This is a genomic window from Halosimplex salinum (genome assembly GCF_003730195.1).
Lineage (GTDB): Archaea > Halobacteriota > Halobacteria > Halobacteriales > Haloarculaceae > Halosimplex > Halosimplex salinum.
The window spans coordinates 56,027-140,195 of record NZ_QWGG01000012.1 but is presented as its reverse complement, the minus strand read 5'-3'; the positions used below and the strand labels follow the sequence as shown (position 1 = coordinate 140,195).

General features: G+C 69.1%; 78 protein-coding genes and 2 tRNA genes. 33 read left to right on the top strand and 47 right to left on the bottom strand.

Annotation, left to right across the window (positions count from 1 at the left end; translation table 11 throughout):
• The first annotated feature begins 171 nt into the window (after positions 1-171).
• Together D1409_RS21890 and D1409_RS21885 are read left to right on the top strand one after the other, a co-directional pair.
• Positions 172-1,146 carry an ABC transporter ATP-binding protein gene (locus tag D1409_RS21890; protein ID WP_206425152.1) on the top strand — a complete coding sequence of 325 codons (975 nt, stop codon included), beginning with the start codon at positions 172-174 and terminating at the stop codon, positions 1,144-1,146.
• Positions 1,143-1,919 (top strand): ABC transporter permease, encoded by a 777-nt coding sequence (locus D1409_RS21885; protein ID WP_123539091.1) that lies wholly within the window; start codon positions 1,143-1,145, stop codon positions 1,917-1,919. Before D1409_RS21890 ends, D1409_RS21885 begins: the two co-directional genes overlap by 4 nt.
• Positions 1,920-1,922: 3 nt before the next feature.
• Here the strand turns inward: D1409_RS21885 and D1409_RS21880 are convergent, their stop codons facing one another.
• Positions 1,923-3,167: an ATPase domain-containing protein gene (locus D1409_RS21880; RefSeq protein WP_123539090.1), complete on the bottom strand. Its 1,245-nt coding sequence runs from the start codon at positions 3,165-3,167 to the stop codon at positions 1,923-1,925.
• Between the two features lie 87 nt (positions 3,168-3,254).
• Complete coding sequence (locus D1409_RS21875; RefSeq protein WP_123539089.1) at positions 3,255-3,908, bottom strand: DUF420 domain-containing protein; 654 nt, start codon at positions 3,906-3,908, stop codon at positions 3,255-3,257.
• Positions 3,909-4,036: 128 nt separating this feature from the next.
• On the opposite strand from D1409_RS21875, the gene D1409_RS21870 reads away from it, so the two are divergent.
• The 4 genes from D1409_RS21870 (at position 4,037) to D1409_RS21855 (ending at position 6,927) form a co-directional block, all read left to right on the top strand.
• Positions 4,037-4,456: a cobalamin B12-binding domain-containing protein gene (locus tag D1409_RS21870; protein WP_123539088.1), complete on the top strand. Its 420-nt coding sequence runs from the start codon at positions 4,037-4,039 to the stop codon at positions 4,454-4,456.
• Positions 4,453-5,562 carry a methylmalonyl Co-A mutase-associated GTPase MeaB gene (gene meaB / locus D1409_RS21865; protein ID WP_123539087.1) on the top strand — a complete coding sequence of 370 codons (1,110 nt, stop codon included), beginning with the start codon at positions 4,453-4,455 and terminating at the stop codon, positions 5,560-5,562. The genes D1409_RS21870 and meaB overlap by 4 nt, the downstream gene beginning before the upstream one ends.
• Positions 5,563-5,688: 126 nt before the next feature.
• Positions 5,689-6,624 carry an alpha/beta fold hydrolase gene (locus D1409_RS21860; protein WP_123539086.1) on the top strand — a complete coding sequence of 312 codons (936 nt, stop codon included), beginning with the start codon at positions 5,689-5,691 and terminating at the stop codon, positions 6,622-6,624.
• A gap of 84 nt (positions 6,625-6,708) precedes the next feature.
• Positions 6,709-6,927 (top strand): hypothetical protein, encoded by a 219-nt coding sequence (locus D1409_RS21855; RefSeq protein ID WP_123539085.1) that lies wholly within the window; start codon positions 6,709-6,711, stop codon positions 6,925-6,927.
• A gap of 33 nt (positions 6,928-6,960) precedes the next feature.
• Here the strand turns inward: D1409_RS21855 and D1409_RS21850 are convergent, their stop codons facing one another.
• From D1409_RS21850 to D1409_RS21835, 4 genes are all read right to left on the bottom strand, one after another.
• Positions 6,961-7,299, bottom strand: coding sequence for a DsrE family protein (locus D1409_RS21850; RefSeq protein WP_123539084.1), 339 nt, complete (start codon positions 7,297-7,299; stop codon positions 6,961-6,963).
• Between the two features lie 78 nt (positions 7,300-7,377).
• Complete coding sequence (locus tag D1409_RS21845; protein WP_123539083.1) at positions 7,378-7,764, bottom strand: Zn-ribbon domain-containing OB-fold protein; 387 nt, start codon at positions 7,762-7,764, stop codon at positions 7,378-7,380.
• Positions 7,761-8,927, bottom strand: a complete 1,167-nt coding sequence (locus D1409_RS21840; protein WP_123539082.1) for a thiolase domain-containing protein — start codon at positions 8,925-8,927, stop codon at positions 7,761-7,763. The genes D1409_RS21845 and D1409_RS21840 overlap by 4 nt, the downstream gene beginning before the upstream one ends.
• Positions 8,928-9,036: 109 nt before the next feature.
• A complete protein-coding gene (locus D1409_RS21835) occupies positions 9,037-9,312 on the bottom strand; it encodes a DUF7111 family protein (protein WP_123539081.1) in 276 nt (91 codons plus the stop codon).
• A 114-nt stretch (positions 9,313-9,426) separates the two neighbouring features.
• Between D1409_RS21835 and D1409_RS21830 the strand changes: the two genes are divergently transcribed.
• Complete coding sequence (locus tag D1409_RS21830; RefSeq protein WP_123539080.1) at positions 9,427-9,720, top strand: PadR family transcriptional regulator; 294 nt, start codon at positions 9,427-9,429, stop codon at positions 9,718-9,720.
• Positions 9,721-9,753: 33 nt separating this feature from the next.
• Here D1409_RS21830 and D1409_RS21825 read toward each other — a convergent pair whose 3' ends face one another.
• A complete protein-coding gene (locus tag D1409_RS21825; RefSeq protein ID WP_123539079.1) occupies positions 9,754-11,088 on the bottom strand; it encodes a DUF6298 domain-containing protein in 1,335 nt (444 codons plus the stop codon).
• 94 nt (positions 11,089-11,182) lie between these two features.
• On the opposite strand from D1409_RS21825, the gene D1409_RS21820 reads away from it, so the two are divergent.
• A complete protein-coding gene (locus tag D1409_RS21820) occupies positions 11,183-12,274 on the top strand; it encodes an aldo/keto reductase (RefSeq protein ID WP_123539078.1) in 1,092 nt (363 codons plus the stop codon).
• A 58-nt stretch (positions 12,275-12,332) separates the two neighbouring features.
• Here the strand turns inward: D1409_RS21820 and D1409_RS24930 are convergent, their stop codons facing one another.
• Positions 12,333-12,503: an HVO_0758 family zinc finger protein gene (locus D1409_RS24930; protein WP_164471848.1), complete on the bottom strand. Its 171-nt coding sequence runs from the start codon at positions 12,501-12,503 to the stop codon at positions 12,333-12,335.
• A gap of 263 nt (positions 12,504-12,766) precedes the next feature.
• Here D1409_RS24930 and D1409_RS21815 point away from each other — a divergent pair, with 263 nt between their 5' ends.
• Entirely contained in the window at positions 12,767-13,864 is a 1,098-nt protein-coding gene (locus D1409_RS21815) for a glycosyltransferase family protein (RefSeq protein WP_123539077.1), read from the top strand.
• Between the two features lie 475 nt (positions 13,865-14,339).
• On the opposite strand, the gene D1409_RS21810 is transcribed toward D1409_RS21815, so the two are convergent.
• From D1409_RS21810 to D1409_RS21760, 11 genes are all read right to left on the bottom strand, one after another.
• Entirely contained in the window at positions 14,340-15,536 is a 1,197-nt protein-coding gene (locus tag D1409_RS21810; RefSeq protein WP_123539099.1) for a DHH family phosphoesterase, read from the bottom strand.
• Positions 15,537-15,684: 148 nt separating this feature from the next.
• Positions 15,685-16,590, bottom strand: coding sequence for an SDR family oxidoreductase (locus D1409_RS21805; RefSeq protein ID WP_123539076.1), 906 nt, complete (start codon positions 16,588-16,590; stop codon positions 15,685-15,687).
• The gene (locus D1409_RS21800; RefSeq protein ID WP_123539075.1) at positions 16,591-17,013 is read right to left on the bottom strand and encodes a DUF5791 family protein; all 423 of its coding nucleotides are present in this window, start codon (positions 17,011-17,013) and stop codon (positions 16,591-16,593) included. It abuts the gene before it with no gap.
• A 20-nt stretch (positions 17,014-17,033) separates the two neighbouring features.
• Positions 17,034-20,270 (bottom strand): DUF7286 family protein, encoded by a 3,237-nt coding sequence (locus D1409_RS21795; RefSeq protein WP_164471847.1) that lies wholly within the window; start codon positions 20,268-20,270, stop codon positions 17,034-17,036.
• A complete protein-coding gene (locus D1409_RS21790; protein ID WP_164471846.1) occupies positions 20,267-21,154 on the bottom strand; it encodes a DUF7284 family protein in 888 nt (295 codons plus the stop codon). Before D1409_RS21790 ends, D1409_RS21795 begins: the two co-directional genes overlap by 4 nt.
• Positions 21,145-21,537, bottom strand: a complete 393-nt coding sequence (locus tag D1409_RS21785; RefSeq protein WP_123539072.1) for a DUF7285 family protein — start codon at positions 21,535-21,537, stop codon at positions 21,145-21,147. Before D1409_RS21785 ends, D1409_RS21790 begins: the two co-directional genes overlap by 10 nt.
• A complete protein-coding gene (locus D1409_RS21780; RefSeq protein WP_123539071.1) occupies positions 21,515-21,991 on the bottom strand; it encodes a DUF7283 family protein in 477 nt (158 codons plus the stop codon). The genes D1409_RS21785 and D1409_RS21780 overlap by 23 nt, the downstream gene beginning before the upstream one ends.
• Positions 21,992-22,025: 34 nt before the next feature.
• Positions 22,026-23,807, bottom strand: a complete 1,782-nt coding sequence (locus tag D1409_RS21775) for a type II secretion system protein (protein WP_235853680.1) — start codon at positions 23,805-23,807, stop codon at positions 22,026-22,028.
• Positions 23,804-25,738 carry an ATPase, T2SS/T4P/T4SS family gene (locus tag D1409_RS21770; RefSeq protein ID WP_123539070.1) on the bottom strand — a complete coding sequence of 645 codons (1,935 nt, stop codon included), beginning with the start codon at positions 25,736-25,738 and terminating at the stop codon, positions 23,804-23,806. Before D1409_RS21770 ends, D1409_RS21775 begins: the two co-directional genes overlap by 4 nt.
• A gap of 27 nt (positions 25,739-25,765) precedes the next feature.
• Positions 25,766-26,269: a DUF7311 family protein gene (locus tag D1409_RS24925; RefSeq protein ID WP_164471845.1), complete on the bottom strand. Its 504-nt coding sequence runs from the start codon at positions 26,267-26,269 to the stop codon at positions 25,766-25,768.
• A gap of 3 nt (positions 26,270-26,272) precedes the next feature.
• Entirely contained in the window at positions 26,273-26,881 is a 609-nt protein-coding gene (locus D1409_RS21760) for a DUF7310 family coiled-coil domain-containing protein (protein WP_123539069.1), read from the bottom strand.
• 80 nt (positions 26,882-26,961) lie between these two features.
• Between D1409_RS21760 and D1409_RS21755 the strand changes: the two genes are divergently transcribed.
• Positions 26,962-28,047: a tubulin/FtsZ family protein gene (locus D1409_RS21755; RefSeq protein WP_123539068.1), complete on the top strand. Its 1,086-nt coding sequence runs from the start codon at positions 26,962-26,964 to the stop codon at positions 28,045-28,047.
• Positions 28,048-28,138: 91 nt separating this feature from the next.
• Complete coding sequence (locus D1409_RS21750; RefSeq protein WP_123539067.1) at positions 28,139-28,432, top strand: DUF5789 family protein; 294 nt, start codon at positions 28,139-28,141, stop codon at positions 28,430-28,432.
• A 126-nt stretch (positions 28,433-28,558) separates the two neighbouring features.
• Here D1409_RS21750 and D1409_RS21745 read toward each other — a convergent pair whose 3' ends face one another.
• From D1409_RS21745 to D1409_RS21735, 3 genes are all read right to left on the bottom strand, one after another.
• Positions 28,559-29,245 carry a hypothetical protein gene (locus D1409_RS21745; protein ID WP_123539066.1) on the bottom strand — a complete coding sequence of 229 codons (687 nt, stop codon included), beginning with the start codon at positions 29,243-29,245 and terminating at the stop codon, positions 28,559-28,561.
• A 665-nt stretch (positions 29,246-29,910) separates the two neighbouring features.
• The gene (locus tag D1409_RS21740) at positions 29,911-31,053 is read right to left on the bottom strand and encodes an acyl-CoA dehydrogenase (protein ID WP_123539065.1); all 1,143 of its coding nucleotides are present in this window, start codon (positions 31,051-31,053) and stop codon (positions 29,911-29,913) included.
• A gap of 70 nt (positions 31,054-31,123) precedes the next feature.
• Entirely contained in the window at positions 31,124-32,641 is a 1,518-nt protein-coding gene (locus D1409_RS21735; RefSeq protein WP_123539098.1) for an aldehyde dehydrogenase family protein, read from the bottom strand.
• A 170-nt stretch (positions 32,642-32,811) separates the two neighbouring features.
• Between D1409_RS21735 and D1409_RS21730 the strand changes: the two genes are divergently transcribed.
• The gene (locus tag D1409_RS21730) at positions 32,812-33,534 is read left to right on the top strand and encodes a helix-turn-helix domain-containing protein (protein ID WP_123539064.1); all 723 of its coding nucleotides are present in this window, start codon (positions 32,812-32,814) and stop codon (positions 33,532-33,534) included.
• A gap of 36 nt (positions 33,535-33,570) precedes the next feature.
• Here the strand turns inward: D1409_RS21730 and D1409_RS21725 are convergent, their stop codons facing one another.
• A complete protein-coding gene (locus D1409_RS21725) occupies positions 33,571-34,398 on the bottom strand; it encodes a proline dehydrogenase family protein (protein ID WP_123539063.1) in 828 nt (275 codons plus the stop codon).
• Positions 34,399-34,587: 189 nt separating this feature from the next.
• On the opposite strand from D1409_RS21725, the gene D1409_RS21720 reads away from it, so the two are divergent.
• From D1409_RS21720 to D1409_RS21695, 6 genes are all read left to right on the top strand, one after another.
• Positions 34,588-35,940, top strand: a complete 1,353-nt coding sequence (locus D1409_RS21720) for an ABC transporter substrate-binding protein (protein WP_123539062.1) — start codon at positions 34,588-34,590, stop codon at positions 35,938-35,940.
• Positions 35,941-35,946: 6 nt separating this feature from the next.
• A complete protein-coding gene (locus D1409_RS21715; RefSeq protein ID WP_123539061.1) occupies positions 35,947-36,891 on the top strand; it encodes a branched-chain amino acid ABC transporter permease in 945 nt (314 codons plus the stop codon).
• A 1-nt stretch (position 36,892) separates the two neighbouring features.
• The gene (locus D1409_RS21710) at positions 36,893-38,131 is read left to right on the top strand and encodes a branched-chain amino acid ABC transporter permease (protein ID WP_123539060.1); all 1,239 of its coding nucleotides are present in this window, start codon (positions 36,893-36,895) and stop codon (positions 38,129-38,131) included.
• Positions 38,124-38,942: an ABC transporter ATP-binding protein gene (locus D1409_RS21705; protein ID WP_123539059.1), complete on the top strand. Its 819-nt coding sequence runs from the start codon at positions 38,124-38,126 to the stop codon at positions 38,940-38,942. Before D1409_RS21710 ends, D1409_RS21705 begins: the two co-directional genes overlap by 8 nt.
• Positions 38,939-39,649 carry an ABC transporter ATP-binding protein gene (locus D1409_RS21700; protein WP_123539058.1) on the top strand — a complete coding sequence of 237 codons (711 nt, stop codon included), beginning with the start codon at positions 38,939-38,941 and terminating at the stop codon, positions 39,647-39,649. Before D1409_RS21705 ends, D1409_RS21700 begins: the two co-directional genes overlap by 4 nt.
• Before the next feature lie 103 nt (positions 39,650-39,752).
• Positions 39,753-40,649, top strand: a complete 897-nt coding sequence (locus tag D1409_RS21695) for a DMT family transporter (RefSeq protein ID WP_123539097.1) — start codon at positions 39,753-39,755, stop codon at positions 40,647-40,649.
• Between the two features lie 12 nt (positions 40,650-40,661).
• Here D1409_RS21695 and D1409_RS21690 read toward each other — a convergent pair whose 3' ends face one another.
• Positions 40,662-41,552 (bottom strand): winged helix-turn-helix domain-containing protein, encoded by an 891-nt coding sequence (locus tag D1409_RS21690; protein ID WP_164471844.1) that lies wholly within the window; start codon positions 41,550-41,552, stop codon positions 40,662-40,664.
• A 154-nt stretch (positions 41,553-41,706) separates the two neighbouring features.
• On the opposite strand from D1409_RS21690, the gene D1409_RS21685 reads away from it, so the two are divergent.
• Entirely contained in the window at positions 41,707-42,699 is a 993-nt protein-coding gene (locus tag D1409_RS21685) for an aldo/keto reductase (RefSeq protein WP_123539095.1), read from the top strand.
• A gap of 271 nt (positions 42,700-42,970) precedes the next feature.
• On the opposite strand, the gene D1409_RS21680 is transcribed toward D1409_RS21685, so the two are convergent.
• Positions 42,971-44,329 (bottom strand): hypothetical protein, encoded by a 1,359-nt coding sequence (locus D1409_RS21680; protein ID WP_164471843.1) that lies wholly within the window; start codon positions 44,327-44,329, stop codon positions 42,971-42,973.
• A 93-nt stretch (positions 44,330-44,422) separates the two neighbouring features.
• A complete protein-coding gene (locus D1409_RS21675) occupies positions 44,423-45,283 on the bottom strand; it encodes a 3-hydroxyacyl-CoA dehydrogenase family protein (RefSeq protein ID WP_123539056.1) in 861 nt (286 codons plus the stop codon).
• Between the two features lie 249 nt (positions 45,284-45,532).
• On the opposite strand from D1409_RS21675, the gene D1409_RS21670 reads away from it, so the two are divergent.
• Positions 45,533-46,339 (top strand): class I fructose-bisphosphate aldolase, encoded by an 807-nt coding sequence (locus D1409_RS21670; protein WP_123539055.1) that lies wholly within the window; start codon positions 45,533-45,535, stop codon positions 46,337-46,339.
• On the top strand, positions 46,336-47,223 hold the full coding sequence (locus tag D1409_RS21665; protein ID WP_123539054.1) for a class 1 fructose-bisphosphatase: 888 nt from the start codon (positions 46,336-46,338) through the stop codon (positions 47,221-47,223). Before D1409_RS21670 ends, D1409_RS21665 begins: the two co-directional genes overlap by 4 nt.
• A gap of 21 nt (positions 47,224-47,244) precedes the next feature.
• Here D1409_RS21665 and D1409_RS21660 read toward each other — a convergent pair whose 3' ends face one another.
• Positions 47,245-49,713, bottom strand: coding sequence for a hypothetical protein (locus D1409_RS21660; RefSeq protein ID WP_123539053.1), 2,469 nt, complete (start codon positions 49,711-49,713; stop codon positions 47,245-47,247).
• A 207-nt stretch (positions 49,714-49,920) separates the two neighbouring features.
• Here D1409_RS21660 and D1409_RS21655 point away from each other — a divergent pair, with 207 nt between their 5' ends.
• Positions 49,921-51,744: an acyl-CoA carboxylase subunit beta gene (locus D1409_RS21655; RefSeq protein WP_123539052.1), complete on the top strand. Its 1,824-nt coding sequence runs from the start codon at positions 49,921-49,923 to the stop codon at positions 51,742-51,744.
• Between the two features lie 192 nt (positions 51,745-51,936).
• Here the strand turns inward: D1409_RS21655 and D1409_RS21650 are convergent, their stop codons facing one another.
• The gene (locus D1409_RS21650; RefSeq protein ID WP_164471842.1) at positions 51,937-52,260 is read right to left on the bottom strand and encodes a hypothetical protein; all 324 of its coding nucleotides are present in this window, start codon (positions 52,258-52,260) and stop codon (positions 51,937-51,939) included.
• Between the two features lie 251 nt (positions 52,261-52,511).
• Positions 52,512-52,733 carry a hypothetical protein gene (locus D1409_RS21645; RefSeq protein ID WP_123539050.1) on the bottom strand — a complete coding sequence of 74 codons (222 nt, stop codon included), beginning with the start codon at positions 52,731-52,733 and terminating at the stop codon, positions 52,512-52,514.
• Positions 52,734-52,863: 130 nt separating this feature from the next.
• On the opposite strand from D1409_RS21645, the gene D1409_RS21640 reads away from it, so the two are divergent.
• Positions 52,864-53,811 carry a nucleoside hydrolase gene (locus D1409_RS21640; RefSeq protein WP_123539049.1) on the top strand — a complete coding sequence of 316 codons (948 nt, stop codon included), beginning with the start codon at positions 52,864-52,866 and terminating at the stop codon, positions 53,809-53,811.
• A 192-nt stretch (positions 53,812-54,003) separates the two neighbouring features.
• Here the strand turns inward: D1409_RS21640 and D1409_RS21635 are convergent.
• The 3 genes from D1409_RS21635 to D1409_RS21625 all read right to left on the bottom strand — a co-directional run bounded on the left by D1409_RS21635 (position 54,004) and on the right by D1409_RS21625 (position 55,261).
• A tRNA-Val gene (locus tag D1409_RS21635) sits at positions 54,004-54,078 on the bottom strand.
• A 172-nt stretch (positions 54,079-54,250) separates the two neighbouring features.
• Positions 54,251-54,496 carry a DUF7120 family protein gene (locus D1409_RS21630; RefSeq protein WP_006885692.1) on the bottom strand — a complete coding sequence of 82 codons (246 nt, stop codon included), beginning with the start codon at positions 54,494-54,496 and terminating at the stop codon, positions 54,251-54,253.
• 87 nt (positions 54,497-54,583) lie between these two features.
• Positions 54,584-55,261 carry a hypothetical protein gene (locus tag D1409_RS21625; protein WP_164471841.1) on the bottom strand — a complete coding sequence of 226 codons (678 nt, stop codon included), beginning with the start codon at positions 55,259-55,261 and terminating at the stop codon, positions 54,584-54,586.
• Between the two features lie 454 nt (positions 55,262-55,715).
• Here D1409_RS21625 and D1409_RS21615 point away from each other — a divergent pair, with 454 nt between their 5' ends.
• Positions 55,716-56,282, top strand: coding sequence for a type IV pilin (locus D1409_RS21615; RefSeq protein ID WP_123539046.1), 567 nt, complete (start codon positions 55,716-55,718; stop codon positions 56,280-56,282).
• Positions 56,283-56,410: 128 nt separating this feature from the next.
• Positions 56,411-56,998: a type IV pilin gene (locus tag D1409_RS21610; protein ID WP_123539045.1), complete on the top strand. Its 588-nt coding sequence runs from the start codon at positions 56,411-56,413 to the stop codon at positions 56,996-56,998.
• A gap of 108 nt (positions 56,999-57,106) precedes the next feature.
• Here D1409_RS21610 and D1409_RS21605 read toward each other — a convergent pair.
• The 3 genes from D1409_RS21605 to D1409_RS21595 all read right to left on the bottom strand — a co-directional run bounded on the left by D1409_RS21605 (position 57,107) and on the right by D1409_RS21595 (position 59,384).
• Positions 57,107-57,180 (bottom strand) — tRNA-Ile (locus tag D1409_RS21605).
• Positions 57,181-57,304: 124 nt separating this feature from the next.
• Complete coding sequence (locus D1409_RS21600; RefSeq protein ID WP_123539044.1) at positions 57,305-57,892, bottom strand: FxsA family protein; 588 nt, start codon at positions 57,890-57,892, stop codon at positions 57,305-57,307.
• Positions 57,893-57,953: 61 nt separating this feature from the next.
• Complete coding sequence (locus D1409_RS21595) at positions 57,954-59,384, bottom strand: cytochrome P450 (RefSeq protein ID WP_123539043.1); 1,431 nt, start codon at positions 59,382-59,384, stop codon at positions 57,954-57,956.
• A 157-nt stretch (positions 59,385-59,541) separates the two neighbouring features.
• Between D1409_RS21595 and D1409_RS21590 the strand changes: the two genes are divergently transcribed.
• The 3 genes from D1409_RS21590 to D1409_RS21580 all read left to right on the top strand — a co-directional run bounded on the left by D1409_RS21590 (position 59,542) and on the right by D1409_RS21580 (position 61,260).
• A complete protein-coding gene (locus D1409_RS21590) occupies positions 59,542-60,117 on the top strand; it encodes an AAA family ATPase (protein ID WP_123539042.1) in 576 nt (191 codons plus the stop codon).
• 19 nt (positions 60,118-60,136) lie between these two features.
• Positions 60,137-60,556 (top strand): RNA-binding domain-containing protein, encoded by a 420-nt coding sequence (locus D1409_RS21585; RefSeq protein WP_123539041.1) that lies wholly within the window; start codon positions 60,137-60,139, stop codon positions 60,554-60,556.
• Positions 60,557-60,630: 74 nt separating this feature from the next.
• On the top strand, positions 60,631-61,260 hold the full coding sequence (locus D1409_RS21580; protein ID WP_123539040.1) for an HAD family hydrolase: 630 nt from the start codon (positions 60,631-60,633) through the stop codon (positions 61,258-61,260).
• Between the two features lie 24 nt (positions 61,261-61,284).
• On the opposite strand, the gene D1409_RS21575 is transcribed toward D1409_RS21580, so the two are convergent.
• Complete coding sequence (locus D1409_RS21575; RefSeq protein ID WP_123539039.1) at positions 61,285-62,388, bottom strand: molybdopterin-dependent oxidoreductase; 1,104 nt, start codon at positions 62,386-62,388, stop codon at positions 61,285-61,287.
• 182 nt (positions 62,389-62,570) lie between these two features.
• Here D1409_RS21575 and D1409_RS21570 point away from each other — a divergent pair, with 182 nt between their 5' ends.
• Entirely contained in the window at positions 62,571-63,470 is a 900-nt protein-coding gene (locus D1409_RS21570; protein WP_123539038.1) for a CBS domain-containing protein, read from the top strand.
• Between the two features lie 26 nt (positions 63,471-63,496).
• Here the strand turns inward: D1409_RS21570 and D1409_RS21565 are convergent, their stop codons facing one another.
• The 3 genes from D1409_RS21565 to D1409_RS21555 all read right to left on the bottom strand — a co-directional run bounded on the left by D1409_RS21565 (position 63,497) and on the right by D1409_RS21555 (position 67,960).
• Positions 63,497-64,846, bottom strand: coding sequence for an outer membrane protein assembly factor BamB family protein (locus D1409_RS21565; RefSeq protein ID WP_123539037.1), 1,350 nt, complete (start codon positions 64,844-64,846; stop codon positions 63,497-63,499).
• Between the two features lie 116 nt (positions 64,847-64,962).
• A complete protein-coding gene (locus D1409_RS21560; RefSeq protein WP_123539036.1) occupies positions 64,963-65,853 on the bottom strand; it encodes a coiled-coil protein in 891 nt (296 codons plus the stop codon).
• A gap of 247 nt (positions 65,854-66,100) precedes the next feature.
• A complete protein-coding gene (locus D1409_RS21555; RefSeq protein WP_123539035.1) occupies positions 66,101-67,960 on the bottom strand; it encodes a glycoside hydrolase family 2 protein in 1,860 nt (619 codons plus the stop codon).
• A 207-nt stretch (positions 67,961-68,167) separates the two neighbouring features.
• Here D1409_RS21555 and D1409_RS24920 point away from each other — a divergent pair, with 207 nt between their 5' ends.
• A complete protein-coding gene (locus D1409_RS24920) occupies positions 68,168-68,329 on the top strand; it encodes a hypothetical protein (RefSeq protein WP_164471840.1) in 162 nt (53 codons plus the stop codon).
• 75 nt (positions 68,330-68,404) lie between these two features.
• Positions 68,405-68,866, top strand: coding sequence for a DUF371 domain-containing protein (locus tag D1409_RS21550; protein WP_123539034.1), 462 nt, complete (start codon positions 68,405-68,407; stop codon positions 68,864-68,866).
• 4 nt (positions 68,867-68,870) lie between these two features.
• On the opposite strand, the gene D1409_RS21545 is transcribed toward D1409_RS21550, so the two are convergent.
• Positions 68,871-69,917: a methyltransferase gene (locus D1409_RS21545; RefSeq protein WP_123539033.1), complete on the bottom strand. Its 1,047-nt coding sequence runs from the start codon at positions 69,915-69,917 to the stop codon at positions 68,871-68,873.
• A 90-nt stretch (positions 69,918-70,007) separates the two neighbouring features.
• Here D1409_RS21545 and D1409_RS21540 point away from each other — a divergent pair, with 90 nt between their 5' ends.
• Positions 70,008-70,829, top strand: coding sequence for an endonuclease III domain-containing protein (locus tag D1409_RS21540; protein ID WP_123539032.1), 822 nt, complete (start codon positions 70,008-70,010; stop codon positions 70,827-70,829).
• A 122-nt stretch (positions 70,830-70,951) separates the two neighbouring features.
• On the opposite strand, the gene D1409_RS21535 is transcribed toward D1409_RS21540, so the two are convergent.
• From D1409_RS21535 to D1409_RS21520, 4 genes are all read right to left on the bottom strand, one after another.
• Entirely contained in the window at positions 70,952-71,974 is a 1,023-nt protein-coding gene (locus D1409_RS21535) for a DUF1616 domain-containing protein (RefSeq protein WP_123539031.1), read from the bottom strand.
• Positions 71,975-71,978: 4 nt separating this feature from the next.
• A complete protein-coding gene (locus D1409_RS21530; protein ID WP_123539030.1) occupies positions 71,979-74,000 on the bottom strand; it encodes a hypothetical protein in 2,022 nt (673 codons plus the stop codon).
• Positions 73,997-74,929 (bottom strand): glycosyltransferase family 4 protein, encoded by a 933-nt coding sequence (locus D1409_RS21525; protein ID WP_123539029.1) that lies wholly within the window; start codon positions 74,927-74,929, stop codon positions 73,997-73,999. Before D1409_RS21525 ends, D1409_RS21530 begins: the two co-directional genes overlap by 4 nt.
• A 356-nt stretch (positions 74,930-75,285) precedes the next feature.
• On the bottom strand, positions 75,286-76,710 hold the full coding sequence (locus D1409_RS21520; RefSeq protein WP_123539028.1) for an oligosaccharide flippase family protein: 1,425 nt from the start codon (positions 76,708-76,710) through the stop codon (positions 75,286-75,288).
• A 278-nt stretch (positions 76,711-76,988) separates the two neighbouring features.
• On the opposite strand from D1409_RS21520, the gene D1409_RS21515 reads away from it, so the two are divergent.
• Positions 76,989-78,305, top strand: a complete 1,317-nt coding sequence (locus D1409_RS21515; RefSeq protein ID WP_123539027.1) for a sulfatase family protein — start codon at positions 76,989-76,991, stop codon at positions 78,303-78,305.
• A gap of 119 nt (positions 78,306-78,424) precedes the next feature.
• Here D1409_RS21515 and D1409_RS21510 read toward each other — a convergent pair whose 3' ends face one another.
• The 3 genes from D1409_RS21510 to D1409_RS21500 form a co-directional block, all read right to left on the bottom strand.
• Positions 78,425-79,855 (bottom strand): right-handed parallel beta-helix repeat-containing protein, encoded by a 1,431-nt coding sequence (locus D1409_RS21510; RefSeq protein WP_123539026.1) that lies wholly within the window; start codon positions 79,853-79,855, stop codon positions 78,425-78,427.
• 341 nt (positions 79,856-80,196) lie between these two features.
• On the bottom strand, positions 80,197-82,113 hold the full coding sequence (locus D1409_RS21505; RefSeq protein ID WP_123539094.1) for a right-handed parallel beta-helix repeat-containing protein: 1,917 nt from the start codon (positions 82,111-82,113) through the stop codon (positions 80,197-80,199).
• A 400-nt stretch (positions 82,114-82,513) separates the two neighbouring features.
• Positions 82,514-84,031, bottom strand: a complete 1,518-nt coding sequence (locus tag D1409_RS21500) for a twin-arginine translocation signal domain-containing protein (RefSeq protein ID WP_123539025.1) — start codon at positions 84,029-84,031, stop codon at positions 82,514-82,516.
• Positions 84,032-84,169: the final 138 nt, after the last annotated feature.

Sequence of the window (84,169 nt, the reverse complement as noted above, 5' to 3'; positions counted from 1 at the left end):
CACCCCGCTGACGCATATCCGTCCTCCATCAGCCCCCCACCCCGCTGACGCACATCCGCCCTCCCACCCCGCTGACGCACATCCGCCCTCCGTTCGCCGTCCCGCGACTGCACGCCGGCGCTCCGGCGTCGAACCGAACCGCCTTTGCGAGCCCCACCGCTGTGTTCGGGTATGACAGCGACGCTCGTCGCCGAAGACGTGCGCCGGGCCTACGGCGAGACGGTCGCCCTCGACGGCGTCTCGCTCTCGGTCGACGCCGGGGAGGTGTTCGCGCTGGTCGGCCCGAACGGCGCGGGCAAGACCACGCTCGTCCGCGCGCTCACCGGGACGACCGACGCCGACGGATCCGTCTCCGTCTTCGGCGCCGACCCCAGAACGGTCGACCGCGAGCGGATCGGCCTCCTCCCGCAGGCGTTCGACCCGCCCGCGCGGCTCACCGCCCGCGAACTCCTCACCTACTACGCCGGCCTCTACGACGAGGCGCGCGACGTGGACGCGGTCCTCGCCGACGTGGGCCTGTCCGACGACGCCGACACCTGGTACGAGGACCTCTCGGGCGGCCAGCAGCGCCGGACCTGCGTCGGGTCGGCGCTGGTCAACGACCCCGACCTCCTCTTCCTCGACGAACCGACGACCGGCATCGACCCGGCGGGCCGCCGGTCGCTGTGGGACCTCCTCGAGGACCTCGCCGCCGGCGGGACGACGATCGTCCTCACCACCCACGACATGGCCGAGGCCCACCGCCTCGCCGACCGCGTCGGCCTGCTCGCGGACGGCCGACTCGTGGCCGTCGACGACCCGGACGCGCTCGTCGCCGAGTTCGGCGGCGAGAGCCGACTGATCGTCGAGACCGACGCCGACCCCGACGCGCTCGACCTCGAATACCCCGCCGAGCGGGCGGGCGACTCGCTGGTCGTCTCGGACGTCCCGCCGGAGGCCATCGGCGACGTCGTCGACGCCCTCGCGGCGGCGGGCGCGAGCTACGACGCGCTCACGTGGTCCGAACCCGATCTCGAAGACGTCTACCTCGAACTCGCCGGCACGGACGGGACGCGCTACGACCGCGAGGGGGCGGGTCGGGGACGGGAGCGGGCCGCGACCGCTGCGTCGACCGAGGACGCCGGGCCCGCGGAGGGCGACCGATGACCCGGAGCGGTCGCGTCCTCGCGTCGGTCCGCGCGGGCTGGCACTCGTTCCTCCGCCGCCGCACGGCCGTCTTCTTCACGTTCTTCTTCCCGCTGTTGATCGTCGTCATCTTCGGCGCGCTCGTCCAGACCCAGCCGACCGGCGGCGGGCTGTTCACCGAACCGGCAATCTACTACGTCCCCGGCTACCTCGCGGTGGTCGTCCTCTTCACCCCGCTCTCGCGGGTCGGGAGCGAGGTGGCCCGCCACCGCGACGGCAACCGCTTCGAGAAACTGGCGACGACGCCCCTCTCCAGGACGGAGTGGCTGCTGGCCCAGACGCTCGTCAACGTCGTCGTCATCGGCCTCGCCGCGCTCATGCTGCTGGTGCTCGTCGTCGGCCTGACGGGGGCGGCGATTCCGCTCTCGGTGCCCGTGGTCGCCCTGCTCGTCGGCTACGTCGTGCTCGGCGTCGTGCTGTTCTGCGGCGTCGGCGCGCTCATCGGCTCGCTGGCCGACTCGCAGGACGGCGTCATCGCCGCGAGCAACTCCATCGCGCTCCCGCTGCTGTTCCTCTCGGACACCTTCGTCCCGCCGAGCATGCTCCCGGCGTGGTTCCGGCCCGCGATGTGGGCGTCGCCGCTGACGTACTTCTCGCGCGGCGTGCGCGCGACGACGACCGATCCGGCGCCGCTCGCGTCCGTCCCGCTCCAGGTGCAGTACCTCCTCGTCCTCGCGGCGCTGGCGGTCGTGTTCGTCGCGCTCGGCGCTCGCGCACTCCCGCGGACGGACTGACCGTCACCCGGTCTCGTTCCGCCCGTTGTCCTCGCTCGGATCGGCGCCCTCCGCGCTCCCGTCGCTCCCGGCGGCGGACTCGTCGGCTGCCACGCTCTCGGCGGGCTGACCGGCTGGCGGCCCCTGCCCGAGCCCCGCGCTCTCCGTGCCGTCCTCGGAGGGGGCAGATTGCTGGTCGTCGCCGGCCGAGTCGGCGCCGTTCGCGTTCTCCGCCTCCTCGTCCGGCGGCCCCTCGTGGAGTTCGATGGTGACGATCCCTTCGCCGGCGGTGTACTCGTAGAGGACCCACTTCGGGAGCGTGAGCACGCCGCTCATCTTCCGCACGCGCACCTGTTTCATCAGCGAGCCCTCGACGAGTTCGTCGTCGAGGTTGAGTTCGACGATGCCGTCGACCATGTAGCTCAGATCGTGGGGGAACTGCTGGTCCTCGCTCGTGACCGTCGCGCCGGCGTAGATGGGGACGAACCGGCTCTTGCACACCTCGGCGCGCACGTCCTTGAGGAAGTCGTAGGCCTTGACCGGCTGGACCAGCGCTCCGAACTCCGTCAGCGAGTCGATGACGACGACCCCCTGGTCCTCCATGTCTCGCGACTCGAGCACACTGTCGATGCGGTTGTGTAACTCGCCGAGTTCCGTCGGGTCACGGACCTGCTCCGTCGCGTCGGCGGTGGCCTCGGAGAGGAACGCGTTCCAGTCGTTCAGCCGGTCGTACATCCGCTCGCGGTTCTCCAGGCGGTAGGTGAAACAGTCGAGGATCTGTAGCTGCCCGGACTCCAGGTAGGGGAGGACGTTCCAGTCCAGCGTGACGAACTCCTGGACGACGGACATCGGCGGTTCGAGGAAGGAGACGTACACCGCCGGTTCGCCCCGCTGGAGCGCGCGCCAGACCAGTTCCGCCTGGATCGCCTCCGTCCGGGTCCCCGCGAGGTCCGTCAGGAGGACGAAGGAGTTGCGCGGGATCCCCTGCGGGAGGCTCTCGTCGAGCGGCGCGACGCCGGTTGGGACCCGGCGGAACCCGTGATACTGGGTGAACACCCTGTCACTGTCCTGGGCCGCGTCGCGACACGACTCACAGCAGTAGGCGTAGGTCTCGCCGTGGTACTGGGCGGTGACCGACTCGTCGGGGATCGGGAGCCGACAGAAATCACAGCGACCGCGGCCGTCGGAGTTCGGGGCTCCGCGGCCGTCGCGTCCGTCTTCCGTCTCGTTCGCGGTGGCGTCGACTGCCGCGTTCGGCTCCTCGTCCATGCGTCCGCGTAGCACACGCGGCCGGAAAACGCTACGGGGCGCGTGCGCAGTCCCCGTTCGGGCGGTCCGTCGGTCCCGGGTCGACGGTCAGTCCCCGTCGCGTCCGTCGACGAGCGCGCGCAGCGACGGCCCGACCGCGAGGACGAGGAGCGCCTCGGCCTCGCGGTGTTCCCACATGTAGACGTGGTTGAGCAGGACGTAGGTGACGATGCCGAGGAAGAGACTCAGCGACCACGCGGCCACCGCGACGCGGCCGACACGTGCGTGGGACGTGTCTCGCAACTCCGAGGGGCTGTGGGTCAGTCCCAGCACGACGGCGTGGAGGACGACCGGAACCGCCAGCGCCGACAGGAGGATGTGGACCGCGAGCATCACGAGGTAGGCGTAGTAGACGGCGCCGGTCGCGAGGATCGACTTTTCGAACCCGCCGCCGACCTTCACCAGGTACATGACGAGGAAGACGAGGATGAGCGAGAAGGCTGTCAGCATCGCGGTGCGGTGTTTCTGCACCTCGCCGCGTTTGATGTACCGGACGCCGACCAGGATCGAGACCAGAGCCAGCGAGTTGACGACGGCGATGGCGTCGCCCAGCAGGACGACGAGGTCGTCGCTAATCTGCGGGAACGGCGCGTAGGGCGTGAACGCGCCGATGACCAGCACGTAGCCGATAGCCGAGAGTATCGCGGTCACGCGCCGCGGGTTCGCCCGCGCCCGTGACTGCAGTGAGTCGGCGACTGCCATACCCGGTGGTGAGGACGCCGCCGGTATACCCGCTTCGGAATCGCGGGTGTCACCGTCCGCGCGTCCGACCCGCGCGGGACGCAAAAATCACCGCAAACGTGAAACGGGAAACGAGCCAATAGACGGGCATGAGCGCAGAGCAGGGTCAACGCCAGATCCGCTGTCTCGTCGCCAAGGTCGGACTCGACGGGCACGACCGGGGCGCCCACGTCATCGCGCGGGCGTTGCGCGACGCCGGCTTCGAGGTCATCTACTCGGGACTCCACCGGTCGCCCGACGAGGTCGTCCAGGCGGCCGTCCAGGAGGACGTGGACGTGCTCGGCATCTCCATCCTCTCGGGCGCGCACAACACGCTCGTCCCGAAGATCATGGACGGCCTGGCGGAGTACGACGCGCTGGACGACACGATGGTGATCGTCGGCGGGATCATCCCCGACGACGACAAGGCGTTCCTCCGCGAGGAGGGCGTCGCGGAGATATTCGGGCCCGGCGCCTCGATGGACGAGATGATCGACTACATCCGGGCGAACGCGCCCGAGCGACGATGACGGAGGAGGGTTCGGGGTCGGCCCCCGAGTCCGGCGACGACCTCGACCCGCTCATCGCGGACCTGCTCGACGGGAAACACCGGGCGCTCGCCCGGACGATCACGAAGATCGAGAACCGGTCGCCCGGCTATCGCGACCTGGTCTCGCAACTCCACGCGCACACGGGCGACGCCGACGTGATCGGCATCACCGGCAGTCCCGGCGCCGGCAAGTCGACGCTCGTGGACAAACTCGCCAAGACCTACCGCGACGCGGGACTGACGGTCGGCGTCATCGCCATCGACCCCGCTTCGCCGTTCACCGGCGGCGCGGTGCTGGGCGACCGGATCCGGATGGCCTCGAACGTCGGCGACATGGACGTGTTCTTCCGGTCGATGTCCGCCCGCGGCACGCTCGGCGGTCTGTCGACGGCGACCACGGATGCGGTGAAGGCCCTCGACGCGTTCGGGAAGGACAAGATAATAATCGAGACCGTCGGCGCCGGACAGAACGAGGTCGACATCGTCCGCACGGCCGACACCGTCGCGGTGCTCGTCCCGCCGGGGAGCGGCGACGACGTGCAGATGCTCAAGGCGGGCATCCTCGAGATCGCCGACCTGTTCGTCGTCAACAAGGCCGACCTCGACGGCGCCGACCGCACCGTCACCGAACTCCGCGAGATGCTCCAGTTGCGCGACGGCGAGGTCCGGGTCGGCGGCGGTCACCACGGGTTCGAGGAGACGACCGTCGACGTGGGCGGCGAGCGCAGAGACGCCACCACGGAGGAGGGTGGCGGTTCGGCGGTCGACCCGTGGGATCCGCCGATCGTCGAGACGGTCGCCAACAGCGGGGAGGGGGTCGAGGACTTCGTCGCAGCGCTCGACGACCACCGCTCGTACCTGGTCGAGTCGGGACGACTCGAAACGAAGGCGCGGATGCGCTACGCCGAGGAGATACGGACGCTCCTCCGCGAGGACGCCCGCGGAATACTGGCCGAGGAGATCGAGGCCCGGGGCGGCCTCGACGAGGACGTCGAGGCGGTGCTCCGCCGCGAGAGCGACCCGTACACCGTCGCCGAGGCGATCCTCGAACCGCTCGCTGACTGCGTGGCCGACCGGCGGGAGTGAGGACGGGCCCCCGGGAGCGGACGCGACCGCGGACCCGAACTACTGGGTCGCCCACCGCAGGACGGTCGCCAGACCGCCCATCGACGGTGCATCACTTATATGCGGGCGAGGGCCCTACACGAGCGTATGAGACTGCGGACACTCGCCGGAGCGGCGCTCGGGACAGTCGGTGCGACTGCCGTTGCCAACCGGGTACTCGACCGGCGGGCCGGCGAACTGGGCCCGCCGCTGTCGGGCGACGACGGCGTGTACCGCTGGCGCGGGTTCGACGTCGCCTACACCGAGGCGGGCGACCCGGAGGACCAGGACCTCGTCCTCTTCCACGGGATCAACGCCGCCGCGACCAGCCACGAGTGGCGGTCGGTGTTCGAGCGACTCGCGGAGGACTACCACGTGATCGCCCCCGACCTGCCGGGCTTCGGCCGGTCGGACCGCCCGCCGCTGACCTACTCGGCGTCGCTGTACACCACGTTCGTCCGCGACTTCCTGACCGAGTCGAGCGAGGACGCGGTGGTCGTCGCCTCGTCGCTCACGGCCGCCTACGTCGCCGACGCCGCCAGCGACGTCGACGTGTCGCGACTCGTCCTGATCTGCCCGACCGCCGACACCGTCCCCGGCCGGCGCGTCTGGCTCCGCTCACTTGTTCGAGTGCCGGTCGTCGGGCAGGCCGTGTACAACGCCATCGGGAGCAAGCGGTCGATCCGCTACTTCCACGACGACCACGGCTACCACGACACCGCGAACCTCGACGGGGAGACCGTCGACTACGAGTGGCAGACCGCCCACCAGCCGGGTGCGCGCTTCGCGCCGGCCTCCTTCGTCAGCGGCCACCTCGACCCGGATGTCGACCTCGCCGAGACGCTCGCTGCCCTCGACGTCCCGGTGACGCTGGTCTGGGGGAAAGAGACGGACATGCCGCCGCTGTCGACCGGTCGCGAACTCGCACAGGCCGCCGATGTGGAACTGGTCTCAATCGGCGACTCGGCGCTGCTTCCCCACGTCGAACACCCCGAGGAGTTCCTCGCGGTCGTCCGCGGCGAGCGGACGCCGGCGGACCACTAGAGCGCGGTCCGGCCCGCTAAACGGCGGTTCGGCTACACTTCGGCAGAGAGAAACGCTATTCCGGTCGACTGTCGTCCGACTCCTATGGACCTCGCCGTCGTCGTGCTGGGCGCGCTCACCGTCGCGATGGGACTGTTCGCGATCAAGTTCCCGATGCGGATCCGGAGCTTCGTCTCCCCCAGCCGGTGGACCGACGACCCGGAGACGGCCGAGACGTACCAGCGGATCTGGGCCGTGGCTGTCGGGACGACTATCGTCGCGCTCGGGCTGGTCACCGTCGGTATCGGGCTGACGACGGGCTGACTCCACAGCGTCGAGGGCGCCACGCGTACCGGGCTACGGCCGCATGTACGCGTAGCCTTCGTTCTCTAGTCGCGTCACTTCGACGGCGCCTTCCGGGACGATCTCCGCGTTCCCGAGGAGGTCCGACTCGTCGATGCCTTTCGTCTCCATCGTGTTGCTGCAGGCCTTGAACGAGACGCCGTCCCGGGACAGCGATTCGACCTCGTCGGCGAATCCGCCGTCGCCGGTGAGGGCGGTGATGCCGTCCGCCTGCGCGACGACCGCGACGTCGTCGATGCTGCCCGACTCGTCGTCGAGGAGGTTCCGCGCGATAGCCAGCGACGTTTCCTGTTCGCTCTCTTCGCCGGAAACGAGGTGGAGTACGGATTGCATGCGTCTCCCCTCCGGGTCGATCGGAATAACGTGTCGTGCTTGCAGGAGACGGCCGCCCGAGCGAGCGGCGAGGCGTTCCTATCGCGGCCGGAAGACGACGGCGCGATCACCCGTCGTCTCGCGCTCGCCGACCTCGATACCGACCGGCATCCCGACCTCGATATCGTCGGGGTCGACGCCCCGCAACAGCCCGGTCACGCGGACGGGGCCGTAGTCGACGATAGCCGTCGTGTACGGCGTGTCGGCGCTGAACTGCGGCGTCGCGACCGACACCGTGGTGTAGGTCGCGACCTCGCCCGACTCCGGGAAGGGCGTCTCCGTCAGTTCGCGACTCCCGCAGTCGGGACAGACGCGACGGGGCGGGAGCCAACCGTGACCGCTGGCACACTCCACATAGTAGCCCTCGCCATCCTCGATCGCGTCGAGCAGGTCGTCGTACTCACCGTCTCTGGCTTTGTCGGTCATTCTTGCACCTCCAGCACGTGGACGGTCGCGCTCGCGACGGTGCCGCCGGCGTTGTGCGCGACACCGACGCGCGCGTCGTCGACGTCGTCGGACCACGAGGACTTCCCCTCCAGAAGCTTCGTGATCGAGGCGATCTGTGCGACGCCGGTCGCGCCGACGGGGTGGCCCTTCGCCTTCAGCCCGCCCGAGAGGTTGACCGGCATCTCGCCGGTGACGTGCGTCTCGCCCTCGCGCGCGGCGGTGATCCCCTCGCCGTCCTCGTAGAGTCCCAGCGACTCGATGGCGAGCACTTCGGCGATGGTGAAACAGTCGTGGACTTCGGCGACGTCCACGTCGTCGGGGCCGACGTCGGCGTCGGCGTAGGCCTCGTCGGCGGCCTTGCTCGCGGCCGGGGACTTCAGGAGGTGGTCGCGGTCCTGCAGCGCCATGCGGTCGCTCGCCTGCCCGGTGCCGGTGATCCCGACCGGGGCGTCGAAGCCGTGCTCCTCGGCGTACTCCGCGCTAGTCAGGACGGCGGCGCTCGCGCCGTCGGTGATCGGGCAGGCGTCGTAGAGACCGAGCGGTTCGGCGACCATCGGCGCGTCCAGCGCGTCCTCGACGGTGATCTCCGAGCGCAGTTGCGCGTACTCGTTGGGCAGCGCGTGGTCGTGGTTCTTCACGGCGACGTGGGCCAGATCCTCGCGCGTCCCGCCGTACTCGCGGAAGTACGCGCGGGCCATCAGCGCGTAGGCGCCCGGGAACGTCATCCCGGCGCGGATCTCGTAGAGGTCGTCGGCGGCGATCGAGAGCGCGTCGGTCGCGCCCGCGGTGCCGATGTTGGTCATCCGCTCGCTCCCGCCGACGAGGATCACGTCCGCCTCGCCGCTCCGGAGGTGTCTGACCGCCTCGCGGACCGCGGCGCCGCTTGACGCGCAGGCGGCCTCGAAGCGCGTGGCCGGCACGTCCAGCCCGACGGCCTCGGCCATCAGCGGGGCCTGGTGGCCCTGGTGTTCGGCGAGTTCGCCCATGAAGTTGCCGTAGAACAGGGCCTCGACGTCGTCGGGGTCGACGCCCGAGTCGTCGAGCGCGGCCAGTCCGGCCTCGGCGAAGAGGTCCCGACCCGTCCGCTCGGAGTGTTTCCCGAACGGCGTCAGCCCGACGCCAGTGACGCGTGGGTGGCTCATCGACTACCAGTAGGGACTCCAGGGGGTAAAAGGAGCGCGTTAATCTGTGAACCGATCGCACGATCGTCGCGCGAAATCGCAAGACGTGGCGCGGGTCCGACCCGAGACGCTACATCCCCATGTCTTCGGCCGCGTCGGGGACCGGCAAGTCGTGGGCGGCGACGCCGAGCAGTTCCGCGGCGTGGTCCAGCGCCATGTCGAACCCGTAGTAGCGCTCGAGTTCGTCGCCGGTCGCGCTCGGTCGCACTTTCAGCATCGCGTACCCGTCGACGTTCTGCGCGACGGCGGCCGTCCGCCCGTCGCGCTCGAAGGTCAGCAGGCGCTCGCTCTCGGTCTCCTCGTAGCGGGCCGTGATCCCGTCGCTCGTCGCGGTCGCGTCGGTCATGCCGGTGCTCGGGACCGCTGGTAGTCGTAGGCTTCGATCTTCGGACGGGACCGCTCGGCCGGCTCCCCGCGGAGAACCGCAAGAGTCGAACCCTCGCCGCTCGCACGGTCGAGTATGACGAAGTGGCTCCAGAGCGGGCGGCGGCGGGACCTGGCGATCATCCTCGCCGGGGAGGGACCGCTCCACGGCCAGGCGCTCAAGTCACGGCTCGAATCCCACTACGACGAGCGCATCGAACCCCGGTCGTTCTACGGCGCGCTCGACACGCTCGTCGACAACGGCCACCTCGAAGTCCGGGAGGCGGGGATCCACGACGAGTACGCGCTCACCGACCCCGGCCGGCGCATGGTCGAGGAACAGTTCGAGTGGATGCGCGAGCACCTCGACGAGACTGAGGAAGGCGAGTAGACCGGCCGCCGGCACCCTCGACCTCGTCGGCGGTCACGGTTCGGCGGTGAGTACGACGACCTGATTGGGCCGCTCCGGGGAGTCGAGCGAGAGGTCCGTCGCGCCCTCGACCGTCTCTTCGTCCGTCCACGCGGCCGCTTCGGCATCGAGCCACCGGAGTCGATACGACCCCGTTCCGACGTCGAGCGTGACCGCCCCGCCGTCGGGGAAGTACACGACGTAGGCGTCTCCCGGATCGGCGACACAGTAGGCCTCGTCCGGATCGGCGTCGGTCAGCAGGTCCCCCCGCGGTGTCAGGGCGGGGAGGTCGACGACCTCCTCGAGCGCTCGAACCGATCGGATCTGCGTCAGCGCTCGCTCGCTCCCGCCGATCCCCCACCCCTCGTCGCCCTCGGCGACCCGTCGGTGGAACCGGCACGCGGCGGCCCCGCCGAGGACGTTCCGCCAGAACCACCGCACCGCCTGGTCGGCGTCCCCGGCGGCCTCCTTCCCGCCCTCGAATCCGCCGTAGATCTTCACGTTGTTGAACGGACGCGGCCCGATAGCGTCCTCGACGTCCGCGCGCCACGCCTGGAGGTTATCCCAGTGGTCCTGTCCACTCGCTCCCGCGAAGTGCTGGTTGTGCTGGGACACCTCGACGTACGAGAACGTCTCGGGGTGCTCGATCACCTTCTCGACGGACTCGCCCGGACTCATGTTCATGTTGGCGACCTCGACGTGGACGCCGCGCTCGTCGGCCCGGTCCAGCACGTGTTCGGCCCAGTGCAGTTCCCACTCGATCCCCGCCCACCCCTCGTTGGTGACGTTGTAGACGACGTTCCCGTAGTCGAGCGTGTGGTCGAGGATCCGGTCGACGAACCGCTCCTGCTGGGCGAGCACGGGTTCGTTGTGGTCTTCGACCGTTCGGAAGAACGCGATCCGATCCTGCCAGTGGTCGCCGCCCGTCGCGGGAAGCGAGCCATCGGGGAGCGTGTCGTTGTTGACCGGGTTCCAGGCGTGGTCCTCCCACCTGGACCCGGCGAGGTCGTGCTGGTCCCAGAGCGTCAGCTCGACGACGATATCGCGCTCGGCGGTGGCGTCGAGGAACGCCGAGAGCCGGTTCCAGTACTCGTCGTTCCACCGTTCGAGGTCGTACGTTCCGTCTTCGGTCCGTTCGAACGGCGAAACGTCCTCCTCCTTGCGGTCGGACATCGTGTTGCGGACGAAGTTCCCACCGGCTCCGACGAGGTCGTCGAGGTGGTCTCGGAGTCGCTCGCCGGTCCACTGGAAGAGGTTGTCCCTGTCCGTCCCGCCGAGGAGCAACACCGGTTCGTCGCCGTCCGACCAGTACCACCGGTTCTCGGGACTCGGCTCGAGTCTGTCAGTCATACTCTGACGTTGCAGGTCGAAAACATAAGTCGGCCGGTGGCCGCCATAACTACCGAGATAGCACGCTTTTATCTCCGGCGACCGCAGACACGATATGGTCACGAAGGACGCGACGTGGGCCTACCGCGACGAGTTCGGCGACCGGTTCGCCCGCACCTACTTCCGGCGGTTCGGCGAGGGCGTCGTCTCCAGCGTCGGCGTCGGCACCTACCTCGGCGACCCGACCGACGAGGCCGACGACGCCTACCGCGACGCCGTCGTCGAGGCCCTCGAGAGCGGGATCAACGTCGTCGACACGGCCATCAACTACCGCAACCAGCGCAGCGAGCGCGTCGTCGGGCGCGCAATCGAGGACGCAGACATCGACCGCGAGGCCGCGCTCGTCGCCACGAAGGGCGGGTTCGTCCCCTTCGACGGCGAGCGGCCCGAGAATCCCGGCCAGTGGATCCACAGCGAGTACGTCGACACCGGCATCGTCGACACGGAGGACCTCGTGGCCGGACAGCACTGCATCGCGCCCGCGTTCGTCGACGACCAGCTGGACCGCTCGCTCGACAACCTCGGTCTCGACACGATCGACCTCTACTACGTCCACAACCCCGAGACACAGCTGGCCGAGCGGTCGGCCGACGAGGTGTACGACCAGCTGGAGGACACCTTCACGCGCCTCGAAGAGCGGGCGGCCGAGGGTGACATTCGCCAGTACGGCGTCGCGACGTGGGAGGCCTTTCGCGTCCCCACGGACGACGACAGCTACCTCTCGCTGGCGGAAGTCGTCTCCCGCGCTCGCGAGGCGGCCAAGCGGGCGAACAACGCGGCGACGCACTTCCGGGCGATACAGCTACCCTTCAACGTCGTGATGGCCGACGCGTTCACCGTCGAGGCACAGGAGGGAGCCGAGGGTGCCCAGTCGACGCTGTGGTTCGCGCACGACGCCGGACTGAACGTCTTCACGAGCGCGTCGCTCGCACAGGGACGGCTCGCCACTGCGGGGCTCCCCGAGGACGTGGCGGACAGGGTCTCGGGCGAGACGAACGCCCAGCGGGCGATCAACTTCGCCCGGAGCGCGCCGGGCGTCACGTGTTCGCTGGTCGGGATGGGGTCACCGGAGCACGTCGCCGAGAACGTCGGAGCCGGGACGCACCCGCCGCTGGGCGCGGACTCGTTCGACGCGGTCTTCGAGTGACGGGCGAGAGAAGCGAGTGTCTACCGTCCGGCCGCTCCGACCGGGTTCCGGCGCGCGACTACCCCACCTTCTTCCACTTGCTGCCACACTCGGGGCAGACTCGGACGGTCCCGATCTCGTCGGGGTCGTTCTCGGTCGCGAGTTCCTCCCCACACTCGGCGCAGGCGAGTCGCTCGTAGACGTCTTTCTCGATGTCGCCCGAACGGAGCCCCTTACGGACCGATTTCATGAGCGAGGGTACGACACCGACTCTGAAAAACCCCATGCATAGATCTGACACACGACCGCCCCCGCAGTCCGGCGGTATCGCGCTCACGCTCGTCATAGATCTGCTCGATGCTCGTATGGAGGAACGTCCCCGTGACACCGGCCGTCGCTGCGATCCCCAGTCACTTCTCTTGCGGCGCGCACGTGTGAGTCACGGCCTCGCCGCCCGCTCGACCGACGCTCGGATAGCGGACTATTTGTGAGTCGAGTCGCTAGGCGGCCTCGATGGAGTACGTTCAGGAGCGGGTGGCGACGCTACACGACTTCGGCGGCGCGGACCCGGCGGCACCGGTCGACCGAGCGACGGTCGTCGTGCCGCTGACCGACCGCGACCACGCCAGTCTCGCCGCCGAGCAGGTGCTCTCGACGCTCGGCGACGTGGACCCGGCGTCGGTCCTGATCGCCCTCCGCGCGGACGAGGGGAAGGTCGACGCCGTCCGCGAGTGGGTGGCCTCGCTCGACGTCGACGCCGACCTGCTGTGGTGTAACGCCCCCGCCGTCCGGTCGGTTCTCGACGAACACGGCCTGAACGGTCGGGCCGGCAAGGGTCGGGACGTCTGGCTCGCCCTCGGCGTCGCCGCCGCGCGAACGGAGTTCGTCGCCGTCCACGACGCCGACGCGACCACCTACGGCCCCGAACACGTCCCCCGACTCCTCTTCCCGCTCGCCCGCGACTACTCGTTCGTCAAGGGGTACTACGCCCGCGTCGAGAACGGCCGCCTCTACGGTCGACTCTGCCGCCTCTTCTACGCGCCCGTCGTCGCGGCCCTCGCCGAGTCGCGCGATGACCCTCTCCTCGACTACCTGGGCGCGTTCCGCTACGCGCTCGCCGGCGAGTTCGCCGCCACCAGCGACCTCGTCCGCCGACTGCGCCCGCCCCGTGGCTGGGGACTGGAAGTCGCCACCCTCGGCGACGCCTTCCGTCACGCCGGATTCGAGGGGTCCGCGCAGGTGGACCTGGGCATCCACGAGCACGACCACCGCGCCGTCAGCGGCCGCGGCGGTCTCTCGGACATGGCCGACGAGGTCGCGGCGGCGCTCTTCTACGCGCTCGGCGACTCGGGCGTCGACGTGGACTACGACGACCTGCGCGAGCGCTACCGGACGACCGCCCGCCGCCTCGTCGACCAGTACGCCGCCGACGCGGCGTTCAACGGGCTGGACTACGACTCCGCCGCCGAGCGCGAGCAGGTAGACGCCTACGCCGAGTCGGTCCGCGAACCCGACGCGGACGACCGACTGCCCGCGTGGGCCGAGACGGATCTGGACCCCGACGCCGTCTGTGCGGCCTCCCGGCGCGCCCTCGACGACGTGAGCCAGTGAATGGATCTGTCGTACGAAAGTAATCTGCGGTGGCGCGCGCTGGAGCGCGCTTTCATGCGCGCGACGTAGCCGTGCGAGGGATGAGTAGCGCAGGAGCCTGCGACGAGCAACGCAATCGGCTGGGGAGGTGTGTGGCCGTCTGCGGTGTTGTGCGGTCGCGGTCCTGGTGGACTGAAAGGGCGAGGCGCGCCCGCGGTGAGCGAAGCGAACGGAGTCGACTGAGCGGGCACTATCCGCGCGAGTGCGGTGCTGTGCTGTTGTCCGAGCGCGGATATCCCGGTCAGCGACCGCGAGAGCGAGGCGCGACCACCGGGAGCGCCTCGACACGCGAACGGCGACCGAAGGGAGCCGTGAGCAAGCGGGTCGAGGGCTTTCATCGCTGGCTGTCGAGTGCGGTCACTCCGTCTCGTAGCGAGCGGGTCGAGAATCTCAAGAGTCGAACGGCTGCGAACGCACCTACAGAGAACTCCAAAACTCAGATATCGCCGGTCATGGCGTCGAAGAGGCGGTCGACGAAGTCCTGGCGGTCCATGCCGTCGCCGGGGCCGAGGCCCTCCATGTGCTCCACCGACAACTGCCCGCCGCCCATGCGGGCGTGGCCGCCGGCGTTGGCCATCGGGATCTCCTCGACGACGGCGCGGAGGGCCTTGCCCATGTGGACGCGGTCGTCGCGGGACCGACCGGACAGATGGAGCGTATCGCCCTTCTGGCCCATGACGACCACGGCGGTCACCCCTTCCAGCCGGGTCAGCTCGTCGGCGGCCTGCGGGATGGCGTCGACGTTGGACACTTCGCCGACGTCGGCGACGGCGAACGCGTTGCGGACGACGCGTTCGTTGATGGCGCGGGCTTTCACGTCCAGCACTTCGGCGTCGACCTGCGGGTTGGCGATGCGGTCGAGGCTGTCCTCGTCGATGCCGTCGTAGAGGTAGGCGCTGGCGGCGAACTCCGCCTCCGAACAGCCCTTCGTGAGGTGTTTCGTGTCCGACTGGATACCGTAGAGGAGTCCGGTCGCAGTTTCGGAGCCGAGGACTCGCTGGGCGTCGCCGTTGGTGCCGAGGGCGTCCTCCTCCTCCGGGGAGACGGGGTCCCAGCCCTGCTGTTCGAAGTACTCGGCGAGGATGCTGGCACAGGAGCCGTGGTCGGGACGCACGTCGGTGAACGCGGAGCCGGTACCGTCACCGGGGTGGTGGTCGACGACCGCGACGGGGTCGACTCGTTCGGCGCCGGTGAACCCGCGGGGTTCGTTGTGGTCGACGAGGACGACGTTCTCGGAGGTGAGGTCGCTGGCGGTGTCGACCTGGTCGAAGTCGAGGTTGAGGACCGTTTCGAACGCCCGGTTCTCCTGGTGGCGGATCTGGCCGGGGTACTGGAGCGAGCTATCGACGCCGATCTCGTCGGCGAACTCGGCGACGGCGAGCGCCGATGCCATCGCGTCGGGATCGGGGTTGGGGTGCATGAGCACCGAGATCTCCTCGTGGTCGGCGAGTTGCCGGACGAACTGTTCGCCCGGTGTGCGGCGGAACCGCCGGATCCCCCACCAGAGCGCGACGAGTACGGCGAGCAAGCCGACGACGGCGGCCGCCAGGACGAGCGGGTCCTGCTCTGCGACCGCCGAAGCGGCGTCGGAGGGCGCGACGCGCCCGACGCCACCCGCGGCTGCGTGTGGCATACCCGGGCTGTCGCCTTCGAGGGTCAAGTAGTTTCCCACTATTACATCCTCCGACAGATATGGGGATAATTAGCCTCTCAGCGACCAATACGCAGATTCTATCGATCGAACCCCGAGAGAGGGACGGAACCGATCCGCTCGATGACAGTCACCCCTCCCCCTCGCCGTCCCCGAGATAAGCGTCGACCGCGGCGCGGTACCCCTCGCGGTAGGTCGGGTAGGCGAACTCGTAGCCGAGTTCGCGGAGTTTCCCGTTCGAGACGCGCTTGCTCGTCCGAAGTCGCCGCTCGACCGTCTCGGAGAGGTCCTCGTCGGCGAGCCGCTCGTCGACGGTTCGTCTGGACGGGGCGGGCTCGCCGCACTGCTCGGCCAGCCAGTCCGCGAACGCCCACTTCGAGACGGGTTCGTCGTCGACGACGTTGACCGCCTCGCCGCGGGCGAGATCCGACTCCAGTAGGTATCGCACCGCCCCGGCGGCGTCGTCGCGGTGGACCATGTTCAGGTACCCTTCCGTCACCGGGCCGTCGACGTAGCGGTCCAGCCGGTAGCGGTCCGGGCCGTACAGCCCGGCGTACCGCGCGACCGTCCCGTCCACGTCGTGCTCCGTCGGCCGTTCGAGCGCGATCCGCTCGGCCTCCGCGAGCACCTCCGTCTTGGCCGTCGTCGGGTCGATCGCCGTCTCCTCGTCGACCCAGTCGCCGTCGTGGTCGCCGTATACGCCGGTGCTCGACGTATACACGACCCGGTCGGGCGGGTCGGCGCGGCCACAGAACTGGTCGATCGCGGTCTGCAGACCCTCGACGTACACCTCGCGGGCGGCGTCGGCGCCGCGACCGCCGCTGCTGGCGGCGAACACCACGACGTCGGCGTCCGGTACCGCTTCGAGCGCGTCGGCGTCGGTCACGTCCGCCTGCACGCCGGTAAACCCCGTCGCCTCGATCCGGTCGACGCCCGCCTCCGAGCGGCGGACGCCGACGACCTCGTGGTCCGCCGCGGAAAGCTGGCGACCCAGCTCGAGGCCGACGTAGCCACAGCCGAGGATGGCGACGCGCATCTATCGACTCTCGAGGAACTGGTGGATCGCGGCGTACTCGGCGAGCGTGATCGGGTAGCGCCCCTCCACCTTCTGCTGGATCTCCTTGGGCCCCATCTCGTCGTTCAGTCCCGCCGCCACCGCGTCCACGTCGACGACGGCCGTCGTCATCCCCATCAGAAGGATGTCGAGCGCCTCCATCTTGATCGTCTCGCCGTCGGGCCGCTCCGGGTCCGCGCCGAAGATCGCCGACGCTGCTTCGAGCGTCAGTTCGGGTTCCTCCCCGGCGGCGATGGCCTCGACCACGTCGCGGTCGACGCCGGACCGGTCGACCGTCGTCTCGACGCCGACCGAGTCCACCGTCTCGGCCAGTCGCCGCCCGTACGCGCTCCGTAACTCGTCGGGGGACTGCTCGCCCGCCGACTCGAACTCGCCTCTGAGCATATCCGACCTTGGCCGTCGCCCTACAAGTCACTGTCACTCTCGGGTCGACAGTCCGGGTACCGATCGGCGGGCGGATCGGGACGGTCGCGGGGTCGGTCCCCGTCGCAGCCCCCGTCTCCACTCTCGCCGACCGAGAGCGGATATTTCTCGCCAGTCCACGGTCGCGTCCGATCGACCGGGCCCGGGATCGGCCACCCCGGCGACTCCTCCATCGCCGTCCCGTCGATGTCGCCGACGCCGGTTCCGCCCGGCGGGACGACCACCACGACCGCAGTCCGGGTCGTGAACGTCACTCGCGATGCCCGCCCGAGTACTTCCGACTCCCCGTCACCGTCCACGTCGAGCGTGGCGTTCGACCCGTCGCGGACGTACTGCAACGAGGCGTCTCCCGGCGCGGGTGTCCGTCGCGGCGCCTCGACGGCGAAGCGGGCGTACTGTCCGCGGACCGTCACCGACCAGACGTTCGCCGTCACGACCCAGGAGCCCGGCACCGGCGACATCGGCATCCCCGCCGGGATCTGCTCGACGGACTCGTTGAACTGCTTCTCGAAGACGTCCGAGACACCGGACCTGACGCTCCGCTGGACCAGGTCCTTCGTGTACGACGTCGTCGCCGTGACCGCCGATCCCGAGACCTTCCCGCGCTTCCGTCCGAGCGAGTCGTACAGCGCCGTCCGCAGCGAGAGGCGGACCCAGTCGCGCTCTCGGGTCGTCCACCCGTCGTCGGTCGTCCGCTCCTCGGCGGCGTCGACGATCGGTTCCACGGCCGACACGTTCGACAGCGCCAGCGCCCGAGCGTCGACGGTCCCCCACTTCGAGAGTCCCGCCTCGACGATCCGCTCTCGCTGGTCCGAGGAGTTCCCGACGCCCCGAACTAGGAGTTCGGTCCGCAGGTCGCGACGCACCGACTCGACGGTCGACTCGACCTCGCGCCGGAGTCGGTCACGACGCTCGACGACGGTGGCGTTCGACCTGTACTCGAGCGTCCGGTTCGCCGCCCGGAGCGCCCTCGCCGCGGTGTCGAGGCGCCGCTCCCGGCTCGATCCACCGGGTAACAGCGCGGTCAACACCGCGTTCGTCGCGTCGCCGTACGGGATGGTGACGTAGTTGACGTTCCGAGCAGTCAGCGGATGGACTGGTTCGTCGTCCTCGTCGACCGCAGCGACCTCTCCCGCGGAGACCTCCGTCAGCGTCAGATACGGCGGCGCGCCGTCCACCGACAGGTCGAGGGCCGGCCCCCCGCCACCGCCTGGACCGCTCCCACCTCCGTCATCGCCCGGACCGGCGTCGCGTTCGTCGGCCCGCCGCGCGTCGTAGGTCGTGCGGAGTCGCGACAGCGACGGACCGTCGACGTCGTCGAGCGCGTCAGCGAGGGAGCTCTCTCGGTCCGATCGCTCGTCGGCGCGCTCGTCCAGTCGCGCGAGAACGGCGTCGAGATACCGGCCGCGGACGGCCGCTCGTGCCTTCCCCGCGACGTCGTCGTACGTGGCCGGCGCGTCCACGAGAGCGTCGCGTCGCTCCCGAACGCGAGCGGCCAGTTCTGCAGCCGGGTTGACCTGATGAGTCCCCACCCGGCCGCGCGAGACCGAGACCGACTCGTTCCGAACTTCCCGGCGCAACTCGATCAGCCCCTCGTAGATCCAGGGCGATGCATCGGACGGCCACTCGGCGTAGACCGTCGTCGACTCGCCAGAGAGCCCACCGCGGGCGGCCTCGCCTGCGAGGCCGTCCGGTCCGCCCGCCGCCGCGACGACTTCCTCGCGGACCCGTGGCAGCACGTCCGCGAGGTTCGACCCAGCGAACCGACCCCCTCGCTCGTGGACGGACGAGATAGGGCGGTCCGGCGCGTACGGCGTCGCCGCGTGGTCGCCGACGACGGCGACCGTCACGCGCTTCGTCTCCCGCTCCGTCCGGGTCGTGGCGTTGAACGAGCCGTTGTGGTACCAGACCGCCCGCCGCTCGTGTTCGAGTCGGACCGTCCGAACGTACGTCTCCAGTCGGTGATACCCCGACGGTGTCGTGACCGCCGGTCCGCGCGTCGCGTTCGAGACGCTGACCACGTCGGTGTCGGTCGACTCCACCCGGAACTCCCAGTCCCTCGAATCGTCCGGCGGCCCGGGGCGACCGGGCTTCCCGCCACGGATCCGTTCACTCCCTCCGAGCGTCCGAACGCGGGCGCTGTACACCGACTGGATCGTCCGGTTGATCCCCCGAGCGCGGACAAACTCGCGGAACGCCCGGTCGGCCGACAGCCCGACGCTAGCATTCACCGTCTCGTTGGGCGGCGGCGCGTCGCTATCGTTCGCAAGCCCCGGAACGCCCGCACTCTCGGAGGGAGCGGCCGCCGACCGGAGCCGCTGCTGGAGGAGTTTCTCGACCGCGGGGTCGGACGGACCGTGCCCGGACAACACGTCCTGCAGTCCGACGGCCGCCGTCGCCTTCGCGAGCGACTGTCGCCCGTCGGGGTCGCTCTCTCCGAACGTGTTCCGCTGGACGCCCAGCACGGCGCCGTTGGTCATCAGTTCGACGTGCCGGTTGGCGACGACGTTCGAGACCGGCGCTCCGCCGTACTGTGCGTACCCGCGCGCCCAGGCGACGGCGTACAGTCTGGCGGTCAGCCGCTGGCCGAGTCCCGGCTTCGCGACCCCCGCTTTCAGCCGCTGCTGGTAGGTCTCGACGCGCTCGTGGACTGCCAGAACCGGCGTCGCGACCACGACCGAGAACGAGACCCGGTCGTGACCGACCACTCGGCCGTTCCGGGTCGCCCGGACCGTGACGTTCGAAATCTCCGCGCGGAGTTTCGTCCCGTCCGGGCCCGCGCGCTCGATCTCGACCCGGTCGATCGCCCGGTCGAGCGCGGCGGGCGTCGGCGTCGCCGCCATCGTCGCGTTCGCACGGATACCCCGGTGAGTGCGCCCGACCGACCCGAGCCGGTCGCGCGCGACGAGATAGATCCGCGCCCTGAGAGCGTCCTCGAACGTCTCGTCGGGATCGAGCACCGCACCCCACTCGTTGTTCGCAGGCGTGAGCGCCGGGTCGCTCGCGGCGTCGACGCTCGCTTCTGTCACCGCCGTTCGAACGGCGGCGCGCGCGTCCGCGGTCGTCCGTTCGACCGCCAGGTCGACCGCAGGCTCCGGCGTGGGCTGAGGCCGGTCGACGGCGCTCGCGTACAGCGCGCTCGAGAGGACGAGGAGGACGCCGACGAGGGCGAACGGAACGCGGCCCCGCGCCCCGATCTCCAGACTGCGCCGGTTCACGGCTCCCACGTCCTGACGACGAGTCGGACCTGATGAGCACGGACAGCGCGAGCGGCGTCGTCCGGGGAGTCGTAGCGGTGGCGAAGATCCGCACGCAGTCGATCCGCGAGTGCGTCGGCGAGTCGACGGTTCGCCGCCGCGACGCTCCGTGGCCCCAGCGCTTCGTCGGCGTCGGACCCGAGCAGTTCCGAGGCCGTGCGGTAGCGATGCGCGGTTAGCGCTCTGTCGGGGCCTTCGCTGTAGAGCGCGCTTCTGGTCTCGGCGGGCGGGAAGAGGCCGTCGACGACGGCGCGAGCGAGGACCGTCGCGACGCCGTCGTACCCGCCCGCCTGCACGGCTCGCCTCGCCTCCGCCGAGACGTTGGGGAGGCCGCTCGCGACCCGCGCCGTCGTGACGGACACGTCGGCGTCCCGCGGCGGCGAGTCACCGACCGTGAACGACGAATGCAGCGTCGCGTTCGGATAGGGGTACCAGGCCACGCCCACCTGTACGTTCGCCGTCCGCGTGGGGAGGATGCGCCGTGTCGCCGGGCGCACTGCCGTTCGGAGCGTCTCGCCGGTTCCGACCAGCGACTCGGCGGCGAGAGACGGAGTAGACACCGCGGCCGCCGCGAGCAGTTGCGCGTGCGTCCCGCGGGCAGTCCGGGCGACGCTGACGGTCTCCGTCTCCTCACCGCCGAGGACCGATGCGGACTGTACCTGTGCCGTGCGAGTGTAGGTCAGTTCCGTCGTGCTCGTCGCCAGCACGTCCGCGGTCTCCTCGGCGACGCGGTCGCCACCGGCCGTCTCGCGGACGTCGACCCCCGCGAGAATCCCCACCGCGACGCCCACGAGCAACACGAAGACGACGGTGTCGAGGACGGTACTCGACGCCCTCACATCCATATCCGAACCTCCAGCCGCCCCGGAGCGACCCGGGCGGCGTCGACGCGGACGCTCACCCGTCGGGTCGCGGTGTCGGCCGTCTCCGGCGCCTGCGGCCCGGCGCGTTCCGTGTCGTTCCCCACGGCGAGCGTCGCGTTCAGCTGATACCCCGCCGGGCCGCGGTCGAGTGTCTCCCCCAGTCGGTCCGGTCTGGCGACGCCACCGACTGTCACGGCGCGCTCGACGCGGTCGACCGCTGCCTCGGCGTGGTCACGCTCGACCGCCCCGGGCAGGTTCGACTCGAACGCTCCGGCGTAGAGCGCGAGCGCGGTCGCGACGACGACGACGGCGACCAGCGCCGCCAGTGGCTCGGTCTGTGCCTCACGCGCCGACGAGCGTCGCATCGACACCTCCCCAGGTAACTCGCCTGACGACCAGCGTCTCCGGTGCCGGCTCCCACGACGGCTCCCGGGTCTGTGAACGGTTCACGGCTCGCTCGAACGCGGCCGAGTTCCTGAACACTCGTTCCGGCGGAACGCCGTCGAGAACCGCCTCTAGTCGGTCGCCGTCGCCTCCCTTCGCGGGGACGACCGGGCCGTACGTGAACGTCGCGTGGGCGTCTCCACCGGGCCCGCGGAGGCCGAGTCGCGTCGACCCCAGCCGGATCTGTCGGGCGTCGACGGGATGTCTCGCCGTCGCCTCGTGCGGGCTGGAGGCGACGCTATCCACGGTGCGGGCGACGGGCGTCGCGTCGGGCGGCGGTGCGGTCGGGACCCGGAGCGCGAGTCCCATGATGCCGGCGCTCACGACGACGAGCGCGAGCCAGACGTACGTCGATTCCACGGCGGTGTCGAACATGGGTCGCCCTGGTCGCCCGTTCGGACTTAAAGGTTCAGACGAGCCGTCCGGTGGCGACGAGTCCGACGACGAAGACGCCGCTGGCGAGACAGAGCGCCCGCCCGATCCGGTACCCGACCAGCGAGCGGTCGAGCCCGCGTTCGAGCCCGGTGGCGAGCACCGTCAGGATCACCGAAAGCGCGAGCACGTACACGCCGACTGCGACGCCGAGCGCTCCCGGGTCCACCGCCGCTGTGAGCGGGCCGTCCGTGCTCATCTGCTCGGCGAGCGTCACGGTCGCACCGCCGACCAGCGGTCCGAACACCGCGGCCGTGTTGGCGAGCGTCGACGTGACCCGCTCCAGATCGCGACGGATCTCCCGCTCGACCGACCGGAGGTCGTCGAGGTGGTCGGCCATCGCGACGATAGCCGAACCGGCCGGTTGCCCCTCCGAGGCGGCGACCGCCAGCAGTTCGGCCGTGCTCCGGGCGCGCTCGCTCGGAACAGTCGCGAGCGCGCCGTGCTCGCCGAGGAAGGACTCGCGAACGCCGGCCCGGGTCTGCCGTTGCTGGCGGACGGCGTCGGCGAACACCTCGCCCGTCGCCGACTCGAGCAACTGGACCGCGTCGTCCAGCGCTATCTCGACGGCGCGTCCCCGTCCCACTTCGCGACCGACGAGATAGAGCGCGTCCGGGAGTCCCGCCTCGACGGCGTCGACGCGGTCGCGGACGGCAGTCATCGGTCGGTAGGTGACGACGAGCGCCACACCCAGTCCGGCGGCGGGCGCCGTCACGAACGCCGCCCAGGTCGGTGCGATCCGAGTGACGGCGAGCCACGCACCAGCCCCGGCTGCGGCCCCCGCGACGAGTGCCGGCCACCGACGGTCGGTCACGTCGGGATGTGCGCGTGACACCGGGACCGGCGGGAAGGCGACGGGTCGACGAGCGAGCAACCACCCGGTCGCGACGAGCAACGCCGCCGGCAGGAGCAGGTCGTACGCGACCACGACGGCGGCCAGCGGCACAGACAGCCCGACCGTCCCGGCGGTCGGTAAGAGCGCGACGAGGGCGAGCGGCAGCAGGACGCCGAACGCGTAGAGTGCGGTCGCCGGCCCCTGGACGCTCGCGGCGAACTCGGCCGTCGTCTCGCGAGTCCCCGCCAGCGTCACGTCGAGCGCACTGTCGAGCGCTCGCTCGCGCTCCTCGGCCGTCGCCGACCCCGCGGACTCGACGAGCGTCAGCGCCCGCCTGAGCGCCGGGAACCACTCCGCCCACTCGTCGGCGAACGACGACAGCCCGGACCGCCCGGTCCCGCGCGCCTGTCTGACGTGAGCTCCGAGGCTCCGCGCGAGCCGTCCACCGCCGGTGTCGGCTGCGAACGTCGCGGCCGTCTCGGGCGTCGGCGTGAGTCGCATCCGCAGGACCGCGCTGCTGACGAGTTCCGGTGCCGTCCCGAGCGCGCGAGTTCGGCGGGCGGTCGCCAGCCCACGCGGCAGGAGTCTCGCGCCGGCGGCGACGCCCAGCCCGACCAGCGATGCCGCAGCCACCGAGACGGAGGGGACTCCGACGAGTAGCGCCAGCGGAAGCGCGACCGCGACAGCGGCGACGACGCCGACGCCGTCGCCCGCCCGCAGGATCGTCTCCGCGTCTACGTCCCAGCCGAGAAACGCGACCGCGCGCGCCAGTTCGGGGTCGGCCTCGGGCGTCCACGGGGCGACCGACGCGAACGCCTCGACCGCGCGCTCGAACCGGTCGCCCGAGTCCGCCGCGTCCGCACCCGGGTACCGATCGACCGCGTGCGATCCCGGTCCGTCCGTTCGGCGATGGTCGGACGTCACGCTGTCACCCGCTCGATCCGCGCTCGTTCGACCCGCTCCGGGTCGGTCCGTCCGGTCGCAGCGAGGTCGGACAGCCACGATTCCCGCGCAGTCAGTTCGTCACGGAGGTCGGCGTAGCGCTCCCCGGGCGCCGTCAGTGACGCGACCAGTCGGCTGTTGCCGCGCTCGATCCGGTCGGTCGACGACAGCCCGTCGCCGTCCCGCTCGAACAGCGGCGCGAACCGAACGCTCCCGGCACCGGCCCCGGAGTCGCCTCCCTTGCCCGACCCGTCGACCGCTCCCGCTCGTCGGACTTCTTCGATCGAGCGGACGCGCCGCTCGGTCCCGTCCCCGCCGTCGGCGGTTTCGAGCGTCACCAGGAAGTCGGTCGCCGCGAACGACGACGCCGGAACGCCCAGATCGGCGACGACCCGCTCGCGGACGTCCGCGCCGCCGTTCCCGTGGATGGTCCCCAGAACCGCGCCGTCGTTCGCGCCGACGCGCATCGCCTCGTAGAGGGTCCCCGCCTCCTCGCCGCGGATCTCGCCGACGACGAGCGCGCCGCTCCCGAGTCTGAGCGCCGTCCTGAGCGCTTCCGTCGGACTGGTGCCGGTCCCGTCGAGCGAGCTCCGGAGGGCCTGCACGTCTCGGCCACCGGACTGGAGCGCGTCGACCGGGAGTTCGGGCGTGTCCTCGATGACGACGCTCCGGGTCTCGGCGGGCACCTCCCAGAGGAGTGCGCTCAGACAGGTGGTCTTCCCGGCGCCGCGCGGGCCGGCGACGAGACCGGCCGCGCCGCGTTCGACCGCGACCGAGAGGACGGCGGCCGCCGCGGCGGACAGCGTCCCGTTCGCGACGAGTGCGGGGAGCGTCCAGGGCTCGCGGTCGCCGGCACGGAACGCGAAGGCGACCCCGTCGCTCACCGGGTCGGTGACGGCGGCGACCCGCACCCGCCGGTCGCCTGCCACGACCGAGGCGTCGAGCGTCGGGTCGGCACCCGAGAACGCGCGACCGCTCTCGCGACGGAATCGAGAGGCCAGCGCCGCGGCGCCGCCGCGAGTGAGCCTGACGTTCGTCCGCATCGTCTCGCCGTCGACCCGAACCCTCAGCGGCGTCTCGGCGACCGGTGCGGTGGCGAACACGTCCGAGACGCGGCCGTCGGCGAACAGATCCGCGACGACGCCGTACCCCCGCGCGTGCTTCCGGAGCACGGCCGCGAGTCGCTCGACCGGGTCGTCCGGGTCGGCCACCGAGCGGACGGCGCGGCCGGGCGCACGCTCGGCGCCCGAGACCTCGCCGCCAGCCAGTCGCTCGTAGGCGGCCGCGAGCGTCGCCGTCGTCGACGCGTCGAACCCGGCTTCGACGGGTTCGAGATGGTACGTGCGGACCGCGTCGCTCGGCCGCTCGTAGACGCGGACCGTCCCACCGGAATCGAGTTCACGACGGTCGACGAGTCGCGCGTCCGCCGGCGGCCGCGCGGCGACCCGGGACCGACTCACGGTCGGCCCGACGTACGGCCTGAGCGCGTCCTCGTACCCCTGGGCCCTGGCCGCTCCGTCGGCCAGCCCCGTCTCGGCGGCGATCCGCCGTACCGGCCCGGCCCGACCGGTTGCCTCCCGCGCCGCGGCGAGCGGGTCGCCTTTCGCTCGCTCGGCCAGTCGCTCGTCGTGGAACGCGGCAGCGTCCACGAACCGACCAGTCGCGACCAGTAACGCGGCCGCGTCGTCCTCGTACGCCCGCAGGGTCCCGTTCGCCCGGGTCGTGACCGCCTCCACGTCTCGGTCCGTGAGCGCTTCGACGACCGTCTCCCGGCAGTCGGCCGCGCTCTCCAGACGACCGCCCCCGGGGCAGTCGCTCGCGTCGACGACCAGTCGGTCCCCGTCGAAGCCGGGCCGGCAGCGACACGAGCCCGCGTCGTCGCTTCCTCGGAGTCGCGACAGCAGTGCGTCCATGGCCGCGGGTGGTCCCGCTCCGGTACTTCAACCTTCGTCCCGGACCCGGACGACGGTGCGGTCGTCCGTAGCGACGAGTTCGAGGACCAGTCGCGTCCGCCCGCCCGACACTCGGAGCGAGTCACCCGGCCGCGGCCTGATCCGGACGCCATCGGCGACGACAGTGTGTTCCGTCCCGCCCGCGACGCGCCAGTCGAACCGCGTCGCGTCCGCCCCCTCGGAGGGGTCGTCGGGGTCGGAGTCGGCCGCTCTCGACGTCGAGACCTCGGGCGGTCCCACGGCGAACGCGCGGACCCCGGCGCTGGCGAACCCGTCGGTCGGGAGTCGCACCCGGACGGACCGGCGCGCCGGATCCGCGTCGCTCGGGAGCGGATCGTTCCCGGCGTCGAGCGCGCGCGCTTCGCCGACGAGTCGGTCCACCGCGTCTCTGACGGCGGTGTCGCTCCGCTGGACGCCGACGTACTCGGTGGCCGGGACGGCGACCCCCGCCACGGCCACGAGGAGCGCGACGGTGAAGGCGACCCTCACCACACGTTACAGCGCGTCTCTGACGCGCTCGACGAACTGCTCGGTTTTCCCCTCGGCCCCCGTCGAACGCGACGCATCGTCCGACTCGTCGCCGTGGACGGCGCCCGTCCCCTCGTCCTGCTCTCTGGGTCGCTGGCCGCGCTCGTCCGCGAAGCGACCGTCGCCCGTCCGCCCGGACCCCGTCGAGGAACGGCCACGTGCGCCTGCATCGGAGGGCTGGCGCCGAGGCGGCGCTCCCGGTCTGTCGACCGCTCGACGTGCGGCCTCACCGCGCTCGGGAGAGTGGGCACGGTCGGCCTGCTGGTCGGAGGGATCGGTACGCACGTCACCGTCCTCGACGGCCGTTTCGAGCGCCTCGGCCTTGGCGAGAGCGGCGCTGGCGCGGCGTTCGACCTCCCGGTTGACCGCGCGCACGTTCCCGGCGTAGCCGCGGACGGCCTGGAGTCCGGCTTCGAGTTCGTCGAGGCGTGACTCGATCCGCTCGACGCGGCGCTCGAGGTCGGCCAGGTCGTCGACGACGCCGCTCGTCTCTCTGAGGTCGGTCAGGTCGGTGCCGTCGTCGGTCAGGGCGCGCTCGACCGCGTCGAGCCGCGCCTCCAGGTCTCGCTCGGACATGGACTGGGTTCGTCCCGTCACTGTACTTGAACCCTCGCCCGTACCCAACGTTGAATAACCACTGTACCGAGGGTAGCAATATGAAAGTCGTCCTGATAGGTGTCGGTCAGGCTGGGGGCAAGGTCACCCAGCGTCTGGCCGAATTCGATTACGAGATGGGGTTCGGCGCCGTCCAGGGCGCTATGGCGGTCAACACCGCCGAAGCGGATCTCCAGAATCTGGACATCGACACGATGCTCATCGGCCGCGACCGCGTGAAGGGCCACGGCGTCGGTGGTGACAACGAACTCGGCGCCGAGATAATGCAAGACGAGGCGACGGAAGTGATGGACGGTCTCGACGCGAAGCTCTCCACCGACGCCGAGGCGGTCGTCATCGTCGCCGGCCTCGGCGGCGGGACCGGGAGCGGCGGCGCGCCCGCGCTCTCCAGAGAACTCAACCGGATCTACGACGTCCCGATCTACGTCCTGGGTATCCTCCCCGGCCGCGACGAGGGCGCGATCTACCAGGCCAACGCCGGTCGCTCGCTCAAGACCATCGCCCGCGAGGCGGACTCGCTGTTGCTCATCGACAACGACGCCTGGCGCACCGCCGGCGAGAGCATGGAGGAGGGCTTCGAGGAGATCAACGACAACATCGCACAGCGACTGGGCCTCCTCTTCGCCTCCGGCGAGATCGACGCCGGCGCCGACGTCGCCGAGAGCGTCGTCGACTCCTCCGAGATCATCAACACCCTCCGCCCCGGCGGGATGGCCGTCCTCGGCTACGCGAGCGCGGCCGCCAGCGAGGACGCCGGCGAGAACGTCAACGCGATCACCTCCACGACTCGCAACGCCCTCCTGACGGGGACGAGCGTCCCCAACGTCGTCGAGGCGGAGACCGGCCTCCTCGTCGTCGCCGGTCAGCCCGAACGCATCTCGCGCAAAGGCGTCGAGCGCGCCCGTTCGTGGGTCGAGGAGGAGACCGGGAGCATGCAGGTCCGCGGCGGCGACTTCCCGCTCGACTCGGAGCGCATCGCGACGCTCGTCCTCCTCGGCGGCGTCGAGCGGTCGAATCGCATCGACGAGTTCATGGAACGCGCGCGGGAGGCACACGACGCGAACGAGCGGAGCGGTCCGGCGGCCGACGAAGCGTTCCTCAACGAGGAACTCGACGACCTGTTCTGACACACCGGGCTGTCTCCGCGCTCGGTGCGTCCGCATCGCTCGCCGGTCTGGAAGCGAAAGCACTAATCGCCGGCCAGCAGAACGTGTGCCTATGGCTGACGACGAGTCCGAGGAAGAGGAGGCACCCGCGGTCGAACTCGGCGAGGGCGAACCGGTCGAGGGCGCGCCCCTCGCGCGCGTCGCCTCGCGACTGAACTGGGGGATGGCCCACAGCGACATCGTCGAGCGCGAGGGCGACGTCACGATCCGAACCCCTGACGGCCCCCAGCAACTGGCCGACGCGATGGCCGACGTCGACGTGCCGTACTTCGAGAGCCGTCACGAGTTCACCGACGCCGTTCGCGAGGTCGTCGGGACCGGTCCGGTCCCCACCGCGGACGAGTAACCGTTCTCCCCCGTCGGACCCACTGGCTACTGCCGACAGTCGCGCCACCCCGACTGCCGACCGATAGCCCCCCGCACGACAGCGATATCCCCGCCCGTCCGACCGGCCGAGACGTTTCGAGTCGCCCTATTTCCCGCCTTTGTTGCCGTTCTCGTCACCGTTCCCGCCTTTGTTGCCGTTCTCGTCACCGTTCCCGCCTTTGTTGCCGTTCTCGTCGCCGTTCCCGCCTTTGTTGCCGTTCTCGTCGCCGTTCCCGCCTTTGTTGCCGTTCTCGTCGCCGTTGCTGTCTTCGTCTCCGTCTGCGTTCTCGTCGCCGCTATTTTCGTCGTCGTTTCCGCCGTTGCCGGTCCCGGACACGTCGCAACTGCCCGGAACGATGTCTCGCTTACAGCATCCGATCTCGTTCAGTTCCGCGACCACCTCGTCGACCGTTCCGTAGTGATTCGACGCGCAGTTGTTCGGGTTCTCGCAGAACTCGGGTTCCTCCCGGTTGCAGGTCTCGACGATCCCGACGACCGATTCGTCGCCGGAGACCTCGTAACAGGCGGACGCCCACGCCCAGTCCTGGTTCTGTCTGTCCGAGTTGTACTCTTTCATCTCCCGACACTCGTATCCGCCGTCGACCGCCACGACGGCTCTGCTGTTCCTGCTGTCGGAACACACCTGGCTACACCCGTAGAACTGGAACTGCCACGCGCTGGCAGTCCCGGTCGTCGCCGTGATCCCGACTGCACCGGCCCCGACCAGCTTCAGCACGCTTCTGCGGTCGAGTCCGGTCGATTCGCCACCCACGCCGCCGTTCGAACTGTCCATGTTGTGAAGCCTCTCCACCGGACAGTCCCACAGCGGACGTTTCGTTATTGGCAGAGTTACCGGCCGCCTCCCGGCAGTATCGACCCTCTTCTCTGGAACACCGTCCGTCGAACGCAGATCAGCCGATTTCGGCGTCGTGTCGCGTTCTCACGCTCCGGGAGTCGGTCTCGAGCGGTCGTTTCGAACCCGAACCGCCCCACTGGTCGGCGACCGAGCGGAGGCGATCGACGGAATCGACCGAGCGGAGTCGACCGGGCGGAACCGTTCTGATTCGACGCACACGCCCGCTCGCGTACCGTCGACCCGGTTAAACCCGAGACCGCACTGTCGGCGCTCTTTCACCCTGAAAACGGCGAATGAAGTCGATCCTCGAGGGTATGAGACATCTACCGTTCGATACAGTGTCACGAGCGGGCCGACACGCGGCCCGTACGGGACTCCCCTCCCTCCTGTTCCCCGAGACGCCTGTAGCGATCTTCCTAAATACGGAGGTTATAGTCGCTCTCTACGGTAGCACCGGTGGGAGGTCTGACCCCTCTGAAACGCCCGCCACGAGAGCGGACGTCCGCTGTCGGGCGTTGCGCGCCTCCCTCTGACCCGACCGCCGAGCCGCGGGTGTGCCGTCGGCGCTCGCTCTCAGCGCCGATCTGACGGTCGAACGCCGCTCAGTCGAACAACTGGTCGGCGATGGTGTTCCGGAGCACTTCGCTGGTGCCTTCGTAGATCTCGTTGAGTTTCGCGTCCCGGTAGTACCGCTCGACGGCGAAGTCCTTGGTGTAGCCGTACCCGCCGTGGATCTGGATGGCCTCGTTCGTGACTTCGCGGGCGATCTCGGAGGCGTAGAGCTTCGCCTGTGCGGCCTCCTTGACGTAGCGCTCCCCGCGCATCTTCTTGTCCGCGGCGGCGTGCATCAGGTAGCGAGCCGCGTTGATCTTCGTGTCCATGTCCGCGAGTTTGTGCTGGATCGCCTGGAACTCGCTGATGGGCTGGTCGAACTGCTCGCGGTCCTGGGCGTACTCGAGCGCGTCGTCGAGCGCGGCCTGTGCGAGTCCGATCGAACGGGCGGCGATGGTGATCCGGCCGCCGTTGAGCGTCTTGAGCGCGTGGACGAAGCCCCCGCCTTCCTCCCCCAGACGGCGGTCCGCCGGAATCTCCATCTCGTCGAAGCGCAGTTCGGCCGTGGGACAGCCCTTGTCGCCGAGTTTGTGCTCGGTCCCCTCGACGTGGAACCCCTCGTCCTCGTCGGGGCGGACGACGAACGACGAGATGCCTTTGCCGCCGGCGTCGGGGTCTGTCTTGGCGAAGACGACGACGGTGTCGGCGACGGAGCCGTTCGAGATCCAGAGTTTCCCACCGTCGATGGTGTACGTGTCGCCCGACCGCTCCGCGGTCGTCTCCATGGCGGGCACGTCGCTCCCGGCTCCCGGTTCGGAGAGGGCGAAGGCGCCGATCTCCCGGCCCTCGGCCATCGGGGTGAGGTACGTCTCGCGCTGGTCCTCGTCGCCGAACTCGTAGACCATGTTGCAGGCCAGCGAGATGTGGGCGGCGACGATCGTTCCGAGCCCGCCGCTGCCCCGCGAGATTTCGACGAGCGCCTCGGGGTAGGCGTGGTAGTCGAGGCCGGCGCCGCCGTACTCCTCGGGGATCGGCATGCCCATCAGCCCCAGATCGGCCATCGCGTCGACCAGGTCGTCGGGGAACTCGTCGGTCTCGTCGATCTCTGCGGCCCGCGGGACGACTTCCTCGTCGACGAACTCCGCGACCATGTCGCGGATCTGGCGCTGCTCCTGCGTGAGGGCGAAATCCATACCCACACTACAGGCGCTCGGACCTTGATAGTTCGGCAGAAACGGGGCGGTCTGGAGAGCGACGCGTCGCTCAGTCGTCGGTGGAGAGGTCCGCAGAGAGGCCCTGGGCCATCTCGATGTCCTTCGAGTTGTTCAGCGTCCACGCGCTGCGGTCGGTGACGGCCTCGATGACCTCGCGGGCGCTCGGGTAGCCGTTCCCGGACTTCTTGACGCCGCCGAACGGGAGCTGGACCTCCGCGCCGATACACGGGAGGTTGCCGTAGGCGAGCCCGATCTCCGCGTGGTCGCGGTAGTAGTTGATCTGCCGGTAGTCCTCGGAGATGATCGCGCCGGCGAGGCCGTAGTCGGTGTCGTTGTGGATCTCGACCGCCCGCTCGATGTCGCCGTCGTACTCCAGGAGCGCGACGTGGGGACCGAACACTTCCTCGTGGGTGCAGCGCAGGTCGGCGTCGGGATCGGCCTCGTAGACGAACGGACCGATCCAGTGGCCGTCCTCGTGCCCCTCCGGGATCTCCTCGGCGTCGAGGTCGGCGCGGTCGACGAGCACGTCGACGCCCTCCTCGCGGGCGAGGTCGTTGTACTCCGCGACCTTCTCGCGGTGCTCGGCCTCGATCAGCGGGCCCATGAAGGTGTCCTCGTCCAGCGGGTCGCCGACGGCCACGCGCTCGGCGGCCGCGACGTAGCGCTCCTTGAACTCGTCGTACACGTCAGTGTGGACGATGATGCGCTCGCTGGAGACGCAGCGCTGGCCGGTCGTCTTGAACGAGGACATCACGGCCGAGTGGACGGCGACGTCGAGGTCGGCCTGCTCGGTGACGACGACGGCGTTCTTTCCGCCCATCTCGCAGGCGGCGCGCTTACCGGGGTCGGCGGCGACGGCCTGCCCGATCTGGTGGCCGACCTCCGCGGAGCCCGTGAAGAGGACGGTGTCCACGTCGTCGGAGTCGACGATGGCCTCGCCGGCGTCGCCGAAGCCCTGGACCATGTTGAACACGCCGTCCGGGAGTCCCGCTTCGGCGAACAGTTCCGCGACGACGTTCGCACACAGCGGCGTCTGCTCGGCGGGTTTGAACACGACGGTGTTGCCCTCGACGAGCGCGACCGCCATGTGCCAGTAGGGGATGGCGACCGGGAAGTTCCACGGCGTGATACAGCCGGTGACGCCGCGGGGTTTCCGCCGCATGTAGGCGTCCTTGCTGGCGATCTCGGAGGGCACGATGTCGCCTTTGGGGTGGCGGGCGTCGCCGGCGGCCCACTCGACCATGTGAGCGGCCTCGACCACGTCCGCGCGGCCCTCGCTTATCTCCTTGCCGCACTCGCGGGAGACGGTCGCGCCGAGCTCATCGACGGACTCCTTGAGCGCGTGGTACACGTCCCAGAGGTACTCGGCGCGCTCGATCCGGGAGAGTTCGCGCCACTCCTCGAAGGCCGCGCTCGCGGCGTCGACCGCGCGCTCGACGTCGGCGGGCGTCCCCCGGTGAAACTCGCCCAGCGTCTCGCCCGTCGCGGGGCTCTCGCTCGTGAACGTCTCCGTCCCGTCGCCGGTGACCCACTCGCCGTCGATGTACTGCCGGTGTGTCTCTACCATGGATCGCTCGACGCCTGCAGGCGGTGAAACGTCCCACCCGACCATGGACGGGACGAACTCTCGGGCTCCGAACGGTCCGAATTCGGCCGATTCGTCGGCGCACCCGACCATGGGCGGCCCCCTTATATAGTATCTGGCACGTAAAGGCCCCGAGGAGGTCTATACCACGCATGAGTATCGCCGACGAGATATCAGGGACGCGGCTGACGCTGGACCTGTGGCATCCGAACTGCTGGGCCATCGAGGCGACCGAACAGACGGCCGGCGGCGTGCTCGCACACGCCATCTACAACTCGCCCCAGACGGTGGCCGACCGACCCGCGTCGGTCAACGGCCTGTTCACGGCATTCGGCCCCGACGAGGGCGCAGTCGAGGAACTGCTCGATACGATCCGCGCCTCGGACCGCTCCGGTGAAGTACTCGAACTCCAGGAGCGGTTCGGTCGCGGGCGGAACGCGCCGGGCGAGGTCGTCCGCGAGTTCTTCCTCGAGTACGACCCCGACGACATGGTGTGTCCGACCCTGCTCGAACACGGCTTCGTCCACAGCGCGCCCGTCCGGATCGAGGACGGCAGCGAACAGTGGGAAGTGTGTTTCGCCGAGGACCGCTCGGGGATCGAGGACGCCCTCGACGGCGTCCGCGAGCAGGCCGGCGCCGAGGTGACCGTCGACTCGATCACGACCAGCGAGGGGCCGGGCGGGTCGGCGCGCGACCGGCGCCTCGACACGCTCACTACCACGCAACGGGAAGTCTTCGAACACGCGCGCGAGGTGGGCTACTACGACTGGCCCCGCGGCACTTCTACGCGGGAACTGGCCGCCGACCTCGACGTCTCGAAGACGACGCTGCTCGAACACCTGCGGAAGGCCGAATCCAAACTGCTCGACCCGTAAGTCACGGACCGCGACGACCGCCGATCCCCGCCAGTTCTACCGCCCGACGACGGCCCTGAGTGCGAACAGCGCGTTCGATTTCTGCTCCCTGACGCGCCGGTAGAAGTAGGAGAACCACTTGCTCCCGTAGGGGATGTACTGGTAGACGTCGACCTCGTCGGCGAGGGCGTACTGCTCCGTCTCGCGGACGCCCATCAGCATCTGCACCTCGTAGGCGGTCCCGTACTCCTCGTGGAGGTCCCGCGCGAGGTCGATCATCGCCGGGTCGTGACTCCCGACGGCCACCCCGTCGTCGAACTCGCGGAACATGAACTCCAGGAGGTCGCGGTAGGACTCGTCGACGCGAGCCTTCTTCTTGTAGGCGATCTCGGCGGGTTCGTCGTAGGCGCCCTTGACCAGCCGGACCTTCCCCGGCAGGTCGGCCAGGCGTTCGAGGTCCTCGCGCGTGCGCTTGAGGTTCGCCTGGACGCAGACGCCGACCTGCCCGTCGGTCTCGACGGTGTGGCGCTCGACGGCGTCCAGCGTCACGTCGGTCGTCTCGTGGTCCTCCATGTCGACCCAGACGAAGCAGTCGGCGGCGTCGACGATCCGCGCGAGGTTCTCCTCGAACGCCGTCGCGCCGACTTCCAGCCCGATCTGGCTCGGTTTGACCGAGATGCAGGCGTCGGCGCCGCGCTCGGCGATCAGGTCGGCGAGTTCGACGTACTCGTTCGCGTCCGCGTCCGCGGGCGCGCGTTCCTCGTAGTGTTCCCCGAGGAGGTTCACGATGGCGGCCACCCCGTTCTCGTTCAGTTCCTCGACGTGTGCCAGCGCCGTCTCCGGCGTCTCACCGGCGACAAAGTTGCTGGCGATCGGCGGAATCATTGCCGACACTCGGTCCGACACCTCCCTAAGTAACCACCCGACCAAACGTTTCGCCGCTCGGCCGCGTGAGATAAATACGCCTCAGCCGATCCTGACGGTGAGATTTCCGATACTCTCGACCGAACGGATTCGGCCCGACCATGGGAGGGTTGGGCTTAACCCCGCTCGTGCCGTTAGTTTATAGAACGTATGTCACGAGATACCACGGACGACATCGACCGACGAACGCTCCTGAAGCTGACGGGTGGGGTCGGACTGGCCGGGCTGGCGGGCTGTGTCAACACCACGGACGACAGTGACGGCGGCGACGGCGGCGACGGCGACAGTGACGGCGGAGACGGCGACGGCGGCGACGGGAACGGCGGCGACGGGAGCGGCGGCGACACCGACACGCCGACGGAGACGCCGTCGGGCGACGGCGGGAACGGCGGATCCTACGAGATCGGGATGGTCGACTCCCTGACGGGCTCGCTGTCGGCGTTCGGCGAGCGCAACCAGCGCGGGGCGGAACTGGCCCTGGAGACGGTGAACGAGGTCGGGATCGACGGCCGCGAGCTCGACATCATCGTCGAGGACTCCGAGTCCGAGAGCCAGGGCGGCGTCTCGGCGGCACAGAAACTCGTCAACCAGGACGGGGTGCCGTTCCTCATCGGCTCGGTCGGGTCCGGCGTCTCGCTCGCGATCTACGAGAGCGTCATCCAGGACACCGACGTCGTCCAGCTGAGCCAGAACTCCACGGGGCTGGGGCTGACCGACTTCCCCGGGCTGCTCCGAATGTCCCCGACGGGCCGCACGCAGTCGGTCGCGCTCGCGGACATCATCGCCGACGACGGCCACGACTCGGTCGCGGTCACCTACGTCAACAACAACTACGGACAGAGCCTCGCCGACGCCTTCGTCGAGGCCTGGGACGGCGACGTCGCGTACAACCAGGCCCACGACCAGGACCAGCAGTCCTACTCCGGGGTCGTCTCGGAGATGAACAGCTCCGACGCGGACGCGTGGCTGTTCGTCACCTACCAGGCGGAGTTCGCGACGATGGTCAACGAGATCTTCTCCAGCGGCTACGACGCGCCGCTGTACGGCGCCGACTCCGTCTCGGGCGACGACGTGCTCGAGAACACGCCCGAGGGGAGCATGGAAGGGATGAAGATCGTCGTGCCCTCGGCGCCGGTCGAGGAAGACAACTACCAGGACTTCGCGGCGCGGTTCGAGGAGGCCTACGACGAGTCGCCGACCTCGTGGTCGGCCTACGCCTACGACTGCGTTATCACCGCCGCGCTGTCGATCCAGGCGGCCGACGAGTTCACCGGCGCGGCGCTCCAGGAGACCGTCCGCGAAGTGACCCGTCCCGAAGGCGAGAAGGCCGAGACGTTCGAGGCCGCGAGCGCGATCCTCGAGGACGGCGGCGTGGACGACCTCGACTACCAGGGCGTGAGCGGTCCGATCGACTTCGACGAGAACGGCGACCCCGTCGGGTTCCTGCAGATCCAGACGGTCCAGGACCACGACTACGTCGGGACCGGCTTCATCGAGTCCTGAGGACCGATGGTCCTCCTCGATCACATCGCGAGCGGGCTGATATTCAGTAGCATCATCATCCTCGGGAGCATCGGCCTCTCCCTGGTGTACAGCATCGCCGACTTCGCCAACTTCGCCCACGGGGACACGATGACCGTCGGCGCCTACTCGTCGTTCGTCACGTTCGGAGCCATCGGCGGACTGGGCGGGGCCGTCCTCGGGCTCCCACTGGGCTTTTTCGTCGCGCTGCTGGCGGGCATCGCCGTGGCCGCGCTCGTCGCCGTGATCACGGAGAAGGTCGTCTACGAGGGGATGGACCTCGATTCGATCGGTATGCTGATCACCTCGATCGGGATCGCCTTTATCTACCGCGCAGTGGTCCAGATGTGGTTCGGCGCCGACGCCGTCCGCTACGACATCCAGGCGCTCCGCCCCATCGAGTGGCTGCTCCCGTACGACGTCCGCGTGACCGAACACGACGTGGCGATCGTGATCTCGGCCGCCGTGCTCGTCACCGGACTGCACGTCCTGCTCCAGTACAGCGACCTCGGGCGGAAGATGCGCGCGATGGCGGACAACCCCGACCTCGCGCGCGTGAGCGGGATTCGGACCGACCGGATCAAGCTCTGGACGTGGGTCATCGGCGCCGGACTCGCCGGCTCGGGGGGCGTCTTCCTCGGCCTGTTCAACCTGCTGCGGCCGCGGATGGGCTTCGACCTCCTCCTCCTGATCTTCGCTGCCGTCATCCTCGGCGGGATCGGCTCGGTGTACGGCGCGATGCTCGGGGCGTTCCTCATCGGGATGATCCACGAGCTGACGCCGTTGCTCTCACAGCTCGGCGCGGTCCTGCCGTACCTGCCCGACACGTTCGGGCTGCCCATCGGCAACCAGTACGGCAGCGCAATCGCGTTCGTCATCATGGTGATCGTCCTGCTGTTCAGGCCGCAGGGCATCGCCGGGGAGGCGGTCTGACATGAGCGCAGTCACGAGGGCGCGGGCCCACTGGGCGGACCTCACGCGCGCCGAACGCGGCGTCACGTGGTTCGTCGTCGGCTTCGCCGCGTTGCTCCTGTTCGGACTGCTCAGCGGCGCGCTCGCGCCGACGTACTTCCTCTATCTCGTCGGCATCGCTGGCATGTACGCGCTGCTGTCGTTCGGCCTGAACTCCCAGTGGGGGTTCACCGGGCTGATCAACTTCAGCGTCGCCGCGTTCTTCGGGGTCGGCGCGTACGGGACAGCGCTCATGACCGCGGAGGGGTCGCCGCTCGCCGGCGGGTTCAACCCGCTGATCGGCCTCGTCGTCGCGCTCGTCCTCGCCGCCGTCCTCGCCCTGCTGATCGGTATCCCGACGCTTCGCCTCCGCGCGGACTACCTCGCTATCGCCTCGCTCGGCCTCGCCGAGGTCGTCCGCACCATCGTGAAAAACGAGGGCCAGTGGACGAACGGGACGGCCGGTATCCGCGGCATCCCGAGCTTCTTCGAGGGGTGGCCGGTGCTGGCGACGTTCCCCGAGTCGATGCCGGGACTGGAGATCGTCGTCTCGCCGGGCTGGCGGACGACGTTCACCGTCCCCGTCGTGGACGTCGGCCTCGAGTTCGTGATCCCGTCGTCGACGCTGCTGCTCGGCACGTCGTTCTGGCGGGCGCTCCTGAACGTCGCGCTCGTCCTGGCGTTCGTCGGCCTGAGCTACGCGCTGCTGCGCCGCGTCCACCGCTCGCCGTGGGGTCGCGTCCTGCGGACGATCCGGTCGGACGAGGACCTCGCGCGGGCGCTCGGCAAGCACACGTACTCGTTCAAGATGCAGTCGTTCGTGCTGGGCAGCCTGCTGATGGCGCTGGCCGGCGTGTTCTACGCGCACCTGAACCTCTTCGTCAGCCCCGGGGACCTTGACCCGATCACGACGTTCTACGTCTGGGTCGCGGTGATCCTCGGCGGGAGCGGGTCGAACCGCGGCGCGCTGTTCGGCGGCGTCGTCATCGTCAGCATCCGCGAGGGGACGCGCTTCCTCAACGAGTTCGCGTGGATCCCCGTCGACGTGGCGCCGCTCCGGTTCCTCATGATCGGCGTGCTGATCGTCCTGCTGATGCGGTTCAGGCCGCAGGGCGTGCTCCCGCCACAGCGGGAACTCATCTGGCCCACGGCGGTCGATAAGGCGCCGTCGCGGCCGGACAGCGGCGTCCGCGACGTCAAGGCAGGTGGTGGCGATGAGTGACGTCGAGGAAGCCGTCGACCAGGAGTTCGCCGCCGACCGCTCGAAGGAGAACGTCGTCCTCCGCGTCGAGGACCTCCAGAAGACGTTCGGCGGCCTGGTCGCGACCGACCACGCCACCTTCGACGTGGAGCGCGGGACCATAACCGGCCTCATCGGCCCCAACGGCGCCGGCAAGTCGACGATATTCAACCTCATCTCGGGCTTCTACCAGCCCGACGGCGGCCGCGTCGAGGTCAACGGCGTCGACGTGACCGGGATGGAGCCCTACGAGGTCGCCGACCACGGCCTGATCCGGACCTTCCAGACGCCGCGGAAGCTGGAGGGGATGACCGTGCGCGAGGCGATGCTCGTCGGGCCGCGCAACCAGCCCGGCGAGTCGTTCGTCAACCTGCTCACGTCGCCGGGGTCGGTCGGCGAGGCCGAGAAACGGAACCTCGCGGACGCCCAACGGATTCTGGAGGAGTTCGAGATCGACCACCTGGCGACCCAGCCGGCGACGGACATCTCCGGCGGGCAGATGAAACTGGTCGAACTCGCGCGGGCGATGCTGGCCGAGCCCGAGATACTCCTGCTCGACGAGCCCGTCGCGGGCGTCAACCCGACGCTCCGGAACAAGCTCGCCGACCAGATCCAGCGGCTCAACGACGAGGGGACGACCTGTCTCCTCATCGAACACGACATGGACTTCGTGATGAAACTCGCCGACCCGGTCGTGGTACTGGACCAGGGGAGCGTCCTCATGGAAGGACCGCCCCAGCGGGTGCAGACGGACAGCCGCGTCATCGAGGCGTACCTGGGAGGTGACGCGTGAGCGACCACGTCCTCGAGCTGGCCGACGTCGACGGCGGCTACGGCGAGGTGCAGGTCCTCGACGACCTCTCGCTCCACCTCGACGAGAACGAGATCGTCTGTCTCATCGGACCGAACGGCGCCGGCAAGTCGACGGTACTGAAGACCGCGTTCGGACTGCTCACGCCGTGGGAGGGGAACGTCCTGTACCACGGCCGCGAGATCGGCGGGATGGCGCCCGAGGACATCGTCCGCGAGGGGATCGGCTTCGTCCCCCAGACCGACAACGTGTTCGGCTCGCTCACCATCGACGAGAACCTGCGGATGGGCGGCGTCGCCCGCGAGGAGGGGCTCGAAGAGGCGATCGGTCGGCTCTACGAGCGATTCCAGCTGCTCGACGAGAAGCGGTCGGCGAAGGCCCGGACGCTCTCCGGGGGGCAGCGGCAGGTGCTCGCGTTCGCACGCGCGCTCGTGATGGAGCCCGACGTGCTCCTGATCGACGAGCCCTCCGCCGGCCTCGCGCCCAACACCGCCGACGACGTGTTCGGCCACGTGCAGGCAGTCAACGAACTCGACACGGCCATCCTCATGGTCGAGCAGAACGCGACGAAGGGGCTCGGCATCTCCGACCGCGGGTACGTCCTCGACCAGGGGACCGTCCGCTTCGAGGGGTCCGCGGACGGGCTCCTGGAGGACGACGAGGTGTCGAAGCTCTACCTCGGCGGCTGATCGACCCGGTTTTCACGCTCCACCGTTCCTCTCAACTGTGACCTCGCTCAGACGGTACGCGTTCGCGCTCGGGCCGCTGACAGCCGCGGGGCTGTGGGGCGGAATGTACGTCGTCAGCAAGTGGGGCTTCTCCGTGATCCCGCCCGTCACACTGGGTTTCCTCCGGGTCGCGCTGGGCGGCGCTGCGTTGCTAGCCGTGCTCCGGGTCGGGGAGGCGCGGGCGTCGACCGCGACCGACGGCGGGTCGAGCGTCGCTCGCGAGGACTGGCCGGGGTTCGTCGCGCTCGGCGGCTGGGTCACCCTCACTATCGCGACGCAGTTCCTCGGCACCGACCTCACGAACGCGAGCCAGGGGTCGCTGTTGACCGTGTTGACGCCGGTGTTCACCGTCGCGCTCGGCGCCGCGGTGCTGGGCGAGCGCGTGACGCGGACGAAAGCCGTCGGCGTCGCCCTCGCCGGCGTCGGCACGGTCGTCGTCCTCGCCGGGCAGTACGACCTCGGGGGGATCCCGGCCGGGAACGTCCTCGGCGTCGCCCTTCTCCTCGTCGCGAGCGTCGCCTGGGCGGGCTTCACCGTCTGGGGCGCGCCGCTGGTCCGCCGGTACTCCGCGCTGACCGCCGCGACCTACTCGACGCTCGCGTCCGTCCCGATGCTGGGCGCGCTCTCGGTCGTCGAACTCGCCGCGCTCGGCTACGGACTCGGCGACGTTCCGCTGGACGGCCCGATGCTCCTCGGGTCCGGTCCGACCCTCCTCGCGGTCGCCTACCTCGGGCTGGCGTCGACGGCGGCCGCGTGGTACCTCTGGTACACCGGGCTGGAGTACGTCTCCGCGGGGACGGTCGCCGTCTTCTTTTTCGCCCAGCCGGTCGTCGGCGCCGCGCTCGGGGCCGTCTTCCTCGACGAACGCCTCGGACCGGGATTCGCCCTCGGCGGCGCGCTCATGGCTGCCGGCGTCTGGACCGTGAGCCGGGTCCGGGCGGAACCCGTCGGCGACGACTGACTCCCGCTCACCTCACGAGCGGCGCGCGCCGACGGTCAGCTCCTCGTCGACGACGAGTTCCAGCGTCTCGTCGCCGGCGGGGACAGAGAGGGCGACTTCCCACGGGTCGGTCGAGCGGACGGTGAGGTACTCGTCGGTCATCGCCCACTCGAGTTCCCAGTGCGGGACGCTCGTCACGTCGACCCCGTGGTCGTGGAAGAAGGCGACGACTGCGGGGTGGTACAGCACCGCGAGGCCGACGGACATGTAGTGGCTGGCGCCGCAGTGCTCGCAGTCGGTACTGACGAACACGTCGAAGCGCTCGCTCCCCTCGGACCAGACGTCCTCGCCGGGGACGAACTCCGTGTCGAGCGGACTGACGCAGATCGGACAGACGTCGCGAGCGTACGCGAGCATCTTGTGGCGGTTGTACTGGTCGACGCGGTCGAGGAGGTCGCTAGTGTCCCCGGTCTCGACGGTGCTGGGCGGGAACTGGGCGTGCGAGTACATATGCTCGCAGTCGGGACAGCGCAGTTCGAACGTGCCGTCCTCGTACTCGCCCTCGACCGGAGCGTCGCAGAAGTAACAGTCGAGACCGACCTCGAACGGCTCGACCGACGCGCGCCGGTTGACGGTGCCGGCGCGGATCAGCCGGTAGAGCGCGAGCCCCTCGGCCCTGAGCGTGTACCCCTCGTCGTCGTCGTCGACGAACTGACCGGTCAGCTGCGAGAGGTGGTAGTTGAACTGCCCGCTGTCGATATCGGGGTCGACCCGCTCCCGGAGGTCGGAAAAGGAGACGCCCTCGTGTGGCGTCTCGCCGAGCGCGCGGAGGATCGCCGCCCGCGTCTCGTTGCCGACGAGCGCGAAGGCGTCTTCGGGGTCGGCGCCGTCGGCCGCGGACTGACCCGAATCGTCGTCTGGCATACTCGGACCTTCCCGATCCACGTCGAAATAGGTTGGCCCCGCAGTCCACCTTGGCGGCCTCCGAACCGGCCCCGTCTCGCCGATGTCGGTCGGAGAGACGGAAGCCTCGGCCGGTTCGACCACCTTTTTCGCCCCGCCGGACGACCGGGTGAACATGGACACACGAGAGTTCGGTTCGACCGGGTACGACGTGACGGAGATCGGCCTGGGCACGTGGAACGTCGGCCCCAGCTGGGGCGACGCGAGCGACGAGGAGTGTCGCGAGGCCATCCGCACGGCGCTGGACGACGGGGTCAACCTGATCGACACCGCCGAGGTGTACGGCGACGGCCGCGCGGAGCGGCTCATCAACGACGTGCTCGAGGAGCGCGACCCCGACCGGCGCATCTACGTCCCGACGAAGGCAGCACCGGACGCCGACGGCGGCCACTCCGAGGAAGGGCTTCGCTCCTCCGTTCAGGGGTCGCTCGACCGTCTCGGCGTCGACTCGCTCGACCTCGTCCAGCTCCACTGCCCCGAGACCGCGGCGTTCTACGAACCGGAGACCTTCGACGTCCTCGAAGACCTGCGCGACGAGGGCATGATCGAACACGCGGGCGTCAGCGTCGAGAAGGTCGAGGAGGCGACGAAGGCCATCGAGTACGACGTGGTCGAGACGGTCCAGATCATCTTCAACCCGTTCCGCCAGCGTCCGGCCGAGCGCTTCTTCGAGCGAGCGAAAAACGAGGACGTCGGCGTCATCGTCCGCGTCCCGCTCGCCTCCGGCCTGCTCGCCGACGTCTTCGAGGCGCCCGAGGACTTCGGCGAGGGCGACCACCGACGCACCGCCGCCGAGGAGGGCGTCGACGCCGGCGTCGGCCGCAAGGGCGGCGAGACGTTCGCGGGCGTCCCCTTCGAGGCGGGCCTGCAGGCCGTCGAGGAACTCCGGCCGTTCGTCCCCGAAGGCGCGACGATGGCGCAGTTCACGCTCCGCTGGATCCTCGACCACGACGCCGTCTCGACGGTGATCCCCGGCTCCACCACGCCCGCCCACGTCAGCGAGAACGACGACGCCGCGGACCTCGACCCGCTCTCCCACCAGACCCACGGCGCCGTCCGGGACATCTACGAGGAGCACGTCGCCGAGCACGTCCACCACCGGTGGTAAACGACTGACCGGCCGACCGCTTCGCGACTCCGGCGACACTCCGAAACGTTCTTACGGTCCCCGGTCGCCTTCGTCTCTTGTTCACGGGGTAGCGGTGTGGACCGCTACCAGGGTACGTTTCAGCCGGAGATCACGGCCGCTCAGTCCCGCCGCTGTCTGCCGGATCTCCACTCGAAAACAGCGGGTCTGTTTCTCCGAGTTTTCGGTCGGCGCTCCCGACGGCGGCGAGGCTCCGTCGCGCGGTTCGAGTCTGCTCGTGGAAGAGGGCCGTTCAATCGGCGCTCACGCGACTCGTCCGCTCCGCGCCGTCGGCCGGCTCGCCGCTCTCGCCGAGTCCGCGACCCAGCAGGTACAGCGGGAGGCCGAAGAGCACGGTCGCGGCGGCCCACGGAATCGTCGTGATCAGCGACCCCAGCAGCGCCAGCAGCGCCGACCCGGTGGGATAGTAGAGGATTGCGGCGCCGAAGGGAGCGACGACCACAGCCACGGCGACGAACCGGCCGAGGGCACGGTCCAGTCCGCGAGCGCGACCGAGCGGGAACCAGAGCGCGGCCGGAATCGACAGCAGTACCGTCTGGAAGGCGACGACCGACCGGACGCTGGTGAGGGCGGCGACCAGCGCCGCCGCGGCGAGCGTCCAGCCGAGCGCGACGCGCGGTGCCGGTCGGTCCAGCGCCAGCGCGCAGGCGGCGACGAGCGCGTACAGCGCGCTGAAAGCGACCACCGTCTCCGTCACGGCGGTATCGAACCCCGCCGAGAGCGCGAGCGAGAGCGAACCCCCGAGCGCGACGACGGCGCCGCCGCCGGCGATGCCCTTCGCCGCGAGCGCGGGGTCGACTCCGGGTACTTCGTCGCCCCACTGGCGGAGTGCCAGGAGGACGCCGCCGAGGAAGAACGCCGGGACGATACCGAGGAAGACGACGGTCGAATCGGTGAGCGCGAGTCCGTCCCCGACGATGGCGACGGTCGTGGCGCTCTGGGCCAGCGGGCCGTCGGACGGGGCGAACGCGAGGTGGCCGCCCCAGTTCACTCCGCCGCTCGATTCGTCGGATCGCCAGACGGCCGCCGCACCGTCGACGGTGGCGCCCGTCGGAGCGCGAGTCACCGCGGTCCCGTTCGGCCCGCGGATCCGGAGTTCGTCGGCGTCGACCCGGAGGGCGGCCCGCCGCGTCCGCGAGTCGAGCATGTCGACGAGGACGACGCCGCCCACGCCGCGATGTGCGACCCCCGCGGCGTCGAAGTCCACGACGAGCGTCCGGTCCTCGACGCTCGTCCGCAGGTTTCGCGGGTCGTCGACGACGGTGCGGCGGTCGAGGCTCTCGCGGACGACGCGCTCGCGAAGCGACTCGTTCGCGGCGAGCCGGTCGGCGGCGCTTTCAGAAACGCGGACGCGAGCGGTCCAGTGGCCGCTCCCGTCGTCCCGGACGGCGATGGTCGCCGTGCCGCGTTCGACCGTCAGCAGGACGCCGGCCTCGGCGGCGGCGTCCTCGAACCCGTCGCCGCAGACGCCACAGAGTTCTTCGGGCGGCGGCGCGCCGACGGCTGGAGCGACGGCGACGACCGCGGTGAGCGAGAGAGCGACGACTGCGAGCGCCGTCACTGCGAGGAGGGCGGGGCGGCGGACTGTCATCACTGCTCATCTCACACCCGGGTGACAAGTGCGTTGGGGAGGGGCAGCCGACGGTTTCAGGCTCTACCGGACTCCGCCGCTCGCGTCGGTCGCTCAGTCGTACTCGTAGAACCCCTGACCGGACTTCTTTCCGAGATCACCGGCCGCGACCTTCCGCTTGAGGAGGTAGGCGGGCTGGTAGCGGTCGCCGAGCTCCTCGTGGAGCGTCTCGGAGGCGTGCAGACACACGTCGAGTCCGATGTGGTCGGCCAGTTCCAGCGGACCCATCGGGACGTTCGTCCCGAGTTCCATCCCGCGGTCGATGTCCGCCTTCGCGGCAACGCCCTCGTCGAAGGCGCGGATCCCCTCGTTGATCCACGGCATCAGGATCCGGTTGGTCACGAACCCCGGTTTGTCGTCGGCCTCCCAGGTCTCCTTGCCGAGCGCCTCGGCGAACTCGTGGGCCAGGTCCGTCACCGCCGGTGCGGTCTTCTCGCCGACGACGACCTCGACGCCGTTCATCACCGGGACGGGATTCATGAAGTGGAGGCCGACGACCCGCTCGGGGCGTCCGGTCGCGCTGGCGATGGTCGTGATCGACAGGGTGCTCGTGTTCGTCGCCAGCACGACATCGTCGTCGGTCACCTCGTCGAGGTCGGCGAACACCGCCTCCTTCACGTCCATGTCCTCTACCACCGCCTCGACCACCAGATCCGCCTCGGCCAGATCCGCGAGGTCGGTCGTCCCGGTGACGCGCTCGTGCATCGCTTCGGCCTCTTCCGCAGTGACCTCCCCCTTCCCGACGAGGCGGTCGATCCCGCTGGAGAGGGTCTCGATCCCCTGTTCGACGAGGCGGTCTTCCACGTCCCTGAGGACGACGTCGTAGCCCGACTGCGTGGCGACCTGAGCGATCCCGCTTCCCATGGTGCCGGCGCCGACCACGCCGACGGTGTCGATGGCTTCGAGTCCGCGCATACCCGTCAGTGGGCCCGCCCCGACGGTAAGCCTACTGCCCCGGCAGGTGGACGAGGTCAGCGACCGGCCCCTCGACAAGTGACTGATTGTTTATGTTTGGTTGCGTGGTAGTTGCGGGTCGATCCGAACTTGCCGAATTCGGCCCGATGAACGATTGTGAACGTCTCTCACGACCGAATCGTTTACTCGCCGAGTAGTAAATAATGTCAGAAAGAAGATATATACGTTCGGTCCGAGTACGTATCCCCAATGCGACCCATCGACGACGCTCCGGTCACGCGGGACGGGAAAGTACTCGTTTTGGCGTACGACCACGGAATCGAACACGGGCCGGTCGACTTCGACCCCCAGCCCGAGAGTGCGGACCCGGAACACGTCTTCGATGTGGCCACACACCCCGCAGTCACGTCGCTCGCGGTCGGGAAGGGCGTCGCCGAGGCGTACTACCCCTCCTACGAGGACGACGTGTCGCTGCTCGCCAAGCTCAACGGCACCTCGAATCTCTGGATGGGCGAGCCCGACAGCGCCGTCAACTGCTCCGTCGAGTACGCCGCCGAGGAGCTGGGTGCCGAGGCCATCGGCTTCACCGTCTACCCCGGTACGAACTGCGAGGTCGAGATGTTCGAGGAGTTCCGCGACGTGCAGGAGAAGGCCCGCGAGTACGACCTCCCCGTCGTGATGTGGGCCTACCCGCGCGGACAGGCCGTCAAGAACGACACCAGCGAGGACATCGTCGCCTACGCCGCCCGTCTCGGCCTCGAACTGGGCGCCGACATCGCGAAGGTGAAATACCCCGGTAGCAGGGAGGCCATGGAACGGGTCACCGACATGGCCAGCCCGACGAAGGTCCTCATGTCCGGCGGCTCGAAGACCAGCGACCGAGAGTTCCTGGAGAGCGTGCAGAGCGTCATCGACGCCGGCGCCGCCGGCCTCGCCGTCGGGCGCAACGTCTGGCAGCGCGAGAACCCCGAGCGCATCCTCGACGCGCTCGAGGAAGTCATCTACGAGGAGGCCTCCGTCGAGGAGGCCCTCGCCGCCGCACCTCCCAAAGCATGAGCAAGCAGATCCCGCCGTCGGCCGACTGGGTCGACGACCCGGCCGTCGACGCCGTCCTCGACGTGGTGAGCGACACCGCCGTCGAGGTCTGCGACGCACTCCCGGAACGCCGGGCCTACGTCGACCGCGAGAACCCCAGCGGCGAGCGCATCCGCGCCGCCGACGAGTACGCCGACGAACTGTTCGCCGAGCGCCTGCTCGACCTCGACGCCGTCGCGTCCTACGCCTCCGAGGAACGCGAGTCCCGGCAGGAGGCCGACGACGGCGGCGAGTACCACCTCGCGCTCGACCCGCTCGACGGCTCCTCGAACCTCCGCTCGAACAACCCGATGGGCACCATCGTCAGCGTCTACGACGAGCCGCTCCCGACCAGCGGGTCGAACCTCGTCGCCGCCGCGTTCGTCCTCTACGGCCCCAACACCACGATCGTCGTCTGCGACGGCGATTCGGTCGACGAGTACCTGATCGAGGAGGACGGCCGGAAGCTGCTCACCGAGGACCTGACCCTCCCCGACGACCCCACCGTCTACGCCTTCGGCGGCCGTCGCCCGGACTGGACGCCCGGCGTCACCGCCGCCGTCGAGGACTTCGAGGAAGATAGGTTAAAACTCCGCTACGGTGGCGCGTTCATCGCCGACGTGATGCAGGTGTTGACCCACGGCGGCATCTTCGCCTACCCGGAACTCCAGGACGCCCCCGAGGGCAAGCTTCGGTACCTGTTCGAGTGCGCCCCGGTCGGCTTCGTCGTCGAGACCGCCGGCGGTCGCGTCTCCGACGGTGGCGGCGACTTGCTCGACGCCGACTCCGAGGAACTCCACCAGCGTAGCCCGGTGTATCTCGGGAACTCGGAGCTCGTGGACCGGCTGGAAGCGAAGCTGTCGTAATCGGCGCAGATTCGATGTTTTTCAGCCGCTCGTACTCTCGCCGCCACCGCCGACTTTCCCGAGGACGAACCGGAGGAGCACGAGCACCAGCAGGAGACCCAGAATCCCGCCGAGAGCCATCCCGATGAGTCGCAGGGGAAGGAAGGAGAGGAACGACAGGAACGAGAACAGGCCGCCACCGCTACCGACGACGACGGGGCCGGCCTGGGTGCCGTTGACCATCACGGTGTGGTTGCCCTCGGTGGCGAACTGCGTGGTGAACCCGATCTCTCGCTGCTCGCCGGGCCCCACCGCGACGGACTCCTTGCCGACGAAGGAGACGTTCATGCCGTGTATCGTCTGGAGCCCGGCGGTGTAGGTGCCCTCGGCGTCGCCGTCGTTCGCGAGCGTCACGTTGACCGCGACGGACTCGTTGACGGCGACGGCGGTCAGGTTGACCGTGACGTTCTCGACGAAGATGGTCGGCTCGCCGCCGTCGCCGGCCGTCTCGTTACCCGCGGTCCCGTTCGGTGCCGTGCCGTTCTCGACCGTCGCGTTCCCGACAGTCGCGTTGCCCACCGTGCCGTTCCCGGCAGTTCCGTTCTCGACCGTTCCGTTCCCGTCGTCCGCGAGCACGGGGTCGGTCGAGAGCGAGAACACGGAGAGACCGGGGGAATCGGCCGTGTAGCGCACGTGCGTCTCGTTCGACTCGGCCAGCGTGGTGTCGACAGCCGACCAGTTACCGCCCGACTGCCGGTACACCGAGAGGTTCGACGGGTCGAGGCCGTTCGCGTCCAGGTAGGCCCGGCGGACCGAGACGTCGAAGGCGGCGCCGTCGACCGCGTCGTCGGCGACGGAGTGCTGGATGGTGACGGTCGCGGCGGGCGTCGCGCCGTCGGGCGCGTCGAGGGCGTCACCCGCTCGCTCGCGGGCGACGACGGTCGCCGTCACGTTGGTCTCGGCCGCGAGGTCGATGGCGAGGCTGTCGACGCTCACGTTCTCGGTCGCGACGACCGCGCTCGGCCCGTCGGCGCCCGGGAGCGAGACGGTCGCGTTCGCCCCACCGCGCAGGACGGACACGGACGCGCTCGCAGTGCCCGCGCGGTCGTCCCGGAGGTGTTCGACGCTCACCCGGGGCCACCGGCTCTCGCCGTCGCCGGCCTCGCCGACGAACGTCTCCTGCGTCTCGCCGTCGACGACGAAGCGCTCCGTGTGTTCGATCCCCTTCGCGTCGGTCGCGCGGACGATCACCCGGGTGCGTTCGGCGGCGATGGCGACCTCGCGGTCGAACTCGACGCGCTCGCTCCGGGACCCGGAGTGGACGACCTGGTAGTCGAGCGTCTCGCCGGTCGACTCGCGGCGCGTCTCGACGACGAGGCGTTCCGTGACGCCCTCGAAGGCGACGCCGCTGAGGAAGAGTCGCTCGGGACCGATGACGACGGTCCGGTCGCGGTCGACGGCGATTTCGGGCGCCACGTCGCGCTCCTCGTTCGGGACGCGTTCGATCTCGACGGTTCGAGTGGTCTGCTTGCCGGTCACGTCGACGACGGCGAGCGTCGCTTCGTACGTGCCCGGGTAGAGCGTGTAGAGCGATTCGTTGAACGACGCCGTCCGGCGGTCGGGGTCGAGTTCCGACGACGAGCCGGCGATCCGCTCCCCGCCGGTCACGTTACCGTCGGGACCCCTCACTGTGAGATTCGCCGACCTGATTCCCACCTCGTCGGAGACGGCGCCGGCGAGGAAGATCCGGTTGCTGGTCGTCTCGTTGGGGAACGGTTCGACGGAGATCCGCGGCGCCCGATCGTCGGTCACGTTGACGCTGAACCTGTAGAGGCGGACGTTGTCGAACTCGTCCGTGACGGAGACCCGAAACTCGTTGGTCGCGCTCCCGTTCTCGCCGTACCCGAGTTCCATCTCCACGGAGAAGTTCTCGCCCACGTCACGGAGGACGCGCGTCGAGCGCTCGCCGTCGAACTCCCGGGTAATGTGGAGTTTCTCGACGGTGGAGTCCTCGATGACGTTGCCCGCGAGCGTGATTCCGGTCTCGTTCGCGGTACCGTCGGTGATCTGCTTCCACGGAGCCGTCTTGTAGGGACTGGTGAGATAGACGTACGGCGCTTCGACGTCTTTCGCGACCGTGAAACTGGTCGCGTCGACGCTCCCGGCGTCGTCGGTGACGATCACGCGCACGGAGTTGTTGCCGTTCGATAGCTCCGGCGTGAGGGTCTCGGAGACGCTGGCACCGTCGACCGAGATGGACCGGTCGCGCTCGCCGTTGACCCGGACGACGATCTCGGAGAGTTGGGTCCCGTCGGGCGCGTCGTCGCCGACCGACGCGTTGATCGTGAGCGCCACGTCCCCACCGGCCTCGTAGACGTCGCCCTCCGAGACCGCCGTCGATCCGACGGTGATGTCGACCGACGGCTTCTCGCTGGTCGTCCCGCCCGCGACGGACGGCGCGGTCACCGAGCAGAGAACCAGCAGAACCAGACAGAGCGACCGAGTACGCATTGCTCCGAGATCTGTCGTTCACCTACTTAACCAGTCGCCCGGGGCTATCAACTTTGAAATCCGAATGCGAGCACTCCGACCCGTCCTGACGCCCTCGCGGGTTCGTTCGAACGCGGTCGGCAGTCGCCCACGGTCCTGCGGTCAGACTCCGTGGGCGGGGCCCGAGCGGGGTGGCATATTTTACCGCTAGCGTGCGAGGATAGTGGTATGCGAGTGCGAATCGCCCAGGACGCGAGCGTCGACGAGGCGGAGGCGATCGCTTCCGCACTGGAACAGCACGTCCCGGGAGACGGTCGCGTCGAGGTGTTCGTCGGCGAGGCGGACGAGCCCGCCGTCGTTCACGAGCTCGACGGCGGCGCGGGACGGGGGGACGCCCGGTCCGGTGTCGCAGACGAGACTGACCTCGGGCCGACGGAGCGCGAGCGGGCGCTCCGCGACGAGATCGCCGACATCCGAGCGGGCGGTCCCGAGAAGTACCGCGAGCGCCTCGCCGAGCAGGGCAAACTCTTCGTCCGCGACCGCCTCGAACTGTGGTTCGGAGACAGCGACCCGGTGCCCGGCGAGAGCGCCCCCGGAGACGGGGACGACCCCGCTGGCCTGCGCTTCGAGGACGGCAGGTTCGCGAACTTCGACGCCTGGCACGCCGATTCGCCGGAGACCGACGGCGACTCGGACGACCGGCTGCCCGCGGACGGACTGATCACCGGCGCAGCGGAGTTCGCCGGCCGGGACGTCCACTTCATGGCCAACGACTTCACCGTCAAGGCGGGGTCGATGGCTCGACACGGCGTCGAGAAGTTCCTCCGCATGCAACAGCGGGCGCTGAAGACCGGACGACCGGTCCTCTACCTGATGGACTCCTCCGGCGGGCGTATCGACCAGCAGACCGGCTTCTTCGCCAACCGCGAAGGGATCGGGAAGTACTACTACAACCACTCGATGCTCTCCGGGCGCGTTCCGCAGATCTGCGTCCTCTACGGCCCCTGCATCGCGGGGGCAGCGTACACCCCCGTCTTCGCCGACTTCACCGTCATGGTCCGGGACATGTCCGCCATGGCGATCGCCAGCCCGCGGATGGTCGAGATGGTCACCGGCGAACAGATCGACCTCGACGAACTCGGCGGGCCGGACGTCCACACCCGCCACTCCGGGTCGGCGGACCTCGTCGCCGAAGACGAACACCACGCCCGCGACCTGGTCGAGCAGTTGGTCTCTTACCTCCCGGACAACAGCGACGAGAAGCCCCCGAAAACCGAGGGTCGAGCGCCGGCGAAGTCGCCCGAAGGCATCGACGGCGTCGTCCCCCAGGAACCCAACAGGGGCTACGACATGGAACGGGTGATCGAGCGGGTCGTGGACGGCGATTCGTTCTTCGAGCTGCAGCCGGAGTTCGGCGGCGAGATCCTCACCGGATTCGCCCGTATCGACGGCCGGCCCGTCGGCGTGGTCGCCAACCAGCCCGCCAAGCGCGCGGGCGCCATCTTCCCCGACGCCGCGCGCAAGGCCGCCGAGTTCGTCTGGAAGTGCGACGCCTTCGACGTGCCGCTCCTCTACCTCTGTGACACGCCCGGCTTCATGGCCGGGTCCGACGTCGAGAAAGACGGCATCCTCGAAGCGGGCAAGAAGATGATCTACGCCACCTCCGCGGCCACGGTACCCAAACAGTGCGTCGTCGTCAGGAAGGCCTACGGCGCCGGGATCTACGCCATGTCCGGCCCCGCCTACGACCCCGAAGCGACGCTCGGCCTCCCCTCGGGAGAGATCGCCATCATGGGACCCGAAGCCGCTATCAACGCCGTCTACGCGAACAAGCTCGACGAGATCGACGACCCGGAGGAGCGAGAGCGGCGCGAGCGCGAGCTCCGCGAGGCGTACCGCGAGGACATCGACGTCCACCGGATGGCCAGCGAGGTCGTCATCGACGAGATCGTCCCGCCGTCGGACCTGCGCACGGAGTTGGCCGCGCGCTTCGCCTTCTACGAGGACGTCGAGAAAGACCGACCGGACAAGAAACACGGGACCGTGCTGTGAGGACGGAGATTTCGGTCGATACCTGAAGCGGCCCGGTCTCAGTGACGGACGCCTCTGCGGCGCTGTCGATGACCGCAGTGGCGACACTCGTACACTCGCCGCGACGCCGCGGCGTCGTTCAGCAGGTACCAGTCGCGGCTGGCGCCGATGACGTTCCCCCGTCGCTCGCAGTTCCGGCAACGCATCGGCACGTCAGAACTCACCCCCGCGACGCTGGGGGCCGTCGGTGAGTCGGCGACGCGCTCCAGCGAACGCCGCCGAAAGCGGGGCCGGTCGGGCGTCCCCCGCGACGACTCCGCCGCTCATCGCCCGGTGGTGACGGCTCGCCTTCCAGAGGAGGACGAGTCCGACGGGCGCGCCGACGACCGAGAGGACCAGGAGCGTCCCGAGCAAACTCCAGACGAACCGGTCGCGCCGGTTGCGTTCCGTATCGGTGTCGTACCCGCAGTCGCGGCACACTGTCGTCGCGGGGACGCGCGCCCCGCAGTGGCGACAGGGCCCGATCGCCCGTGTCACGAGTCGGGCACCTCCGGGTCCACTGGCGGTGCCGGCGTGATGGAGAGCGGCGGCTTCGATTCGGACATCGTCACCGTCGTGGCGTCGTGTGCGACTGTCATGGTGGGCTCGGACACCGGGTGGTGTCTACCCGGACTCCGGAGCGCTACCAGCAAGAAGGGGGAATATCGTCAGCCCCGATCAATCCGATTTTAGCCGATTTATCGGGTATCAGCGGTGCTCGAACGGTTCGAGTGTCGTCGAGTGGCCGGTCACTCCTCGGACGGTTCGAGGAGTCCGAGCTCCTCCGCGACGAGATCCGTGACCTGCTCTGCGATCACGGGGTCGACACTCGCCACCTCCTCGCCGTCGTGAAGCTGGTCGTTGTGGCGCTCGACTGCCTCGGCGACGTCGTCGATCGCGATCGCGGTCTCAGTCCCGCAGTCGGAACAGATAACTGGCACCGTCGTCTCGTCGGCGTTCTCGTCTGCCATCGGTTCTCGACGGTGATTCGAGGGGGGCCGTGAAACATCTCTCGGGTCGCGCCCGCCGGGTCTGCACCGCCGGGTCGCCGCCCCCGCCCGTCACCCCGAACGGCTTATGCCCGGCGCGCGAACTCGGAGTATGCGACGCGTCATCGTGGACACGGACACGGCAGGCGACGACACCCAGGCGCTCGCCCTCGCCGTCCTGACCGACCGACTCGCCGTCGACGCCGTCACCGTCGTCGCCGGCAACGTCCCGTTCGACCGCGAGGTCGAGAACGCCAAGTACACCCTCTCGCTGGTCGACGCCACAGACACGCCCGTCTACGAAGGCGCTCGCCGCCCCCTCGTCAAATCTCACGACCACGCCACGGAGATCCACGGCGAAGGCGGTCTCGGCGGCGACCTCCACCCGGACACCGGGATCGACTCCGCGGAGGGGTTCGCCCCCGCGGAGATCGTCCGTCGCTGTCGCGACTCGCCCGGCGAGATCACGCTCCTCTGTATCGGCCCGCTCACGAATCTCGCGCTCGCACACGCGCGAGAACCCGCCCTCCCGGGTCTCGTCGACGAGGTGTGGGTCATGGGCGGCGCCGTCAACTGCCGCGGCAACGTCACCCCAACCGCCGAGTACAACCTCTGGGCCGACCCCGACGCCGCCAAGCGCGTCTTCGACGCTTTCGACGTGACGCTGGTCGACTGGGGCCTGTGTCTTCGCACCGCCCTCGACGAGGCTGCCATCGACGAGATCGCCGCGATGGACACCGACCTCGCCGACTTCTTCCTCGAAGTCACGAAGACCGTTCGCGACCGCGGGGAGGCCGGCGGCCTGGACGGCATCACCCAGCCGGACGGTCTCACCACCGCGCTGCTCGCCTACCCCGAACTCCGCGAGCAGGTCGCCACCTACGCCGTCGACGTGGACGAGCGCGAGGGCCTCACCCGCGGCCACACCAGCGTCGACGTCGAAGGGGACACCGGTGACAGCGCCGACACCCGCGTGGTCGAAGCCGCCGACTCGGACGGATTCTCCGGCGTTATCCACTCGATGCTTCGGGACCGCGACCCCGACGCTGCCGTCGAGTGACCGGTCGCGACGCTCGTCGCCTGCTGACCCGCACTCGGAGACCGTAGACTCGGAAACTGCAGAAGACTCTCGCGAGTTTGCTTCGAGAGAAATGGGTTGGGGCGGATTCGAACCGCGAGAACTCACTCCGTTCGTTCTCTGGGCTCAAATCCGTCCGAACCATTCGCTGCTCACGAATCGTTCGCAGCAAAATGGGTTGGGGCGGATTTGAACCGCCGGCCTCCTCCATGTCAAGGAGGTGTCATAACCAACCTAGACCACCAACCCGTGCTTGCCTGCTACACTCTCGAGTTGACGGCAGGGATAATTGAAGGTTTCGAAGACCGGACGCGAAGTACCGGCAAATTACGTGACGGCACGGGGGTCTCGTCAGTCGTCGGACCGGTTCGACCGAGCGCGTGGTGTGCGTCGCGAAACTGGGGCGGTTCGGCGACGACGGTCAGAAGGAGAAGTCGTCGTCCTCTTCGCGCATCCCGGGGTCCTCCGCGGTGTCCCACATGTCGTCGGCGAACTCGTCGGCCATGTCGGTCTCGGCGACTTCCTCGCCGGTGTCGCGGGTGTAGGCGTCGAGCCCCATCGACAGCAGTTCCTCGACCGCTGCCTCGCGGCTGACGAACTCCTCTTCGGTCATCCGTTCGAGCTTGGTGAATACGTCCTCCGGCAGTGATACTTCGACTGTGGGCATGGGTTGTCGGTTTACACTCGGGAGTCAAGTGTTTTGAGTATTTGGGCTGGAACCGCGCAAGACCACCCACCCAGAACCGGGAGGTCGTTACTGGCCGGCCGTTATCGACAGTTCGACGACCGCTGTGTGGTCCTCCCCCGACGAGTCGCCGGAGTCGTCCTCCTCCATCGACTCAGTCTCAGTCTCTGTCTCCGTCTCGTCGCTCGCGTCGGTCGATTCGTCTGGTGTCGCAGTCGGCGTCGCCGTCGGCGTCGGCTCGGGGGTCGGCGGCTGCGCGCGACCCATCTCGGAGTTGTCGAACGTGAGATGGAACGTCCCCGAACTGATGTTGGACTGCGAGGAGCCCTCTTTGGCCTCCTGAACGCTGTGGGCGGAGTTGTAGTTGACCTTGTGGCCTTCCTCGAAGTAGCCGAACTCGCCGTCGCGGATCATCAGCACGTCGATGGCCGGCCCGCTCGTGACCGTGAACTCGTACTTGAGCGCCCCGCCGTCCGGGAACTCTATCTTGTAGTCCTTGTACTCGCCGGCCGGGATCTCGATCGTCTCCTCCTCCTCCATGAAGAGGTCTGTCACGTCGGTGTGTTCCGGGAACGGCCCGGAGTTTCCGCCGCCGCCGTCGCCGTCTCCGCCGCCCCCGCCGTCGTTGTTGTTGCCGCCGCCACCGTTTCCGTCGCCGTCGTTGTTTCCACCGCCACCGAGACACCCAGCAACCGCCGACAGGCTTGCGGCACCCATCGCCAGGACAGAACGACGCGTTCGAACCATGGGGGCAGGTACCGTCTTCCACTACAAATATGTATCGACGACTAACATACGTGTTAACGGACGGAAGCGGTCCGAGTGTCCCGTCAAGTACGGTCGGCTTACCGCGTCCCGGACCGCTGGGTTCCGCCTCGTCATCCCCGCGCTCGCCCGGCCGGAAACTGTCCGTGATCGGACGACAGATCCACCGCCGATAGTGTCATCAGAAACCATATTTCAACAAAATCAGAATCTCGGCCGGTTTCGAGAGTTTCAGGGGGCGCAATCGACTGTTTTCGGGGCGTTTTCAGATCTGTTTATCGCCGTTCAACCGGGTCTTGAAGCGATAAATCTGGGGTTGAACGGGGGATTTAGCGAAAACGCACTGACGGGTTTATGTGTTTATCTGGTAACTACTCGGATAGCATCTCGCAGGGGTGTGCGTGTCAGCGCGCCAGCCGGGATGTGGTGAATACACATGGACATCAAAAAGCTATTCAACGACGACGACGCGGTGTCGCCGGTCATCGGCGTGATCCTGATGGTCGCCATCACGGTCATCCTGGCCGCCGTCATCGCCTCGTTCGTCCTCGGCCTGGGCAACCAGACTGATTCGGGCGCACCGACTACGACCATCGGCTTCGACTACAGCGAGGTTGAGGAGAACTCGGGAGGAAACGACTACGGCGTCCTCCAAGTCTCGCACGAGGGCGGTGAAACGCTGAACCCGGACGAAATCTACTTCCGGGGAACTGGATTCAATTCAACTGGGGATAACAGCGACGGAGACGTAACTTGGGACACGAAGGCTTCAGGTAGTCCCGACTTAGAAGATTGGATTATTGACAACGGCGGCAGCCAGATCCATGCTGCTAGCACCGGCACGTGGAACGAGTCTCGCGCGAGCGGCTCCGACACGACCATCGTCTCGGGTGACTTCAACAACGTGTACGTCACTTCCGACCACGAGATCGACGTGGTCTACCAGACGCAGGAAGGCGACACGTCAGCGACGCTGAACAGCAACTCCGGCCCGGACGCCTAATCGGCGTCACTCTCTTTCCGTTTTCACAGCGTCGATAGCGTCGCGACTCGTCGACGGAAGAAGGGGAATTTTTGTATATCCGCTGAAACCTCACGAGTAGCACCTCTGGGGGTGCTGGTGGACACACGATGCACATCACGCAACTCTTCACGGACGACGACGCGGTGTCGCCGGTCATCGGCGTGGTCCTGATGGTCGCCATCACCGTCGTGCTGGCCGCGACCGCCGCGACGTTCGTCCTCGGATTGGGGGATCAGTCGCCGGACGGCGCGCCGACGACGACGTTCGATTTCGACTACACTGAGGTCGTCGAGAACTCCGACGGCGAACTCGCCGACGCCGGGATCCTGACCGTGAGTCATACGGGCGGGGAGTCGATCCGCGCCTCGAACCTCTACGTCCGCGGAACGGGGATCAACCAGTCCTACGCCAAGGCGAGTTCCGGCGGGCCGACGAGCGGCGCGTGCAGCGACTCCGGCGCGAGGTGGACCAGCTGCCACGACATCGTCGAGTGGTCCGAGTCGAAGCGACCGCTCCACATCAGGGAAGCCGGTACCTGGAACGCGACCCAGACCAGCGGCTCCGAGAGTCAGATCGTCTCCAGTGACTCGGTGAACGTCCCCGTCGACTCCGACTTCGAACTGGCGCTGATCTACCAGTCCGAATCGGAAGGGACCTCCTCGACGCTCGTCGAGGAAGCCGGGCCCGACGCCTGACTGGCGTATCTCGTCTTTCGGATGCTGTCGACCGTCAGCGACGTCTATCTGCCCTGCTGTCAGTCACGAGGGTGCCGCTCGTCGGCTGATAGTCGTGTAGAAACGGAATGGGCCAACGCGGATTTGAACCGCGGACCTCCCGGTTATCAGCCGAGCGCTCAACCTAACTGAGCTATTGGCCCGTGCCGAACGCATCTCTACCTTTCCGATGGGGGACTTTAACAGTTACCCTTCGGCCTCGATAGCGACGCCGTGTGGCGGTTCTGTGAGACTGATCCACAGGGAGAACGGACCGCCCGACACCGCTCAGTCGACACCGGGTCGGGGGTCGTCACCGTCGTCGTCGAACTCCACGTCGTAGGCGTCGTCGTCAAGGTCGTACGCGGCGTCGTTCGCTCGACCCGCACCGCCCGGACCGGGGCCCTGGCCGCCGGGGCCCGGTCCCGGCCCCGCGCCGGGTCCTTGTCCGTCGCCGCCGAAGGGGAAGCCACCGATGTAGACGTTGCCGGTGGCGAACCCGCCGCTCCGCTTGTCCAGGTACGGGACGATGACCTTCTCCCGGACGACCCACCGGATGGGCGCGCGGGTGACCGGCACGACGAGCAGGATGCCGATGGCGTCGGTGACGAGGCCGGGCGTGATCGTCAGCGCGCCGGCGACGAGGAGGAACGCGCCGTCTAACAGTTCCTCGGTCGGGAGTTCGCCGACGGCGAGCTTCCGCTGTATCTCGCGGATAGTGTGTCGACTCTCGGCGCGCACGAGCAGCAGGCCGAGGAGGGCGGTCGCGACGACGAGGAGGACCGTCAGGGGGGCGCCGATCTGGGTCGCCACGAAGACGAGGAACAGCGAGTCCAGCAACGGCACCAGCAACAGCAACGCGAGATACCGGAGCATACGCCGTCTTGTCACCGACGCCTCAAACACTTTTCGAGGGGCTGGAGCGATCGTGTCTTCGCTACCGCTCGCGCAGTCCCACGTCGATCGGCTCCTCGGGCTGGAGGGTGATCTGCATGGAGAGGTCGAGCGGCGGTTCGGTAACCGCCTCGAAGGCGAACCGCTGGGCGAGCGTCCCGAGCACGAGTTTCGCCTCCATCAGCGCGAACCGCATGCCGATGCAGTGGCGCGGGCCGCCGCCGAACGGGTAGTAGGCGTACTCCGGGAGGTCGTCGCGGAAGTCGTCGGTCCAGCGCTCGGGCCGGAAGCTATCGGGGTCGTCGTACCACCGGTCGTCGCGGTGGACGACCCACTGCGGGAGCGAGATGGTCGACCCCGCGGGGATCTCGTAGCCACCGATCTCCACGTCGCGAGTCGGCTCCCGGAAGACCGTGTACGCGGGCGGGTAGAGACGCAGAGCCTCGTCCACGACCTGACCCAGATAGTCGAGTTCGAACAGGTCCGCCGCGCTCGGTCTGGTCGCGTCGGCGGAACTCCCCTCGCTCCCGTCGCCGAGCACCTCGTCGAGTTCCTCGTGCAGACGGGCCTGCTTCTCGGGGTGGTTGGCGAGCAGGAACGCGGCGTAGGAGAGGGTCAGCGCGGTCGTCTCGTGGCCGGCGAAGAGGAAGGTGAAGAGGTGGTCGCGGATCGCCCGTTCGTCGAGTCCGCCCCCGTCCCCGTCCCCATCGAGGTCGAGGTCGAGCAGTATCGACAGGAGGTCGTCGAACTCGCCGTCGCTGGCGCGGCGCTCGGCGACGATCTCCGCGATGGACTCGTCGAACTGCGAGACCGCCCGCCGACAGCGGCGGTTGACGGGCGTCGGCACCCACAGCGGCAGAAACGCCGAGAGCGACCCGGCGTCGAAGCGCTCGGAGATGGCCGCGGCGGCGTCGCGGATGGCCGACTCCTGCCCGCGGATGTCCACGTCGAGCAGCGTTTTCGCGAGGATCTCGAGCGTGAGCGTCCGCATCTCCTCGCTGACCGCGACAGTGTCACGGCCCCGCCACTCGTCGGCCCGTTCGTCGGCGAACCGGGCCATCATGTCCGCGTAGGTCTCGATGCGGTCCCGGTAGAACGAGGGCTGGAGGGCGGTCCGGTGGGCCTGCCAGTCCTCCCCTTCCATGAGGAAGAGGCCGCCGTCGGCGATCTGGCCGAGCGCGTTGCGGATGATCGAGGCGCGGCGGTAGTCGGCGTCGTCGGTGACGAGCACGCGCTCGATGTCGGCGGGGTGTTTGAGCATGACGCCGTCGCTGGTGGCGACGCGATAGGTGACCACGTCGTCCTCGTACGCGCTACAGCGGTCGTAGAACTCCAGCGGGTCCCGCAGGAACTGGAACGTGTTCCCGGCGAGCGGCAGACCGTCGGGCCCGGGCGGCCGGTCACCGGGCGTCGACTCCCGGAGCGCCTCCGCACCCGACCCCTCCGCCCCGTCCGCGGCGTCCTGAGTTGCCATCGCCAGTCCGTAGGGACTCCAGCGGTAATGCAGTTCGGCCGAGTGTGCTCGCCTCTTTAAATCGACCCTCCCCCGCAGTCGCTCGCGGTCGGGTGCGGTCCTGCTCCCCACGGCGGACAACGCAGTCCTTATGCGCGGCCTGGCAGTAGGTCCGGCGATGACAGTCATCGGGATCGTCGGATTGCCCGGAAGCGGGAAGAGCGAGGCGGCGGCGGTCGCACGCGAACTGGGCGTCCCCGTCGTGACGATGGGGGACGTGATCCGCCAGGCCTGTCGCGACCGCGGGTTCGACCCCGCCACCCACCACGGCGAGATGGCCCGGACGCTCCGCGAGGAGAACGGCCCGGGCGCCATCGCCGAGGCGTCGCTCCCCATGATCGAGGACCACCTGAGCGACGCCGACACCGTCGTCGTCGACGGCATCCGATCGGACGTCGAGGTCGACCGCTTCGTCGACGCTTTCGGCGACGAGTTCACCCTCGTGGAAGTCCACGCTCCCAGAGCGCTCCGCGCCGAACGTCTCGACCTCCGCGGCCGCGACGCGACCGCAGAGGAAGGCGGCGAGTCCCTCGACGAACGCGACGAGCGCGAGCTCAGCTTCGGCATGGGCGAGGCCATGGAGATGGCCGACGTCACCGTCGCCAACGACGCCTCGCTCGAAGCCTTCCAGAGCACCGTCGAGCGCCTGCTCTCCGACGGTCCCGACGCCATCGCGAACGAGGACGAACGATGACCAGCTACGGAGTCCACCCATGAGCACCGTCTACAGCGTCGACGTACAGATCACCGCACCGGTCAACGACACCGAGGTCACCGACAGAGTCGCCGACGCCGTCACCAACCTGTTTCCCGGCGCCGAGGTCGACCACCAGCACGGCGAGATCGTCGCCACCGCCCACGACATGGAGCACTTCTCCCAGTGTCTCCACCGCCAGGAGATCCTCGACACCGCCCGCGGCGCCTTCTTCGAGAACCTGCAGGGCGACACCTTCTCGTTCGACCTGAAGAAACAGGCCGCCTTCCAGGAAGTCGTGAACTTCGCGGTCGGTGAACCCGACGAACTCGGCGAACTCCACGTCCGCGTGCGCGTGAACGACCCCGACGCGGAGACGTTCATCGACCAGGTCGCCCCACCCACGAGAGAAGGCAAGCCGATCGACCCCGACGAGTAGCGCTCGCTCCCGGTCCGCGCCACTGGCTCTCACTGCTCGGTCACCTTTTTGACGCGGTCCGACCATCGTCGCACATGGCAGCGATCTTCTTCGACGTGGACGGGACGCTCGTCCGCTGGCCGGGCGACTACGGCGACATCCTCGCCGACGCCTTCGAGCGAGCGGACGTCGACCCGGACGCCGACTGGCTGACTCACTACGACGAACGCTTCTTCCACCACTTCGGCGAGTTCGTCGAGGACCCCTATTACCGCGCGTTCGCGGACGTGTGTGACCGATTCGAGACCGACGCCGACCCCCGAACACTTTCGGACGCACTGGTCACCGCGGAGTTCGAGGCGGTCGAACCGGTCCCCGGCGTCGAGACCGTCGTCGAGAAACTCGCGGACGACCACACGCTCGGGGTCCTGACCAACGGCGTCCCGGAAGTCCAGTTCGGCAAGGTCGAACAGATCGGACTGCTCGACCGCTTCGACGCCAGAGTCGCCTCACACGACCCCGATATCGGCGCGACGAAGCCCGACCGGGACATCTACGAGGCGGCGAAGGATCGCGTGGACGCGGAGACGTACGTGATGGTCGGCGACGACCGCGAGCCGGACGTCGACGGCGCCCGGGAGCACGGCTTCGAGACGGTCCACGTCGACGCGGCGACCGAGGACCTCAGCGCGCCGGACTTCCGAACCCTGGCGACGTTGCTCTGACGCCGGAGCGGCTGCCGACGTACCTCAGCCGTCCACGCCGCTGACGAAGACGGCGAGCGCCTCGCCCACCTCGCGACGCCGGGTGACGCGCACGGACTCGACCCACTTCACCCACTGGAAGCCGCGGCGGCCGGGCGCCACCAGTCGCATCGGCGCGCCGTGGCCGTGGGTGAGGGGGTCGCCGTCGACGTGGGTCGCCAGCAGCGCGTCCCCGGCCTCGTCGAGCGGGAGGCTCCATCGATAGCCGGTCACCGAGCGGAACTGCACCCACCTCGCCCCAGACTCGGGGCCCGCAGTGTCGAGCAGGTCGCCGACGCGGACGCCCTGCCAGTCGTGCTCGGAGTACCAGCCGCTGGTGCAGTCGAGCAGGGCCCGTTCCTCGTCGCCGGTCGGACGGGTTTCGTCGCCGACGGGACCGGATTCCTCCCCGAACACCGCGTCGGCGCCCAGCGAGAACGACTCCTCGACTCGCCCGTCGACGGTCAGCGACCACGCGTCCCGGTCGACGGGGTCGGGGTCGTCCGCGACCCAGGACGTGACCGGGAAACGGTTCCCCTCGTCGCTCCCCTCCTCGCGTGAACCAGTGAACCGACGCTCCGCGCCCGCGGTGTCGAACAGGTCGTTCGCGGTCTCCTGTGCCCGCCAGACGACCGCGCCCGACCCGACGAGCGCGGCGTACCGGAGCGCGTTCCGGCGGTCCGTCACCGACCGTCGCGTCGGGAGCGCGAACCGCTGTCGGAGGTGGACGACGAGCAAGAGCGGGACCAGCAGGCCCAGCCCGATGTGGAGGTTCAGCAGTCCCCACGGGCCGAGGTCGAGACTGCCGCCGACCACCCACCAGACGCCGGTCGCCAGCGCCGCAGTCGCCACGACGCCCAGCAAGCCAGACACGAGGCGCGTCGGGTCCAGCGCCCCGGGCCTCAGTCGGTGTCGAACCCGCCGGAGCTTCCAGGCCAGCAGGACGACCGTCGCCAGCCCCGCGACGGCGTGGACGTCGAACACCCACGCGCCAGCCGGCCGGCCGGAGACGAGACTCACGGCACCCGTCGCGAGCAAGAGGACGACCGCCGCCAGCAGGGAGGCGTCGACCACCCGTGGCGGCGGTTCGAGTTCCGGCAGTCGGCCCATCGTCCGCCGTTAGGGCTCGACGGGCTTGACTGACAGGGTCGAGAGGACGCGTCGGGACCGTTCGCTACGGTGTAGGCGCGAATCGCCCGGTCGCGCTGTCGGCCGCTGGATCGAGGTATCCCGAATCCACTCGCCTGTAGCGACAGTATTCTCAAGGGGCGTCCGATCGAACGGCCGACACGATGCTCCGCCCACCGCGCGTCACGGAACTCATGGACGAGACAGTCGAGACGGTCCCGCCGGACGCGGACGCCACGACCGCGGTCGACAAACTCGACGTCCCAGGTATCGAGTCGGTCGTGGTCGTTGAGGACGACTCGGTCGTCGGTATCCTCACCGAATCCGACGCGGTGCGGATGCTGGTCCGGGACTGCGACCCCGCGGCGCTCTCGGTCGCCGACGTGATGTCCAGCCCGGTCCACACGGCGTCGACCGACGAGTCGATCGTCGCGGCCGCCCGCCGACTCCGGTCCTACGGGATCGAGGCGCTTCCAGTCGTCGACGACGACGACACGCTCGTCGGCATCGTCACGACGACCCGCCTCTCGAACCACCTCCCGCACGTCCGCCGCCCGGAACCGGACGCCGACGGCGGCGACGACCTCGTCCGCGAGACCGAACGCGCCGACACCGCCTACGAGAAGGCCGACTGGGAGTTCGAGTACGTCGGCCACGAGTCCCACATCGACGTCGGCGACGTGGTCCGCTTCTCGAAACCGCTCGACGAGGACGAGGTCGGCGCGTTCGCCGACGCGAGCGGCGACACGAACCGACTCCACCTCGACGACGAGTACGCCCGCGGGACGCGCTTCGGCCGACGGATCGTCCACGGGACTCTCGTCGCCGGCGTCGTCAGCGCCGCGCTGGCCCGTCTCCCTGGCCTCGTCGTCTACCTCTCACAGGAGGTCAGCTACCTCGGCCCGGTCGACATCGGCGACCGCGTCACCGCCGAGTGCGAGGTGGTCGAGAAACTCGACGAGGACCGCTACCGGCTCACGACGACCGTCAGCGACGCCGACGACGAGACCGTCATCGACGGCGAAGCGGTCGTCCTCGCCGACCCTATCCCCGAGACCGCCTGACCGAACCCGACGTATCTGCACTCCCCTCATTCGCCGTCGGTCTCGAGCGCGTACACCCGTCCACCGTCCGTCCCGACGAAGACGCGGCCGCCGAGGACCGCGGGCGAACTCCGCACGGCGTCGCCGGGCTCGAACCGCCAGTGCTCACTCCCGTCGCCAGCGTCCAGCGCCAGCACCGCGCCGGCGTCGCTCCCGACGTAGACTGCACCGCCGGCCACGGCTGGCGAAGCGGTGACGGCACCGCCCGCGTCGACCCGCCAGCGCTCCGTCCCGTCCGCCGAATCGAGCGCCAGCACCGTCCCCGAGTCGGTCCCGACGTACACCGTCTCGTCCGTGACGGCCGGCGAGGAGAAGACGGGTGCCGCCGTCTCGACGTGCCAGCGCTCCGTCCCGTCGAGCGAGTCGACGGCGAAGACGCCGCTCGGGACCCCGCCGGCGTAGACGACGCCGCCAGCGACTGTCGGCCCCGACCACGTGCGCGTCTCCCCCAGTCCCTCGTAGCGCCAGCGCTCCGAGCCGTCCGCCGCGTCGAGCGCGGTCAGCCGACCGGCGTAACTCCCGGCGAACACCCGCCCGCCGGCGACCGCGACCGGCGCGACGACACCGAGGAACCCGCCCACGTCGACCGCCCACCGCTCGCCCCCCTCCGCCGTCTCGACGGCGTACACGAACCCGTCGGTCCCACCGACGTACGCCGTCTCGTCGGCGAGAACGGGCCCGCTTCGAATCGCCGCAGCCCCCGGCCCGTCGGACTCCGTCCCGACCCCGAACGACCACTGCTCGCCGCCGTCGGCGACGTCCAGCGCGACCAGTCGCCCGCTCTCGTCGCCGCAGTAGACCCGCCCGTCTCCGACCGTCGGCGTCGCTCGCACCTCGGCGCTCGCCTCGTACCGCCAGCGTTCCTCCCCCGTCGCTTCGTCGACCGCGACGAGCGTCCCCGCCTTGCTGCCGGCGTACGCGACGCCCTCGGCGACTGTCACCGACCCGCGGATCTCCCCGCCGAGGTCGACTGACCACGCCGGTTCGACTGGGCCGTCCGGGCCGACGGCGTCCGGCCGCCAGCCCGTGCGCGCGTCGTTCGCCTGGAGCGTCCGCCACCCGTCGGCCGGCGCGGGTGTCCCCACCGAAACCGTCTGCTCCGGTCCACCCACACCCTCTGCCGTCGATGCGTCGTCTGTCGCCGTGGGGGGCGGCGACCGGGACGGAACCGGTTCCGCCGTCCCCGTCGCCGTGTCGAGTGGCACCGGCGTGACGCTGGACTCGCCGCTCGACGGGTCGTCGAACAGCGAGCATCCGGCGAGCCCTCCGGCGCCGACGAGGAGCCCGCTCCGCAGGACTGCCCGCCGGGAACAGCACCGGTCCGCCCCCCGATCCATGTCCGAGTTCTCACCGCGCGCGGCCAAAAAGCACGGGGGCGCTCGCCGTGGCGCGGGGCGTTCGGAAGAGCGGCGCCGCTACGCGACGAGGAAAACCGCAGAAAGCGTCGCAGAACTTACAGCAGGCCGGTCTTCTGGAGCTTCATGAGGTCCTCGGTGTCGAGGGTCTCGCCCTCCTTGAACTTCTGGTAGATCTCCTCGGCCTCCTCGCGGGCGGCCTCTTCCTTCTCCTGGCGCGCCTCGCGCTCCTCCTCTTCTTCCTTCTTGTCCAGCTCGCGCAGGCGCTTCTGGACGCGCACGAAGTCCTCGTGGTGCTGGTCGGCCGCTTCCTGGGCCTCCACGAACTTCTCGTGCATCTCGTCGGCCTCGTCGCGGATGTCGTCGGCCTCGCGGTAGGCCTCGATCATCTGGTTGTGGTGCTCCTGGGCCTCGTCGGCGAGCTCCGTCACCTTCTGGTGGTGCTTGGAGGCTTCAGAGCGGATCTCCTCGGCTTCCTCCTTGACGGCTTCGAGGTCGCCGCCCTCGTTGAGCTTCTCCTGTTTCTCGGCGAGCTTCTCGCGCTTCTCCTCGATCTCCTCGATGAGTTCGCGCTCGTCCTCGGCCGAGAGAACCTCGGTCTGCTGTTTGAACTCGAGGTCCTCGATCTCCTCTTCGAGCTGCTCGATGTCCTTGCCCTCGTCGAGTTCGAGGTCGTCTCGCTTGTCCTCGACCTCGTCGAAGAGCTCGTTGGCCTCCGCGTTGAGCTCGTTTCGTTTCTCCTTGTGCTCCTGGACCTGCTGGTTGAGCTCGTCGCGCTTCTCGCGGTGCTCCTGGGCCTCGTCGACCTTCTCGCGCGTCTTCGCGTTGAGGTCGTCTCGGCTGGACGCCCGCTCGGACGCCATCTGGTTGAGCTCGTTTCGTCGGTCTCGAAGCTGCCCGGCGAGCTTGATGAGCTCGCCTTTGGATTTGTTCTCGAGATCGTCGTCTGTTACCGCTACGTTCTTGGATTCGTCTATCGAGTCTGCCATAATTGTACCTCTATGCCATACCCGCTCCGGCGAGAGACAGGCCCACCGCTACGGAGTGGCTGACGCCGACAACAAGGGTGTCCTGTCATGCTGGTCGAAGTGCGATACAGCCTGAACGCCGGAGACGTTCTGGTACCAGACACTTGTGGGTCCCCTTGTTTAAATATTCCGATGAGCCGTGTGCCTCTCTCACACCCCGACGTGGCCGAGAACGCCACGTCAGACACTACCACACGGTAGCCCGTCCTTATAAACGGTACTCGTTCTCGACGCTCGCGTCGCCGACCCGCAGGGTGAGATCCACCGAATCGGCGGATTTCGGCACCGAGACGGTCTCGACCGCGCTCCGGGCACCGGCGTCGACGGTCACGTCTATCTCGCCCCCCTCCCCGCCCGCGGCCCAGGTGACCGTCCCGGAGATGGATTCGGGCGCGTCGTTGGCCACGACGACGTCGCACTCGCCGGGCGAGGCGCCGACCAGGAACGCCTGGACCGGCTCGAACGCCGTCGCGAGGCTGTCGACCGCCGCTTTGGGGGAGCCGTCGCGGGCGTAGACGCCCATCCCCGCGTCGCCGGCGTCACGGAGCGCACTGGCGACGACGACCGACGAGCCGTCGGTCCGCAGTCGCTCCGCGATCCCGCGGACGAGTTCGGCCTGGTACGCCTGCGAGGCCTCGGGGTCGTCGCTCCCGACCACCGCGTCGTGTTTCGCCGCGTCGAACCCGGCCAGGTCCACGTCGTCGTCCGGGTCCACGCCGTCCGGGAGCGCGCCCGCGCCGAACTCCCCGACCACGCCGCCCAGGTCGTAGCGCTCGCGCACCCAGTCGAGGTCCTCGACGCCGCCGTAGTCCCAGCCCGGGTACAGCGCCGCGGCGTCGGGGTCGGTCCCCGGCTCGCCGACGACGGTGTAGACGGCCACCCCGTCCGGGACCGCCTCCCCGACCTCCTCGGCGGGCCCCCAGTCGTAGTCGCTCCGCCAGACCCGATACCGGAAGCGCAGCCGGTCGACCAGCCCTGACCCGACGCGGTCGGCGAACGTCGCCGTCGGCTCGTCGTGGACGCCCACTGCCGCGAGGCTCGGGTGATGCGCGTCGGTCCGAACCAGTCGCTCGGCGAGGTCCTGGCCGCGCGCGATGTCGAAGACGCCCGGCCCGGTCAGCGGAAGGTCCTGCCAGACGAGGAGTCCCGCTTCGTCGCAGGCCTCGTACACCGCCTCGGGCATCGCGTGTGCGTGAGCGCGCACGAGGTTCGCGTTCACCTCGACGGCCCGCTCGACGTCGGCGACCGTCGCGTCCTGGAGCGCGATGCCCCGGACGGGTACGTCCTCGCCGTTCACGCGGAGGCCGCCCTCGTCGGTCTGTTCGACGGTCGCGATGCCGGTCGTCGCCGTCCGAACGGCGTCGTCCAGTTTCGCGCGCACCTCGTAGCGGTGCTGGGCGCCCAGCTCTCGGGGCCACCACAGCGACGGGTCGCGTATCTCGATGGCGTGTTCGGCGACGGCCCGCTCGCCCGCCCCGGCGGAGACGCTCGCCCGGTCCATCATCCCGCGGCCGCGTCGCTCGCCCGCGGGTTTCGTCGTCAGCGTGAGCCGGTCGTCCAGCGGCTCCGTCGTGTACACCTCGACCGCCGCGTCGACGACCGCCCCGTCGTCGGTCACTCGCGGCGTCAGGTCGACGTCCACGACGAACGGGTCCGGGTGGGCCGTCACGTCGACGCCCCACCAGATCCCCGGCACCGACTCGCGCTCGGGGATCCGGTCGGTCGCGTGGATCCCCCCGAAGCGGTCCTCGGGCGCCCGGCACTCGACGACGAGTTCGTTCTCGTCGGCGGGTTCGAACGGTACCTCGACCGGTTCGAACACCGCGTCGGACTCGGCAACGAGTTCGTCGTTCAGCCAGACGTCGGCGTCGGCGTACAGTCCGCGGAGTTCCAGCAGGGCCAGCGCGTCGTCGGGACCGCGCGGGTCCTCGAAGACGGTCCGGTAGGCGACCCGGTCCTCGCCGGCGAACTCGGCCGGGCGCCCGGGCACTTCGACGTCGTGCCACTCTCTGGGCGCGGGCTTGCCGCCGTCTGGGTCGACCGCCGCACCGCTCCACTCACTCGGCATACCAACGTCCGCGTTCCCTGATGGTATATCCTTTACGTCGGACGGTCGAGGACGACCCGGCACCGGAGCGACCGGTGCCCGATCGGCCGCTTTACTTCCGCTCTCGTAACCGCTGTACGTGAGGTGTCGCCCCACCGCAGTCCTGCGGTTACACTTTCACTCAGGGTACTGCTCGCATTGATATGTGAGCGGGTCGAACGACGAGATATGTTGAGCGAGATCGTGTGCCGGTGCGAAGCGGCGAACTGCTCGCGGAAGCTCACCGACGGCTCGTGCATGCTCGTCTTCCGCACCGAGGCCGGCGAGCGACGCGCCTACGAGTGCGACTGCGGTCACGTCACCGTCACCGTCGCCGCCCCGGACGAGTGAGCAGACGGTCGCGCCGCCGCGCGACCGCCCGCCGGACTTCGACTCCCTGAAGTAGCGGCGTCCGAACGCTTCCACATGACCGACGACGCCGCGACGGACGAGGAGTCCGACGACGCCCTCGTCGAGGTCGTTCGCGCGCACGGCCACGAGAACGTCACCGCCGAGCACGTCAGTACACTCGAGTTCACCAGCGACGACTTCCTCACGCCCGCCGGCGACTGTATCCTCGCCATCGAGGCCGACCGTGTCCCCGCTGACTTCTCCGACGCGTTTCTCGACGCCTGTCAGGCCCACGGCGCGACCGTCACCGCGACCATCGAGGCCGACGACCACGTCCACGAGGTGACCGGTCGCGGCCACCCGGGCTTCTCCTTCGAGAACGAGCGCAGTCACGTGATCCGCACGAGCGACTACGTGGACGACCGGACCGTGATGGTCGGCGCGGACGGCGCGGCCGCAGACGTCGATAGGGATCTGGTCGACGCGCTGGCCGACGGCGCCGACGCGACGCTCACTCTCCGGGTCGACCCCGCGTGAGGCCTTACTCGCGAGTCGCCTGCAGCAGTTCGCTCCCGGGGTCGCGCCGCAGGCCCGTGCGCTCGACCGCGCCGAACCCGGCGGCGCGGAGCCAGTCGGCGACCGCGTCGGCGTCGTGGACGCCGCGGCCGAGCGTCGCCCGATAGGTGAGCGAGACGAGTGCGACCGCCGCGCGACCGACGTTCATCCGCCCGCCGCCCCGGAACTGGTCGAGGACGACGACGCGGCCGCCGGGCGCGAGCGCGTCGTGGACTCGCTCGAACAGCGCCCGCACCTCCGCCTCGTCGTGCCCGTGCAGGACGTTGAACAGCAGGACCGCGTCGTAGCCCTCGCCGATGTCGTCGGTGCGGTAGTCGCCGCCCCGCGTCTCCATCCGGTCGGCCAGGCCGCGGTCGCCGATCTCGGTCTCGGCCACCGCCAGCGCGTCGGGATGGTCGAAGACGACCGCCGACAGTCCCGGGTTCCGTTCGCAGAGTTCGACCGCGTAGCGGCCGTGGCCGCCGCCCAGATCGAGGAGCGTCGTCGCCCCACCCGGGAGATCGACCTCGTCGACGACGGGATCGGCGAGCAGCGTCGCGACCGCGCGGAACCCGCGCTGGGCGGTCGGCCACAGGTCCGGGTCGTCGTTCAGCCACTCGTAGAGCGTCAGCGGCGGCCCGCCCTCGCGGACCGCCGTCTCCAGATACTCGTTCCAGAACGGGAAGACCACGTCCCGCCAGAACGTGAACCACGGCGCGAGGTTCGCCGCCCCGTCGTCGGTGAGCCACCGCTCCGTCGTCGCCGCCCGGACGAACGCGCCGCCGTCTCGCTCGACGTATCCGTTCGCCGCGAGTACCCGGAGCAGGTCGCCCAGCGCCGCCGGGTCCGCGTCGATTTCGGCGGCGAGTTCCCCCACCGACCGCGGTCGGTCGAGCGTCGCGAACACGTCCAGATCGTGAGCCAGCGCCACGGCGTAGAAGCTCCCCGCGTCGAGTACGTCGACGATCGCCGACGGCGCCCTGTCGAACCGGTATATCGCGAGTCGTTCGACGACGTTCGGCTGTACCGGCATCCGTCACACTGCGCCCGGACCGGCCATAGACGTTCCGGCCGGTGCGAACAGAACTGTGCCGTTATGTGGGTTCGGTCCCGCACTCCCGGTATGAGCGAAGACGCGGACCCGGAACCCGACCGCAACATCAGCGGCGGCGACGCCGGTGGCGGTGAGGCGGCGGCTTTCGAACCGGGCGAGGCCGACAGTCGCGCCGAGGCCGTCGTCGACCGACTCGGCGAGATGTACTGGCAGAAAGCCTACGGCGGCCGGGACGGCTTCGAGTGTCTCGTCCGCACGATTCTGAGCCAGAACACCTCCGACGTGGCGAGCCAGCCCGCACACGACGCGCTGATGGACCGGTACGGTGAGCCCGACGCCGACCTCGCGGAGTCACTCGCCGACGCCGACCAGCAGCGACTCGCCGAGACCATCTCCTCGGCGGGGCTGTACAACACGAAGTCCGAACGCATCGTCGCGCTCGCGGAGCGGATCTGCGAGGAGTACGGCGGTGCCGCGGGCTTCGACGAGTTCGTCAAGACGGGCGACCCCGACGAGGTTCGGGCCGCACTGCTCGACATGAACGGCGTCGGTCCCAAGACTGCCGATTGCGTCCTCCTCTTCTCCGGCGGCCGCGGCGGGGTCTTCCCCGTCGACACGCACGTCCACCGGATCGCACGGCGGATGGGCCTCGCCCCCGCCGACGCCGACCACGAGGGCGTCCGCGAGGCGCTGGAGGGGGCGGTCCCGGCCGAGAAGTGCGGCTTCGGCCACACCGCGATGATCCAGTTCGGTCGCGAGTACTGTTCCGCGCGCAAGCCGGCGTGTCTCGACGACCCCGAGGCGTGCCCGCTCGCTGACCTGTGTGACCAGGTCGGCGTGACGCCGGCGACCGGCGAGGTCGTCGACCCGGCCGACGCCGTCGAGAACTGAGGGAGCGGAGCGCGTCGACGGAATCTGAAAAGCCGCGCGTCGGCGGTGGATGGAGAGAAGAGCGTCAGCGGAAAACGGAGAGCCGCGTGTCAGCGGAGCGTCGAGGGGTTCGAAGCGGCGACCTATTCGCCGGCTTCGTCCTCGTCCGGTTCGGTGGGCGGGTCGTCGTACCAGACCTGGAGGCTCCGGTAGGCCGAGTCCTCGGACGGGACCGAGGGCGCGTCGCCGCGGTAGAGGTAGACCCGCAGCCGTTCGGCGTCCTCGCCGTCCGACGGGTCCGGTTCGTATTCGAGGCGCTCGGTCGCGCCGTCGGCGAGTGTCGTCCGCAGGCGGTCGCGTTCGACCGCGTCCTGGACGACGAGAGCCCCGTCCTCGCGGGTGACCGTCTCGCGGACGAGGACGACGGTGTAGTCCCGCCGCTCGCCCTCCGAGTTCGCCAGTTCGAAGTAGAGCGACCCGCCGGCGTCGACGGTGTCGACGTAGTTGCCGGTGACGTACTCGCCGGAGCCGTTGTCGGTCAGTGCGGCGAACTCCGTGTACTGTTCGCCGGGGCCGTTGGCGACGGTGTCGCTCGTGGCGAGGACGGCCGTCGCGCCGACGGCGCTCGCGACGAACACGACCCCGAGGAAGAACGTCACCGAGAGCCGCGGGCGGGCGGCACCGGCGACTGCCCGCCACGGGACCGACGGGCTGTACCGGAGATGCGCGGGCACGGCCAGCCGGCGGTAGCCCGCGACCGCGGCGGCGACGACGGTCACCGCGGTGATCCCGACCAGCAACGGGACCGCGCGGATTCCCCACGGGCTGAAGTTGATCGCGAGCGCGACGCCCGCGACGACCGCGACGCTCGCGACGACCGAGAGCCCGTACCGAACGGGCGTGCTGATCGTGTCGACCGGCGCGCCGCGACTCGGTGTCGACGCCGCACGGGGGCGACTCGGGTCGGCGCGAGCGGTCCCGCGCGGATACAGCGCGGCGACGACCGCGTAGCCGGGCGCCAGCAGGAGTACCGGCAGGCCCAGCGCGAGTCGGAGCGCCGGCAGGTCGACGGCCAGTGCGACGACGACGTCGAAGGCGACGACCAGCGCGACGACGACCGCGAGGTCGACGAGGCTGCGTCGCCCGGTGTCTGTTTCGAAGCTCATGGTATCAGGCCCCCGAACGCGTGCAGAGTTCCGCGTCCTGGTTCTGGTAGACGACGTTGCTCGACTCCGGACAGATCTGGTCGCGTGAGACCTGCCGGGTCACGACGACCCCTTTCTCGATCGTGAACTGGGGCGCTCCCGAGGACTGGTAGTCCCGGTAGACGACCCGGTCGTAGGGCGGGTCCGTCCCGTCCACCCTGGTGAGATTTATCGTCGCTCCGAAGAACGCGCCGCTGCTCTCGAACGCCGTCCGGTAGGGGTGGTCCGTGAAGAGCGCGTCCTCGCTCCCCGGCGTCGTCTCGCCGATGGTCCCCATCGCGGCGATCTCCGACTCCGTGTAGGAGTACTTGGGCCACTGCTCGTCGAACGTCGGGTCGTCGAGGGTCGCCTTCTTGCCGGCGACCATCGCGAAGGGGAACACGAGCACGAGGACCACCAGCAGGGCGGCCACGGCGCGCGTCGAGAACTCCAGTCCGACGTAACGCAGACCGGCGGCGCCGACGACGGCCATCAGCGCGTAGGCGAAGGCGTACCACCGGCCGGGGAGGAAGGTTCGGATCCCGAACAGCGGCAGGCCCAGCGAGAAGAACAGCATGACCGCGATGGCGACGACGACCGTGTGTGAGGCCTGGGGCGACCGGTGGCGACGGACGAGCGCGAAGCTCCCGACCAGCGCGGCGAACAGCAACACGAGGAAGCCGACCGCGTCGATGTAGCCGGCCAGCTGTGCGGTGACCGCCTGGGTGCCGCCGGCGGCCGCGGCTCCGCCGCTCTCCTCGGGGACGAGGTTGAGGAACCCGGCGGACCGCTGGACGGTCAGCCAGAACAGCGCGACGATCCGCGGGAGGAACCGTTCGCCACTCCAGGGCGTGATCGCCCAGAGCGCGCCCGTGAACACGAGGTGGAAGGCGAAGACGCCGTGGAGCGGGACCGTGTCCGCGAGCGTGCGGGACGCGCCGTCGGTTATCGGGTCGCCCGATTCGCTGCCGTCGCGAGTGGGAGCGGTCAGGTTGCCGCTGGTGGTGCGGTGGTCGGCCGGGATCGCCCAGTCGACGTGGCCGACGAGCACCTGCGCGACGACCGCCGACCCCATGAACACGAGCGAGACGAACGCGGACACCTGGTGGGTAAGCGACACCGCGACGATGAAGCCACAGAGCATCGCCCAGTCCGCTCGCGTCGTCTCGGCGTGGAGCAGTCGCGTCACCGAGAACACGACCCCGAGGAAGAAGACGAGCCCGAGGCTCGTCGGGATGACGTGCATCCCCCAGCGGATGGCCTGGTCGGTCATCGCGAACGCTCCCGTCGCGAACAGCGCCCACCGCAGGTCGACGAAGTAGCGCGCCGTCCCGTACACGAGCAACACCCCGAAGACGAGGACGCTCCCGAGCACGAGATACAGGCTCAGCCGTAGCGGGACGCCCAGCAGTTCCGTCCCGACGACGTTCGTCAGGTGGTGGAACGGCGCGAAGTAGTACTTCACGTCCGAGATGGGCGCCAGCGACCCCGCCTCGAGCACGGGCGCCGCGTACTGGGTGACGTGCGTCCAGCTGTCGACGCCGATGAACCCCGGCGTCGTGAACAGCCCGGCGAACCTGACCACGAACGCGTGGGCCAGTATCTGGACCAGCACGAGCCGCTCGTCCAGCGCCTCGTCGGAGAGGAAGACGATCTGCAGGAGGATGAACGCGCCGACCGCGCCGGCCAGCAGGATCACCAGGAGCGTCCGCGTGCCGGCCAGCGCCGCCGCGGTCGCGACCGCGACCAGTCCGATACCGGTCAGTTCGGCGGCGGCGACGCCGCTCCCGCCGACGGTCAACCGGTCCCGGCTCGCGGACGTCTCCCGACGGGTCGAATACAGGTACACCGCACAGGCGGCCACGAGGACAGGCGGGACCGTCTGAACGTACGCCTCCGAGGAGAGCACTGCCAGCGGGAGCAGGCCGACCCCGATGACGAGGCCGACCGCGGCCATCAGGACGTCGAGGCGACCACTCCGGAGCCAGGCCGTTGGGTGGACGTTCATGCGGCGGTCACCCCCCTGTCGAGGGCCCTGTCGTAGACGCCGAGGAGCCCCTCGCCCATCCGTTCGAGTCCGAACTCTCGCGCTCGCTCGCGGCCGTTCGGGGCCTCGGTCGACGTGAGCACCGACGCGAGCGCGTCGGCGAGCCCCTCGTCGGTATCGCTGACGTGCGAGCAGTCGGCGCCGTCGAGCAGGTCCGGCACGTCGCCGACGGGCGTCGCCACGACCGGCAGGTTACAGGAGAGCGCCTCCTTGACCGCGTTGGGCGACCCCTCGCGCTCCGAGGGGAGGAGCATCGCGTCGGCGGCGTTCATGTACGTCGGCACGCGCTCGTGTGGCACGCCAGACACCGCGTGGAGTTCGACGCCGTCCGCAACCCGCTCGCGCGTCCGGTCGACCACGCGCTCGGCGCGTGGGTAGTTCTTCTCCGCGCGCGACGGGTCGTAGGGGAAGAGGACGTGCTTCGCGTCCGGGTCCCAGCCGACCTCGGCGACCGCCTCGTCACGGGGCGCCGGGGCGAACCGGTCGGTGTCGATCCCGTGCGGGACGACCGCGCAGTCGCGGTCGAGATCCGCCGCCATCTCCTCGGACATGACGACGACTTCGTCCGCGAACCGGGCGCACTGCTGGCTGACGGTCCCGTAGGGGCCGAGCAGGTCCGATCCCCACAGCGAGAGGACGACCGGCCTGATCGGCTGTGCCAGCGCCGCGGGCGCGGTCAGTCCGTAGTTCGCGTGGACCAGGTCGAAGTCGGGGCCCATCGACGCCTCGAGGACCCGGCCGTAGAACCGGACGTAGTCCGCGAGCGAGCGGTCGCGGGTCCCGCCCGGTACCGGGACGACCGTACACGACACTCCGTTGCGTTCGAGAACCTCGACCTGCTGTTCGAAAAACGGTCTGCGAGACGTGACCAGTTGAAGCGTTCGGACCATCTATCGGAACACCGACCGTAGCCACCGGCTCGCGACGCCGGCCGACGCGAGTCGCCGATGTATGCGTTTGTTCCGGCCGCCCGGATGGTTCGAACCCCTCAAACACGGTCTACATTCGTGCCCGTTCACACCCCTATCCACCCCGCATGCTCCTATTGTAATGATCTGACTACGGGCGCCGATCACCGGGACTAACCGCGCGCCCGCACGAGCGGATACCTGTTCTCAGGCTCGAAGACGTGGAATAGGCCGTATACCACGGCTGAGGCGAGCGCGAACCGTGCCTCGATCGGAGAGCAGTCGACCGCTCGCGGTACGGACTGACTCCGCGCTCGCGGCACGGACTGACACCGCGCTCACGGCGACGAGCCGGTGACGTCCTCGATGGCGCCCCACATCTCCAGCCGGATCCCGTCGTTGGCGAGCAACAGCGCGAGGTAGATGGCCACGCCGGCGGTGACGCCGATGGCGACGCGCTGCCACCCCGTCGGGAGGTAGGGGCGGAGCGCGGCGACGGCGACGGCCATGAGGGTCGCCGACGCGACGCTCCAGGCGATCCGCCGCCAGGGAACGATGATGTCGACGAACCGGTTGACGTAGTTGATCGCGACGATGGCGGCCGTCGCGGCGCTCAGCGTGGTCGCGACGGCGGCCCCGATGATCCCGAACTGTGGGATGAGCGCGACGTTCAACACGAGGTTCGAGACGATGGCCGCGACGCTCCCGCGATAGCCCAGCGTCGGTTTGTCCATCGCGAACAGCGACGGTCCGAGGACGAGCTGGACGGAGCGGAGGATCTTCTCGGTCATGAAGACGATCAGGACCGGGTACGCCACGACCACGTCGGCGCCGAACAGCGTCCCGAGCACCTCCCGCCCGAGCACCACCGCCCCGGCGAACGCGGGGATCGTCATGTACAGCGGGATCTGGAGCCACTGCTCGAAGGCCGACTCGATCTCCCCGAGTTCGTTGTCGGCGTGCCACTGGGAGATCTTGGGGAACAGCGACGTGCGGATCGCCTCGGTGAGCATCATCGCCACCGACGCGACGCGCCAGGCGATCTCGTAGGCGCCGACCATCGACACGGGGACGAACAGCCGGAGGATCGCCACGTCCATCCACTGGTAGACGAAGCCGCCGACGTTGCCGATAAACACGTAGCGGCCGAAGTCGACGAGGCTCCGCGCCCTGCTCACGGTCGGCCGGCTCACCGCCAGGTCCAGTCGGACGAGCGCGCCGAGGATCGTCGCGAATCGACCCAGGATGAACGCCGCGATGATCGCCATCGCGCCCCACCCGAGGGAGATCAGGACGGCCCCGCTGACCACCCAGGTGACCTTGCCGATCACTTTCAGCAGCGCGTTCTGGTCGACCCGGAGCTGTCCCGCGAGCAGGCGGAGCGACAGCCCGCGCCCCTGTGCGACCAGCAGTCCGAGGACGACGAGCGGGACGACACCGTCGACGCCGACGTACTGCTCGACGTACGGCGCGGCAAGGAACAGGGCGACCACCCACGGGAGCAAGAGTACCACCTTGACGAGGGCGGCGGTGGTCATCACCTCCCCGTGCGGTTCGTCCGCGGAGAGCTGTTTCTCGGTGGCCTTGGAGATCCCCACGTCGATCGGGATGCCGAGCATCCCCACGACCGCCTGGAAGACGAAAAAGGAGCCCATCGCGCCCGCGCCGAGCGCCTGCGTGAAGCCGGCGATCGCACCGAACTCGATGAGCGCGAGAACGATACTCCCCGAGAACAGTTTGAGGACCGAGTCTCTCAGATTCATGCTCTCAGCACGTCGGGCGACTCCGCTCGGTCGGTCGCGCGGCGAGCGGTGCTCGGCGAGTGTCGGACCGGCCCGGAGGGACCGCTCGCCGGACCGGCGTCGGCCCGTCGGCCCCGTCTCGGCGGTGCGAGCCGGTCGGGACGGTCCCGTGTGCGTCGGTCATCAGTTCCCAGTTCCGGGCACCGCCCTGTTGTTAAATACCTGTTACCGCTTGGAAACCGTCGCCTTACCGGTGTTACGGGCGACATAGCTAATGGCGAGAGCGCGGACGCCCCGGTATGGCGACAGACCGCCCCAACGTGCTGTTCGTCTGCATCGACGCACTGCGCAGCGACTTCGCGCTGGGGGAGTACGGCAGCGAGAAACCCTTCTTCGAGTTCTTCGAGCGGGAGGGCACCGTCTTCGACACGACGGTCGCGGCGGCCTCGTCGACGACGCCCTGCGTCGCGAGCTACATGACCGGCACTTACCCGCCCGACCACGGCGTCCTCTCCCTGCGCGACTTCACGCTCGACCGCGAGACCGAGACGCTCGCCGAGGTGTTCGACGCCGCCGGCTACGCGACCCGCGCCGACGTGACCGGCCCCATCACCGCCGACACCGGCCTCGACACCGGCTTCGACAGCTACGACTACCGGCGGCGCGACGAGACCGTGTACACCGACTGGTTCGAGGAGTTCAAGCGCGACGTCGCGGACAGCGACGAGCCGTGGTTCCAGTACCTCCACCTCTGGGAGGCCCACGTCCACCGCGACCTCCCGCCGGACGCGACCGACGACGAGATCGAGTACGACGCGAGCGTCCGCGGCGTCGCCGAGAAACTCGAGGAACTGCTCGAGATCCTCGACCTCTCTGAGACCGTCGTCGCGGTGACCGGCGACCACGGCGAGAGCATCCACGACGGGACCCTCCGCCACCGCGCGTCCGTGGTCGGGTTCAACCAGGTCCCGATCCCCCTCACCGGCAAGCGAACCAGGCACGTCCGAAAGGACGTTTACGACCGGTATCTCGAACCGAGAGGGATCGAGCTCGAGGACTACTACAACTCCCTGCGCCGCTTCAGCGCCGTCGACTTCCCGAACGCCTTCCACCGCGTCGGCCACAGCTACCACGTCTACGACTTCCTGACGCGAGTGCCGTTCGTCCTCGCCGGCCCCGGCGTGCCCGCGGGGCGGCGCGTCGGCGACCAGGTCAGACAGGTCGACGTCTTCCCGACCCTCCTGTCTGCCGCCGGTCTCGACGCCTCCGACGACGTGTCCGGGCAGGACCTCCTCGACGGTCCCATCGAACACCGTCCCGCGTACCTCCGCGGCGTCGGCTCCGAACAGGACCGGGGTCGATGGCTCGACGGCGTCCGCTACGACGGCTGGAAGTTCGTGAAGGGGCGCGACCGGAACCTGCGACAGCTGTTCGACCTCGAAGCCGACCCCGAGGAGTTACACAACGTGATCGACGACCACCCCGACGTGGTCGAGCGTCTGGAGGGGATGGTCGACGAGCACGTCGCTCGCGAGGGGCGGACCGACGGCGACGACATCTCCGCCGAGGCCGAAGAGCGGATGACCAGTCGCCTCGAAGAGCTCGGATACCTCTGAACGCGAGTGGCGTCGAACGGCAGAAGATCGGGGAGAAAGGTGTGCTTACTGCGCCGATTTCGGTTACTGCTCCGATTTTGGTTACCGCGCCGGTTCTCGGTTACCGCGTCGGTTCTCGGTTACCGCGGGCAGCCGATATCGGCCGCCGGTTCGTCCTCGCCGTAGTGGTTGTTCCGGTGTTTCAGGTTCGTGAACTCGCTCACGTGGGGCTGGATGATCGCCTCCGGCCCGCGGCCGGGCGACGGGCGCGCCGTGCTGTAGAACCAGTTGTTGTGGATGTCCGCGATGTTGTCCGGAACCCCGCGGATGCTGATGTGGGAGTCGGGGTTCTTGTCGGAGTTGACGTGCGTCGTCGGCGGGAAGGTGTTGTGGTGGATCTTCAGCGTCGTCGCGCCGGGGCGGTGGGTGCCGACCTGGTACGCGACGGCCTCCTCGCCGAAGTGGTTGTAGCGGACCTCGTAGCCCGCGGTCCCCTCGTTGGCGACCGAGTGACGGTTGTAGTTGAACTGGTTGTACTCGACGAGCGTGCCGCCGCCCGCGTAGCACATGATCCCGTAGCCGAGGCCGTCCATCGGGTTGGAGTGGACGTTCGAGTGGTGCAGGTGGACCGAACTGTGGGCTTTGACCCCCGCGTGGTTGAACCCGGAGATCTCCGCGTTGTCGATCTCGACGCCCGACCCGCGGACGATCACCCCGCTGTGGACCGGCTTGCTGTACTCGCGGTACTCGGTGGTCGGCCCGGAGATGCGAACGCCGGCGACGCGAACGTCGTCGCGAGCGGTCAGCGCGCCCTCCCACTCGATCTCGCTGGCCAGGATCTCCCCGCCGGCGGCGCCGTCGATGCCCCGGTCGGAGGCGAGCGTCACGCCCGACGGGATCGTCAGCTCACGCGACCCGATGTCGATGGTCGCGTCGCCCGCGACGTACACGACGTCGCCGCTCGACGCGGAGTCCAGCGCGTCGACGAGTTCGCCGACCGACGAGACGACGACCGTCGCGTCGGACTCGGGTACTACGCTCGGATAGCCCTCTCCGCCGCCGAGTAACTCGCTCGCGACCGGGATCGACTCCTCGACCCCTCCGCTCGCGACCTCGGACGTCGCGACCGTGATCCCGTCGACTCGCACCTCGAACGCCCCCTCGGTCGGCGAGAGGCCGTCGATCTGGCCCTCGTAGGTGTACGTGTCTCGCCCGCGTCCCCTGACCATCCCCGTCGCGGTCCACGTGCCGTCGTCGTTCTCGGTCACCGAGTCCTTGCCTTCGGTGGCACCGACGACCGGGTCGAGGCGTCCGGTCGCGGTGATCTCGTAGTCCACTTGCTCCGACCCCGTGCTGACGACTTCGATCCGGCGCGGTTCGCCACTGGCGCTCGACTGTTCCTCGCTCGACTGCGCCCGGACGCCCTTCGCGAGCAACGGGACGGCCGCGGCCCCCGCGGCGGCGGTGAGGAACGAACGGCGGTCGAGCGCACCTGTGCGGCCCGGTAAGCTGCGGTTACGGTCGTTTTGCGTGTCGTCGTCGGCAGTTTCGCTCCGGTAACCTGATGCCATACTCGCGGTAAGCCAGTGCTTCCGAATTAAGGCTATCTGCCGCTGCGATGCGGGGTGGCGGCGTTCCCTCGCGCCTTGCCAACCGGATGCCGGCGTTTGGTTGCGTGTTGTCCAGTCGTTCCGTAGGAAGGTCCTACTCAACGCGGCCGCGGAGCGGGGAGCGCGCCCGAGTCGACGGCGTGGAAACCGCGGACAGTGACCGGCGAGTAGGGGCGAGAAACTCGCGGATCGGGGACGGAAACCCGGTCTTACTACGCGTGCGCGAGAGAAAGAAAGGTCACGAACCGAAACGCGGCGTGCATGTCAGACAGTGTGACGAGTCTCGGAAGCGAGACCTCGCGTCAGGGACAGCCGATGTCCGAAGACGAGGGCTCGTCGGAGCCGTAGTGGTTGTTCCGATGCTCGAGGTTCGTGAACTCGTCCACGTGGGGCTGGATGACCGACTCGGTCCCACGGCCGGGCGACGGGCGCTTCGGGTTGTAGAACCAGTTGTTGTAGATGTCGGCCACGTCGTCCGGGACCCCGCGGATGCTGATGTGGGACTCGGGGTCCTCGCCCGAGTTGAGGTGTTTCGTGGGGACGAACGTGTTGTGGTGGATCTTCAGCGTCGTCGCGCCGGGCCGGTGGGTGCCGACCTGGTAGGCGATCGCCTTCCCCTCGAACATGTTGTAGCGGACCTCGTAGCCGGCGGTCCCCTCGTTGGCGACCGAGTGGCGGTTGAAGTTGAAGCGGTTGTACTCGATGAGGGTGTTCTGCCCGCCGTAACACATGATCCCGTAGCCCAGGCCGTCCATCGAGTTCGAGTGGACGTGGGAGTGGTGGATGTGGGCCGACGCGTTGAGCTTGAGCGCGGCGTGGTTGAACCCGGAGGCCTCCACGTTGTCGATCTCGACGCCCGAACCGTTGACCGTCAGTCCGCTGGAGACCGGCTTGCTGTAGTCGACGTAGCTGGTGAGCGGGCCGGTGATCCGCAGGCCGGTCACGCGCGCGTTCCTGTTCGCGGCCATCATGTGCGAGTAGTCGATCACGTCGGTCTTGATCTCACCGCCGGGGGCGCCGTCGATGCCCCGGTCGGAGGCGAGCGTCACGCCCGCGGGGACCGTCAGTCGACTGCTCCCCGTCACCGAGGAGGCGTCGATGGTCGCGTCGCCCGCGACGTACACGACGTCGCCGCTCGACGCGGATCCCAGCGCGCTCAGCAGTTCGCTGAGCGAAGACACCACGACGTCGGCGTCCGAACGCGGGACCGTGTTCTCGTACCCCTCGCCGCCGCCGAGCACGTGGTCCGACTCCGTGCTCTGGGTCTGGACCGTCCCTTCGTACTGGCTGAGGTCGACCGCTTCGCCGTCGATACGGAGCTCGACGAAGTCCTCGACGGGACCGAACGAGACGAGGTCGCCCACGAAGTAGTAGGCGTCGCCGTAGCCGTTGCCGGTGTAGCCGTCGGCGGTCCACGTGCCGTCGTCGTTCTGCGTGACGCTGTCGTTGCCGCTCGCGGAGTTCCGACCGTTGTCGGTGTCTTTCGTGATCTCGCCGGTAGTCGTGAACTCGTAGTCCAGCTCGGAGGGGTCCTGCGTCGTCAGCACCTCGATGTGCCGGGGTTCGGGCTCGAACTGGCCAAGGTCGACCACTTCGCCGTCGATCCGGATCTCGACGAAGTCCTCGACGGGACCGAAGCTCAGGATGTCTCCTTCGAAGTAGTAGGCGTCGCCGTAGCCGTTGCCGGTGTAGCCGTCGGCGGTCCACGTGCCGTCGTCGTTCTGCGTGACGCTGTCGTTGCCGCTCGCGGAGTTCCGACCGTTGTCGGTGTCTTTCGTGATCTCGCCGGTAGTCGTGAACTCGTAGTCCAGCTCGGAGGGGTCCTGCGTCGTCAGCACCTCGATGTGATGACGCGAGTCCTGGACGAGTTCGTCGACGGTGACCGCCTCGCCGTCGAGGAAGAGGTCGAACGAGCCCTGGCCGGTGAACTCGACGATGCGGCCCTCGACCGTGTAGGCGTCGCCGAACCCGTTGCCCGTCTTCCCCGTCGCGGTCCACGTGCCGTCGTCGTTCTGCGTGACGCCGTCGTTCCCTTCCGAGGAGTTCCTGCCGTTGTCCGCGTCCGGCGTGATCTCGCCGGTGGCCGTGAACTCGTAGGTCACGCTGAGGGTCCCGACCTCGCTGGTCGACTCCGTCGAGACGATCTCGAGGTGGCGTGTCGACGGGGCGGCGGCGGCGCTCTTTGCGAGCACCGGTATCGCCGCGGCGGCGCCCGTCATCTTGAGGAACGAACGGCGACCGAAGCTGCGTCGGCCCGCCGGTAGTCGCCCGTTACGGCGAGTAGGTTCGTTCTTACTGTCCGGTTCGTTCTGGTTACCGTTCACCATATCCCGGTTAAGCCATATCTACCGCTATAAGGCTACTTGCAGGTGAGATACCCGATTACGGCGGTTTGTGCGGGATTTGCTGTGGATGCTCCCCGGTTAGTTGCGTCGTACTGCGAGGTCGGCCACGCTTACTCGTCAGTTGCCGCCTGCTGTACCGGAGGCGCGCGCCACCTGCACGCCGAACGCACGCCGTCGTGGAACCGCTGAACGTCCGCCAGTAATGGCTCGTTTCTCGTCGACTACCGCGAGTAAGCGTACCTTACGACCGGTTTCGGGCCGGATCGGCGGCGACTCAGTCTGGGGGGTCGTATCGGTCCGGCGGGGCGGGGGACCTCGCGTCCTCGGCGTCGAAAGGGTTCTCGATGGTGAGGTTGACCCGATCGACGCTGGCGTTGTGCGTCCTGATCGCCTGACCGGTCACCCGGATCGTCGAGTCGGCGACCAGGCAGTCCTCCGAGTCGGTGAAGACGATCCCCTCTCTGTCGGACCCGGACTGTTCGATCCGACAGTTCCGGAACTTCGTCCCGTGACGGTCGGCGATGTCGGCGGCCGCGCCGCCCGTGGCCTTCCCGGTGATCGTCACGTTGTCGAACAGGAGCGGCTCCTCCGTCCCGCCGTTGCTCGAGTCGGTCGCGTCGATCGCGTCGAACCCGTCGCAGTCGACGCTGATCTCCGTGTCGCGGATCGTCGACGAGCCGTGCTCCGGGTGATAGGAGATCGCGCCGAACCCCATACCGGCGTTCTCGCCGATCTCGATCGTGCAGTTCTCGACCAGCTGGTTGCCCCGTGCGCGCAGTCGGATCCCCCGGACGTTCAGGGTGCGCTCCGTGGGGCTCGGGGGCACCTTGTCGACGCGGACGGTCACGTTCTTGACCGTCGAGCCGGTCGAACCGATGCGGACGTTCGCGATATTGTTGTTCACGAACTCCCCGCCACGGACGTGGACGACCCCGTTGGAACCACGGTAGCCGACCGTGTCGCGACCCGGCGAGGAGGCGTACAGTCCGTTGTTCGGGAAGTTCGCTATCTCGCAGTCGCGAAACGTCAGCGTGCCGGCGTGTTCCTTGCCGACGAAGATGCCGACACCGTTCCCGCCTTCGTGCCCGCCGTCGCGGGCGATCACCCGCTCTACGAGCCCCTCGCTGGACTCGTCGCGCACGTCGAACCGAAAGCCGACGTGTTTGTTCTCTCTGTTCCAGTCCGGGAGCTTCCCGTGGATCCGGAGGTCCCTGGCGACGAAGTCGCCGTGGGCCAGCAGCCGGATCACCGCGCCGTACCCCCGTTCCGTGTAGTCGAGGTCCAGCCCTTCGAGGAGCAGATCCGACGCATCTCTGAAACGGACGAGGTGGTCCATCTCCTTGCCGGGTATTGCCGGGGTGATCACGGTGTCGTCCTCCGGCAGCGAGACGAACCCGAAGTTCGAGTATCCCTCGAGGTCGAGAGACCCCATCGAGTACCGACCGGTCGGGAAGTAGAGCAGGGTGTCGTCGGCTATCGCGTCGGTGACCAGGTCGTCGATCGGTTCCGCTCCGTCGAGGTCGGCCCCCTCGTCGGCGAGGTCGACGATCGACCCGAACCGGTCCCCGTACCGTTCGACGATCTCCGGGACCGGCGTCGCGGTCGCCGTGGACGTCGGCGTCGCGCTCGGCGCGGACGTGGGCGTCGCGGTATCGGTCGGTTCCGACGTTTCAGTCGGCGGCCGTGTCGTCTCTTCGACGTCGTCCGACTGACACCCAGCGACACCGGCCCCTAGCGCTGTGAGGGCCGTTCCCCTGAGGAATTTTCGTCGTGACTGCTCGTCGGAAGGCATTCATCGGATCATAGGTAGACTCCCAGTTTGTAATGTCACTGTTACCGACCCGTAACGGCTTCCTGAAAGCGGGCGCGCCGACGACGCTCCGACCGAGACGGGGCGCCCTGCGTCACCGAAATCACCACGAGACGCCGA

Excerpts from the sequence above, each read along its gene's own strand:
- D1409_RS21860 (WP_123539086.1), top strand. The coding sequence starts at position 5,689 with ATGAGACTGCGGACACTCGCCGGAGCGGCGCTCGGGACAGTCGGTGCG.
- D1409_RS21685 (WP_123539095.1), top strand. The coding sequence starts at position 41,707 with ATGGACACACGAGAGTTCGGTTCGACCGGGTACGACGTGACGGAGATC.
- D1409_RS21610 (WP_123539045.1), top strand. The coding sequence starts at position 56,411 with ATGCACATCACGCAACTCTTCACGGACGACGACGCGGTGTCGCCGGTC.
- D1409_RS21660 (WP_123539053.1), bottom strand. The coding sequence starts at position 49,713 with ATGCGTACTCGGTCGCTCTGTCTGGTTCTGCTGGTTCTCTGCTCGGTG.
- D1409_RS21545 (WP_123539033.1), bottom strand. The coding sequence starts at position 69,917 with ATGCCGGTACAGCCGAACGTCGTCGAACGACTCGCGATATACCGGTTC.
- D1409_RS21645 (WP_123539050.1), bottom strand. The coding sequence starts at position 52,733 with ATGGCAGACGAGAACGCCGACGAGACGACGGTGCCAGTTATCTGTTCC.
- D1409_RS21875 (WP_123539089.1), bottom strand. The coding sequence starts at position 3,908 with ATGGCAGTCGCCGACTCACTGCAGTCACGGGCGCGGGCGAACCCGCGG.
- D1409_RS21790 (WP_164471846.1), bottom strand. The coding sequence starts at position 21,154 with ATGGATGTGAGGGCGTCGAGTACCGTCCTCGACACCGTCGTCTTCGTG.
- D1409_RS21710 (WP_123539060.1), top strand. The coding sequence starts at position 36,893 with ATGAGCGCAGTCACGAGGGCGCGGGCCCACTGGGCGGACCTCACGCGC.
- D1409_RS21705 (WP_123539059.1), top strand. The coding sequence starts at position 38,124 with ATGAGTGACGTCGAGGAAGCCGTCGACCAGGAGTTCGCCGCCGACCGC.
- D1409_RS21800 (WP_123539075.1), bottom strand. The coding sequence starts at position 17,013 with ATGCTCAGAGGCGAGTTCGAGTCGGCGGGCGAGCAGTCCCCCGACGAG.
- D1409_RS21590 (WP_123539042.1), top strand. The coding sequence starts at position 59,542 with ATGACAGTCATCGGGATCGTCGGATTGCCCGGAAGCGGGAAGAGCGAG.
- D1409_RS21845 (WP_123539083.1), bottom strand. The coding sequence starts at position 7,764 with ATGACCGACAAAGCCAGAGACGGTGAGTACGACGACCTGCTCGACGCG.
- D1409_RS21520 (WP_123539028.1), bottom strand. The coding sequence starts at position 76,710 with ATGAATCTGAGAGACTCGGTCCTCAAACTGTTCTCGGGGAGTATCGTT.
- D1409_RS21780 (WP_123539071.1), bottom strand. The coding sequence starts at position 21,991 with ATGTTCGACACCGCCGTGGAATCGACGTACGTCTGGCTCGCGCTCGTC.
- D1409_RS21640 (WP_123539049.1), top strand. The coding sequence starts at position 52,864 with ATGCGACGCGTCATCGTGGACACGGACACGGCAGGCGACGACACCCAG.
- D1409_RS21560 (WP_123539036.1), bottom strand. The coding sequence starts at position 65,853 with ATGGCAGACTCGATAGACGAATCCAAGAACGTAGCGGTAACAGACGAC.
- D1409_RS21890 (WP_206425152.1), top strand. The coding sequence starts at position 172 with ATGACAGCGACGCTCGTCGCCGAAGACGTGCGCCGGGCCTACGGCGAG.
- D1409_RS21715 (WP_123539061.1), top strand. The coding sequence starts at position 35,947 with ATGGTCCTCCTCGATCACATCGCGAGCGGGCTGATATTCAGTAGCATC.
- D1409_RS21695 (WP_123539097.1), top strand. The coding sequence starts at position 39,753 with ATGTACGTCGTCAGCAAGTGGGGCTTCTCCGTGATCCCGCCCGTCACA.
- D1409_RS21820 (WP_123539078.1), top strand. The coding sequence starts at position 11,183 with ATGGTCACGAAGGACGCGACGTGGGCCTACCGCGACGAGTTCGGCGAC.
- D1409_RS21735 (WP_123539098.1), bottom strand. The coding sequence starts at position 32,641 with ATGGTAGAGACACACCGGCAGTACATCGACGGCGAGTGGGTCACCGGC.
- D1409_RS21855 (WP_123539085.1), top strand. The coding sequence starts at position 6,709 with ATGGACCTCGCCGTCGTCGTGCTGGGCGCGCTCACCGTCGCGATGGGA.
- D1409_RS21565 (WP_123539037.1), bottom strand. The coding sequence starts at position 64,846 with ATGGATCGGGGGGCGGACCGGTGCTGTTCCCGGCGGGCAGTCCTGCGG.
- D1409_RS21805 (WP_123539076.1), bottom strand. The coding sequence starts at position 16,590 with ATGCGCGTCGCCATCCTCGGCTGTGGCTACGTCGGCCTCGAGCTGGGT.
- D1409_RS21595 (WP_123539043.1), bottom strand. The coding sequence starts at position 59,384 with ATGGCAACTCAGGACGCCGCGGACGGGGCGGAGGGGTCGGGTGCGGAG.
- D1409_RS21880 (WP_123539090.1), bottom strand. The coding sequence starts at position 3,167 with ATGGACGAGGAGCCGAACGCGGCAGTCGACGCCACCGCGAACGAGACG.
- D1409_RS21720 (WP_123539062.1), top strand. The coding sequence starts at position 34,588 with ATGTCACGAGATACCACGGACGACATCGACCGACGAACGCTCCTGAAG.
- D1409_RS21740 (WP_123539065.1), bottom strand. The coding sequence starts at position 31,053 with ATGGATTTCGCCCTCACGCAGGAGCAGCGCCAGATCCGCGACATGGTC.
- D1409_RS21755 (WP_123539068.1), top strand. The coding sequence starts at position 26,962 with ATGAAAGTCGTCCTGATAGGTGTCGGTCAGGCTGGGGGCAAGGTCACC.
- D1409_RS21575 (WP_123539039.1), bottom strand. The coding sequence starts at position 62,388 with ATGGGCCGACTGCCGGAACTCGAACCGCCGCCACGGGTGGTCGACGCC.
- D1409_RS21870 (WP_123539088.1), top strand. The coding sequence starts at position 4,037 with ATGAGCGCAGAGCAGGGTCAACGCCAGATCCGCTGTCTCGTCGCCAAG.
- D1409_RS21760 (WP_123539069.1), bottom strand. The coding sequence starts at position 26,881 with ATGTCCGAGCGAGACCTGGAGGCGCGGCTCGACGCGGTCGAGCGCGCC.
- D1409_RS21555 (WP_123539035.1), bottom strand. The coding sequence starts at position 67,960 with ATGCCGAGTGAGTGGAGCGGTGCGGCGGTCGACCCAGACGGCGGCAAG.
- D1409_RS21630 (WP_006885692.1), bottom strand. The coding sequence starts at position 54,496 with ATGCCCACAGTCGAAGTATCACTGCCGGAGGACGTATTCACCAAGCTC.
- D1409_RS21625 (WP_164471841.1), bottom strand. The coding sequence starts at position 55,261 with ATGGTTCGAACGCGTCGTTCTGTCCTGGCGATGGGTGCCGCAAGCCTG.
- D1409_RS21815 (WP_123539077.1), top strand. The coding sequence starts at position 12,767 with ATGGAGTACGTTCAGGAGCGGGTGGCGACGCTACACGACTTCGGCGGC.
- D1409_RS21770 (WP_123539070.1), bottom strand. The coding sequence starts at position 25,738 with ATGGACGCACTGCTGTCGCGACTCCGAGGAAGCGACGACGCGGGCTCG.
- D1409_RS21540 (WP_123539032.1), top strand. The coding sequence starts at position 70,008 with ATGAGCGAAGACGCGGACCCGGAACCCGACCGCAACATCAGCGGCGGC.
- D1409_RS21530 (WP_123539030.1), bottom strand. The coding sequence starts at position 74,000 with ATGAACGTCCACCCAACGGCCTGGCTCCGGAGTGGTCGCCTCGACGTC.
- D1409_RS21585 (WP_123539041.1), top strand. The coding sequence starts at position 60,137 with ATGAGCACCGTCTACAGCGTCGACGTACAGATCACCGCACCGGTCAAC.
- D1409_RS21535 (WP_123539031.1), bottom strand. The coding sequence starts at position 71,974 with ATGAGCTTCGAAACAGACACCGGGCGACGCAGCCTCGTCGACCTCGCG.
- D1409_RS21725 (WP_123539063.1), bottom strand. The coding sequence starts at position 34,398 with ATGATTCCGCCGATCGCCAGCAACTTTGTCGCCGGTGAGACGCCGGAG.
- D1409_RS24920 (WP_164471840.1), top strand. The coding sequence starts at position 68,168 with ATGTTGAGCGAGATCGTGTGCCGGTGCGAAGCGGCGAACTGCTCGCGG.
- D1409_RS21690 (WP_164471844.1), bottom strand. The coding sequence starts at position 41,552 with ATGCCAGACGACGATTCGGGTCAGTCCGCGGCCGACGGCGCCGACCCC.
- D1409_RS21550 (WP_123539034.1), top strand. The coding sequence starts at position 68,405 with ATGACCGACGACGCCGCGACGGACGAGGAGTCCGACGACGCCCTCGTC.
- D1409_RS21825 (WP_123539079.1), bottom strand. The coding sequence starts at position 11,088 with ATGACTGACAGACTCGAGCCGAGTCCCGAGAACCGGTGGTACTGGTCG.
- D1409_RS21835 (WP_123539081.1), bottom strand. The coding sequence starts at position 9,312 with ATGACCGACGCGACCGCGACGAGCGACGGGATCACGGCCCGCTACGAG.
- D1409_RS21745 (WP_123539066.1), bottom strand. The coding sequence starts at position 29,245 with ATGGACAGTTCGAACGGCGGCGTGGGTGGCGAATCGACCGGACTCGAC.
- D1409_RS21680 (WP_164471843.1), bottom strand. The coding sequence starts at position 44,329 with ATGACAGTCCGCCGCCCCGCCCTCCTCGCAGTGACGGCGCTCGCAGTC.
- D1409_RS24930 (WP_164471848.1), bottom strand. The coding sequence starts at position 12,503 with ATGAAATCGGTCCGTAAGGGGCTCCGTTCGGGCGACATCGAGAAAGAC.
- D1409_RS21655 (WP_123539052.1), top strand. The coding sequence starts at position 49,921 with ATGCGAGTGCGAATCGCCCAGGACGCGAGCGTCGACGAGGCGGAGGCG.
- D1409_RS21570 (WP_123539038.1), top strand. The coding sequence starts at position 62,571 with ATGCTCCGCCCACCGCGCGTCACGGAACTCATGGACGAGACAGTCGAG.
- D1409_RS21515 (WP_123539027.1), top strand. The coding sequence starts at position 76,989 with ATGGCGACAGACCGCCCCAACGTGCTGTTCGTCTGCATCGACGCACTG.
- D1409_RS21505 (WP_123539094.1), bottom strand. The coding sequence starts at position 82,113 with ATGACGGGCGCCGCCGCGGCGATACCGGTGCTCGCAAAGAGCGCCGCC.
- D1409_RS21510 (WP_123539026.1), bottom strand. The coding sequence starts at position 79,855 with ATGGCATCAGGTTACCGGAGCGAAACTGCCGACGACGACACGCAAAAC.
- D1409_RS21785 (WP_123539072.1), bottom strand. The coding sequence starts at position 21,537 with ATGCGACGCTCGTCGGCGCGTGAGGCACAGACCGAGCCACTGGCGGCG.
- D1409_RS21730 (WP_123539064.1), top strand. The coding sequence starts at position 32,812 with ATGAGTATCGCCGACGAGATATCAGGGACGCGGCTGACGCTGGACCTG.
- D1409_RS21670 (WP_123539055.1), top strand. The coding sequence starts at position 45,533 with ATGCGACCCATCGACGACGCTCCGGTCACGCGGGACGGGAAAGTACTC.
- D1409_RS21850 (WP_123539084.1), bottom strand. The coding sequence starts at position 7,299 with ATGCAATCCGTACTCCACCTCGTTTCCGGCGAAGAGAGCGAACAGGAA.
- D1409_RS21675 (WP_123539056.1), bottom strand. The coding sequence starts at position 45,283 with ATGCGCGGACTCGAAGCCATCGACACCGTCGGCGTGGTCGGCGCCGGC.
- D1409_RS21830 (WP_123539080.1), top strand. The coding sequence starts at position 9,427 with ATGACGAAGTGGCTCCAGAGCGGGCGGCGGCGGGACCTGGCGATCATC.
- D1409_RS21810 (WP_123539099.1), bottom strand. The coding sequence starts at position 15,536 with ATGCCACACGCAGCCGCGGGTGGCGTCGGGCGCGTCGCGCCCTCCGAC.
- D1409_RS21580 (WP_123539040.1), top strand. The coding sequence starts at position 60,631 with ATGGCAGCGATCTTCTTCGACGTGGACGGGACGCTCGTCCGCTGGCCG.
- D1409_RS21615 (WP_123539046.1), top strand. The coding sequence starts at position 55,716 with ATGGACATCAAAAAGCTATTCAACGACGACGACGCGGTGTCGCCGGTC.
- D1409_RS21840 (WP_123539082.1), bottom strand. The coding sequence starts at position 8,927 with ATGAGCCACCCACGCGTCACTGGCGTCGGGCTGACGCCGTTCGGGAAA.
- D1409_RS21525 (WP_123539029.1), bottom strand. The coding sequence starts at position 74,929 with ATGGTCCGAACGCTTCAACTGGTCACGTCTCGCAGACCGTTTTTCGAA.
- meaB (WP_123539087.1), top strand. The coding sequence starts at position 4,453 with ATGACGGAGGAGGGTTCGGGGTCGGCCCCCGAGTCCGGCGACGACCTC.
- D1409_RS21600 (WP_123539044.1), bottom strand. The coding sequence starts at position 57,892 with ATGCTCCGGTATCTCGCGTTGCTGTTGCTGGTGCCGTTGCTGGACTCG.
- D1409_RS21665 (WP_123539054.1), top strand. The coding sequence starts at position 46,336 with ATGAGCAAGCAGATCCCGCCGTCGGCCGACTGGGTCGACGACCCGGCC.
- D1409_RS21885 (WP_123539091.1), top strand. The coding sequence starts at position 1,143 with ATGACCCGGAGCGGTCGCGTCCTCGCGTCGGTCCGCGCGGGCTGGCAC.
- D1409_RS21750 (WP_123539067.1), top strand. The coding sequence starts at position 28,139 with ATGGCTGACGACGAGTCCGAGGAAGAGGAGGCACCCGCGGTCGAACTC.
- D1409_RS21500 (WP_123539025.1), bottom strand. The coding sequence starts at position 84,031 with ATGCCTTCCGACGAGCAGTCACGACGAAAATTCCTCAGGGGAACGGCC.